This is a genomic window from Streptomyces hamibioticus (assembly GCF_047946815.1).
Lineage (GTDB): Bacteria > Actinomycetota > Actinomycetes > Streptomycetales > Streptomycetaceae > Streptomyces.
Map to the genome: position 1 here is coordinate 5502136 of NZ_JBKKQY010000001.1, position 112817 is coordinate 5614952.

Annotated in this window: 102 protein-coding genes, 3 pseudogenes and 2 riboswitches (2 of these 107 only partly in view); of the genes and pseudogenes, 59 read left to right on the forward strand and 46 right to left on the reverse strand. The window is 72.9% G+C overall.

Translation table 11 applies throughout. The annotated features are described in order from the left end of the window. Positions 1 to 352: the 5' end (the start) of a TIGR01777 family oxidoreductase gene (locus ACLGIH_RS24930; RefSeq protein ID WP_416529466.1), read on the reverse strand. Its footprint begins 545 nt before the window's first position; the window shows 352 of its 897 coding nt (coding positions 1-352); it begins with the start codon at positions 350 to 352; its stop codon lies off the left edge, out of view. A 96-nt stretch (positions 353 to 448) separates the two neighbouring features. Between ACLGIH_RS24930 and ACLGIH_RS24935 the strand changes: the two genes are divergently transcribed. Then, the gene (locus ACLGIH_RS24935; RefSeq protein WP_416527513.1) at positions 449 to 937 is read left to right on the forward strand and encodes a GNAT family N-acetyltransferase; all 489 of its coding nucleotides are present in this window, start codon (positions 449 to 451) and stop codon (positions 935 to 937) included. A gap of 31 nt (positions 938 to 968) precedes the next feature. Here the strand turns inward: ACLGIH_RS24935 and ACLGIH_RS24940 are convergent, their stop codons facing one another. Then, positions 969 to 2153 (reverse strand): MarP family serine protease, encoded by a 1185-nt coding sequence (locus ACLGIH_RS24940; RefSeq protein ID WP_416527514.1) that lies wholly within the window; start codon positions 2151 to 2153, stop codon positions 969 to 971. A gap of 108 nt (positions 2154 to 2261) precedes the next feature. Here ACLGIH_RS24940 and ACLGIH_RS24945 point away from each other — a divergent pair, with 108 nt between their 5' ends. Then, positions 2262 to 3182, forward strand: coding sequence for a peptidoglycan recognition protein family protein (locus ACLGIH_RS24945; protein ID WP_416527515.1), 921 nt, complete (start codon positions 2262 to 2264; stop codon positions 3180 to 3182). Between the two features lie 80 nt (positions 3183 to 3262). Here the strand turns inward: ACLGIH_RS24945 and ACLGIH_RS24950 are convergent, their stop codons facing one another. Next, positions 3263 to 3784 (reverse strand): DUF4240 domain-containing protein, encoded by a 522-nt coding sequence (locus tag ACLGIH_RS24950; RefSeq protein WP_416529467.1) that lies wholly within the window; start codon positions 3782 to 3784, stop codon positions 3263 to 3265. A gap of 73 nt (positions 3785 to 3857) precedes the next feature. After that, positions 3858 to 4838, reverse strand: coding sequence for a helix-turn-helix transcriptional regulator (locus tag ACLGIH_RS24955; RefSeq protein WP_416527516.1), 981 nt, complete (start codon positions 4836 to 4838; stop codon positions 3858 to 3860). Positions 4839 to 5004: 166 nt separating this feature from the next. Here ACLGIH_RS24955 and ACLGIH_RS24960 point away from each other — a divergent pair, with 166 nt between their 5' ends. Both ACLGIH_RS24960 and ACLGIH_RS24965 read left to right on the forward strand, forming a co-directional pair. Further along, positions 5005 to 6573 carry a sodium-dependent transporter gene (locus ACLGIH_RS24960; RefSeq protein WP_416527517.1) on the forward strand — a complete coding sequence of 523 codons (1569 nt, stop codon included), beginning with the start codon at positions 5005 to 5007 and terminating at the stop codon, positions 6571 to 6573. Continuing rightward, on the forward strand, positions 6573 to 6713 hold the full coding sequence (locus tag ACLGIH_RS24965; protein WP_416527518.1) for a methionine/alanine import family NSS transporter small subunit: 141 nt from the start codon (positions 6573 to 6575) through the stop codon (positions 6711 to 6713). The genes ACLGIH_RS24960 and ACLGIH_RS24965 overlap by 1 nt, the downstream gene beginning before the upstream one ends. Positions 6714 to 6810: 97 nt before the next feature. Here ACLGIH_RS24965 and aceE read toward each other — a convergent pair whose 3' ends face one another. From aceE to ACLGIH_RS24990, 5 genes are all read right to left on the reverse strand, one after another. After that, positions 6811 to 9513: a pyruvate dehydrogenase (acetyl-transferring), homodimeric type gene (aceE, locus tag ACLGIH_RS24970; RefSeq protein WP_416527519.1), complete on the reverse strand. Its 2703-nt coding sequence runs from the start codon at positions 9511 to 9513 to the stop codon at positions 6811 to 6813. 342 nt (positions 9514 to 9855) lie between these two features. Continuing rightward, on the reverse strand, positions 9856 to 10479 hold the full coding sequence (locus tag ACLGIH_RS24975) for a GntR family transcriptional regulator (protein ID WP_416527520.1): 624 nt from the start codon (positions 10477 to 10479) through the stop codon (positions 9856 to 9858). Positions 10480 to 10678: 199 nt separating this feature from the next. Continuing rightward, positions 10679 to 12493, reverse strand: coding sequence for a 2-oxoglutarate dehydrogenase, E2 component, dihydrolipoamide succinyltransferase (gene sucB / locus ACLGIH_RS24980; RefSeq protein ID WP_416527521.1), 1815 nt, complete (start codon positions 12491 to 12493; stop codon positions 10679 to 10681). Between the two features lie 63 nt (positions 12494 to 12556). Further along, positions 12557 to 13945: a dihydrolipoyl dehydrogenase gene (gene lpdA, locus ACLGIH_RS24985; protein ID WP_416527522.1), complete on the reverse strand. Its 1389-nt coding sequence runs from the start codon at positions 13943 to 13945 to the stop codon at positions 12557 to 12559. 343 nt (positions 13946 to 14288) lie between these two features. Continuing rightward, positions 14289 to 15827, reverse strand: a complete 1539-nt coding sequence (locus ACLGIH_RS24990) for a leucyl aminopeptidase (RefSeq protein ID WP_416527523.1) — start codon at positions 15825 to 15827, stop codon at positions 14289 to 14291. Between the two features lie 332 nt (positions 15828 to 16159). Between ACLGIH_RS24990 and ACLGIH_RS24995 the strand changes: the two genes are divergently transcribed. The 5 genes from ACLGIH_RS24995 to ACLGIH_RS25015 all read left to right on the forward strand — a co-directional run bounded on the left by ACLGIH_RS24995 (position 16160) and on the right by ACLGIH_RS25015 (position 22882). Further along, positions 16160 to 18196 (forward strand): hypothetical protein, encoded by a 2037-nt coding sequence (locus tag ACLGIH_RS24995; RefSeq protein ID WP_416527524.1) that lies wholly within the window; start codon positions 16160 to 16162, stop codon positions 18194 to 18196. Positions 18197 to 18343: 147 nt separating this feature from the next. Beyond that, entirely contained in the window at positions 18344 to 19894 is a 1551-nt protein-coding gene (pelF, locus tag ACLGIH_RS25000) for a GT4 family glycosyltransferase PelF (RefSeq protein WP_416527525.1), read from the forward strand. Next, complete coding sequence (locus tag ACLGIH_RS25005) at positions 19891 to 21408, forward strand: hypothetical protein (RefSeq protein ID WP_416527526.1); 1518 nt, start codon at positions 19891 to 19893, stop codon at positions 21406 to 21408. The genes pelF and ACLGIH_RS25005 overlap by 4 nt, the downstream gene beginning before the upstream one ends. Beyond that, positions 21405 to 22070, forward strand: a complete 666-nt coding sequence (locus ACLGIH_RS25010; protein ID WP_416527527.1) for a spherulation-specific family 4 protein — start codon at positions 21405 to 21407, stop codon at positions 22068 to 22070. The genes ACLGIH_RS25005 and ACLGIH_RS25010 overlap by 4 nt, the downstream gene beginning before the upstream one ends. Beyond that, on the forward strand, positions 22067 to 22882 hold the full coding sequence (locus ACLGIH_RS25015) for an endo alpha-1,4 polygalactosaminidase (RefSeq protein WP_416527528.1): 816 nt from the start codon (positions 22067 to 22069) through the stop codon (positions 22880 to 22882). The genes ACLGIH_RS25010 and ACLGIH_RS25015 overlap by 4 nt, the downstream gene beginning before the upstream one ends. A 15-nt stretch (positions 22883 to 22897) precedes the next feature. On the opposite strand, the gene ACLGIH_RS25020 is transcribed toward ACLGIH_RS25015, so the two are convergent. Beyond that, positions 22898 to 23680: an adenosylcobinamide-GDP ribazoletransferase gene (locus ACLGIH_RS25020; RefSeq protein WP_416527529.1), complete on the reverse strand. Its 783-nt coding sequence runs from the start codon at positions 23678 to 23680 to the stop codon at positions 22898 to 22900. Positions 23681 to 23741: 61 nt separating this feature from the next. On the opposite strand from ACLGIH_RS25020, the pseudogene ACLGIH_RS25025 reads away from it, so the two are divergent. Beyond that, positions 23742 to 24351: pseudogene (locus tag ACLGIH_RS25025) on the forward strand (hypothetical protein); the annotation flags it as partial. Here ACLGIH_RS25025 and ACLGIH_RS25030 read toward each other — a convergent pair. Together ACLGIH_RS25030 and cobT are read right to left on the reverse strand one after the other, a co-directional pair. Further along, positions 24294 to 24993, reverse strand: a pseudogene (locus ACLGIH_RS25030) (hypothetical protein). The pseudogenes ACLGIH_RS25025 and ACLGIH_RS25030 sit on opposite strands and share 58 nt — an antisense overlap. Positions 24994 to 25024: 31 nt before the next feature. Further along, entirely contained in the window at positions 25025 to 26146 is a 1122-nt protein-coding gene (cobT, locus tag ACLGIH_RS25035; RefSeq protein ID WP_416527530.1) for a nicotinate-nucleotide--dimethylbenzimidazole phosphoribosyltransferase, read from the reverse strand. Positions 26147 to 26378: 232 nt separating this feature from the next. Between cobT and ACLGIH_RS25040 the strand changes: the two genes are divergently transcribed. Beyond that, the gene (locus tag ACLGIH_RS25040; protein ID WP_416527531.1) at positions 26379 to 27314 is read left to right on the forward strand and encodes a class I SAM-dependent methyltransferase; all 936 of its coding nucleotides are present in this window, start codon (positions 26379 to 26381) and stop codon (positions 27312 to 27314) included. A gap of 11 nt (positions 27315 to 27325) precedes the next feature. Here the strand turns inward: ACLGIH_RS25040 and ACLGIH_RS25045 are convergent, their stop codons facing one another. Next, complete coding sequence (locus tag ACLGIH_RS25045) at positions 27326 to 28525, reverse strand: bifunctional adenosylcobinamide kinase/adenosylcobinamide-phosphate guanylyltransferase (protein ID WP_416527532.1); 1200 nt, start codon at positions 28523 to 28525, stop codon at positions 27326 to 27328. A gap of 171 nt (positions 28526 to 28696) precedes the next feature. On the opposite strand from ACLGIH_RS25045, the gene ACLGIH_RS25050 reads away from it, so the two are divergent. After that, a complete protein-coding gene (locus tag ACLGIH_RS25050) occupies positions 28697 to 28909 on the forward strand; it encodes a hypothetical protein (protein WP_416527533.1) in 213 nt (70 codons plus the stop codon). Between the two features lie 111 nt (positions 28910 to 29020). Here ACLGIH_RS25050 and ACLGIH_RS25055 read toward each other — a convergent pair whose 3' ends face one another. From ACLGIH_RS25055 to ACLGIH_RS25065, 3 genes are all read right to left on the reverse strand, one after another. Continuing rightward, the gene (locus ACLGIH_RS25055; protein WP_416527534.1) at positions 29021 to 30109 is read right to left on the reverse strand and encodes a S1C family serine protease; all 1089 of its coding nucleotides are present in this window, start codon (positions 30107 to 30109) and stop codon (positions 29021 to 29023) included. A gap of 210 nt (positions 30110 to 30319) precedes the next feature. Beyond that, positions 30320 to 31063 carry a class I SAM-dependent methyltransferase gene (locus ACLGIH_RS25060; protein ID WP_416527535.1) on the reverse strand — a complete coding sequence of 248 codons (744 nt, stop codon included), beginning with the start codon at positions 31061 to 31063 and terminating at the stop codon, positions 30320 to 30322. 74 nt (positions 31064 to 31137) lie between these two features. Next, a complete protein-coding gene (locus ACLGIH_RS25065) occupies positions 31138 to 31734 on the reverse strand; it encodes a DUF3043 domain-containing protein (protein WP_416527536.1) in 597 nt (198 codons plus the stop codon). A 344-nt stretch (positions 31735 to 32078) separates the two neighbouring features. On the opposite strand from ACLGIH_RS25065, the gene ACLGIH_RS25070 reads away from it, so the two are divergent. The 5 genes from ACLGIH_RS25070 (at position 32079) to ACLGIH_RS25090 (ending at position 36408) form a co-directional block, all read left to right on the forward strand. Further along, entirely contained in the window at positions 32079 to 32867 is a 789-nt protein-coding gene (locus tag ACLGIH_RS25070; protein ID WP_416527537.1) for a PspA/IM30 family protein, read from the forward strand. 20 nt (positions 32868 to 32887) lie between these two features. Further along, entirely contained in the window at positions 32888 to 33169 is a 282-nt protein-coding gene (gene pspAA, locus ACLGIH_RS25075; RefSeq protein ID WP_416527538.1) for a PspA-associated protein PspAA, read from the forward strand. Positions 33170 to 33453: 284 nt separating this feature from the next. Beyond that, positions 33454 to 34740 (forward strand): sensor histidine kinase, encoded by a 1287-nt coding sequence (locus ACLGIH_RS25080; protein ID WP_416527539.1) that lies wholly within the window; start codon positions 33454 to 33456, stop codon positions 34738 to 34740. Continuing rightward, positions 34737 to 35420 (forward strand): response regulator, encoded by a 684-nt coding sequence (locus ACLGIH_RS25085; protein WP_416527540.1) that lies wholly within the window; start codon positions 34737 to 34739, stop codon positions 35418 to 35420. Before ACLGIH_RS25080 ends, ACLGIH_RS25085 begins: the two co-directional genes overlap by 4 nt. Before the next feature lie 106 nt (positions 35421 to 35526). After that, positions 35527 to 36408, forward strand: coding sequence for a hypothetical protein (locus ACLGIH_RS25090; protein WP_416527541.1), 882 nt, complete (start codon positions 35527 to 35529; stop codon positions 36406 to 36408). Between the two features lie 94 nt (positions 36409 to 36502). On the opposite strand, the gene nadA is transcribed toward ACLGIH_RS25090, so the two are convergent. Next, the gene (gene nadA, locus ACLGIH_RS25095) at positions 36503 to 37687 is read right to left on the reverse strand and encodes a quinolinate synthase NadA (protein ID WP_416527542.1); all 1185 of its coding nucleotides are present in this window, start codon (positions 37685 to 37687) and stop codon (positions 36503 to 36505) included. Positions 37688 to 37958: 271 nt separating this feature from the next. Here nadA and erpA point away from each other — a divergent pair, with 271 nt between their 5' ends. Beyond that, on the forward strand, positions 37959 to 38315 hold the full coding sequence (gene erpA / locus ACLGIH_RS25100; protein WP_416527543.1) for an iron-sulfur cluster insertion protein ErpA: 357 nt from the start codon (positions 37959 to 37961) through the stop codon (positions 38313 to 38315). A gap of 228 nt (positions 38316 to 38543) precedes the next feature. Here erpA and ACLGIH_RS25105 read toward each other — a convergent pair whose 3' ends face one another. Both ACLGIH_RS25105 and ACLGIH_RS25110 read right to left on the reverse strand, forming a co-directional pair. Continuing rightward, a complete protein-coding gene (locus ACLGIH_RS25105) occupies positions 38544 to 40157 on the reverse strand; it encodes a hypothetical protein (RefSeq protein WP_416527544.1) in 1614 nt (537 codons plus the stop codon). A gap of 164 nt (positions 40158 to 40321) precedes the next feature. Further along, on the reverse strand, positions 40322 to 40531 hold the full coding sequence (locus ACLGIH_RS25110; RefSeq protein ID WP_416527545.1) for a hypothetical protein: 210 nt from the start codon (positions 40529 to 40531) through the stop codon (positions 40322 to 40324). A gap of 160 nt (positions 40532 to 40691) precedes the next feature. Here ACLGIH_RS25110 and ACLGIH_RS25115 point away from each other — a divergent pair, with 160 nt between their 5' ends. Then, positions 40692 to 41666, forward strand: coding sequence for a carbohydrate kinase family protein (locus ACLGIH_RS25115; protein ID WP_416527546.1), 975 nt, complete (start codon positions 40692 to 40694; stop codon positions 41664 to 41666). Between the two features lie 131 nt (positions 41667 to 41797). Here ACLGIH_RS25115 and ACLGIH_RS25120 read toward each other — a convergent pair whose 3' ends face one another. Continuing rightward, a complete protein-coding gene (locus ACLGIH_RS25120) occupies positions 41798 to 43174 on the reverse strand; it encodes a cysteine desulfurase/sulfurtransferase TusA family protein (RefSeq protein WP_416527547.1) in 1377 nt (458 codons plus the stop codon). Between the two features lie 259 nt (positions 43175 to 43433). Here ACLGIH_RS25120 and ctaC point away from each other — a divergent pair, with 259 nt between their 5' ends. The 4 genes from ctaC (at position 43434) to ACLGIH_RS25140 (ending at position 47936) form a co-directional block, all read left to right on the forward strand. Next, positions 43434 to 44393 carry an aa3-type cytochrome oxidase subunit II gene (gene ctaC / locus ACLGIH_RS25125; RefSeq protein WP_416527548.1) on the forward strand — a complete coding sequence of 320 codons (960 nt, stop codon included), beginning with the start codon at positions 43434 to 43436 and terminating at the stop codon, positions 44391 to 44393. Continuing rightward, a complete protein-coding gene (ctaD, locus tag ACLGIH_RS25130; RefSeq protein WP_416527549.1) occupies positions 44390 to 46126 on the forward strand; it encodes an aa3-type cytochrome oxidase subunit I in 1737 nt (578 codons plus the stop codon). The genes ctaC and ctaD overlap by 4 nt, the downstream gene beginning before the upstream one ends. Beyond that, complete coding sequence (locus ACLGIH_RS25135; RefSeq protein ID WP_416527550.1) at positions 46123 to 46521, forward strand: cytochrome c oxidase subunit 4; 399 nt, start codon at positions 46123 to 46125, stop codon at positions 46519 to 46521. The genes ctaD and ACLGIH_RS25135 overlap by 4 nt, the downstream gene beginning before the upstream one ends. A 140-nt stretch (positions 46522 to 46661) precedes the next feature. Further along, positions 46662 to 47936, forward strand: a complete 1275-nt coding sequence (locus tag ACLGIH_RS25140; protein WP_416527551.1) for a L,D-transpeptidase — start codon at positions 46662 to 46664, stop codon at positions 47934 to 47936. Positions 47937 to 47951: 15 nt separating this feature from the next. Here the strand turns inward: ACLGIH_RS25140 and ACLGIH_RS25145 are convergent, their stop codons facing one another. Further along, positions 47952 to 48353 (reverse strand): response regulator, encoded by a 402-nt coding sequence (locus ACLGIH_RS25145; RefSeq protein ID WP_416527552.1) that lies wholly within the window; start codon positions 48351 to 48353, stop codon positions 47952 to 47954. 144 nt (positions 48354 to 48497) lie between these two features. Between ACLGIH_RS25145 and ctaE the strand changes: the two genes are divergently transcribed. The 6 genes from ctaE to ACLGIH_RS25175 all read left to right on the forward strand — a co-directional run bounded on the left by ctaE (position 48498) and on the right by ACLGIH_RS25175 (position 55681). Continuing rightward, on the forward strand, positions 48498 to 49118 hold the full coding sequence (ctaE, locus tag ACLGIH_RS25150; protein ID WP_344608606.1) for an aa3-type cytochrome oxidase subunit III: 621 nt from the start codon (positions 48498 to 48500) through the stop codon (positions 49116 to 49118). A gap of 66 nt (positions 49119 to 49184) precedes the next feature. Next, complete coding sequence (qcrC, locus tag ACLGIH_RS25155; protein ID WP_416527553.1) at positions 49185 to 49994, forward strand: cytochrome bc1 complex diheme cytochrome c subunit; 810 nt, start codon at positions 49185 to 49187, stop codon at positions 49992 to 49994. After that, on the forward strand, positions 49991 to 51064 hold the full coding sequence (gene qcrA, locus ACLGIH_RS25160) for a cytochrome bc1 complex Rieske iron-sulfur subunit (protein WP_416527554.1): 1074 nt from the start codon (positions 49991 to 49993) through the stop codon (positions 51062 to 51064). Before qcrC ends, qcrA begins: the two co-directional genes overlap by 4 nt. Then, entirely contained in the window at positions 51061 to 52722 is a 1662-nt protein-coding gene (gene qcrB / locus ACLGIH_RS25165; protein ID WP_416527555.1) for a cytochrome bc1 complex cytochrome b subunit, read from the forward strand. Before qcrA ends, qcrB begins: the two co-directional genes overlap by 4 nt. Positions 52723 to 52853: 131 nt before the next feature. Continuing rightward, positions 52854 to 53918 (forward strand): anthranilate phosphoribosyltransferase, encoded by a 1065-nt coding sequence (gene trpD, locus ACLGIH_RS25170; RefSeq protein WP_416527556.1) that lies wholly within the window; start codon positions 52854 to 52856, stop codon positions 53916 to 53918. Between the two features lie 77 nt (positions 53919 to 53995). After that, a riboswitch (SAM riboswitch) is annotated at positions 53996 to 54112 on the forward strand. A gap of 180 nt (positions 54113 to 54292) precedes the next feature. Further along, a complete protein-coding gene (locus tag ACLGIH_RS25175; RefSeq protein WP_416527557.1) occupies positions 54293 to 55681 on the forward strand; it encodes an aminotransferase class V-fold PLP-dependent enzyme in 1389 nt (462 codons plus the stop codon). On the opposite strand, the gene ACLGIH_RS25180 is transcribed toward ACLGIH_RS25175, so the two are convergent. The 7 genes and pseudogenes from ACLGIH_RS25180 to ACLGIH_RS25210 form a co-directional block, all read right to left on the reverse strand. Then, positions 55627 to 56829: a glycerate kinase family protein gene (locus ACLGIH_RS25180; RefSeq protein ID WP_416527558.1), complete on the reverse strand. Its 1203-nt coding sequence runs from the start codon at positions 56827 to 56829 to the stop codon at positions 55627 to 55629. The two genes, ACLGIH_RS25175 and ACLGIH_RS25180, sit on opposite strands and share 55 nt — an antisense overlap. 12 nt (positions 56830 to 56841) lie before the next feature. Next, positions 56842 to 58257 (reverse strand): SLC13 family permease, encoded by a 1416-nt coding sequence (locus ACLGIH_RS25185; protein WP_416527559.1) that lies wholly within the window; start codon positions 58255 to 58257, stop codon positions 56842 to 56844. A gap of 57 nt (positions 58258 to 58314) precedes the next feature. Next, entirely contained in the window at positions 58315 to 58980 is a 666-nt protein-coding gene (locus ACLGIH_RS25190; RefSeq protein WP_416527560.1) for a response regulator transcription factor, read from the reverse strand. Then, a complete protein-coding gene (locus ACLGIH_RS25195) occupies positions 58977 to 60494 on the reverse strand; it encodes a sensor histidine kinase (protein WP_416527561.1) in 1518 nt (505 codons plus the stop codon). The genes ACLGIH_RS25190 and ACLGIH_RS25195 overlap by 4 nt, the downstream gene beginning before the upstream one ends. Continuing rightward, positions 60412 to 60723, reverse strand: coding sequence for a small secreted hydrophilic protein (locus ACLGIH_RS25200; protein ID WP_416527562.1), 312 nt, complete (start codon positions 60721 to 60723; stop codon positions 60412 to 60414). Before ACLGIH_RS25200 ends, ACLGIH_RS25195 begins: the two co-directional genes overlap by 83 nt. A 122-nt stretch (positions 60724 to 60845) precedes the next feature. After that, positions 60846 to 61127, reverse strand: coding sequence for an Lrp/AsnC family transcriptional regulator (locus tag ACLGIH_RS25205; RefSeq protein WP_332882426.1), 282 nt, complete (start codon positions 61125 to 61127; stop codon positions 60846 to 60848). Further along, positions 61124 to 61914 (reverse strand): annotated as a pseudogene (locus ACLGIH_RS25210) (rhomboid family intramembrane serine protease). Before ACLGIH_RS25210 ends, ACLGIH_RS25205 begins: the two are co-directional and overlap by 4 nt. 158 nt (positions 61915 to 62072) lie before the next feature. Here ACLGIH_RS25210 and ACLGIH_RS25215 point away from each other — a divergent pair. The 5 genes from ACLGIH_RS25215 (at position 62073) to ACLGIH_RS25235 (ending at position 67575) form a co-directional block, all read left to right on the forward strand. After that, positions 62073 to 62312: a hypothetical protein gene (locus ACLGIH_RS25215; RefSeq protein ID WP_055541554.1), complete on the forward strand. Its 240-nt coding sequence runs from the start codon at positions 62073 to 62075 to the stop codon at positions 62310 to 62312. 113 nt (positions 62313 to 62425) lie between these two features. Further along, positions 62426 to 63769, forward strand: coding sequence for an NYN domain-containing protein (locus ACLGIH_RS25220; protein WP_416527563.1), 1344 nt, complete (start codon positions 62426 to 62428; stop codon positions 63767 to 63769). Positions 63770 to 64001: 232 nt separating this feature from the next. Further along, on the forward strand, positions 64002 to 65042 hold the full coding sequence (locus tag ACLGIH_RS25225) for a C40 family peptidase (protein ID WP_416527564.1): 1041 nt from the start codon (positions 64002 to 64004) through the stop codon (positions 65040 to 65042). Between the two features lie 221 nt (positions 65043 to 65263). Next, positions 65264 to 66280, forward strand: coding sequence for a C40 family peptidase (locus tag ACLGIH_RS25230; RefSeq protein ID WP_416527565.1), 1017 nt, complete (start codon positions 65264 to 65266; stop codon positions 66278 to 66280). 104 nt (positions 66281 to 66384) lie between these two features. Continuing rightward, positions 66385 to 67575 carry a hypothetical protein gene (locus ACLGIH_RS25235; protein ID WP_416527566.1) on the forward strand — a complete coding sequence of 397 codons (1191 nt, stop codon included), beginning with the start codon at positions 66385 to 66387 and terminating at the stop codon, positions 67573 to 67575. Between the two features lie 130 nt (positions 67576 to 67705). Here ACLGIH_RS25235 and ACLGIH_RS25240 read toward each other — a convergent pair whose 3' ends face one another. Continuing rightward, positions 67706 to 68944, reverse strand: coding sequence for a glycosyltransferase 87 family protein (locus tag ACLGIH_RS25240; protein ID WP_416527567.1), 1239 nt, complete (start codon positions 68942 to 68944; stop codon positions 67706 to 67708). Between the two features lie 119 nt (positions 68945 to 69063). Between ACLGIH_RS25240 and ACLGIH_RS25245 the strand changes: the two genes are divergently transcribed. Continuing rightward, on the forward strand, positions 69064 to 70206 hold the full coding sequence (locus ACLGIH_RS25245) for a glycosyltransferase family 4 protein (protein WP_416527568.1): 1143 nt from the start codon (positions 69064 to 69066) through the stop codon (positions 70204 to 70206). Between the two features lie 104 nt (positions 70207 to 70310). On the opposite strand, the gene ACLGIH_RS25250 is transcribed toward ACLGIH_RS25245, so the two are convergent. Beyond that, positions 70311 to 72107, reverse strand: a complete 1797-nt coding sequence (locus ACLGIH_RS25250; protein ID WP_416527569.1) for an AMP-dependent synthetase/ligase — start codon at positions 72105 to 72107, stop codon at positions 70311 to 70313. A 295-nt stretch (positions 72108 to 72402) separates the two neighbouring features. Here ACLGIH_RS25250 and ACLGIH_RS25255 point away from each other — a divergent pair, with 295 nt between their 5' ends. The 7 genes from ACLGIH_RS25255 (at position 72403) to ACLGIH_RS25285 (ending at position 78811) form a co-directional block, all read left to right on the forward strand. Further along, positions 72403 to 73200: a metallophosphoesterase family protein gene (locus tag ACLGIH_RS25255; protein WP_416527570.1), complete on the forward strand. Its 798-nt coding sequence runs from the start codon at positions 72403 to 72405 to the stop codon at positions 73198 to 73200. Positions 73201 to 73385: 185 nt separating this feature from the next. Further along, positions 73386 to 73826: an SRPBCC family protein gene (locus tag ACLGIH_RS25260; RefSeq protein WP_416527571.1), complete on the forward strand. Its 441-nt coding sequence runs from the start codon at positions 73386 to 73388 to the stop codon at positions 73824 to 73826. Between the two features lie 247 nt (positions 73827 to 74073). Next, positions 74074 to 75246, forward strand: coding sequence for an ArsA family ATPase (locus ACLGIH_RS25265; RefSeq protein ID WP_416527572.1), 1173 nt, complete (start codon positions 74074 to 74076; stop codon positions 75244 to 75246). Positions 75247 to 75328: 82 nt separating this feature from the next. Beyond that, positions 75329 to 75889, forward strand: a complete 561-nt coding sequence (locus tag ACLGIH_RS25270; RefSeq protein ID WP_416527573.1) for a DUF5304 domain-containing protein — start codon at positions 75329 to 75331, stop codon at positions 75887 to 75889. A gap of 67 nt (positions 75890 to 75956) precedes the next feature. Beyond that, positions 75957 to 76910, forward strand: coding sequence for an ROK family glucokinase (locus ACLGIH_RS25275; RefSeq protein WP_416527574.1), 954 nt, complete (start codon positions 75957 to 75959; stop codon positions 76908 to 76910). Positions 76911 to 77056: 146 nt separating this feature from the next. Next, complete coding sequence (locus ACLGIH_RS25280) at positions 77057 to 77839, forward strand: endonuclease/exonuclease/phosphatase family protein (RefSeq protein ID WP_416527575.1); 783 nt, start codon at positions 77057 to 77059, stop codon at positions 77837 to 77839. 57 nt (positions 77840 to 77896) lie between these two features. Beyond that, positions 77897 to 78811: an IS982 family transposase gene (locus tag ACLGIH_RS25285; RefSeq protein ID WP_416527576.1), complete on the forward strand. Its 915-nt coding sequence runs from the start codon at positions 77897 to 77899 to the stop codon at positions 78809 to 78811. Between the two features lie 33 nt (positions 78812 to 78844). Here ACLGIH_RS25285 and ACLGIH_RS25290 read toward each other — a convergent pair whose 3' ends face one another. Then, positions 78845 to 79483 (reverse strand): hypothetical protein, encoded by a 639-nt coding sequence (locus ACLGIH_RS25290; protein ID WP_416527577.1) that lies wholly within the window; start codon positions 79481 to 79483, stop codon positions 78845 to 78847. Then, a complete protein-coding gene (locus ACLGIH_RS25295; protein ID WP_416527578.1) occupies positions 79476 to 80279 on the reverse strand; it encodes an alpha/beta hydrolase in 804 nt (267 codons plus the stop codon). The genes ACLGIH_RS25290 and ACLGIH_RS25295 overlap by 8 nt, the downstream gene beginning before the upstream one ends. Positions 80280 to 80443: 164 nt before the next feature. On the opposite strand from ACLGIH_RS25295, the gene ACLGIH_RS25300 reads away from it, so the two are divergent. The 4 genes from ACLGIH_RS25300 to ACLGIH_RS25315 all read left to right on the forward strand — a co-directional run bounded on the left by ACLGIH_RS25300 (position 80444) and on the right by ACLGIH_RS25315 (position 84314). After that, positions 80444 to 81274, forward strand: a complete 831-nt coding sequence (locus tag ACLGIH_RS25300; RefSeq protein ID WP_416529468.1) for a lysophospholipid acyltransferase family protein — start codon at positions 80444 to 80446, stop codon at positions 81272 to 81274. A 33-nt stretch (positions 81275 to 81307) separates the two neighbouring features. Further along, entirely contained in the window at positions 81308 to 82543 is a 1236-nt protein-coding gene (gene macS / locus ACLGIH_RS25305) for a MacS family sensor histidine kinase (protein WP_416527579.1), read from the forward strand. Continuing rightward, entirely contained in the window at positions 82536 to 83213 is a 678-nt protein-coding gene (locus tag ACLGIH_RS25310; RefSeq protein WP_416527580.1) for a response regulator, read from the forward strand. The genes macS and ACLGIH_RS25310 overlap by 8 nt, the downstream gene beginning before the upstream one ends. Before the next feature lie 105 nt (positions 83214 to 83318). Continuing rightward, positions 83319 to 84314, forward strand: a complete 996-nt coding sequence (locus tag ACLGIH_RS25315; protein WP_416527581.1) for a 2-hydroxyacid dehydrogenase — start codon at positions 83319 to 83321, stop codon at positions 84312 to 84314. On the opposite strand, the gene ACLGIH_RS25320 is transcribed toward ACLGIH_RS25315, so the two are convergent. From ACLGIH_RS25320 to ACLGIH_RS25330, 3 genes are all read right to left on the reverse strand, one after another. Beyond that, positions 84266 to 86242 carry an anthranilate synthase family protein gene (locus tag ACLGIH_RS25320; protein WP_416527582.1) on the reverse strand — a complete coding sequence of 659 codons (1977 nt, stop codon included), beginning with the start codon at positions 86240 to 86242 and terminating at the stop codon, positions 84266 to 84268. The genes ACLGIH_RS25315 and ACLGIH_RS25320 overlap by 49 nt on opposite strands. Positions 86243 to 86362: 120 nt before the next feature. Then, entirely contained in the window at positions 86363 to 86425 is a 63-nt protein-coding gene (locus ACLGIH_RS25325; RefSeq protein WP_416529469.1) for a trp operon leader peptide, read from the reverse strand. A 9-nt stretch (positions 86426 to 86434) separates the two neighbouring features. Then, positions 86435 to 87037, reverse strand: a complete 603-nt coding sequence (locus tag ACLGIH_RS25330; protein ID WP_416527583.1) for a TetR/AcrR family transcriptional regulator — start codon at positions 87035 to 87037, stop codon at positions 86435 to 86437. Positions 87038 to 87083: 46 nt separating this feature from the next. Between ACLGIH_RS25330 and ACLGIH_RS25335 the strand changes: the two genes are divergently transcribed. The 3 genes from ACLGIH_RS25335 to ACLGIH_RS25345 all read left to right on the forward strand — a co-directional run bounded on the left by ACLGIH_RS25335 (position 87084) and on the right by ACLGIH_RS25345 (position 89790). Further along, the gene (locus ACLGIH_RS25335) at positions 87084 to 87995 is read left to right on the forward strand and encodes a DUF2867 domain-containing protein (RefSeq protein ID WP_416527584.1); all 912 of its coding nucleotides are present in this window, start codon (positions 87084 to 87086) and stop codon (positions 87993 to 87995) included. A 43-nt stretch (positions 87996 to 88038) separates the two neighbouring features. Next, entirely contained in the window at positions 88039 to 89391 is a 1353-nt protein-coding gene (locus ACLGIH_RS25340; RefSeq protein ID WP_416527585.1) for a class II 3-deoxy-7-phosphoheptulonate synthase, read from the forward strand. 171 nt (positions 89392 to 89562) lie between these two features. After that, positions 89563 to 89790 carry a (2Fe-2S)-binding protein gene (locus ACLGIH_RS25345; RefSeq protein ID WP_416527586.1) on the forward strand — a complete coding sequence of 76 codons (228 nt, stop codon included), beginning with the start codon at positions 89563 to 89565 and terminating at the stop codon, positions 89788 to 89790. A gap of 40 nt (positions 89791 to 89830) precedes the next feature. On the opposite strand, the gene bfr is transcribed toward ACLGIH_RS25345, so the two are convergent. Then, a complete protein-coding gene (gene bfr, locus ACLGIH_RS25350; protein ID WP_416527587.1) occupies positions 89831 to 90319 on the reverse strand; it encodes a bacterioferritin in 489 nt (162 codons plus the stop codon). A gap of 192 nt (positions 90320 to 90511) precedes the next feature. Between bfr and ACLGIH_RS25355 the strand changes: the two genes are divergently transcribed. Next, positions 90512 to 91159, forward strand: coding sequence for a sulfite oxidase-like oxidoreductase (locus ACLGIH_RS25355; RefSeq protein ID WP_416527588.1), 648 nt, complete (start codon positions 90512 to 90514; stop codon positions 91157 to 91159). A gap of 25 nt (positions 91160 to 91184) precedes the next feature. Here ACLGIH_RS25355 and ACLGIH_RS25360 read toward each other — a convergent pair whose 3' ends face one another. From ACLGIH_RS25360 to thiO, 5 genes are all read right to left on the reverse strand, one after another. After that, positions 91185 to 92063, reverse strand: a complete 879-nt coding sequence (locus ACLGIH_RS25360) for a deoxyribonuclease IV (RefSeq protein ID WP_416527589.1) — start codon at positions 92061 to 92063, stop codon at positions 91185 to 91187. 187 nt (positions 92064 to 92250) lie between these two features. Beyond that, positions 92251 to 94182 (reverse strand): Stk1 family PASTA domain-containing Ser/Thr kinase, encoded by a 1932-nt coding sequence (gene pknB, locus ACLGIH_RS25365; RefSeq protein WP_416527590.1) that lies wholly within the window; start codon positions 94180 to 94182, stop codon positions 92251 to 92253. Between the two features lie 349 nt (positions 94183 to 94531). Beyond that, positions 94532 to 95326, reverse strand: coding sequence for a thiazole synthase (locus ACLGIH_RS25370; RefSeq protein WP_416527591.1), 795 nt, complete (start codon positions 95324 to 95326; stop codon positions 94532 to 94534). A 3-nt stretch (positions 95327 to 95329) separates the two neighbouring features. After that, positions 95330 to 95557, reverse strand: coding sequence for a sulfur carrier protein ThiS (gene thiS, locus ACLGIH_RS25375; RefSeq protein WP_416527592.1), 228 nt, complete (start codon positions 95555 to 95557; stop codon positions 95330 to 95332). Then, positions 95554 to 96756, reverse strand: a complete 1203-nt coding sequence (gene thiO, locus ACLGIH_RS25380; protein ID WP_416527593.1) for a glycine oxidase ThiO — start codon at positions 96754 to 96756, stop codon at positions 95554 to 95556. Before thiO ends, thiS begins: the two co-directional genes overlap by 4 nt. Next, a riboswitch (TPP riboswitch) is annotated at positions 96754 to 96865 on the reverse strand. (Overlaps the previous gene by 3 nt.) Positions 96866 to 96916: 51 nt before the next feature. Here thiO and ACLGIH_RS25385 point away from each other — a divergent pair. From ACLGIH_RS25385 to ACLGIH_RS25410, 6 genes are all read left to right on the forward strand, one after another. Continuing rightward, a complete protein-coding gene (locus ACLGIH_RS25385) occupies positions 96917 to 97267 on the forward strand; it encodes an avidin-fold protein (protein WP_416527594.1) in 351 nt (116 codons plus the stop codon). 32 nt (positions 97268 to 97299) lie between these two features. Further along, the gene (locus ACLGIH_RS25390) at positions 97300 to 98550 is read left to right on the forward strand and encodes an NAD(P)/FAD-dependent oxidoreductase (RefSeq protein WP_416527595.1); all 1251 of its coding nucleotides are present in this window, start codon (positions 97300 to 97302) and stop codon (positions 98548 to 98550) included. Between the two features lie 186 nt (positions 98551 to 98736). After that, positions 98737 to 99102, forward strand: coding sequence for an Rv2175c family DNA-binding protein (locus ACLGIH_RS25395; protein WP_004001914.1), 366 nt, complete (start codon positions 98737 to 98739; stop codon positions 99100 to 99102). Positions 99103 to 99345: 243 nt separating this feature from the next. Beyond that, positions 99346 to 100002 carry a thiamine phosphate synthase gene (gene thiE / locus ACLGIH_RS25400; protein WP_416527596.1) on the forward strand — a complete coding sequence of 219 codons (657 nt, stop codon included), beginning with the start codon at positions 99346 to 99348 and terminating at the stop codon, positions 100000 to 100002. A gap of 119 nt (positions 100003 to 100121) precedes the next feature. Continuing rightward, positions 100122 to 101045, forward strand: a complete 924-nt coding sequence (metF, locus tag ACLGIH_RS25405) for a methylenetetrahydrofolate reductase [NAD(P)H] (protein ID WP_416527597.1) — start codon at positions 100122 to 100124, stop codon at positions 101043 to 101045. A gap of 56 nt (positions 101046 to 101101) precedes the next feature. Beyond that, the gene (locus tag ACLGIH_RS25410; protein WP_416527598.1) at positions 101102 to 102037 is read left to right on the forward strand and encodes an SCO2102 family sporulation regulator; all 936 of its coding nucleotides are present in this window, start codon (positions 101102 to 101104) and stop codon (positions 102035 to 102037) included. Between the two features lie 30 nt (positions 102038 to 102067). Here the strand turns inward: ACLGIH_RS25410 and ACLGIH_RS25415 are convergent, their stop codons facing one another. From ACLGIH_RS25415 to ACLGIH_RS25430, 4 genes are all read right to left on the reverse strand, one after another. After that, entirely contained in the window at positions 102068 to 103582 is a 1515-nt protein-coding gene (locus tag ACLGIH_RS25415; protein WP_416527599.1) for a phytoene desaturase family protein, read from the reverse strand. Positions 103583 to 103999: 417 nt separating this feature from the next. Next, a complete protein-coding gene (locus ACLGIH_RS25420; RefSeq protein WP_416527600.1) occupies positions 104000 to 104632 on the reverse strand; it encodes a TetR/AcrR family transcriptional regulator in 633 nt (210 codons plus the stop codon). Between the two features lie 47 nt (positions 104633 to 104679). Further along, on the reverse strand, positions 104680 to 106764 hold the full coding sequence (locus ACLGIH_RS25425) for a YhgE/Pip family protein (protein ID WP_416527601.1): 2085 nt from the start codon (positions 106762 to 106764) through the stop codon (positions 104680 to 104682). Further along, positions 106736 to 107740 (reverse strand): ATP-binding cassette domain-containing protein, encoded by a 1005-nt coding sequence (locus tag ACLGIH_RS25430; RefSeq protein WP_416527602.1) that lies wholly within the window; start codon positions 107738 to 107740, stop codon positions 106736 to 106738. The genes ACLGIH_RS25425 and ACLGIH_RS25430 overlap by 29 nt, the downstream gene beginning before the upstream one ends. 203 nt (positions 107741 to 107943) lie before the next feature. Between ACLGIH_RS25430 and ACLGIH_RS25435 the strand changes: the two genes are divergently transcribed. The 3 genes from ACLGIH_RS25435 to ACLGIH_RS25445 all read left to right on the forward strand — a co-directional run bounded on the left by ACLGIH_RS25435 (position 107944) and on the right by ACLGIH_RS25445 (position 110180). Then, positions 107944 to 108516 (forward strand): SAV_6107 family HEPN domain-containing protein, encoded by a 573-nt coding sequence (locus ACLGIH_RS25435; protein WP_416527603.1) that lies wholly within the window; start codon positions 107944 to 107946, stop codon positions 108514 to 108516. Positions 108517 to 108712: 196 nt separating this feature from the next. After that, positions 108713 to 109483, forward strand: coding sequence for a methyltransferase (locus ACLGIH_RS25440; protein ID WP_416527604.1), 771 nt, complete (start codon positions 108713 to 108715; stop codon positions 109481 to 109483). Between the two features lie 295 nt (positions 109484 to 109778). Beyond that, a complete protein-coding gene (locus ACLGIH_RS25445) occupies positions 109779 to 110180 on the forward strand; it encodes a DUF3040 domain-containing protein (protein WP_416527605.1) in 402 nt (133 codons plus the stop codon). 365 nt (positions 110181 to 110545) lie between these two features. Here the strand turns inward: ACLGIH_RS25445 and ACLGIH_RS25450 are convergent, their stop codons facing one another. Beyond that, positions 110546 to 112817, reverse strand: the 3' portion of a protein-coding gene (locus ACLGIH_RS25450; RefSeq protein ID WP_416527606.1) for a transglutaminase TgpA family protein. 119 nt of this gene lie beyond the right edge of the window; 2272 of the gene's 2391 nt are visible here — the last part of the coding sequence; its start codon lies off the right edge, out of view; it ends in the stop codon at positions 110546 to 110548.

Genomic DNA, 112817 nt, shown 5'->3' on the forward strand with positions numbered 1-112817 from the left:
AACCGATCGCGCTGCCGTTCACGAAGACCCGCGGACGCCGGTCCAGCGCGGCGATCGCCCCGGCGAGCGCCGCCGTGCCGTGCACCCGGCTGCGGCGGAGCCGGGCCTTGTGCGCCGGGGTCCAGCGCCGGTCGCCGATCCCGGCCCCCGCCAGATTGACCACGGCGTCGCACCCGGCGAGCCCGGCCGGGTCCACCTGCCCGTGCTCGGGGTCCCACCGGACCTCACCCGGCGCCCGGGGCGCGCGGCGCACCAGCCGCACCACCTCCACCCCGTCGGCGGTCAGGGACCGCACCAGGGCGCTGCCGATCAGACCGGACGCGCCGGCCACCGCCACGCGGGAAGCTGCCATGCGGGAAGCTGCCATGCGCCCATACTGCCCCGTGCGGCCGGAAACCCGGGCCCGCCCCGCCCGGGCCCGCCCCGCCCGGGCCGTACAGTGATCGCCATGTCCGTTCCGCACATACGCCGGGCCAGGCCCGAGGACGAGGAACCGCTGCGCCAGCTGGACCGGGAGACCTGGTCGTACCTGCACGCGGTCACGCCCCGGCCGGGAGCGGACGAGCCCTTCTTCCGCGAGCGCTGCGGCCCCGGGGACCACCTGGTCGCCGAACTCGACGGCCATGCCGTCGGCTACGTCCGCCTCGGCTTCCCCACGGAACTGCCCGCCAACGCCCACGTCCGGCGGATCAACGGCCTGGCCGTCGCCGACGCGGCCCGCGGCCGGGGCGTCGGCCGGGCCCTGCTCCGGACCGCCGTCGAGGACGCGCGCCGGTCGGGCGCCCGCCGCATCACCCTGCGGGTGCTCGGCCACAACACCGCCGCCCGGCGGCTGTACGAGTCCGAGGGCTTCGTCGTGGAGGGCGTGCAGCCGGGGGAGTTCTGCCTCGACGGCACCTACGTCGACGACGTGCTCATGGGCCGGTCCCTGCGCTGACGCCGGGGGCCCGGGAGTCCGGCGACCGGCCCTAGGACGCCACCGGCGCGCCCGTGTCCACCGCCGCCGTCGCGTCCGCCGCGCGGCGCGCGTCGTCGGCGACCTCCGCGGCCGTCAGGGCGTACCCGGTGCCGGGGTCGGAGGTGGAGCGGGCGAAGACCACGCCGTACACCCGCCCGTCGGTGGTCAGCAGCGGACCGCCGGAGTTGCCCGGGCGGACCGTGGAGCGAATCGTGTAGATCTCCCGGGTGACCGTCTCGTCGCTGTAGATGTTCTGGCCCGTGGCGCGCAGCCGGCTCCCGACCGTGGCCGCCCGCAGATCCAGGTCGCCGTTGCGCGGATAGCCGGCGACCACCGCCGGGTCACCGCGCTCCGCGCCGTCGTCGAACCGCAGCACCGGCGCCCGCAGATCCGGCACGTACAGCACGGCCACGTCCTTGCCCGGGTCGAAGAGCACCACCCGCGCCTCGTACGCCGGACCGACACCGCCCACCCGCACGGTCGGATCGTCGATGCCGGCCACCACGTGCGCGTTGGTCATCACCCGCTCCCGCGCGTACACGAACCCGCTGCCCTCGCGGCCCTGGGCGCCCGCTGCGCCCTCGACCTTGACCGTGCTCAGCTTGGCGGCGTCGGTGGCCGCCGCCGTGACGTTGTCGCCGGACGGCTCCGGGACGCGGGCCGTCGACTCGCTCTCGAACGGGTTGAACACCTGCGGGAACCCTGCCTCGGTCAGCGCCGAGGTGGCCCGCGAGAACCACGCGGGCGTGGTGTCCGGCATCGTCCGCTGCACCGCGCCCAGCAGTGCCGATTCCCGGATCGCCGAGGTGAGCAGCGGGGACGAGGACGCCGCCAGGACGCTCGCCGCCACCCAGGCCACGATCACCACGGCCACGGAGTTGGCCGCCGCCCCGCCGGCCCCGTCGGCCACCCTGAGCGGCCCGCGGTCCAGCTCCCGGCGCAGCCGCAGCGCCGGCCGCCCCGCCAGCTCGTGGCCCACCGCCGCCGGTACGAGCACCGTCAGCACCGCGGTCACCGTCGCGGCCGTGCCTCTCGGCGCCACCGCGTCCATCACCCACGGCAGGATCCACACGCCGACGACCGCGCCGCCCACGAAACCGGCCAGCGAGACGCAGCCGGCCACCAGTCCGCGCCGGTAGCCGGACGCGGCGAACGCCACGATCACCAGCAACAGCAGGATGTCGAGCAAGCCCACGCGAGCCGCCTTTCTCTCGGACACCTCCGGACCGAACCCCGTAGCCGAATGCGCGCGGGACGGCTCCGGTGATCATCCCCGTGCGCACCGGCGGCCGGGGAGCCGGCCATGCGCGCCGGTAACGGGAAAACGCCGCGGACCGGGACGATGGTTCCACCGGGTGGCACAGCGCACATCGCGGGCGGCCCGTTTCCGGCGGACAGTGACTCCATGCGTGTTGTGCGAAGGCCGCCCGGTACACGCGGACGCCGTGCGGCGCGTGTACCGGGTCCGGCCCTGGTGCTGCTCGGCTGTCTGCCCGGCCTCGCCGCCGTGCTCGCCCTGGCGCTGTGCGCGAACGGGGTGGAACGGACCGTCGCGGCCCAGGCCCGGGCCGCGGCCCGCTCCGCCGCCGCGCACACCGCCCCCAGGCCGCCCATCGTGCCGAGGTCGGCCTGGCTGGGCGACGCCGCCCGCGATCAGCCGCCCCCGCGCTACGACGACACGGTGGTCGCCGTCTTCGTCCACCACACCGACACCCCCAACGGGTACGACTGCGCCGACGCGCCCCGCATCATCCGGGACCTGTACACCGGCCAGACCGGCGTCCGGGACTGGGACGACCTCGGCTACAACTTCGTCGTCGACCGCTGCGGCACCATCTACGAGGGCCGCGCCGGCGGCGTCGACCGCGCCGTGACCGGCGCCCACACCCAGGGCTTCAATCACCGCACCAGCGGCGTCGCCGCCCTGGGCACCTTCACCGCCGGCGTCCCCGTGCCACGGGCCCTGACCGACGCGATCGCCGCCCTGGCCGCCTGGAAGCTGGGCCCGGCCGGCACCGACCCGCGGGGGACCGTCCGCCTGGTCTCCAGCAACGGCCTGAGCCGGTACGCCGCCGGGGCCACCGCCACCCTCCCGGCCGTCGCCGGCCACGCGGACGGCTACCAGACCAGCTGCCCGGGCGCCGCCCTCAGCGCCCGGCTGCCGGAGATCCGTGAGCGAGCGGCCCTGCTCCAGAACCGCTCCCATCAGGCGGACACCACCTAGCTAGGGGGCCTGCCCGAGGGGCCTGTGCCAGGCCGGGGCCGATCCGTCGGGCGGGCGGTGGGGCCTCGCGGACACGGGGGCTACTCGGTGCCGAACCGCTCCCACAGCCGTGGGAACCGCTCGGCCAGCAGCCGGTCGTCCTCCAGATCGATCGGGGCGCCCAGCGGCTCCGCGGGGGCGGGGGCGATGCCCAGGTCCGGGGCCACCGTGCCGGTCAGCTGCTCGTAGGCCTCGTCGGCCGCGTAGCCCAGGTCCTCGCCGTCGCCGTCCAACTCCTCGTCGAACTCCTCCAGCAACTCGGCGAGCGCGTCCGGGTCGTGCACGGCACCCTCGTACACCTCGCGGCCCTGGCCGATCAGCCAGCACCGGAAGTAGTCGAACGCGTCGTCGCTCGCCCCGCCGAGCAGCACCCAGGCGGCGCCCCACAGGTCCCAGGTGAAGGCGCGGTTGTAGCGGGCCTCGAAGTGACGGGCGAAGTCCAGGACCAGGTCCGGGTCCAGCAGGAGGAGCCGGTCGACCAGCAGCTCGGCCTGCTCCTCGGGATCGCCCTCGGCGGCCTCGCGCGTGGCGTCGATCAGCTCCCAGAACTCCGTCTCGTCCATCACGGGTCCAGCATCGGCCCTGGGCGTGCGGGGCGCACGCGGAATACGCCGGTTCGTCCGGCCCCGGCGCGGCTCATCCGCCGTACAGGGCGGCGATCCGCCGCGCGTCCCGTGCGAACCGCTCCCGCAGCCCCTCGGGCGCCAGCACCTCCACCTCCGGTCCCAGACCGGTGAGCTGCGTGTGGGCGACCTCCTCCGACTCCACCGGCAGCGTCACCGTGACCCACCCCTCCGCGTCCGGCTCGCCCGCGTCCGCGAGCGCCTCCCCGGCGGACAGCGAACCGACGGCGTGCGGCAGCGCGCGCACGCCCTGCGCGGACAGCCGCACCACCACCTCGGCCCGCAGGATCGACCGCGCGAACTGCTCGGCCCGCTCCGCCCAGAACCCGGGCAGGTCGAACTCCTCGTCCCGCTCGAACCGCTCCCCGCCGGCCTCCACCGACGCGAACCGGTCGATCCGGTAGACCCGGAAGGCCCCGCCGCCGGCCCCCACGGCCCGCGCGCACAGGTACCAGGTCCCGGCCTTCAGCACGAGCCCGTACGGCTCCAGCTCCCGCCCGGCCTCGTCCGCACCGCGCCGGTAGCGCGCGGTGATCCTCCGGTCGTCCCACACCGCGTCCGCGACCACCGGCAGCAACTCGGGCGTCTCGGGCTCCCGGAACCAGTTCGGGGCGTCCAGGTGGAAGCGCTGCGCGGCCGTGCGGGAGGCGTCCCGGAGGGACGGCAGCAGGGCCGCGGAAACCTTCAGGCGGGCCGCCGAGGCCGCGTCCTCCAGCCCCATCTCACGCAGCGCCCCCGGCACCCCGGACAGGAACAGCGCCTCCGCCTCGCTGCGGTGCAGCCCCGTCAGCCGGGTCCGGTACCCGCCGATCAGCCGGTACCCGCCGGCCCGGCCCCGGTCCGCGTACACCGGCACGCCCGCCTCCGACAGCGCCTGCGCGTCCCGCGTGACGGTCCGCTCCGACACCTCCAGCTCCCGGGCCAGCTCGGCGGCGGTCATCAAGGGCCGGGACTGGAGCAGCAGCACCATCCTGATCAGCCGCGCGGCACGCATGAGGGCCCTTCTGCCGGGTGACTCACCTGCTTGGGCGTACAGACCCGGGTGGTCTCCCCGGAACCGCTGTTAACGTCGACTGAGTTCACGATCGTCACCGTACTCAGCAGTTCGGTTTGAGAGGTCAGCGGTTCACTGGAGAAGTCCCCTGGACGAGGACACGCATATGGCGAATCAGCCCCGCGAACAATGGGCCACCCGTACGGGATTCCTGCTGGCGGCGATCGGTTCCGCCATCGGTCTCGGCAACATCTGGCGCTTTCCGGCCGTCGCCTACGAGAACGGCGGCGGCGCCTTCCTCTTTCCCTATCTCATCGCCCTGCTCACCGCCGGTATCCCTCTGCTGATCATGGAGTACGCGATCGGGCGGAGATTCCGGACCTCGCCCCCCGCGGCGCTGCGGCAGATGGCCCGCCCGGCGGAAGTCATCGGCTGGTGGCAGGTGCTGATCGCGTTCGTGATCGCCACCTACTACGCGGTCATCATCGCCTGGGCGGTCCGCTACGTCGGCTTCTCCTTCGACCAGGCCTGGGGTGACGACCCGGAGGGCTTCCTCTTCGGCAGCTTCCTCAGGGCCTCCGAGGAGCCCGGCTTCGTCTCCGGCTACGTCTCCGGGGTGCTGTGGCCGCTCATCGCCGTCTGGGTCGTGGTGCTGGTCATCCTGGCGTTCGGCATCCGGCGCGGTATCGAGAAGGCCAACAAGGTCTTCATCCCGTTGCTGGTGATCTTCTTCGTCGCCCTGGTGATCCGGGCCCTCACCCTGGACGGCGCGGCACAGGGCCTGGACGCCTTCTTCCGGCCCGACTGGTCGGAGCTGACCAACGGCAGCGTCTGGGTGGCCGCCTACGGCCAGATCTTCTTCTCGCTGTCGATCGGCTTCGGCATCATGATCACCTACGCGTCCTACCTGCGGCGCCGCGCCGACCTCACCGGCTCGGCCCTGGTCGCGGGGTTCGCCAACAGCTCCTTCGAGATCCTCGCCGGCATCGGCGTGTTCGCCACCCTGGGCTTCATGGCCCAGGCCGCGGGCGTGCCGGTCGGCGAGGTGGCGACCGCGGGGCTCGGGCTGGCCTTCGTCGCCTTCCCGACGATCATCTCGGAGATGTGGCTGGGCGGCGTGTTCGGCGTGATCTTCTTCGTGTCGCTGGTGATCGCGGGACTGTCCTCGCTGATCTCCATCGTCCAGGTGGTGGTCTCCGCCGTGCAGGACCGCACCGGCATGCACCGCATCCCGGCCGTCTTCGGCGTCGGCGGCGCGGTGGCGGTGGCCTCGATCCTGCTGTTCCCCACCAACGAAGGCATCTACCTGCTCGACGCCTCCGACCACTTCATCAACCAGTACGGCATCGCCCTGGCCGCCCTGGTGGCGGTGATCGCGGTGGCCTGGTTCATGCGCAAGCTGCCCGAGCTGCAGCGCGACGCCGACGCCACCTCCGCCATGCGGCTCGGCCACTGGTGGCGGATCTGCCTCGGCATCATCACCCCGATCGTGCTGGGCTGGATGATGGTCGACAGCCTGCGCGCCGAGTTCGACGAGAACTACGAGGGCTACTCCACCGAGTTCCTGCTGGGCGCGGGCTGGAGCGTGGCGATCGCCGCGCTGGTGATCGGCATCCTGCTCTCGCTCATCCCGTGGAAGGCGGCCCAGGGCGGGCTGACTGACCTGGACATGGAGACCCCCGAGGAGTCCGAGCGGCACCGCGGGGGCAAACGGCACGGAAAGGAGGACCGCTGATGTCCGGTGGCGCCGTCATCATGATGATCATCGCGATTCTCATCGTCTGGGGCGGTCTGGTGGCGGCCATCATCCAGCTCCGCCGCCACCCCGACCCGGGACCGACCGCCGAGGAGTCGGCGATCCCACCCGCGGAGTAGCAGCACGCGAAAGCCGAGCAGCAGCACGCGGAACGAGCGGCCGCCGGCCCCGGTGAGGGAGCCGACGGCCGCTCGCTTCTTCCGCCCTGTACAGCCCTTACAGGCCGTAGCGCTCGCGCGCCTCCTTCACGGCCGTCGCCTTGACCTCGCCGCGCCTGGCCAGCTGGGCCAGCGCCGCGACGACGACGGACTCGGCGTCGACGCCGAAGTGCCGGCGGGCGCCCTCACGCGTGTCCGACAGACCGAAGCCGTCGGCGCCCAGCGAGGCCCAGTCCTGCTCGACCCACTGCGCGATCTGGTCCGGTACCTGGCGCATGTAGTCGGAGACCGCCAGCACCGGGCCCTCGGCGCCCTGGAGCGCCTGACGGACGTAGGGCACCCGCTCCTCGCCGCGCAGCAGCGCGTCGTCGGCCTCCATCGCGTCCCGGCGCAGCTCGGTCCAGGAGGTCGCGGACCACACGTCGGCGGCCACGCCCCACTCCTCGGCGAGCAGCCGCTGCGCCTTCAGCGCCCAGTGGATCGCCGTACCGGAGCCCATCAGCTGGATGCGCGGGGCGTTCGCGGCCGGGGTCAGCCCCGCCGACTCCGCCGTGTTGAAGCGGTACAGGCCCTTGACGATGCCCTCGTCGATGCCGAGGCCGGCCGGCTTGGCGGGCTGCGGCAGCGGCTCGTTGTAGACCGTCAGGTAGTAGAAGACGTCCTGGTCCTCGCCCGGCCCGGCCTCGCCGTACATCCGGCGCAGACCCTCCTTGACGATCACGGCGATCTCGTAGGCGAACGCCGGGTCGTACGTCAGCGCCGCCGGGTTGGTCGCGGCGATCACCGGGGTGTGGCCGTCGGCGTGCTGGAGGCCCTCGCCGGTCAGCGTGGTGCGGCCGGCCGTGGCGCCGATGAGGAAGCCGCGGCCGAGCTGGTCGCCGAGCTGCCACATCTGGTCGGCGGTGCGCTGCCAGCCGAACATCGAGTAGAAGATGTAGAACGGGATCATCGTCTCGCCGTGCGTCGCGTACGACGTCGAGGCGGCGATGAAGTCGGCCATGGACCCGGCCTCGGTGATCCCCTCGTTGAGGATCTGGCCGTTGGTGGCCTCCTTGTAGTACATCAGCTGGTCGCGGTCGACCGGCTCGTACGTCTGGCCCTTCGGCGAGTAGATGCCCAGGGACGGGAAGAGGCTCTCCATGCCGAAGGTGCGGGCCTCGTCGGGGACGATCGGCACCCAGCGCTTGCCGGTCTCCTTGTCCCGGACCAGGTCCTTGACCAGCCGCACGAATGCCATCGTCGTCGCCACGTTCTGCGAGCCGGAGCCCTTGTCGAACGCCGTGAACGGCTTCTCGGCGGGCGCGGGCAGCGGCGCGACCGGGTGCACCCGGCGGGCCGGGGCCGGACCGCCGAGGGCGGCGCGGCGCTCCTGGAGGTAGCGGACCTCGGGGGAGTCGGCGCCCGGGTGGCCGTAGGGGACCACGCCGTCGACGAAGTCGCTGTCCTTGATCGGCAGGCCGAGCAGGTCGCGCATGCCCTTGAACTCGTCCACCGTCAGCTTCTTCATCTGGTGGTTGGCGTTCTTGGACGCGAAGCCCTCGCCGAGGGTGTGGCCCTTGACCGTCTGGGCCAGGATCACGGTCGGCGCACCCTTGTGCGAGAGCGCGGCCCGGTAGGCGGCGTAGACCTTGCGGGCCTCGTGACCGCCGCGCGAGGTGTGGAAGCACTCGAGGATCTTGTCGTCGCTCAGCAGCTTCGCCATCTCGACGAGCGCCGGGTCCTTGCCGAAGAAGTCCTCGCGGATGTAGGCCGCGCTGCGGGTCTGGTACGTCTGGATCTGCGCGTCGGGTACCTCGCGCAGCCGGCGTACCAGCGCGCCGGTGGTGTCGAGCTGGAACAGCTCGTCCCAGGCGGTGCCCCACAGCGTCTTGACGACGTTCCAGCCGGCGCCGCGGAACTGCGCCTCCAGCTCCTGCACGATCTTGAAGTTGGCGCGGACCGGGCCGTCCAGGCGCTGGAGGTTGCAGTTGATGACGAAGGTGAGGTTGTCCAGCTCCTCGCGGGCGGCGAGCGCGAGGGCCGCCGTCGACTCGGGCTCGTCCATCTCCCCGTCGCCGAGGAACGCCCAGACGTGCGAGCCGGAGACGTCCTTGATGCCGCGGTGGGTCAGGTAGCGGTTGAACCGCGCCTGGTAGATCGCGGAGAGCGGGCCGAGACCCATGGAGACGGTGGGGAACTCCCACAGCCAGGGCAGCCGGCGCGGGTGCGGGTAGGACGGCAGGCCGTTGCCGCCGGACTCGCGGCGGAAGTTGTCGAGGTGGTCCTCGGTCAGCCGGCCGTCGAGGAAGGCGCGGGCGTAGATGCCGGGGGAGGCGTGGCCCTGGATGTAGAGCTGGTCGCCGGAACCGTCACCCTCCTTGCCCCGGAAGAAGTGGTTGAAGCCGGTTTCGTAGAGCCAGGCCGCGGAGGCGAAGGTGGCGATGTGGCCGCCGACGCCGTATTTGCTGCCGCGGGTCACCATGGCCGCCGCGTTCCAGCGGTTCCAGGCGGTGATCCGCTGCTCCATCTCCTCGTCGCCGTCCACGGCCGGCTCGGCGGAGGTGGGGATGGTGTTGACGTAGTCCGTCTCGAGGAGCTTCGGCAGGGCGACGCCGGCTCCCTCGGCACGCTCCAGCGTGCGGCGCATCAGATACGCGGCACGGTGCGGCCCGGCCGCCTTGGCAACGGCGTCCAGGGAGGCCTGCCATTCGGCGGTCTCCTCCGGGTCGCGGTCCGGGAGCTGGTCCAGCTCGCTCGGCTGGGTGGCGTTGGGGTCGGTCATGTCGCCGCCTTCCTCAGTCGAAGGGGGTTCCCTCATCGGTAAGGGTTCGGGGGTGCCCTTGGTCTTTGGCAGGACAGGGCTCAAGGGCTCTGGTGGGAGCCCGTCGGTGACTGTAACCCCCTGATCGATGATCGATCAAAGGGTTGAGGGGGAAAACCTCTCGATACCGAGAAAGTAGGCACGCGGTGCCTCCGGCGGTGGCACGCGGTGACGGTCCCGTCGGGGGTTTGCGCAGGTGAGCGCGGTACGGCTCGGGTGGTGCGGCGGTACTGCGGCTGCGGGTGCGAGGTGGCTGATCGCGCAGTTCCCCGCGCTCCTCAAGGGCGGCGGGGGCGGGAGTCCCTACGCGCGCGGGGCACAGCCCAGGACGTGGGCCTTGACCAGTTCGGCGATGCGCGGGTCCCGGCGCCGGAACGCCGCGACCAGCTCCTCGTGCTCCTCGGCGTACGACTGCTGCACCGTCCCCAGCCACCGGATCGACAGCGCCGTGAACACCTCGATGCCCAGCCCCTCCCAGGTGTGCAGCAGCACCGAGTTGCCGGCCGCCCGCACCAGCTCCCGGTGGAACGCCACCGTGTGCCGCACCTGGGCCGTCCCGTCCGCCTTGCGGTCCGCCTCGTACAGCGCGCTGACGTGCGGTTCGAGCGCCGAGCAGTCCAGCGCCAGCCGGTCCGCCGCCAGCTCCGCGGCGATGGCTTCCAGGCCCGCCCGGACCGGGTAGCTCTCCTCCAGGTCGGCGGCGGTCAGATTGCGCACCCGCACGCCCTTGTTCGGCGCCGACTCGATCAGCCGAAGCGACTCCAGCTCGCGCAGCGCCTCCCGCACCGGCGTCTGGCTGACCTCCAGCTCCGTGGCGATCCGCCGCTCCACGATCCGCTCGCCCGGCTGCCAGCGACCGCTGATGATCCCCTCCAGGATGTGCTCGCGGATCTGCTCGCGCAGCGAGTGGACGACGGGGGCGGTCATGAGAGCTCCTTCGCGGGGGGCCGCGGCAGGCCCCTGGGGGCGTTCGACGCTTAGACAATACGGCCGTGAGCCCTCGGCGGAAGGGCGCATACGGGGGCTTTCACGCAGGTGAGACGAGGCTTACACACCGTGGCCGGCCGAAAGACGGCGGCGCCCCCGCCCGGAAACACCGGACGGGGGCGCCGCAGGATCACGGGGATCAGAGGCCGAGCTCGACCTCGAACTCGCCCGCCTCCAGGATCGCCTTGACCGCGGTCAGGTAACGCGCGGCGTCGGCACCGTCCACCAGCCGGTGGTCGTAGGACAGGGTCAGGTACGTCATGTCGCGGACGCCGATGACCGTGCCCTCCTCCGTCTCGATGACGGCCGGACGCTTGACCGTGGCGCCGATGCCGAGGATCGCGACCTGGCCCGGCGGCACGATGATCGTGTCGAACAGCGCGCCGCGCGAGCCGGTGTTGGAGATGGTGAAGGTCGCGCCGGACAGCTCGTCCGGGGTGATCTTGTTGCTCCGGACCTTGCCCGCCAGCTCCGCCGTGGCCTTGGCGATACCGGCCAGGTTCAGGTCACCGGCGTTCTTGATGACCGGGGTCATCAGGCCCTTCTCGGAGTCCACCGCGATACCGATGTTCTCGGTGTCGAAGTAGGTGATGGTCCCCTCGGCCTCGTTGATCCTGGCGTTGATCGGCGCGTGCGCCTTCAGCGCCTGGGCCGCCGCCTTGACGAAGAACGGCATCGGGGAGAGCTTGACGCCCTCACGCGCCGCGAACGCGTCCTTGGCCCGGGCGCGCAGCTTCATCAGGCGGGTGACGTCGACCTCGACGACCGACGACAGCTGCGCCTGCTCGTGCAGCGCCTTGACCATGTTGTCGCCGATGACCTTGCGGATGCGGGGCATCTTGACGGTCTGGCCGCGCAGCGGGGAGGCCTCCAGGACGGGGGCCTTCTTCGGGGCAGTGCCCCCGGCGGTCGCGGCGGGGGCGGCAGCGGCCGGAGCCGGGGCGGCCTTCGCGGCCTCGGCGGCGGCGATCACGTCCTGCTTGCGGATGCGGCCGCCGACGCCGGTGCCCTTGACGCTGGACAGGTCGACGCCGTTCTCGGCGGCGAGCTTGCGCACCAGCGGGGTGACGTAGGCGCCCTCGTCGACCGGCTTGGCGGCGGCCGGGGTGGCCGGGGCCTGGGCCGGAGCCGGGGCGGGCGCCGGAGCGGCCGGGGCCGGCTCGGGGGCCGGGGTCTCCTGCTGCTGCGGGGCCGGGGCCGTCGGGGCCTGCGGAGCCGGGGCCTCCTGGGCGGGGGCGGGCTGCGCGGGCGCCGGGGCGGGCGCCTCCTGGGCCGGGGCGGGCTGCGCCGGGGCCTGCTGGGCGGGCGCGGCACCCGCCTCGCCGATGACGGCGAGCTTGGCGCCGACCTCGGCGGTCTCGTCCTCGCCGACCACGATCTCCAGCAGGGTGCCGGAGGCTGGCGCCGGGATCTCGGTGTCTACCTTGTCGGTGGAGACCTCGAGCAGCGGCTCGTCGGCCTCGACGGTGTCACCGACCGACTTCAGCCAGCGGGTGACGGTGCCCTCGGTGACGGACTCGCCGAGCGCGGGCAGGACCACGTCCGTGCCCTCGGCGGACCCACCGCCGGCGGACGCCTCGGGGGACGGCGCCGGGGCGGGGGCGGACTGCTCGGTGGACGGCGCGGCCGGGGCGGGCTCGGGGGCCGGCTCGGCGACCTGCTCGGCCTGCGGGGCCGGCTCGGCGGCCGGGGCCTCGGTGGCGGCCGGGGCGCCGGAGCCGTCGTCGATCAGCGCCAGTTCGGCACCGACCTCGACGGTCTCGTCCTCGGCGACCTTGATGGAGGACAGCACGCCGGAGGCAGGGGCCGGGATCTCGGTGTCGACCTTGTCGGTGGACACCTCGAGCAGCGGCTCGTCGGCTTCGACGCGCTCGCCCTCGGCCTTCAGCCAGCGGGTGACAGTGCCCTCGGTGACGCTCTCGCCGAGCGCCGGAAGGGTTACGGAAACCGCCATGGTTTCGGTTGCTCCTAACGAATTACGGAAGTCTGTGGTCGTCGCGCCCGATGACTGAAGGCGTCAGTCGTGGGAGTGCAGAGGCTTGCCCGCGAGCGCCAGGTGGGCCTCGCCGAGCGCCTCGTTCTGCGTCGGGTGGGCGTGGACGAGCTGGGCCACCTCGGCCGGCAGCGCCTCCCAGTTGTAGATCAGCTGGGCCTCGCCGACCTGCTCGCCCATGCGGTCGCCGACCATGTGGACGCCGACCACGGCACCGTCCTTGACCTGGACGAGCTTGATCTCGCCCGCGGTCTTCAGGATCTTGCTCTTGCCGTTGCCCGCCAGGTTGTACTTCAGAGCGACGACCTTGTCCGCACCGTAGATCTCCTTGGCCTTGGCCTCGGTGATGCCGACGGAGGCGACCTCCGGGTGGCAGTACGTCACCCGCGGCACGCCGTCGTAGTCGATCGGCACGGTCTTCAGACCGGCCAGACGCTCCGCCACCAGGATGCCCTCGGCGAAGCCGACGTGCGCGAGCTGGAGCGTGGGCACCAGGTCGCCGACCGCGGAGATGGTCGGGACGTTGGTGCGCATGTACTCGTCGACCAGGACGTAGCCGCGGTCCATGGCGACCCCGGCCTCCTCGTAGCCCAGGCCCTGGGAGACCGGCCCGCGGCCGACCGCCACGAGGAGGACCTCGGCCTCGAACTCCTTGCCGTCGGCGAGGGTGACCTTGACACCGTCCTGGGTGTACTCGGCCTTCTCGAAGAAGGTGCCCAGGTTGAACTTGATGCCGCGCTTGCGGAAGGCGCGCTCCAGCAGCTTGGAGCTGTTCTCGTCCTCCACCGGGACGAGGTGCTTCATGCCCTCGATGATCGTGACGTCGGCACCGAAGGACTTCCAGGCGGAGGCGAACTCGACGCCGATGACACCGCCGCCCAGGACGATCGCGGACTTCGGCACGCGGTCCAGGACCAGGGCGTGGTCGGAGGAGATGATGCGGTTGCCGTCGATCTCCAGGCCCGGCAGCGACTTCGGCACGGAACCGGTGGCCAGCAGGATGTGGCGGCCCTGGACGCGCTGCCCGTTCACGTCCACCGACGTCGGGGAGGACAGCCGACCCTCACCCTCGATGTAGGTCACCTTGCGGGAGGCGACCAGACCCTGCAGGCCCTTGTACAGGCCGGAGATCACGTCGTCCTTGTACTTGTGGACGGCGGCCACGTCGATGCCCTCGAAGGTGGCCTTCACGCCGAACTGCTCGCTCTCGCGGGCCTGGTCCGCGATCTCACCCGCGTGGAGCAGGGCCTTCGTGGGGATGCATCCTCGGTGCAGGCAGGTGCCGCCGACCTTGTCCTTCTCGACCAGGGCGACGTCCAGGCCCAGCTGCGCCCCGCGCAGGGCCGCGGCGTAACCACCGCTGCCACCGCCGAGGATCACTAGGTCGAAAACGGTGCTGGCGTCGTTCGCCACGTCACGTCCTCCATGCATGTGCGCCGTGCGCCGGTCGTCGGTGACCGGCAGGCGGCTGGTGTCCGGCCGCTCGTTCTTCGGCCCTTAGGTGGGGCCCTGTCCTGCCGGGCTCCATCTTTGCACTTGTCCGCTCCGTACGAGACGCCGGGCCGGTGTGTGAGACACCCCACGTCCCCTTGAGAGGAACGGCCGAGCCGCCCCGGCCAGGGGCGCGGGGCCGCGTCTGATCTGCGGCTCCGCCGGGCGAGCGCGACCGGCCACACACTGCTCGCAGTCGCCCGCGCTCCGTCAGCCCCGCGCCCCTTCAGCCCCGCGCTCCGTCGGCCGGGCTTCTAGGCGGACCTCACCCGAGGTCCCCCGCGGCCGTCAGCTCGGCCAGCCGGACCAGCGTCCGCACCGCCGTGCCCGTCCCGCCCTTCGGCGTGTACCCGAACGGCCCGCCCTCATTGAAGGCCGGCCCCGCGATGTCCAGGTGCGCCCAGGTGATCCCCTCGCCCACGAACTCCCGCAGGAAGAGACCGGCGACCAGCCCGCCGCCCATGCGCTCGCCCATGTTCGCGATGTCGGCGGTGGCCGAATCCATCCCCTTGCGCAGGTGCTCCGGCAGCGGCATCGGCCAGGCCGGCTCGCCGACCTCCTCCGCCGCCTCGTACACCGCGGAGCGGAACGCGTCGTCGTTGGCCATGATCCCGAACGTCCGGTTGCCCAGCGCCAGCATCATCGCGCCGGTCAGGGTCGCCACGTCCACGATCGCGTCCGGCTTCTCCTGCGAGGCCGCCCACAGCGCGTCGGCCAGCACCAGCCGGCCCTCGGCGTCGGTGTTGAGCACCTCCACCGTCTTGCCGCTGTACATGCGCAGCACGTCACCGGGACGGGTCGCGGAGCCGGACGGCATGTTCTCGGCCAGCGCCAGCCAGCCGGTGACGTTCACCTCCAGGCCCAGCCGCGCGGCGGCGACCACCGCGGCGAAGACCGCCGCCGCGCCGCTCATGTCGCACTTCATCGTCTCGTTGTGACCGGCCGGCTTCAGCGAGATGCCGCCCGAGTCGTAGGTGATGCCCTTGCCGACGAAGGCGAGGTGCTTCTTCGCCTTCGACGAGGTGTACGACAGCTTCACCAGCCGCGGCGCCGACGCCGAGCCGGCGCCGACGCCGAGGATGCCGCCGTAGCCGCCCTTGGTGAGGGCCTTCTCGTCGAGCACCTGCACCTTGATGCCGTGCTCCTTGGCCGCGGCCTGGGCGACGGCGGCGAACGCCTCGGGGTCGAGGTCGTTCGGCGGGGTGTTGATCAGGTCCCGGGCGCGGTTCAGCTCCTCGGCGACCGCGGCGGCCCGCTCGATCGCCGCCTTGTAGGCCTTGTCGCGGGGCTTGCCGCCCAGCAGCGCGGCCTCGGCCAGCGGGCCCTTCGCGTTGCCCTTGCGCTTGGCGTCGCCGTTCGCGGCCGCGCCATCCTTGTAGGCGTCGAAGGAGTACGCGCCGAGCAGCACGCCCTCGCCCACGGCGCCGGCGTCGGCGGCGTCGGCCAGCGGCAGGGCGAAGGCGGCCTTCTTGCAGCCGGTCAGCGCACGCGCGGCGACACCGGCGGCCCTGCGCAGCGCCTCGGCGTCGTACCCGGCGTCCTTCTCGGGCGCGGCACCCAGGCCCACCGCCACCACGAGCGGCGTCTTGAAGCCGCCCGGCGCGGGCAGCTTCGTCACCTCGCCCTCGCCGCCGGTGGCGCCGAGGGTCTCCAGCACGCCGGCGAGCTTGCCGTCGTACGCCTTGTCCACGGCCTCGGCGCCGGGGGCGACGAGCGGCCCCTTGTCGCCCTTGGCGACACCGATCACGATCGCGTCGGCCCGGAGGCCGGCCGCCGCGGCGGCGGAGAGAGTGAGAGCAGTCACGGTGGTGAATTCTCGCTTCCGTATGAAGTCTGTGTTGGCCGAATGCGGGTGGGTCGACCGGGCCCGACGACCGACCCTAGATCCCTCCGGTGGTGCGGTCCTTGCCTGGGCAGGTAAACACCCGCCACGAGCCTACGCTCGCCCCCGCGTTCGCTCATTCCTCCGAGCGTTCACCTCTGGGGGGCGTCGTGGCCGTTTCCCGATCCTCGCACCCGGTGAGCTGAGTCACACTCATCGGGTTCCGGTGAGCCTACTGCTCACCGCTTTGCATGATTTCCACGAATCCTCCCCGGATCGTCCCGGGCCGGATTCGCCGGGGGGAGGGAACCGCCATGGCGCAGCAGTGCGCACACCGCCTGAGAGAGTCCGCAGCCGTCCTGACCGCGGCCGGACTGATGGTCCTGGGACTGGGGGCGCCCGGGGCGTCGGCCGCCGAGGCACCACGCATCGACCTGGAAGTCCTGGTCGTGGACGACGGCGGCAGCCCGGTGCGGGCCATCGCCGACCGGCTGGAGAGCACCGGCGTCCCCTACACCACCGTGGACCTGGCCGACCCGGACCGCCCGAGGATCACCGAGACCTTCCTGAGCGACACCGTCTCCGGCCGGCCCCGGGCCAAGTACCAGGGCGTCGTCCTGCCCAACGAGGCCCCGTTCGGCGCGGGCTCCGCCGAGCAGACCGCCCTGGAGGCGTACGAGCGGACCTACGGCATCCCGCAGGTCGACGCCTACACCTGGGCCCACCCGGGCGTCGGCCTCCGGTACACCAGCGAGGGCGGCTGGGCCGGCACCCTCGACGGCCGCGAGGCCTCCGTCACGGACGCCGGGAAGGCCGGGCCGTTCGGCTACCTCGACGGCGCCTTCTCCTTCGAGGACAACTCGCCCGCGGTGCAGGAGAGCTACGGCTACGTGGCCCGGCCCCGCGAGGGCTTCACCAGTTACGTCGACATCCCCGTGCCCGGCGGCTCCGGGCGCGGCAGCCTGATCGGCGAGTACGCCCACGACGGCCGCCGCGAACTGGTGGTGACGTTCGCCTACAACCACCACCAGCGCCAGTTCCAGGTGCTGGCCCGCGGCATCGTCGAGTGGCTGACCGAGGGCGTGCACCTCGGCCGGGACCGCAACTACTTCGCCGTGCACGTCGACGACGTCTTCGCCCCCGACAGCCGCTGGGACACCGAACGCAACTGCACGCCCGGCGACTTCGACTGCGCGGGCGGCGACGGCGAGGGCACCGCACCGATCCGGATGACCGCGGCCGACGCGGCCCGCACCGCCCAGTGGCAGCGCGAGCGCGGCTTCACGCTCGACATGGTCTACAACGCCGGTTCGGGCGAGGAGTGGAAGGCCGAGCACGGCGGCACGGACGCGCTGACCGACCGGCTGCTCGCCGACAGGAACGAGTACCGCTGGATCAACCACACCTACACGCACCCCTACCTGGGCTGCGTGCAGGACACCTCCACCGTGCCCTGGACATGTGCGAAGAACGCCGACGGCAGCACCAAGTGGATGAGCCGCGCCGAGATCTCCGCGCAGATCCGCGACAACCACGCCTGGGCCGTCGTCAAGGGCCTCCCGGTGGACCGCACCGAACTGGTCACCGGCGAGCACTCCGGGCTGAGGACGCTGCCCCAGCAGCCCCAGGACAACCCCAACCTGGCCGGCGCCCTCGCCGACAACGGCGTGAGGTGGATCGCCTCGGACAACTCCCGGGAGCCCGAGCAGCGCGCGGCGGGCACGGCCCGCACCGTCCCGCGGCACCCGATGAACGTGTACTACAACGTCGGCACCGCCGAGGAGATGACCGACGAGTACAACTGGATCCACACCTCCCGCGCCGACGGCGGCAGCGGGATCTGCGAGAGCGACCCGACCTCCACCTGCCTCGACGACCCGCTCGACCCGGCCACCGGCTACGCCGCGTACATCGTCCCGCAGGAGGCCCGCATCGCGCTGGGCCACGTCGTCTCCAACGACCCCCGCCCGCACTACGTCCACCAGTCCAACCTCGCCGAGGACCGGCTGCTCTACCCGGTCCTGGACCGCGTACTCGGCGACTACGCGGCCCTGTTCGCCGACGACACCCCGCTGGAGAACCTCGCCCAGAGCGACATCGGCACCGAGTTCCGGCGCCGCGCGGCCTGGCGGACGGCCGTCGAGGCGGGCCGGGTCACCGCGTACCGGATCGGCGGCACGGTCACCGTCACCGCGCCCTCGGGGACGCACATCCCGGTGACCGCTCCCGAGGGCACCCGCAAACAGCACCTGCTCGGCGCCACCGCGTTCGGCACACCGTACGCGGGGCAGCGCTCGGCCTGGACCACACCGGAACTGCTGCAGAGGTCGGTGACTCTGAAGCTGCCGTAAGTGGAACGCGCCCCGAAGGGGCGCGGAGCTGTATCGATGTGCGGCTCCGCCGCGTGGGCGCGACCAGCCACGACGGCCCCGCAGCCGGGGCACGGGGCCGCAGTTCGCCGCACATCATCCGCATACCAGGGGGGAGCCGCGCAGCGCATGCGTACCGGCCGACACGTCACCATGCTCACCGAAGGCACCTATCCGCACGTCCACGGCGGGGTCAGCACCTGGTGCGACCAGCTCGTCAGGGGCATGCCGGAGGTGGACTTCCACATCGTCTCGCTCACCGGCAGCGGCCGCGAACCCGTCACCTGGGAGCTGCCGCCCAACGCCTACCGGCACACGTCCGTCCCGACCTGGGGCCCGCGCCCCGGCCGCGCCCGGCCCCCGTACGGCAGGGCCCGGCGCCGCTTCACCGACACCTACGAGCGGTTCCTGCTGTCCTTCCTCGACCCCGGATCCGGCTGCGACTTCGGCGACGCCCTCTACGAGCTGGCCGAACTGGCCCGCGACGGACGGCTCACGGCGGCGATGCGCACCGAGTCGGCGCTGCGCTCGCTGATGTGGACATGGACGATGCCGCACCTGCCGACGGCCGCCGCCCGCCCCACCGTGCACGACGCGCTCACCGCGACCGACCTGCTGGAACACGCCCTGCGCCCGCTCGGCGTCCGCATCCCGGAGGACTCCGTCGCACACGCCGTCAGCAGCGGCCTGGCCACCCTCCCCGCGCTCGCCGCCCGGCGGCTGGACGGCGTACCGTTCCTGCTCACCGAGCACGGCATCTACCTGCGCGAGCGCTACCTCGGGTACCGGAGCGGCGCGCAGCGCTGGCCGGTGAAGGCGTGCCTGCTCGGCTTCTACCGCGAACTGAACTCCCTGGGCTACCGCGCCGCCGACCTGATCACCCCGTGCAACCAGTACAACCGCCGCTGGGAGGAGCGCGGCGGTGCCGACGCCGGCAAGATCCGCACCGTCTACAACGGCGTCGACCCGGCCGCCTTCCCGCACGCCGGCCCAGAGCCCGAGGTGCCCACCCTGAGCTGGTGCGGCCGGATCGACCCGATCAAGGACCTGGAGACGCTGATCCGCGCCTACGCCGAGGTCCGGGCAGAGATACCCGAGACCCGGCTCAGGCTGTTCGGCCCGGTCCCGCCCGGCGGCGAGGCCTACCGCACCCGGCTGGAGAAGCTCGCCGCCGAACTCGGCGTCACCGACGGCCTCACCTTCGAGGGCCGCATCACCGAGGTGTGGCGGGCGTACGCCGCCGGGCACGTCGTCATGCTGTCGTCGATCTCCGAGGGATTCCCGTTCTCCCTCATCGAGGCCATGTCCTGCGGCCGTACGACGGTCTCGACGGACGTCGGCGGCGTGCGCGAGGCCGTCGGCGACACCGGTCTCGTCGTCCCGCCGCGCGAGCCGGAGAAGATGGCCGCCGCCGCGCTCACCCTGCTCCGCGACGGCGAACGCCGCCGCAGGCTGGGCGAGCTGTCCCGGCAGCGGGTCATCGACCGCTTCACCCTGCGCCGCTCGGTCGACGCCTTCCGCACCATCTACCAGGAGCTGGCCGGCCTGCCCGAGGTGTACGAACCCACCCTGGAGACGGTCGCCGACTGGACCCTGGAACTGCGCGACCCCTGGTACGCGGCCGTCGCGACGTGGGGGTCGTCCGCCCGGACGGGGCCCGGGGAAGGGGCCGGCTGGTGAGCGGCAACGTGTGGCTGCCGCCGGGCGCCCGCCCCCACACCCTGCCCGCCATCCCCCGGCAGCGCACCCCCGGCTGGGCCCAGCCCGACCCCGTCGACGAACTCGCCGACCGCCTCGGCGACTTCGTCGCCGCCGCCGTCCACCCCGACGAGATAGCCGCGCTGCTGGAGTCAGACGGACTGTCGGACGACCAGATTCGCGAGCGCTACGGCGTGAAGGACTCCTTCGCGCTCGCCGAGACGCTCTACGAACGCGTCGAACGCCGCTACCCCGAACCGGCCGGCCCCCTCCACGACCCCTGGCAGACCGGCCTCCTCGGCTGTCTGCTGCGCGGCGTCGTCTTCGCCCTCCCCGGCCTCGCCTACGTCCTCGGAGCACCCCTGCTCGGCACCGGCTCCCGGGACTTCGGCCTTCCGGCGGGCACCGTGCCGCTGCTGGCCGGCGCCCTGTGCGGCTGGACCTGGAACCAGGGCCTGGCCCACCGGGCGTACTCCTGGCTCGGTCTCGGCGACCGCTGCGCCGCCCGCCGCGCGCTGCTGCTGGGCGCCCCGGCCGGCGCGCTGCTCGGCTCCCTGGTCGCCCTGGCGTTCGCGGGCCCGGCCGGCACCGGCGCCGCCGCCTTCGCCGCCGGGCAGTCCTGCTACCTGGGCGCGGCGACCGTCCTGCTGGTCATGGGCCGGGAACGGGCCCTGCTCGCCGCGCTGCTGCCGGTGGCCGCCGGTGCCGCCGCGCTGCCGGTGACCCCGGTACCGGAGACGGGGCGGCTGCTCCTGCTGCTCGGGTCGCTCACCGTGGTGGCCGCCCTCGCGCTCAGGGAGGTGGCCCCCGCCGTCACGGGCTTCGGCAACGGCTCGTGGACCGCCGGGCTCACCGCCCTGCTGCCCTTCGGCGCCCTCGGGGCCCCGCCCCGGGAGCGGCGCAGCAGCCCGCCCTGGCTCACCGGCTCCCTGCCGTACGCCCTGTTCGGCCTCGGCACCGGCGTCCTCGTGCTGTACGCGGCGCTCGGCGACGTCCTCACGGGCCGGGAGCACGGTGCCGTCGCCGCACCGGCGGCCGTGGCACTCACGCTGAGCATGGGCCCGGCCGAGTGGCTGCTGTACCGCTTCCGCAGCGGCAGCCTCGCCGGACTGCGCTCCACCAGCACCCTGCGCGCCTTCCGCCGGGCCACGGCACGCACGGGCCTCACCTGCCTGTCCGCCTATCTCGCCGCCCTGCTCGCCCTCGCCCTGGCCGTCTCGGCCCTGTGGCCGCACGCCCCCGGCCTCGGCGGTGTGCGCCTGGCCGGGCTGCTCCTGCTGGGCGTGGTGCTGTGGACCGGCCTGCTGCTGCAGTCCTTCGGCGCGGTGCTGGGCGCGGCGGCGGTCTGCTGCGCGGCGGCGCTCGCCCAGACACTGGCACTGCTCGCCGGGGCGGGCGGCCCGCACGGCACCGCCCTGGCGGTGTACGGCACGGCGGCCGCCGTCCAGGCCGGCCTGGTCTGCGTCCTGCTGGGGAGGGCGACCGCCCACCGATGAACGCCCCGGATTCCCGCAGCCTGCTGGTGCCGTACTACGAGCACCCGTCCGTCCGCCCCGCCGAATGGGACGCCGTCGTCGCCGCGGCGCTCCGCCTGTACGGCGTCGTCCTCAACCCGGCCAGCGGCCCCGGCGACCGGCCCGACGCGGCCTTCGCCGAGACCGCGGCCCGGCTGCGGGACGCCGGCGTGCCGGTCCTCGGCTACGCCGACACCGGCTACGGCCGCCGCCCGCACAGCGAGGTCGTCCGCGATCTCGCCCGGCACCGCGACTGGTACGGCGCCGACGGGATCTTCCTCGACCAGGTGGCCGCCGCCCCTGCCGAGTTCGCCCACTACCAGCGGCTCGCGGTCGCGGCCTGGGGGCTCGGCTGCGGCACGCTCGTGCTGAACCACGGCACCCCGCCGCATCCGTCGTACGCCCGGATCGCCGACGTCCTCGTCACCTTCGAGGGGACCTGGGCGTCGTACCGCGAGCTGCCCGCCGAGCCCTGGCCGGGCGGAGCCGGGGTGCGGCTGTGCCATCTGGTGTACGGGGTGCCGGCTGGCGTGGACCCGGAGGGCCTGGCCCGCGCCCGGGGCGCCTCGGTGCACTGCGCGGTGCCGGGGACGGGAGATCATCCCTGGGGTACGTTGCCGCACACCCTGGAGCCCGTCCCGTGAAACGCCCGGCGCTGCTCGTCGCCCTCCTGCTGCTGGCCCTGGCCGGCTGCACGTCGTCCCCGCAGGCCCCGAAGCCACCGGACGCACCGGACGGGAGAGCGCGCGAGGACGGCGAACGCTGGCGGCCGCGTCCCGGCACCGCCTGGCAGTGGCAGCTCAGCGGGCGGCTCGACACCTCCGTGGACGTGCCCGTCTACGACATCGACGGCTTCGACCACTCCGCCGACACGGTCGCCGCCCTGCACGCCGACGGCCGCAAGGTCATCTGCTACCTGTCCACCGGCGCCTGGGAGGAGTTCCGCCCGGACGCCGACGAGTTCCCCGAGTCCGTGCTGGGCCGCGGCAACGGCTGGGAGGGCGAGCGCTGGCTGGACATCCGCCGCACCGACGTCCTGGAGCCGCTGATGGCCGAGCGCATCGACATGTGCCGCGAGAAGGGCTTCGACGCGGTGGAGCCGGACAACATGGACGGCTACCGGAACGACACCGGCTTCCCGCTGACCGCCGCCGACCAGCTCCGCTACAACCGGCTGATCGCGAAGCTGGCCCACGACCGGGGCCTGGCCGTGGGCCTGAAGAACGACCTGGACCAGATTCCGCAGCTGGTGGACGACTTCGACTTCGCGGTCAACGAGCAGTGCGCCCAGTACGGCGAGTGCGCGGCCCTGAAGCCGTTCGTCGACGCGGGCAAGGCCGTCTTCCACGTCGAGTACGAGCTGCCGGCCGACCGCTTCTGCGACCGGTCCCGGGAACTCGGGCTGAGTTCGCTGCAGAAGAAGTACGAACTGGGGGTGTGGCGCCGGGCCTGCTGAGTGCGGCGGGGGCGCTCAGCCCAGCACCAGCACGACGAGTGCGGTCGTGGCCGCCGTCTCCGCCAGGCCGCCGAAGACGTCACCGGTGACCCCGCCGAAGCGGCGGACGCAGTGCCGCAGCAGGAGTTCGGCGGCGGCGACGGCGACGACCACCGCGAGCGCCGCCCGTGCCGCGGCGTACGGCCCGAAGGCCCCGCCCACAGCGGCGGTGCCCAGCACCACGGCCGCGGCCACCCCCAGCGCCCCGCCCACCGGGACCACCCCGGCGACCGCCGCGCCGAGCCCCTCCGGACGCGCCGCCGGGACCCCGGCACGGGCCGCCAGGGTCAGCGCCAGCCGGGCGGCGGCCGCCGAGACGACGGCCGCGAAGGCCCCCCGCGCCCAGGAGGCCTCGTAGGCCTGGGCGAGCGCGGCGACCTGGCCCAGCAGCACCAGGACGAGGGCGAGCACGCCGAACGGGCCGATGTCCGACCGCTTCATGATCCGCAGTGCGTCCTCGGCGGGCTTTCCGCTGCCGAGCCCGTCCGCGGTGTCGGCCAGCCCGTCCAGGTGCAGACCCCGGGTCAGCACCGCCGGCACGGCGGCCGTGCCGACGGCGGCGAGCAGCGGGCCCGCGCCGAGGAGCAGCAGCGGGAGCCCGACGGCGGCGGCAGCGGCGCCCACCACCAGGCCCGCCAGCGGGGCACACAGCATGCCGCCGCGCGCGGCCGGGCGGTCCCAGCGGGTCACCCGGACCGGGAGCACGGTGAGCGTGCCGAAGGCGAACCGGAGGCCGTCGGAGGAGGGGTTCCTGAGCACCGGCGCAGCCTACCCGCCGGTCACCGGGGCGCCGCCGGGCATATGACCTTAATGTTCCGACATGGGAGATTGGTGGCATCGCAACCTCGTCGAACCCGGCAAGCTGCCGCTGGTCCTCGCCCTCACCGCCTTCGTCCTGACCTTCGTCGTCACCCGCGTCATCACGCGCCTCATCCGGGCCGGCAAGGGCCCCTTCGGCAATGTGCGGGCCGGCGGGCTGCACATCCACCACGTGGTGCCCGGCATCGTCCTCACCGTCATCGGCGGCTTCGGCGCGGTCGCCGTCGGCCGGCACGGCTTCGGCCCCGCCGCCGCCGCGGTGGTCTTCGGTGTCGGCGCGGGTCTGCTCCTGGACGAGTTCGCGCTGATCCTGCACCTGAACGACGTGTACCGAGTTCCTCTTCGCGCTGATCGCCCTGAGCAAGGGCAAGGTGCGGCTGGCCGTCTTCGGAGCGGTGATCCCGCTGGTCGCCCTGGTCGGGGCGGTCCGCCTGGCCCGCCCCGGCTCACCGTGGGCGCGCCGCCTCCACGGCCGTCGCCCGCGCGCCCGCGCGAAGGCCGCCCTGCGCGCGGGCCGCCACGACCGCCGCTGGGCCGGGCCCAGCCGTACGGTTCAGGACTGGATCGGCGGCCGTCCGGACCCCGCGCCGGCCCGCCCCCCGGACCGCCGCCGACGCAGCTCCGACGCCCCGCACAGCACCAGGACGGCGGCGATCGCGGCGAGGTGCTCCTTTCCGGCCAGGTTCGGCTCCACCAGCACCTCGGCCACCATGGCCAGTACGACCGCCGCGGCCGTGACGTACGCCCGGTGGCGCCACCCCGGATACACCGCGAGGCCCACCACCGCCGCCGACGGGCCGGTGTCCACCACCCGCGCGTCCGAGGCCGGCAGGCCCAGCAGCGGGACGTCCGGGCCCAGCCGGACGCCCACCCGGGCGTAGAGCGTGCCGGCGAGGGTGGCCAGGCAGGCGACGGCGAGGGCGTGACGCCGGCCCAGACAGAGTTCGGCGAGCCCGAACACGAGCAGGCTGCGCGAGCGCGCCCCACGCCGGCAGGTCCAGCGCCGGCACGAACACCGACAGCGGGGTGCGCAGCAGGGCGAGCCACAGAGGGTCGGCGGCACGCACGGCCCCGGCGCCCTGCACGAAGCCGTAGCCCCACGGCTGCTGGTGCACGAGGTGCAGTACGGCCGTCAGCCCGACCGCCCCGAGCGTCATCGGGAGGGCCCACCGGCGCCGCCGGACCGACGTGGCGCGCACCGCCGCGCACAGCGGCCCCCATTCGGCGCGGGCCCAGCGGGCGAGTGCGGACATCGGGCGGTTCTCGTCCGTGCGACGGCGGCGGCTACGCCGACTGCGCGTTCTCCGGCCGCTCGGCGTCGGCGGCCGGCTCGGCGGCGGGCTCGGGCTCCTCCGGCCGTTCCGTGAGTTCAGGGAGTTCCGCCGCGAGTGCCGCCGCGGCCTGGACCAGGGGCAGCGCCAGCAGGCCCCCCGCGCCCTCCCCGACGGTCACACCGTGGGACAGCAGGGGTTCCATGGCCATCCGGTCCAGCGCCTTGGCCTGACCGGGCTCCCCGCTGTCGTGCGCGGCCAGCCACCAGTCCGGCGCCCGGAACGCGATCCGCTGCCCGACCAGCGCGCACGCGGCGGTCACCACCCCGTCCAGGATCACCGGCATCTTGCGCACCGCGGCCTGGAGCAGGAAGCCCGTCATCGCGGTCAGGTCGGCACCGCCCACCGTGGCCAGCAGGTGGAGCTGGTCGCCGAGCACGGGCCGGGCCCGGCGCAGCGCGTCCCGGATCGCCGCGCACTTGCGCATCCAGGCCAGGTCGTCGACGGCCAGCCCGCCCCGCCCGGTGACGACGGAGGCGTCGGTCCCGCACAGCGCCGCCACCAGGACGCCCGCCGCCGTCGTGCCGCCCACGCTCACATCGCCGAGCACCACCAGATCCGTACCCGAGTCGGCCTCCTCGTCGGCCACCGCGACCCCGGCCCGGAACGCGGCCTCCGCCTCCTCGAGGGTCAGCGCGTCCTCGACGTCGATCCGCCCGCCGCCGCGCCGCACCCGGTGCCGGACGACCTCGGCAGGCAGCGACTCCGGGTCGCAGTCCAGGGCCATGTCCACCACGCGCACCGGCACGCCCAGGCGCCGCGCGAGCACGGACACCGGCCGGCCGCCCTCCAGCACCTCGCGCACCAGTTCGTCGGCACCGCCCGCGGGCCGCGCCGACACACCCAGCTCGGCGACCTTGTGGTCGCCGGCGAAGAGCACCACCCGGGGCCGTTCCACCGGCCGCACCGGTACGGCCGACTGCGCCGCCGCCAGCCACTCACCCAGGTCGTCCAGCCGGCCCAGCGATCCGGGCGGCACGACCTGACGCTCCCGGCGCGCCTCCGCGTCGCGGCGCACCCCGCCGTCCGGGCGCTCGATCAGATCGGTGAAGTCGTCGAGATTCAGCGAGCTCATTCGCCGAACAGTACCGGCCCCGGTCGAACACCACGGCGCCACACCGCAACCTCGCTGGGGCGGCCTCGTTGCACCCAAGATCGGTATCCCATACGTTCCGTTTTGCAGCGGAATGTCGGCGAAACGCGGAGCGCCGTACGTCGCCGTACGTCCCTCTGTGTCCCCGCCCGCCTCGCCCGGGAGCCACCGCATGGCCGCACCGTCCCCGCCGTCCGCACGCCCCGTACCCCCCGTGCCCCTCCACGAGCCGCGCCGCGAGGACTGCCCCTGGTGCGGATCCCGGCGGCTGCTCACCCGCCGGCGCGGCGGCGACCCGCGCCGGCCCGTGCCGGGCGGCCGCTCCGCCCTGGAGCAGTGCCGGGACTGCCGCCACACCTTCCACAACCCCCCGGTCACCCCGGGACGGGAACGCCCGGACGGCCCGGTGGTCCGGGCCGGCGTCCGCCTCCGGCACCTGCTCGCCGCCCGCGCGCTGCTGCGCCGCAGCCCCGAGCCGGAGAGCTGGCTGGACGTGGGCACCGGCGACGCCGACTTCCCGCTGACGGCCCGCCGCCTCTTCCCCTACACGTCCTTCGACGGCCTGGACCCCACCCACCGCGTCCTGCGGGCCCGCGCCGCCGAGCGCGTCGAGGAGGCGTACGTCGGGCGGCTGACGGACCCGCACATCGCGGCCCGGCTGCGCGCCCGCTACGACGTCGTCAGCCTCTTCCACCACCTGGAGAGCACCCCGGATCCCCGCGCCGCGCTGCGCGCCGCCCTGCACGTGCTCCGCCCCGGCGGCCATCTGCTCGTCGACGTCACCGACCCGCGCGGGCTGTCCCCGCACCCGCTCGCCACCCGGCCGTCGGCCCACCTGCGCGCCGACCTGCGCGCCCTTGGCTGCACGGTGCTCACCCCCGCCCGCTCGCCCCGCGTCATCGCCCGCAAGGAGCCGGCACCCCCTGCGCTCCCCGCACCTCCGGTCGCCCCCGCACCACCAGTACGGCCTGTCCTGCCAGTACCGCCTGTACCGCCTGTACCGCCAGCATCCCCCGGAGCCCCCACACCCCCGGCACACCAGGCACCCCCGCCGATGCCGCCCGCCCCGCCCGTACCGCCGATGCCGCCCGGGCCGCCCGGGCCGCGGGAGCCCTCGGCCACGGAGCACGAGGGACCGTCAGCCCCGTAGCACGAGGCCCGTCAGCCCCGGAGCACCAGCGCCTGTCCCGCCACCACGAGCAGCACCTGCTCGCACTCCGCGGCGAACGCCGCGTTGAGCCGCCCCAGTTCGTCCCGGTACCGGCGGCCCGACGCGGTGGCCGGCACGATCCCCGAGCCCACCTCGTTCGACACGGCGACCACGGTCCGCCGGGTGGCGCGCACCGCGTCCGTCAGCTCCCGCACCCGGCCGCGCAGCGCCCGCTCCCCACCGTCCGCCCACTCCGCGTCGTCCCACGCCCCGACGGCGTCCATCGCGTCCGTCAGCCACAGCGACAGGCAGTCGACGAGCAGCGGCGGCCCGTCGTCCTTCAGCAGCGGCACCAGGTCGCACGTCTCCACCGTCCGCCACGACCCCGGCCGCCGCTCCCGGTGGGCGGACACCCGCGCCGCCCACTCACCGTCCCCGCCGCGCGTGCCGCCCGTCGCCACGTACAGCACCCCGGGGAAGGCCTCCAGCCGCCGCTCCGCCTCCACCGACTTGCCCGACCGCGCCCCGCCCAGCACCAGCGTCCGGCGCGGCACGTCCGGGACGAACTCGTACACGCCCACCGTCAGCGTCGACCCGTCCGGCACCGCCCGCGCCCCCGCCGCCGCGAGCCGCCGGCGCAGCTCCGGGCCCGGCGGCACCTCGTGCCCCAGGTGGACGGCGACCACGTCCGTGGTCGGCCCCACCGCGCCCACCGCCCGCAGCTTCACCAGCGCGTCCGGCCGGCCCACCACGTCCGCGAGGACCATGTCGTAGGGCTCGGCGGGCTCCTCCAGCCCGGCCGGCGCGCCGCCCGGCGGCAGATACAGCAGCCGCTGCCCGTCGGGGCCGGTCACCGCGTAGCCCGTGCCGGGCGCGTCCAGAGCCACCGCCCGCACCCGGTGCCCCGTCAGCAGCGCCAGCTCCCGGCCGTCCGGCACCCGCCCCGGCTGCGGCAGCCCGGCCGGCACCTCCACCGGCGGACCGTCGTGCGGATGGGACAACAGCACCTGCGCCACACCGCCGAGCGAATGACCGGCCCGCGCCGCGGCGAACGCCGCACCCGGCGTCAGATCGAGCAGCAGCGCCCCGTCCACGAGGAGCGCCGTCGCCGCGCGCGCGTCCTCGCCGAGCGCGACGGCGCAGGCCGCGCAGGGACAGTCGGGGCGGGGGAGTCCCGCGGGGGCACCGGTGCCGAGCAGAGTCACGTCCACGCCCCGATTTTCCCCGGTCGCCGAGCGACCTGCGCGCTCGACGCCCCCCTCGGGCCCCGTCGTCGTCAGACGGCCCGGTACGGGGTACGTGGCTGAGCACATAAGCTGCGGGCGGGAACCGGACCAAGATCCCGGTCCCGCTCTGCATGTGCTCACACCTGGGAGGCGTACATGGCGGCATGGACGTGGCGGTTCGAGACGGCCGACGGGACGGAGGTCCGGCCCGCGGTGCAGCCGGAGGAGTTCACCACGCAGGGAGATGCCGAGTCCTGGATCGGGGAGCACTGGAAGGCCCTCCAGGAGGGCGGCGCCGACCAGGTGCGGCTGTTCGAGGACGCCACGGAGATCTACGGGCCGATGAGCCTGCACGCCGAGCAGGCCTAGCCGTCCGGCCGATCGGCCTTCGGCCGGTCCGGGCGGGGGCGGTCCACCACGCGGGCCGCCCCCGCCCCTCTCTCCTCCCCCCTCCCTCGCATCCCTCGCACGCCGTCCGGCTCAGTGCTCGCCCAGCCTCACGTCGACCGTCCGCCGGTCGCCGTCGCGCGTGAACGTCACCGTCGTCCGGTCGCCCGGCCGCATCGACGCCAGCGCCTCGGCGAGCGAGGTGATGGTGGTGATGTCCGTGCCGCCCAGCCCGGTGATGACGTCCCCGGCCCGGATGCCCGCGTCGTCGGCGGCCCCGCCGTCCTCCACCTCGACGACGGCCACGCCGCTGGCCCGGTAGCCGGCGTCGATGACGGTGCGGCCGACGATGCCGAGGGCGGCCCGGCCGGAGTCGGTGACCCGGCCGTGCTCGATGATCTGGTCGGCGACCGTACGCACCATCGAGGCCGGGATGGCGAACCCGATGCCGGGCGCCTGGCTGTCGCCGAGGCCGGGGTCGATCGCGGCGAGCGTCGGGATACCGATGACCTGTCCGTCCAGGTTCACCAGGGCGCCGCCGCTGTTGCCGGGGTTGATGGCGGCCGACGTCTGCACCATGTTGGGGATGGTCGCGCCGGTGCCCCCGCCGCCGCCCCTCTCGGTGACGGTCCGGCCGGTCGCCGAGACGATGCCCTGCGTCACGCTCGACGACAGCCCGAGCGGCGAGCCCATCGCCAGCACGATCTGCCCGACCTCGACCCTCGCGGAGTCCCCGAAGCGGGCCGCCTTCACCCCGTCGGGCAACCGGTCCAGCTTGATCACGGCGAGGTCCTGCTCGGGGTACGAGGAGACCAGCGTGGCTGCGAGCGGCTCCTCGCTGTTGGCCGTGGTGACCCGGAAGGACCTCGCGTCCCCGACGACGTGCGCGTTGGTGACGACGTGGCCCTGGTCGTCGTACACGACGCCGGAGCCCAGGTCGTCGCGGGCCTGGATCTGCACCACCGACGGCAGCACGTCGTCGATCACCCGCTGGTAGTCGTCCTGGAGATCGTTGGCCGCCGTCGGCGGGGCGGCCCGGGCGGTCGCCGCCCCGTCGCCCTCCCGTCCCGGTCCCGCACCCGGCGAGTCCGGCCCCGTGCACCCGGCGAGCAGCAGCAGGCAGCACACGAGAGCGGCGACGGGGGCGGTGAGCCGTACGGCGCGGCAGGGCGGGGCGTCCATGCCCGCAGTCTCACCGCAGCACGCTCACCGGGCCCCCGGTGATCCCCCGAACGGGCGCGGCCGCGAAAGCCGTGCACCGGGCTCGGCCACCAGAGCCGTGCACCGGGCTCGGCCGCGCACTCCGCACGGCACCTGTCCTGGCCGTGCCGGCCACCGGTCCAAGCCGCGCGCTCTGCACCGGGCCGGCCGCGAAAGCCGGGCGCGTACCGGTCAGCCGCGCACTCCGCACAGATGCAGCAGCGCCGCCACTCCCCGGTAGGGGTCGGTCCGCCCGGCCCGTTCCTCGACCGCCAGCAGGGTCTCCAGGTCGTCCGGGGCCGGGGCGTCGTCGCCGGCGGTGTCCGTGAAGACGCGGACGCCGTACCAGCTGTGCAGCGGGGCGCCGATGCCCGCGAGGGTCGCGGTCAGGGCCCCCCGCCGGTCCGCCCGCACGCCCGGCCCCGGCCGGACCGGAGCACCTCGCTCCGCGTCAGCGGCGACCCGTGGGTGGGGAAGGGCCGCGGCGGTGTCCAGAGCGGTCAGCGCGCCCGTCCAGTCGCCGTGCAGGCCCGGCCGCATCGCCAGGGCGTCGCCGTTGCGCACCAGCAGTGACAGCAGACCGCCCGGCGCGAGCATCCGCGCCAGCCCGGCCAGCAGGGGGTCGGGCTCCTCGACGTACATCAGCACCCCGTGGCACAGCACCACGTCGAAGCTGCCCGGCAGGAAGTGCACGCCGGTGTCCCGGCCGTCGCCCTCGATGATCCGCATCCGCTCCCGGATGCCCGCGGGCTGCCCGGCCAGCGCGTCGCGCGCCGCGGCGATCAGCACCGGGTCCTGCTCCAGGCCGGTCACCTGATGCCCGATCCGGGCCAGCCGCAACGCCTGCGCGCCACGCCCCATGCCCACATCGAGCACCCGCAGCCGCTTCCCCACCGGGAACCGCCCGGCCAGCTGCTCGTCGAGCTGCCGGGCCACCAGCTCCTGGCGGACGACGTCACGCAGCCCGCTCGGCCCGGCCGGCGCCGCGCCCGCCGGGAACGGCGTCGTGGTCAGGGCCGCTCTCCGCGCTTGACCTGCGGCTTCGGCAGCCTCAGCCGACGCATCTGGAGGGAACGCATGATCGCGTAGGCGACCGCACCGCGCTTGTTGTCGTCGGGGAAGCGCTCGCGCAGCGCCTTCTTCAGCCGGAAGCCGCTGACGAACGAGTCGAGCACGATCATCACGATCACGACCAGCCACAGCAGCAGCGCGATGTTCTGCAACGACGCCACCCGGATCATGCTCAGCACCAGGATGAGCACGGCCATCGGCAGGAAGTACTCCGCGATGTTGAACCGCGAGTCGATGAAGTCACGGGCGAAGCGGCGGACCGGGCCCTTGTCACGAGCCGGCAGGTACCGCTCGTCGCCGCTGGCCAGCGCCTGGCGCTGGCGCTCCAGCGCGGTGCGGCGCTCCTCGCGGGACCGCTTGGCGGCCTCCTTGCGCGTCATCGGCGTGTTGGCGACGCTGCGGCGCTGGGTACGCGCCTCACTGCGCTTGGGCGTCGGGCGGCCCTTGGGGGCCTGCGGGTCGCGGATCTGCTTGGAGTCGGTCACCGGCGCCTTGTCGGCGGGGGCCTTCTCTTCCTTGGCACGGCTACGGAACACAAAACCCAAGGGTACGGGGTCGGAGGCTTAGGCCCCAGCCCCGCGGGGAACGATCCGGCAACGCCAGTCGTCTGTAAGGGGACAGAGGGGACATCGAGAAGCCGGCGGGAAGTCGGCGAAAAGTCGGCGAAAAGTCGAGGAGACATCGTGGAGGCACTGCGTGCACCCCGACCGTCACCTACTCCTCACGCCGGATCAGGAGCGTACGCAGTCGTCCTTGGGGATGAGCGCATCCGTCCCCGAACAGTGCGGTAATGGATGCAGGGCCCGTACTGTGGGTTCTGTTGCAGTCGCTGGAGCTGGAGTCGGTCAGAAGGGGGCGCGCGAAGCCCATGAGCGGTGTCATGAAGCGTATGGGGATGCTCTTCCGCGCGAAGGCGAACAAGGCCCTTGACCGGGCCGAGGATCCGCGCGAGACCCTCGATTACTCGTACCAGAAGCAGCTGGAGCTGCTGCAGAAGGTGCGCCGTGGTGTCGCCGACGTGGCGACCAGCCGCAAGCGTCTGGAGCTGCAGCTCAATCAGCTCCAGTCGCAGTCCGGCAAGCTGGAGGACCAGGGCCGCAAGGCGCTCGCGCTGGGCCGCGAGGACCTGGCCCGCGAGGCGCTCTCCCGCCGCGCCGCCCTCCAGCAGCAGGTGACCGACCTGGAGACGCAGCACGCCACGCTCCAGGGTGAGGAGGAGAAACTCACCCTTGCGGCCCAGCGGCTCCAGGCCAAGGTCGACGCCTTCCGTACGAAGAAGGAGACGATCAAGGCCACGTACACCGCGGCCCAGGCCCAGACCCGGATCGGCGAGGCGTTCTCGGGCATCTCCGAGGAGATGGGCGACGTCGGCCTGGCCATCCAGCGGGCCGAGGACAAGACCGCCCAGCTCCAGGCGCGGGCCGGTGCGATCGACGAACTGCTCGCCTCCGGCGCCCTGGACGACCCCTCGGGCATGCACAAGGACGACATCCAGGCCGAGCTGGACCGCCTCTCCGGTGGTACGGATGTAGAGCTGGAGCTGCAGCGCATGAAGGCGGAGCTGGCCGGAGGCTCGACCGGTGGGCAGCAGCAGGCCATCGAGGGCGGCAGCCAGTCGCAGCAGCCCCAGCAGCAGCCGCAGGACACCCCGCGCTTCGACAAGCAGTAGCCCACGCCTAGGAGGGCGACATGATCGTACGGATCATGGGGGAGGGGCAGGTGAGGCTGGCCGACAGCCACCTCGCCGAGCTGAACAAACTGGACGACGAGCTCCAGGCCGAGATGGAGAACGGCGACGGACCGGGCTTCCGCCGCACCCTCCAGGCGCTGCTGGACAAGGTCCGGGAGCTGGGCGAGCCACTCCCGGACGACTTCCTGGAGCCGTCGGACCTGATCCTCCCGGCTCCGGACGCCACCTTGCAGGACGTACAGGAACTTCTGAGCGAAGACGGCCTCATCCCCGGCGCCTGACCGGCCACCGTCCCCGAGCACCACACGGACCGGCGTCCGGGGCCGGCGATTCGATTCCGGGTGTGCGGGCAGTGCCGCCGGCTTCTGCGCGTCCGGTGCTCGGGGCGGGCGGCGACTCGATCCCGGGTGCCCGGGGAGCGCCGGTGACTGTCAGCCCGTCCGGCGTCTGAGGACGAGGCCGTCCAGGCCGAAGCGGGGGTCTGGGGGCGGCAGCCCCCGGCGGGGCCCACACCCACGCCGGGTGCCGTATCCGCCGACGCCCACCCCCGCTACCGTGAACCCGCGTGAGCACCATCGCGCGCGCCCGCTGCCGGCTCGGCGCGCATCCCCTCGCCCTGGACGCCGCCCTCGCCGCCGCCGTACTGGCCTGCATGGTGGCCGGCTCCTTCGCGGACCCGCACGGCCCGGACGGCGTCACCTGGGGCGTACGCACCCCGGACCCGTTCAGCCTGGTCCTGATGACGCTCGGCGCGGCGGCGCTCGTCTTCCGCCGCCGCGCCCCGAAGCCGGTCCTCGCCCTGACCGGCGTGGTCTCCCTCGTCGAGAGCGTCACCGGCGACCCGCGCGCACCCGTCGTGATGGCGGCCGTCGTCGCCCTCTACACCGTCGCCGCCACCACCGACCGCCCCACCACGTGGCGGATCGGCCTGCTCACCATGACCGTGCTGACCGGCGCGGCCATGATCGCCGGGCCGCTGCCCTGGTACGCCCAGGAGAACCTGGCGGTCTTCGCCTGGACCGGCATCGGCGCCACCGCCGGGGACGCGGTGCGCAGCCGCCGGGCCGTCGTGCAGGCCATCCGGGAGCGGGCGGAGAAGGCCGAGCGCACCCGCGAGGAGGAGGCCCGCCGCCGGGTCGCCGAGGAACGCCTGCGCATCGCCCGCGACCTGCACGACGTCGTCGCCCACCACATCGCGCTGGTCAACGTGCAGGCCGGGGTCGCCGCCCACGTCATGGACAAGCGGCCCGACCAGGCCAAGGAGGCCCTCGCCCACGTACGCCAGGCCAGCCGCTCCGCACTGGAGGAACTGCGCGCCACCGTCGGCCTGCTCCGCCAGTCCGACGACCCGAAGGCCCCGACCGAACCGGCTCCCGGCATGGACCGCCTCGACGAACTCGCCGGCACCTTCCGCAGCGCCGGTCTGCACGTCGAGGTCGCCCGCGCCGACCAGGGCACCACCCTGCCCACCGCGGTGGACGTGGCCGCCTACCGCGTCATCCAGGAGGCCCTCACCAACGTCCAGAAGCACGCCGGACCGCGGGCCAGGGCCGAGGTCAGCGTCGTCCGGGTGGGGCAGCACATCGAGATCACCGTCCTGGACGACGGCAGCGGCGCCGGCACCGGCGGTACGAGTGCCGGCACCGCCCCGGCGGCCGGCGGCGGCCACGGCCTGCTCGGCATGCGCGAGCGCGTCTCCGCGGTGCGCGGCACCCTCACCACCGGTCCCCGCTACGGAGGCGGCTTCCGGGTCCATGCGATTCTGCCGTTCGAGAACGTGCCGGTGGACAATCCGCCGCCCGGCGCCCCGCCGGCCGGCAACCGCACAGACGCCGCGGAGGACCCCGTATGACGATCCGTGTCCTGCTCGCCGACGACCAGGCGCTGCTGCGCAGTGCCTTCCGGGTGCTGGTCGACTCCGAGCCCGACATGGAGGTGGTCGGCGAGGCGTCCGACGGCGCGGAGGCGGTGCGGCTGGCCCGCGAGGAGCGGGCGGACGTGGTCCTGATGGACATCCGCATGCCCGGCACGGACGGCCTCGCCGCCACCCGGATGATCAGCGCCGATCCTGACCTGGCCGGGGTCCGGGTGGTCATCCTGACCACCTTCGAGGTCGACGACTACGTCGTGCAGTCGCTGCGCGCCGGGGCCTCCGGCTTCCTCGGCAAGGGCTCCGAGCCCGACGAACTGCTCAGCGCCATCCGGGTCGCGGCCGGCGGCGACGCCCTGCTGTCGCCGGCCGCCACCAAGGGCCTGATCGCCCGATTCCTCGCCCAGGAGAACACCGCCGGCGACGACCGCGACCCCGCCCGCTCCGAACGCCTGGCCTCCCTGACCGGGCGGGAGCGCGAGGTGCTGGTGCAGGTGGCCGGCGGGCACTCCAACGACGAGATCGCCGAGCGGCTGGAAGTCAGCCCGCTCACCGTGAAGACCCACGTGAACCGGGCCATGGCCAAGCTGGGAGCCCGCGACCGGGCCCAACTGGTGGTCATCGCCTACGAGTCCGGCCTGGTACGCCCAAGGGCGGAGTGACCCTCGTGCGGGTGTCCCTGCCTTCCGGTGCAGCACGCACCCCGCCGGTGTCGGCCCGCTCCGGAGCAGCCAGAAAGGATCGCAGGCCAGAAAGGACCACAAGCTCATGTACACCACCCCGGCCCCCGAGGTGGACATCACCGAGATCATCCCTGAGCTTTCCGAATGGCGTCGGACCACGGTGCGTCTGCACCCCCGGCCAGGGGACCCGCGGGAGACCGACAGTCATGTCGGCGGTCCCATGCTCGGTGTCGAGGGCGTTTCGCGTCCCGTGTGCGAGGAGCATCCGACAGACGACTTCGGCCGGCGTGCGGCGCGCCCCATGGAATCCGTGGCCCAGTTTTTCCGCCGCGATGTCCCGGCGGTTCCCTATCCGGCCGGCTGTGATCTCCTTCAGGTCTACTGGTGCCCGAACGATCACTATGTGGAATACGCCGGCTCGGAGTACGCAGGGCCCGCGGTCTCACTTGTGTGGCTGGATTCCGCCCAGAGCAAGGGGAGCCTCGACGACTCCCCCCATGACCCGGCCTTCTCTCGGGCCGAGCCCTTCAACGATGCCTACGAGCTGCGTCCGTGTCGGATCTCTCCCGAGCGGGTCATCGAGTTTCCCTGGACGGAAGAACTTCCCGACGACACCGTGAGGCGTCTGGTCACGGTGGACCGGGACCAGGGGCTGCGCTATCAGTACGCCCTCTCCGTCGCGCGCGGCTGGAAGGTCGGAGGGTGGCCGAGCTGGCACTCGACGGGCAGCAGAGACCTCTCCTGCCCCGACTGCGAGGGAAGCGTCGAGCTGCTCCTCAAGGCGGACAGCAGTGAGTGGGACGGCGCGAGCGACCGGTGGTGGCCGCTGGAGGACCGGGAACTGGACCAGCAGGCCCGCAAGGCCGCCCACGAACCGACCGGCGTCGACGTCGGCCCGTTCGGCGAACTGCGTGTCTTCGTCTGCCGGGACGACGTCCGGCACCGTCCCGTGCTGGACATCCAGTGACCGGCTGGAGGCCCCGTCCGGCACCGAAGGTGGCAGGGCGGGGCCTCCAGCCGTGCAACGCGCCGCGCGGGCGAGTGGGCGGGGAGCGAAACGGCTACGGCAGCGCCAGCATCCGCTCCAGTGCCAGCTTCGCGAACGCCTCCGTCTCCTTGTCGACCTCGATCCGGTTGACCAGGTTGCCCTCGGCCAGCGACTCCAGGGCCCAGACCAGGTGCGGCAGGTCGATGCGGTTCATCGTCGAGCAGAAGCAGACCGTCTTGTCGAGGAAGACGATCTCCTTGCCCTCGGGCGCGAAACGGTTCGCCAGCCGGCGGACCAGGTTCAGCTCGGTCCCGATCGCCCACTTCGAGCCGGCCGGGGCCGCCTCCAGGGTCTTGATGATGTACTCGGTGGAGCCGACGTAGTCCGCCGCGGCCACCACCTCGTGCTTGCACTCCGGGTGGACCAGGACGTTCACGCCGGGGATGCGCTCGCGCACGTCGTCGACCGAGTCGAGGCTGAAGCGGCCGTGCACCGAGCAGTGGCCGCGCCACAGGATCATCTTCGCCGCACGCAGCTCCTCGGCGGTCAGGCCGCCGTTCGGCCGGTGCGGGTTGTAGACGACGCAGTCCTCCAGGGACATGCCCATGTCGCGGACGGCGGTGTTGCGGCCCAGGTGCTGGTCGGGCAGGAACAGCACCTTCTCGCCCTGCTCGAAAGCCCAGTCCAAGGCCCGCTTGGCGTTGGACGACGTACAGATCGTGCCGCCGTGCTTGCCCGTGAACGCCTTGATGTCGGCCGAGGAGTTCATGTACGACACCGGCACGACCTGCTCGGCTATGCCGGCCTCGGTCAGCACGTCCCAGCACTCGGCGACCTGCTCGGCCGTCGCCATGTCCGCCATGGAGCAGCCGGCGGCCAGGTCGGGCAGGACGACCTTCTGGTCGTCGGAGGTCAGGATGTCGGCGGACTCGGCCATGAAGTGCACGCCGCAGAAGACGATGTACTCCGCCTCGGGGCGCGCCGCCGCCTCCCGGGCCAGCTTGAAGGAGTCACCCGTGACGTCGGCGAACTGGATCACCTCGTCGCGCTGGTAGTGGTGGCCCAGCACGAAGACCTTGTTCCCGAGCTTCTCCTTTGCCGCGCGGGCGCGCTCGACCAGATCCGGGTCGGAGGGCGAGGGCAGGTCGCCGGGGCAGTCCACACCCCGCTCGCTCTTCGGGTCGGCCTCGCGGCCGAGCAGCAGCAGGGCGAGGGGCGTCGGCTGTACGTCGAGCTCCTGGGCTTGGGCGGTGGTCACGACACGCACCCTTTCTACTTTTCGTCGAACTGACGCTATATATCATAACCGCTTCACGTCAGTTTGACGATGGCCATATTGTCGATGTGACATGAATCCCGGTCCCCGGCGGGCCGAGCGGATGCCGTCTCCGGCGCTGTCCGCGCCCCCGGCGCGTGTGCGAGCATGAAGGGAAGCCGAGGAGAAAGTCGGGCTCGCCCGGAATGAATCCGCGGCCCCGCCGGTTGCAATCGTCGGCAAGCAGTCTCCGTACAACCCGGGAGAGATGTAGATGTCCGTATCGGACGAGACCAGCACCGTCACCGACGGCATCATCCTGACCGACGCCGCCGCGGCCAAGGTCAAGGCGCTGCTCGACCAGGAAGGCCGTGAAGACCTGGCGCTGCGTGTCGCCGTCCAGCCCGGCGGCTGCTCCGGCCTGCGCTACCAGCTCTTCTTCGACGAGCGCTCCCTCGACGGCGACGTGGTGAAGGACTTCGACGGAGTCAAGGTCGTCACCGACCGCATGAGCGCCCCGTACCTGGGCGGCGCGACCATCGACTTCGTGGACACGATCGAGAAGCAGGGCTTCACGATCGACAATCCGAACGCGACCGGCTCCTGCGCCTGCGGCGACTCCTTCAGCTGAGTCCGGCGCAGCCGCGGCCGGAGCGCGCGGACCGACGGAGGCGGGGTCCCGGGATCTTCCCGGGGCCCCGCCTCCGTGTCGTCCGCGTCGTCGAGCAGCGCGCCTGCTCCAGCGGTTGCCTCCCAGCGGTTGCCTCCCAGCGGCTGCCGGCCGGCTGGTTCAGCGGGTGCCGGCCGGCTGGTTCAGCGGGTGCCGGCCGGCTGGTTCAGCGGGTGCCGGCCGGCTGGTTCAGCGGGTGCCGGACGGCGCCGGCAGCCGTGCGCCCGGCTTGGCGAGCGGGATCTTCTCGCCGTCCGACCCCACCACCGTCCGGTCGCCGAGCGGCTCGTCCAGCGGCACGGTCAGCTCGTACTCCTTGGCGATCAGGATGCAGACCTTGCCCGGCTGCGAGGTCTCGGTCACCGTGACCCGCACCTCGTCCCCGGTCCCGGTCGCCTTCGCCTCGTAGGAGGCGCACACGCCACCGGTGAAGTGCACGGTCAGCTCCGTGCCCGCGGTGGTGTAGCCGGTGACGTCCACGTCCCGGGTCGCGGGCGCCGAGGCCGGTTCGTCGGACGGCGCGGCCGAGGGCGCCGTGGACACCAGGTACTCCGGGTCGACCGCCGGATACGTCACCGTCAGCGTCTCCTGCGCGCCCGGCGACCGCACCTCGAAGAGCCACGACGGCACGAGCGTCTGCCGCCCCTGCACCGGGTGCGCGGCCAGCCCGAACACCGCGCGCTCGACCGTGAGCGTCTCCTTCTCCGGCTTCCCCGGCGCGCACAGCTCCGCCGGACCTTCGTCGTCCAGCGGTACGGGACTGGCGCAGCCGCCGACGCCGGCCCGCGAGCCCGCCCCCGGCGCCGCGTTCATCAGGGCGAGCGTCCGCTCCGCGTCCAGGACCGGATACGTGTCGCCCTTCGACGGCACCTTCAGCTGACCGCTGCCGCCCGCCACCTCGCCCCGTGCGCCGACCGTCACCCCGGTCGTCCACCCCTGCGTGGGCAGGCCTCCGACCACCGGCTGGGCGTTCACGACCCGCTGGGCGCCCATGACCTGGGTGGCGTCCAGCTTGGCGGTGTCCTGACCCACCGCCTTCAGCACCGGCGCCGCCGCCTTCTTCGCCGCCGCCTCGCTCACCGGCTCGGCGTTCGCGGGGGGCACCGCGCAGGACGGGCCCTTCTTGCAGTCGTCGGTGCCCGGCACGGCCCGGTGGAACGTCCAGGTCCCCGGCGCCTGCACGTTCACCCGCAGCACCGGCCCCGAGCCGTCCTTGACCGCCCCGACGGTCCAGGTCCGCCCCCGCTCCACCGGTGCGCCCTCGACGCCCAGCGCCTTGGCCAGACGGGCCACCTCCTCCTTGGTGACCTCGCCCTTCGTGCGGTACACGGCCGCCTCGCCGGGGCCGTCCGGGAGCGGGCCGTCGGCCTTGTAGACGACGCCGTAGGGGTTGGGCTCGCCGGGAGCGACGCCGGCCCCGTCGGGCCCGGCGGGGGCCGCGTAACCGTCCAGGGCGAGCGGCGGGGGAGTGTCGTCGCCCGACGCCCCGGACGACGTACCACCGCCGGAGCCGCCGGTGCCGCCGGACGCGGTCGTGGCGAGATACGCTCCGCCGCCCCCGGCGAGCAGCACGGCGGCTGCCACCGAAGCGGCGGCCAGCGCCGGGCGCCGGCGGCCCGAGCGCCCGTCGCCGGTCTCCGCCCCGGCCCTCTCCCCGGCCTCCTCGGTGGCCTGTGCATCAGCGTGCTCGGGCGGGTCCGCCGCGGCGCCGGTGGTCTCCTCGGCGCCCCGCGCGGTGCCGGCGGGCTCGGCGGCACCGGCACCGGCCTCGGCGTCGTCGTTGTCGGGTCGCTCGCTGTTCACCGCATCGCTCCTTCGGCTGTTACGGGGGGACAGCGATGGGACGCGGCGGGGGAACAACCGGTTCCCGAACGAGCGGGCGGGCCGCCCGAACGGCCTCCGTCTCGGCACCCGAACGGCCTCGGCCTCCGTGCCCGAACCGCCTCAACCTCCGGAACCGGACCGCCTCAGTCCCCGTAGTCGGACATCGCGTCCAGCAGCCGCGCCGACGCCGGCGGCACGGACACGCCGTGGATGAGCGAGGGGGAGACATGGAGCGGCAGCGCCCGTTCCATGGCCGGCCAGTGCGGCACCATCCGTGCGCAGTCGCCCCGCAGCGACGCCAGATCCCCGTCCTGGTCGGCCGGGGCGGGGGAGTGGAACTCGAGGTTCGTCATGACGGAACCGTAGGCACGCCCCGGCCCGCGAAGAAAGATCTACTATCGGGTAGTTTTCCCGCTTCGCAGCTCTTCGGAGCAGTTCAGGCCCTCTTCTGAGGCACCCGCGGACCCGGTAGCGTGAACTGTCAACCCACCTCCCCTGGAGAGAGTCCACGTCGTGCGCATCGCAGTCACCGGCTCCATCGCCACCGACCACCTCATGACCTTCCCCGGCCGCTTCGCCGACCAGCTCGTCGCGGACCAGCTGCACACGGTCTCGCTCTCCTTCCTGGTCGACAAGCTCGACGTGCGCCGCGGCGGCGTCGCGGCGAACATCGCCTTCGGCATGGGCCAGCTCGGCACCCGCCCGGTGCTGGTCGGTGCCGCGGGCTCGGACTTCGACGAGTACCGGGCCTGGCTGGACCGGCACGGCGTCGACACCGGCTCCGTCCGCATCTCCGAGACGCTGCACACCGCCCGCTTCGTGTGCACCACCGACGCCGACCACAACCAGATCGGCTCCTTCTACACGGGCGCCATGAGCGAGGCCCGCCTGATCGAGCTGAAGACCGTCGCCGACCGGGTCGGCGGCCTCGACCTGGTCACCATCGGCGCCGACGATCCGGAGGCGATGCTCCGCCACACCGAGGAGTGCCGCTCGCGGTCCATCCCGTTCGCCGCCGACTTCTCCCAGCAGATCGCCCGCATGGACGGCGACGAGATCCGGATACTGCTGGACGGGGCCACGTACCTGTTCTCCAACGAGTACGAGAAGGGCCTCATCGAGTCCAAGACCGGCTGGACGGACCAGGAGATCCTCGGCCGCGTCGGCCACCGCGTCACCACCCTCGGCGCGCAGGGCGTGCGCATCGAGCGGGCCGGCGAGGCCCCGATCGAGGTCGGCACGCCCGAGGAGGAGCGCAAGGCCGACCCCACCGGTGTCGGCGACGCCTTCCGTGCCGGCTTCCTCTCCGGTCTGGCCTGGGGCGTCTCGCTGGAGCGGGCCGCCCAGGTCGGCTGCATGCTGGCGACGCTCGTCATCGAGACGGTGGGGACGCAGGAGTACCAGCTGCGCCGGGCGCACTTCATGGACCGCTTCACCAAGGCGTACGGGCACGATGCCGCGGCCGAGGTCCAGGCGCACCTGACCTGATCCTCGCGTTCACGGCCACGCGACCGCCTCGGCCGGTCCGCCGCCGTCCGTCGCCGTCCGCGGGTGTGCGGGGCTGTCCGCCCACGCGGCGGAGCCGCACACGGACACAGCCCCGCACCCCGTGAGGTCCCTCAGCTCGCCCGGCGGACCAGGTAAGCCGTTCCGCCGTCCGCCGGCTCCTCCCCCACGTACTCCTGGCCGCGCATCGCGCACCACGCCGGGATGTCCAGGCGGGCGGCCTCGTCGTCCGCCAGGACGCGGACCAGGCCGCCCACCGGCACGTCCCCGATCACCTTGGCCAGCTCGATCACCGGGATCGGGCACAGCTTGCCGAGCGCGTCCACGACCAGGGCGTCCCCCTCGCCGACGGTCGCCGGCGCCGGCGACCCCAGCTTCTCCCGCACCCCCGCCACCGCGCCCGGCAGCACCTCCAGGAACCGGTCGACATCCTCCGCCGGTGTCCCGGGCGGCAGGGAGACACGCACGTTCCCCTCGGTCAGCACCCCCATCGCGCGCAGCACGTGGCTCGGTGTCAGCGTGCTGCTCGTGCACGACGATCCGGATGAGACGGAGAAGCCCTCCCGGTCCAGCTCGTGCAGCAGGGCCTCGCCGTCGACGTAGAGACAGGAGAAGGTGACGATCCCCGGCAGCCGCCGTTCCGGCGCGCCCACCACCTCCACGTCCGGCACCAGTTCCGGCACCCGTGCCCGCACCCGCTCGGTCAGCTCCCGCAGCCGCGCCGCCTCCCGGTCCGCCTCGGCGCGCACGGCCCGCAGTGACGCCGCCGCGGCCACGATCGCCGGCAGGTTCTCGAAACCGGCCGACCGGCCCGACTCCCGCTCGTCCACCGGGCCTTGCGGCGCGAACCGCACCCCCTTGCGCACGGCGAGCAGTCCGACCCCGGGCGGCCCGCCCCACTTGTGCGCGCTCGCCGTGAGCAGCGACCAGTCGCCCGGCACCGGCCCCCAGCCCAGCGACTGGGCCGCGTCCACCAGCAGTGGCACCCCGGCCGCCCGGCAGGCCTCGGCCACCGCCGCCACCGGCTGCTCGGTGCCCACCTCGTGGTTGGCCGACTGCAGACAGGCCAGCGCCGTGTCCGCGCGGAGCGCCGCCGCGTACGCCGCCGGGTCCACCGCCCCCGTCCGGTCCACGGCCACCTGGGTCACGGTGCCGCCGCCGGCCTCGTGCACCTCCGCCGCATGGAGCACCGAGGAGTGTTCGACGGCTGACACGATCAGGTGACGCCCGACCCGCGCCCGCCCGGCCAGCGCCCCCGCGATGCCCGTGTGCACGGCGCGCGTCCCGGACGAGGTGAACACCAGCTCGTCCGGCCGGCACCCCACCGTCTCGGCGGCGGCCTCGCGTGCCGCGTCCAGCAGCATCCGCGCCCGCCGCCCCTCCCGGTACAGCCGCGCGGGATCGGCCCATCCCTCGTCGAGCGAGGCCACCAGGGCCTGCCGGGCGACGGGGTGCAGGGGAGCGGCGGAAGCGGCGTCGAAGTAGCCCATACGGCAACGCTAGACGCCCGGTCACCCGGACGCCGCCGAGGGGCGCGCGCGACTGCGCGACCAGCCGCGGACAACCCGCACCCGCCAAACCAGCGAACACCCCGGGCTACTAGGCCCCCCTCCTCGCGAACCCTCGGAGAGCGTCGGCTAGGGTTTGGTCCGCATAAACATCCAAACCCCTGCCCGACGCAGGGCGGCGACCGACCAGCGAGAAGGCCGCAGCCGATACGCGCGGGCGAGACTCTCGGGAAGGCGCTACGTGAGTCCCAACGGCTCCGACCGCTCGCCGCGGCGCCCGATGCGGCGGAAGCTGCTGCAGGCACTGACCGCGGGCCTGGTCCTGGCGACCGCCACCGGTTGCACATACGAGGACTTCCCCCGCCTCGGCATGCCCACCCCGACCACGGAAGAGGCTCCGCGGATCCTCTCCCTGTGGCAGGGCTCCTGGGCCGCCGCGCTCGCCGTCGGCGTGCTGGTGTGGGGCCTGATCCTGTGGAGTGCTTTCTTCCACCGGCGCAGCCGCACCAAGGTCGAGATCCCTCCGCAGACCCGGTACAACATGCCCATCGAGGCCTTGTACACGGTGGTTCCGCTCGTCATCGTCTCGGTGCTGTTCTACTTCACCGCCCGCGACGAGTCCGAGCTGCTCAAGCTCAAGGACAAGCCCGACGTCACGGTCAACGTGGTGGGCTTCCAGTGGAGCTGGTGCTTCAACTACGTCGAAAGCGTCCAGGGATCCTCCGGTGACGCGACGAAGTCCAAGGAACTGGCCGCGATCCCGGACCGGTTCAAGGAGGACTTCCCGGCGAACGCCGGCGGCGTCTACGACTGCGGCATCCCCGGCACCCGGAACCCGCAGACCAACAACCCGGGCCCGACCCTCTGGCTCCCCAAGGGCAAGAAGGTCCGTTTCGTCCTGACCTCCCGGGACGTCATCCACTCCTTCTGGGTGGTGCCGTTCCTGATGAAGCAGGACGTCATCCCGGGCCACACCAACGCCTTCGAAGTGACCCCCAACAAGGAGGGCACGTTCCTGGGCAAGTGCGCCGAGCTGTGCGGCGTGGACCACTCCCGGATGCTGTTCAACGTGAAGGTCGTCTCCCCTGAGCGCTACGAGCAGCACCTCCAGGACCTCGTGAAGAAGGGGCAGACCGGTTACGTTCCCGCCGGCATCGCGCAGACGAGCCACGAGAAGAACCGGGAGACGAACCAACTGTGAGCATCCTCAACGATCCCCAGGGTGCCGCGGCAGCAGGGTCCCACTATGAGGACGAGCTGCCGGTCCGGCGCCAGAGGCGCGGCGAGATCGTCGTCAAGTGGCTGACCACCACCGACCACAAGACGATCGGCACGCTGTACCTGGTCACGTCGTTCGCGTTCTTCTGCATCGGCGGCGTCATGGCGCTCTTCATGCGCGCCGAGCTCGCCCGGCCGGGTCTGCAGATCATGTCGAACGAGCAGTTCAACCAGGCGTTCACGATGCACGGCACGATCATGCTGCTGATGTTCGCGACGCCGCTGTTCGCCGGCTTCGCGAACTGGATCATGCCGTTGCAGATCGGTGCGCCGGACGTGGCGTTCCCGCGGCTGAACATGTTCGCCTACTGGCTCTACCTGTTCGGCTCGCTGATCGCGGTGGGCGGCTTCCTCACCCCGCAGGGTGCGGCCGACTTCGGCTGGTTCGCCTACTCGCCGCTGTCCGACGCGGTGCACTCGCCGGGCATCGGCGGTGACCTGTGGATCATGGGCCTGGCCTTCTCCGGCTTCGGCACCATCCTCGGCTCGGTCAACTTCATCACCACGATCATCTGCATGCGCGCCCCGGGCATGACGATGTTCCGCATGCCGATCTTCACCTGGAACGTGCTGCTGACCGGTGTGCTGGTCCTGCTGGCCTTCCCGGTCCTGGCGGCCGCGCTGTTCGCCCTGGAGGCGGACCGCAAGTTCGGTGCGCACATCTTCGACTCGGCCAACGGCGGTGCCCTGCTCTGGCAGCACCTGTTCTGGTTCTTCGGCCACCCAGAGGTGTACATCATCGCGCTGCCGTTCTTCGGCATCGTCAGTGAGATCATCCCGGTCTTCTCCCGCAAGCCGATGTTCGGCTACACGGGTCTGATCGCGGCGACCATCGCCATCGCGGGTCTGTCGGTGACGGTGTGGGCGCACCACATGTACGTCACGGGCGGTGTACTGCTGCCGTTCTTCTCCTTCATGACGTTCCTGATCGCCGTCCCGACCGGTGTGAAGTTCTTCAACTGGATCGGCACCATGTGGAAGGGCTCGCTGTCCTTCGAGACGCCGATGCTGTGGTCGCTGGGCTTCCTGATCACCTTCGTCTTCGGCGGTCTGACCGGCGTGATCCTGGCCTCGCCGCCGATGGACTTCCACGTCTCGGACTCGTACTTCGTGGTGGCCCACTTCCACTACGTGGTGTTCGGCACGGTCGTCTTCGCGATGTTCGCGGGCTTCCACTTCTGGTGGCCCAAGTGGACCGGCAAGCTCCTCGACGAGCGCCTGGGCAAGATCACCTTCTGGACGCTGTTCATCGGCTTCCACGGCACCTTCCTGGTCCAGCACTGGCTGGGTGCCGAGGGCATGCCGCGCCGGTACGCGGACTACCTCGCGGCCGACGGCTTCACCGCCCTGAACACGATCTCGACGATCGCCTCGTTCCTGCTCGGCATGTCCCTGCTGCCGTTCTTCTACAACGTCTGGAAGACCGCCAAGTACGGCAAGCCGGTCGGCGTCGACGACCCGTGGGGCTACGGCCGCTCCCTGGAGTGGGCGACCTCCTGCCCGCCGCCGCGCCACAACTTCCTCACCCTGCCGCGGATCCGCAGCGAATCCCCGGCGTTCGACCTGCACCACCCCGAGATCTCCGCGCTCGACCAGCTCGAGAACGTCCCTCAGGGTGAGAAGGCCCTCGCTGGCGGCAAGGAGGCCGGCAAGTGAAGATCCAGGGCAAGATGTTCATGTGGCTGAGCGTCTTCATCCTCGTCATGGCGATCGTCTATGGCGTGTGGTCGAAGGAGCCGGCCGGTACCACCGCTCTCTTCCTGGCCTTCGGCCTGGCGATCATGATCGGCTTCTACCTCGGCTTCACGGCCAAGCGGGTCGACGTGGGCGCGCAGGACAACAAGGAGGCGGATGTCGCGGACGACGCCGGCGAGGTCGGGTTCTTCAGCCCGCACAGCTGGCAGCCGCTGTCCCTGGCCATCGGTGGCGCGTTCGCCTTCCTGAGCGTCGCCATCGGCTGGTGGCTGATGTACTTCTCGGCTCCGCTGGTCCTCATCGGCATCTGGGGCTGGGTCTTCGAGTACTACCGCGGTGAGAACCGCACCCAGTAGCACAGGGCGCACGCCCGAGGGGCCCGGACACTCCGTATGGAGCGTCCGGGCCCCTCTTTTGCCCTCGTTCGCCGGACAGGAAGTCCCCCGTCCGGACGACTCGCCGTGCCGCGGTTGACGGAAGTTCCTAGCGTGAGGTCATGAGCCACAACGTTCACTTCCAGGCGCGGGGGCGCACCGTCGTCGGCTGCACGCTGCTGGTCGTCGCCCTCGGCGTGGGCGCGACCGGTTGCAGCGACGACGGCAACCCGCTGGCGGCGGCGCCGTACGACGCGGCCGACCAGGTCACCTTCAGCGGTCCCACCGGCGGGGGCGGGAAAGCCGACCCGGACAAGCCGCTGGAGGTCGTCGCCGAGGACTCGGACGGGCGGATCACGGACGTCACGGCCGTGGACGCCGCAGGACGCCATGTGGCGGGCGAACTCTCCGCCGACGGCTCCCGGTGGCACAGCACCTCACCGCTGGCCGCAGGCGCCCAGTACACGGTCCGCGTGAGCACCGAGAACGGCGAGGGGGCGCCCGGCCGGAAGGTCCTCACCTTCGAGACGGGCACACCCAGCACCAAGAAGCGGCTGAACGTCACCTTCGGGCCCGAGGCGGGCACCTACGGCGTCGGCCAGCCCGTCACCGCGGAACTGAGCGAGCCCATCCGGGAACCCGCCCAGCGCAAGGTCGTCGAGCGCGCCCTCAAGGTAGAGTCCACGCCCGCCGTGGAGGGTGCCTGGCACTGGGTGGACGACAAGAAGCTGCACTACCGCCCCAAGGACTACTGGCCCGCGCACGCCACCGTGCTGGCCCGCAGCACGCTCGACGGCATCAAGGTCGGCGACCGGCTCTGGGGCGCCCCGGCCAAGCCCCTGGAGATCAGCACCGGGGACCGGGTCATCGCCGTCACGGACGCCTCCGCGCACACGATGACGGTCTACCGCAACGACGAGGAGATCAAGCGGATCCCCGTCACCACGGGCAAGCCCGGCTTCGAGACCCGCAACGGCGTCAAGGTCGTGCTCGGCAAGGAACGCTTCGTACGCATGCGCAGCAGCACCGTCGGCATCGCCGAGGGCTCCTCGGAGTCGTACGACCTCCCGGTCCACTTCGCCACGCGGGTCACCTGGAGCGGCGAGTACGTGCACGCCGCCCCCTGGTCGGTGGGCTCCCAGGGCTCCGCCAACGTCAGCCACGGCTGCGTCGGGATGAGCACCGCCAACGCCGAGTGGTTCTTCGACACGGTCCGCGAGGGCGACCTGGTCCAGGTCATCAACTCCGACGGCAACCTCATGGAACCGTTCGGCAACGGCTTCGGCGACTGGAACATGGACTGGAAGAAGTGGCGCACGGGCAGCGCCCTGACCGGCACCCACCCGAACGCCCCCACGCCGGAGGACGCGGCACGACTGCGCCCCACGGCGGTGTAGCGGCGGATCGAGCCCCTAGGCGCTCTGCAACCGCTGCTGCCGCAACAGCGAGGCCAGCGCCGAGGCGAACTCCACCGGTTCCACCGGCAGGGGCACCGCGGCCTCCGCCCGGCTCCACGTCGCCAGCCACGCGTCCTGCGGACGCCCGATGAGCAGCAGCACCGGCGGGCACCGGAACACCTCGTCCTTGATCTGCCGGCACATGCCCATGCCGCCCATCGGCACGGCCTCGCCGTCCAGCACACAGACGTCGATGCCGCCCTTGTCCAGCTCCCGCAGCACCGCGGCCGGGGTCGCGCATTCCACGAACTCGACCACGGGCGCGTCCGGAGCCGGCCGCCGGACCGTCGCGAGCCGCACCTGTTCGCGGGTGTTGGAGTCGTCGCTGTAGACCAGCACCGTGGCGGTCGGCTGCATGCTTCCTCCGTGACGTCAGCGTCGTAAGGACGGGCCGTTGGGCGGGATGCTACTCCCTTGAACACCACGTCAACACCGCCCCGGAACAGGGAGACACTCCGAACGGCACCCCCCGGAGTGAGGGCGGGATAAGCGACCGACATAATGTCGGTCGTGGCGACAGCAACGACAGTAGAAACCGGGCACGCGCACCCGTCGGTCAATCGGCCGAACCTCACCAGCGTCGGGACCATCATCTGGTTGAGTTCCGAGCTGATGTTCTTCGCGGCCCTCTTCGCGATGTACTTCACCCTGCGATCGGTGACCGGCCCGGACTTCTGGTCCGAGAAGGCCGACGCGTTGAACTTCCCGTTCTCCGCGACGAACACCACGATCCTGGTGCTCTCCTCCCTCACCTGTCAGCTCGGCGTGTTCGCCGCCGAGCGCGGTGACGTGAAGAAGCTCCGGATGTGGTTCATCGTCACCTTCATCATGGGTGCGATCTTCATCGGCGGTCAGGTGTTCGAGTACACCGAGCTGGTCAAGCACGAGGGCCTGTCGCTCTCGTCGGACCCCTACGGCTCGGTCTTCTACCTGACCACCGGCTTCCACGGCCTGCACGTGACGGGCGGACTCATCGCCTTCCTGCTGGTCCTCGGTCGCACCTACGCGGCCCGGAGGTTCACCCACGAGCAGGCGACCGCCGCCATCGTCGTGTCCTACTACTGGCACTTCGTCGATGTCGTCTGGATCGGCCTCTTCGCCACGATCTACATGATCAAGTAACCGCGGTCCGCTCCCGCGCACATCCCAGAAGCATCGACGCAGAAGATCCTGACACCGGGGTAATCCGTGAAAAAGCTCTCCGCACGACGACGCCATCCGCTGGCGGCACTCGTCGTCCTACTCCTCGCGCTGGCATGCACCGGGGGGCTCTACGCCGTGTTCGCGCCCGCGGACAAGGCGCAGGCCGACGAAACGGCCCAGTCCCTCGCCATCGACGAGGGCAAGAAGCTCTACGCCGTCGGCTGCGCCAGCTGTCACGGCACCGATGGTCAGGGCACCACCGACGGTCCCAGCCTGGTGGGCGTGGGTGCCGCGGCCGTCGACTTCCAGGTGGGTACCGGCCGTATGCCGGCCCAGCAGCCGGGCGCGCAGGTCCCCCGCAAGAAGAACATCTACTCCCAGGCCGAGATCGACCAGCTCGCCGCGTACGTCGCCTCCCTGGGCGCCGGTCCGGCGATCCCGACCGAGGCGGAGTACGGCCCCGAGGGCGCGGACATCGCCAAGGGCGGTGAGCTGTTCCGCACCAACTGCGCGCAGTGCCACAACTTCACCGGCCAGGGCGGCGCCCTCACGCACGGCAAGTACGCACCGGACCTCTCGGGGGTCTCCGCGAAGCACATCTACGAGGCCATGCAGACCGGCCCGCAGAACATGCCTTCGTTCCCCGACACCGCGCTGACGGAGCAGAACAAGAAGGACATCATCGCGTACCTGAACGCGGTCAACGGAGAAGAGACCGTGGACCCGGGTGGTCTCTCCCTGGGCGGCCTCGGGCCGGTCAGCGAGGGCCTCTTCGGCTGGATCTTCGGCCTCGGCACCTGCATCGCCGTCGCCGTGTGGGTCGCCGCTCGGACCGCAAAGGCCAAGAAGTCATGAGTAGCCAAGACATTCCCGAAGAGAACCTGCCGGCGAAGCAGTCCGCAGGGCACGACGAGCACGCGCACGACGCGGTGAAGCGAGCGGACGACGAGAACCCGTTCGCCGACCCGGGCCTGCCGCCCCACGAGCACCGGATCCAGGACATCGACGAGCGGGCCGCCAAGCGGTCCGAGCGCACGGTCGCCCTGCTGTTCACGGTGTCCATGCTGGCCACCATCGGCTTCATCGCCGCGTTCGTGGCGATCCCGCACGACAAGTCGGTCTACGTCTTCCCGATCGGGCACCTCAACGCGCTGAACTTCGCGCTGGGGCTGACCCTGGGCGCGGCCCTGTTCTGCATCGGCGCCGGCGCCGTGCACTGGGCGCGCACGCTGATGTCCGACGTGGAGATCGCCGACGAGCGTCACCCGATCGAGGCCTCTCCCGAGGTCCGCGCCCAGGTCCACGCCGACTTCAAGCAGGGCGCCAAGGAGTCCGTGATCGGCCGGCGCAAGCTGATCCGGAACACCATGTTCGGCGCCCTCACCCTGGTGCCGCTCTCCGGTGTCGTGCTGCTGCGCGACCTCGGCCCGCTGCCCGAGGACAAGCTGCGCCACACCCTGTGGTCCAGGGGCAAGCTGCTCATCAACCAGAACACGCACGAGCCGCTGCGTCCCTCCGACATCACGGTCGGTTCGCTGACCTTCGCCATGCCCGAGGGCCTGGACGAGCACGACCACGGCTTCCAGAACGAGATCGCCAAGGCCGCCCTGATGATCGTCCGGCTCGAGCCGGAGGACATCAAGGACAAGCGCGAGCTCGAGTGGTCGCACGAGGGCATCGTCGCCTACTCGAAGATCTGCACCCACGTCGGTTGCCCGATCTCCCTGTACGAGCAGCAGACGCACCACGTGCTGTGTCCCTGCCACCAGTCCACCTTCGACCTGTCCGACGGCGCCCGGGTCATCTTCGGTCCCGCCGGTCACGCCCTGCCGCAGCTGCGCATCGGTGTGAACGACGAGGGTTACCTCGAAGCGCTCGGCGACTTCGAAGAGCCCGTCGGTCCTGCCTTCTGGGAGCGCGGATGAGCACTACACCGAACGAACCGAGTACGTCTGCCGCCGGTGCGGCGGGCCGCTCGCGCGGGAAGGCACCGGCCGGCGAACGTGTCGCCGACTGGGCCGACGGCCGGCTCGGGATCTACTCCCTGGCCAAGGCCAACATGCGCAAGATCTTCCCGGACCACTGGTCCTTCATGCTGGGCGAGATCTGCCTCTACAGCTTCATCATCATCATCCTCACGGGTGTGTACCTGACGCTGTTCTTCCACCCGTCGATGAACGAGGTGGAGTACCACGGCAGCTACATCCCGATGCAGGGCCAGCTGATGAGCGAGGCCTACAAGTCGACGCTCGACATCAGCTTCGACGTGCGCGGCGGTCTGCTGATCCGGCAGATCCACCACTGGGCGGCGATCATCTTCCTCGCCGGCATGTTCGTGCACATGATGCGCGTCTTCTTCACCGGCGCGTTCCGCAAGCCGCGCGAGATCAACTGGCTGTTCGGCTTCCTGCTGTTCGTCCTCGGCATGTTCACCGGTTTCACCGGCTACTCGCTCCCGGACGACCTGCTCTCCGGCACCGGTGTCCGCTTCACGCAGGGCGCGATCCTGTCCGTGCCGATCGTCGGCACGTACATCTCGATGTTCCTGTTCGGCGGGGAGTTCCCCGGTGACGACTTCGTCGCCCGGTTCTACTCGATCCACATCCTGCTGCTGCCGGGCATCATGCTCGGCCTCGTGGTGGGCCACCTGATCCTGGTCTTCTACCACAAGCACACGCAGTTCGCGGGTCCCGGCAAGAACAACAAGAACGTCGTCGGCATGCCGCTGCTGCCGGTGTACATGGCCAAGGCCGGTGGCTTCTTCTTCCTGGTCTTCGGTGTCATCGCCGCCCTCGCCGGCATCGCGACGGTCAACCCGATCTGGAACCTGGGCCCCTACCGGGCCGACCTGGTCTCGACCGGCGCCCAGCCGGACTGGTACATGGGCTTCGCCGAGGGCCTGGTCCGCGCCATGCCGGGCTGGGAGATCAACTTCTGGGGTCACACACTCGTCCTGGGCGTGTTCATCCCGCTGGTGATCTTCGGTCTCTTCCTCGGCGTGATCGCTCTGTACCCGTTCATCGAGTCCTGGATCACCGGGGACAAGCGCGAGCACCACATCCTGGACCGGCCGCGCAACGCCCCGACCCGCACGGGCTTCGGTGTCGCCTGGATCACCGCCTACATGATCATGCTGATCGGCGGCGGCAACGACATCGTGGCCACGCACTTCCACCTGTCGATCAACGCGGTCACCTGGTTCGTCCGCATCGGCTTCTTCGCCGGTCCGGTCATCGCCTTCGTGATCACCAAGCGGATCTGCCTCGGCCTGCAGCGCCGGGACAAGGAGAAGGTGCTGCACGGCCGCGAGTCGGGCATCATCAAGCGCCTGCCGCACGGTGAGTTCATCGAGGTGCACGAGCCGCTCAGCCAGGAGCAGCTGCACAACCTCACGGCGCACGAGCAGTACCGGCCTGCCGAGATCGGCCCGACGGTCGACGAGAACGGTGTCGAGCGCAAGGTGAAGGGCTCCGAGAAGCTCCGCGCCAAGCTCAGCCACGCGTACTACGGCGAGGGGAACCAGATCCCGAAGCCGACTGTCGAGGAGTACAAGGAGATCACGAGCGGCCACGGCCACCACTGATCCTCCGCGTCGCCACACCCTGCCAGGGGCCCCGTCCGGTGTTCGGACGGGGCCCTTCGGTCTGCCTCCGGGTCGATAGGGTGGGCTCAGGTCCCTTTCCACTGGTTTTCCACTGCATTCAGGAGCGGCTGATGAGCGCTGTGACCCCCGCTGGAGGCGACACCACGGCGGACCGCTCCTGGCCCGCCCTGCTGAACGGGCTGCTGGACGGCCGGGACCTGTCCGCGGACGACACCGCCTGGGCGATGGACGTGATCATGCGCGGTGAGGCGACCGACGCCCAGATCGCCGGGTTCGCGGTGGCGCTGCGGTCCAAGGGCGAGACGGTCGAGGAGATCAGCGGCCTCGTCCGCACCATGTACGAGCACGCCAATGTGATCGAGGTGCCGGGGGACACGGTCGACATCGTCGGCACCGGCGGTGACGGCGCCAAGACGGTCAACATCTCGACCATGTCCGCGATCGTCGTGGCCGGCACCGGCGCCAAGGTCGTCAAGCACGGCAACCGGGCCGCCTCCTCGGCCTCCGGCGCCTCCGACGTCCTGGAGAAGCTGGGCGTCAACCTGGAGCTGACCCCGCGGCGGGTCGCGCAGGTCGCCGAGGAGGCCGGGATCACCTTCTGCTTCGCCGTGAAGTTCCACCCGGCGCTGCGCCATGCCGCGGCGGCCCGCGGCCAGCTGGGCATCCGGACCGTGTTCAACTTCCTCGGCCCGCTGACCAACCCGGCCAAGGTGCGCGCCCAGGCCATCGGCGTCGCCGACCCCCGGATGGCGCCGATCATCGCCGGCGTCTTCGCCGACCGCGGCAACTCCTCCCTGGTCTTCCGCGGCGACGACGGACTCGACGAGCTGACCACGACGGCCACGTCGAAGGTGTGGGTCGTGCGGGACGGCAAAGTGACCGAGGAGACCTTCGACCCGCGCGACGTCGGCCTCGAACTCGTCCCGGTCGAGGCGCTGCGCGGCGCCGACGCCTCCTACAACGCGGACGTGGCCCGGCGGCTGCTGAACGGCGAGGCGGGCCCGGTGCGGGACGCGGTGCTGCTGAATTCGGCGGCGGCCCTGGTGGCACTGGAGCCGGGCGAGGGTCCGCTGACGGACCGGCTGCGGGCCGGTATGGCGAAGGCCGCCGAGTCGATCGACTCGGGGGCGGCCGGGCGGGTCCTGGAGCGCTGGGTGGCCGCCAGCCACGCCTGACCACCCGATGCGTCGTACGTCCCGCGATCCGGACCCGGGTTGCGGGACGTCGATCTCTTCGCGTACTTTCCTGTCCAGGTCATGAGCGACAGCCACAAGGCCCCGGCCGGCTGTCCGGCAACCCTCCGTCCGTGGCGGGGTGCCCCGGGTGAAGACCGGGTCGTGAGCAGCAAGGCTCACGTCAAGCGCGGACCCCTCGCACGCTTGGCAAAGCGTGGGGCCAGGGGTCCTGGTCGTTCGAGGGAGCCTTCCGTGAATCAGCGAATGCGCTAGGGCCGCAGAGCCCCGCCTCCGCATCCCCTTTCCCGATGTGCCGCGCTTGAGCGTCTGCCGCTCGCGCGGCGCTCTCCGCACGCCTTTACGGGAGTTCCGCCATGTCTGTCACCACCGCTGCCGCCGACCAGTCGCTTTGCTGTGAAATTTCCGGACCGCTGCCCGTTCTGGGGCAGGACGTCACCGTCCCGCTCGTCACCGGTGGCGAGGTCACCTACGCCGCGCTCGACTACGCGGCCAGCGCGCCGGCGCTCCAGCGGGTCTGGGACGACGTCGCCGCGTACGCGCCCTACTACGGCAGCGTGCACCGCGGCGCCGGGTACCTGTCGCAGCTGTCGACCGACCTGTTCGAGAGCGCCCGCCGGACCGTCGCCGAGTTCCTCGGCTGCCGGGACGGGGACCAGGTCGTCTTCACCCGGTCCACCACCGACTCCCTCAACCTGCTCGCCGCCGCGCTGCCGGCCGGCTGCCGGGTCTTCGTCTTCGAGACCGAGCACCACGCCTCGCTGCTGCCCTGGCGGAACGCCGACGTCACCTACCTCGACGCCCCCCGCACCCCGGGCCAGGCCGTGCGGGCCCTGGAGCGCGCCCTCGCCGACCGCGAGCCGCACGGTCCCGCCCTGGTCTGCGTCACCGGAGCCTCCAACGTCACCGGCGAGCTGTGGCCGGTGCGCGAACTGGCCGCCGCCGCGCACGCGCACGGCGCCCGGATCGTGCTCGACGCCGCCCAGCTCGCCCCGCACCACCCCGTCTCGGTGGCCGACCTGGACGTGGACTGGGTCGCCTTCTCCGGGCACAAGCTGTACGCCCCCTTCGGCTCCGGCGTGCTGGCCGGCCGCGCCGACTGGCTGCGCGAGGCCGAGCCGTACCTCGCGGGCGGCGGCGCCAGCCGCAGGGTCGGCCGGCGCGCCGACGGGGGAGTGGACGTCGAGTGGCACGACAGCGCCGCCCGGCACGAGGCCGGTTCGCCCAACGTCATCGGCGCCTACGCCATCGCCTCGGCCTGCAAGGCGCTGACCGAGGCCGGGTTCGACACGCTCGTCGCCCGTGAGCGGCAGCTGATCGCCAAGGTCCGGGCGGGGCTCGCCGACGTCCCCGAGGTGCGGTTCCTCTCCCTGTTCGGCGACGACGCCCCCCGCGTCGGCGTGCTGTCCTTCGTCGTCGACGGCTGGAACAGCTCCCACTTCGCCGCCGCGCTCTCCGCCGAGTACGGCATCGGCGTCCGGGACGGGCTGTTCTGCGCCCACCCGCTGCTGCGCACCCTGCTCGGCAGCGACCCGCAGACACAGGGCGAGTGCGGGGCGCCGGAGGCCGCGCCCGGCGAGAAGTCGCTCAACGCCATCCGGGTCAGCTTCGGCGCGGGCACCCCGGACGAGCACGTGGAGCGGTTCGTGACCGCCGTCCGCGAGCTGGTGCGGGAGGGCGCCAAGTGGAACTACCGCACCGAGGACGGCCGTTGCGTGCCCGACACCTCCACCGCGGCGGCGTGAGCCGGTAGCCGGGCGCCCAGCAGGATCATCCGCAGCGCCCGCTCCGTGGCGTCCGTCAGCAGCTCGGCGCCCCGCACCAGCGCCTCCGCCAGGGCCATCGGCGCGGGCAGGATGCCGTGGCACGCGTCCACGCCGGGCACCTCGTGCGCGCCCTCGCCGAGGGTGCCCGCGAGGGCCAGCACCGGACGCCCGTAGAGCTTGGCGCGCCGGGCGACCTCGGCCGGCACCTTGCCGCGCGGCGTCTGGTGGTCCAGGGCGCCCTCGGCGGTGAGGACCAGGTCGGCGCGGGCCAGACGGGCGTCCAGGTCGAGCTGGTCCAGCAGCACCTCGAAGCGGGGCAGCAGCTGCCCGCCCAGGGCGGCCAGGCCCGCGCCGAGGCCGCCCGAGGCGCCGGTACCGGGGCCGCCGCGCAGGTCGGTGCCGGCCGGGGCGAGGTCGCGGGTGAGGACGTACGCCCAGTTCTCCAGGCCCGCCGAGAGCTGCTCGACCTGTGCCGGGGTCGCGCCCTTCTGCGGGCCGAACACCCGGGCCACGCCGCGCTCGCCGCACAGCACGTTGAACGGGTTGCAGGCGGCGACCAGTTCGACGTCACGCAGGCGGGGGTCGAGGCCGGACGGGTCGATGCGGGCCAGCCGGGTCAGCTCCCGGCCGCCGGGCGGCAGTTCGAAGCCGTCCGCGTCCAGCAGCCGGGCGCCGAGGGCCTGGAGCGCGCCCGCACCCCCGTCGGACGTGCCCGAGTCGCCGCAGCCGACCAGGACGCGCCGCACGCCGGTGTCGAGCGCGGCCCGGATCAGCTCGCCGACGCCGTAGGTGGTGGTGGCGCCGGGGTCGCGCAGGGCGCGCGGCACCAGGGTGAGGCCCGCGACCGCCGCCATCTCCACCACCGCCGTGTCCCGGGAGCCGAGCAGCGCGAAGTGGGTGCCGACGGTGTCGCCGACCGGGCCGGTGGCGGGCAGCGCCACCAGCCGGCCGCCGGTCGCGGCGGCCAGGGCCACGGCGGTGCCCTCGCCGCCGTCCACCAGCGGGACGCGGTCGATCTCGGCGTCCGGCAGGACGCGGCGCACACCGGCGGCGATGGCGTCGGCGGCGGCCTGGGCGGACAGGGACTCCTTGAAGCCACTGGGGGCGACGACGACACGGTTGAGCACGACGGGACTCCTTCAGCGGGTCACGGGAACGCCGAGCAGCGGCCAGACGGCGGCGGCGAAGAGCAGGACGAGCCCGGCCGTCAGCGGGGCGAGGACCGCCGACAGGCGCAGCAGGTCGCGCGGGGTGTAGGTGGGGGTGCCGGGGATGTCCGAGAAGAGGGTGACCGGCTTGGCGGAGGCCGGCAGGGTGTGGCAGAAGCCGGCGGCGGCGGTGGAGGCCAGCGCGGCGGCGACCGGGTTGACGCCCGCGCCGACGGCCGCGGCGATCACCAGCGGCACCAGCACCGAGGAGCGGGCGGAGCGGGACTGCAGGACGAGGTGGGCCGCGGTGCTGACCGCGACCACGACGGTGAGGAAGACGGCCGGTCCGATGTCCGAGGGCAGCCCGGACACCAGCCATTCGGCCGCGCCCGAGTCGGAGAGCGCGACGCCCATCGCCATCGTCGCGGCCATGAACAGCAGCAGCGACCAGGGCACCGTCTTCAGCGCGTCCTTCAGCCGTACGGTGCCCAGCGCGGGGGAGGAGGCGACGACCGCGCCGATCAGGGCGACGACCGCGGGCGGCACATGGTGCAGCGGCTCGCTGCACCACAGGACCACCACGGTGGCCAGCAGCAGCGCGCAGAGCTTCTCGGGCTGGGTCCAGGGGCCGGTGACCGGGCTGTCGCTGTGCCGCTGTATCTCCTCCGGCGTGATGCGCACCGGGCCCTCGCGGTCCGCCCGCCGGGTCGTCGTCCACAGCACCGCCTCGGCGGCCAGGTGGGAGGAGGCCACGGCCAGCGGCAGGCCCAGCAGCAGCCATTCGGTGAAGCCGATCCGGTCGCCGGTCGTCTCCCACAGCACCGAGACCGTGATCAGGTGCGCGCCCGCGCCGATCAGCGTCGCCACCGCCGACAGCAGGATCACGGTCGGGAACAGCAGCGCCAGCATCACCACCAGCCGTCTGCGGCCGGCGAGGGCCTTGGCCAGCGCCAGGAACACCGGCAGCGCGAGCGCCGCCCGGCCCGAGGTCGCCGGCACCGCGAACGCCGTGACGACCAGCGCGGCGGTGGTCAGGTGCACCAACTGCCGTACCGTGCGCGCCCCGGTGACCAGGAACGCCGCCGCCCGCCCCGCGAGGCCGGTCCGGGTCACCGCGGCGGCCAGCACGAAGGCGCAGATCAGCAGCCACACGGTGGAGTCGCCCAGGGTGCCGAACAGGGTGTCGCTGCTGATCACGCCGGTGGTGGTCAGCGCGAGCCCGGAGCCGAGCGCGATGTAGGTGTCGTCGATCGGCGTACCGATCCAGGCGCAGGTCGCCAGCGCGAACACGGCGAGGGTCAGGCGCGCGTCACCGCTCAGGCCCGGGAAGTTGGCCGGAACCACCAGCAGCGCGCACAGCGACAGCGACACGCACAGGGCCACGGTCAGACGGAGGTTCAGCGTCACGCCATCGAGGCTTCACGCGGGCGGTGAGCCGTCGATGAGCCGAGGATGAAGAAAACCTCACCAGGCCGGCAGCCGGTACCCCATGCCGCGCACCGTCTGAAGCGCCTGCGCCCCGAGTTTCTTGCGCAGCGCCCGCACATACACGTCCACGATGTTGGACCCGGGGTCGAAGTCGTAGCCCCACACGTGCGACAGGATCTGCTCGCGGGAGAGCACCTGCCCCGGGTGGCGCAAGAACAGCTCCAGCAGCACGAACTCACGTGCCGTCAGATCGACGGTGCGCTCCCCGGACCGGGCCCGGCGGGTGCGCAGGTCCAGGCTGAGCGCCCCCGACTTCAGCACCGTCACCTCCGGCGCCCGCGCCGCCGTACGCAGCCGGAGCCGCACCCGGGCGAGCAGTTCCTCGAAGCGGAACGGCTTGGTCATCCAGTCGTCGGCGCCGCCCTCCAGGCCGGCCACCGTGTCCCGTACGGAGTCCCGGGCGGTCAGCACGATCACCGGGGTCGTCACCCGGGCCTCGCGCAGCTCGCGCAGGACCGTGAAGCCGTCCCGGCCGGGCAGCCCGATGTCCAGGACGACCAGGTCGAAGCCGCCGGTCAGGGCGTACTCGTAGCCCGCCTCGCCGTCGGCGACGGCGGTGGTGGTGAAGCCGTTGGCGCGCAGTCCCTTCTCCACGAAGGCGGCGATGCGTTCCTCGTCCTCGACGATGAGGATGCGGTTCATGGGCGTGTCTCTTCCAGGGTGAGTACGAAGGTGGCGCCGCCGCCTTCGGTGTCGTGCAGCCGGACCCGTCCGCCGTGGCCCTCGGCGATCGCTTTGACGATGGACAGCCCGAGCCCGGCGCCCGAGCCGCGCGCCCCGCGCCGGGCCGTGCCGCGCCGGAACCGCTCGAAGATCACCTCGGCGTCCGAGGACTGCACCCCGGGGCCTGAGTCGGCGACGTACAGGGCGATCGCTCCGCCCTCGGCGCGGGAGCCGATGCGGATGGTCTGGCCGGTGGTGGTGTGCTGCACGGCGTTCTGCGCGAGCTGCACCATGGCCTGGGTGATGCGCTGCGGGTCCAGGCGGACCTCGCGGTCGGCGACCTCGGCCAGCACCCAGTCGCGCTCGCCGAGGGTGCGGGCCTTGACGTAGACGTCGGCGGTGAGTTCGGCGAGCTGCACCGGTTCGGGGGTGACGAAATCGGGGCGTTCGGCCTTGGCGAGCAGCAGCAGGTCCTCGACGATCCGGCTCATCCGGTCCAGTTCGTCGGTGACCAGCCGGACGGTCTCCTCGCGTTCGGCGGGGTCGTCGCCCATCAGCTCCAGGTGGCCGCGCACGATGGTGATCGGGGTGCGCAGTTCGTGCCCGGCGTCGTCGACGAACTGCCGCTGGGTGCCGAAGGCGCGCTCCAGGCGGTCCAGCATCGCGTTGAACGTCTCGGCGAGGGCGGCCACGTCGTCGTGGCCGTGCACCGGGATGCGCCGGGTGAGGTCCTGCTCGGTGAGCTGCGCGGCGGTGGTGCGCACCAGCCGCACGGGCTTGAGGATCCGGCCGGCGACCACCCAGGCGATGCCGATCGTCATCAGCAGGGCGACGCCGGAGATGGCGAGCAGGACCCGGAACACCTCGTCCGCGCGCGCCTGCTCGCGCCCGGGGTGGAAGGCGACCACGAAGGCCGCCGCCGGTTCGCCGCCGTACCGGGCCACGGTGACCTTGGCCCAGCGGATGTCGCCCTCCGGCCGGTGCAGGGTGCCGGTGGAGTCGGGCGAGGCGTAGATGCGGCGCTCGGCGTCGGAGTCCTTGTGCAGGGGCAGGGCCACCGGGATCTCGCGCTGCTGGATGATGTGCGCCGGGTCGCCGCCCGGCTTGCCCACCAGGCCGATCAGCTCCTCGTCCAGGTCGGCGTACTGCCGTTGCAGGAAGACCTCCAGCAGCCGTTCCGGCTCGGTGAACGGGCGGCCGGTCTCCGGGTCGAAGCCCTGCTCCTCGAAGTTGGCGAACTCGGCCGCCTCCTGGGCCAGCAGGCCGTTGATCCGCTGGTCGGTGTCGCGCAGCAGGATCGAACGGGTGGTCGCGGCCACCGAGGCGAGCGCGACGGCCATCACGAGCAGCAGCCAGAGCAGGATGCGGACCCGGGCGGAGATCCGCCGCCTCTCGCGCGTCCCGCCGCGGTCAGCCGTCGTCGCCCGGCCCGTCGTCGTCGCCTCCGTCGAAGGCTCCGTCGTCCCCGGTGTTCCGGCCGCGGTCGTCGTCATCGTCCTCATCCGGGGGGCTGTCGGTCACCGGCGGCCGGGACACCACCTGGTCGCTGGGCGTCGGCTCGGGCCGGGCGGGTGCGGGCGTCGGGGAGCCGCTCTCCAGCTCCACCTTGGCCGGGACCTTCGGTTCGGGGGGAGAGTCGGTGAGCGCGAAGCTGGTCGCGGCGATGCCGAGGGGGATCAGGACGACGGCGCCCAGCGCCGCCATCCGCCGTGAGAAGACCATGCCTGTCATGCTGCGCCGGGCAGCGTGCCCTGCGGATGAGTCCCGGATGAAGAACTCTTCATCCGGCCCTGGGGGAAGCGCCCCGGGGGGCGCCCCGGGGGAGCGCCCCGGAGTGGCGGCGCCTAGTTGTCCAGGCCGATCGAGAACGCGGCCTCCAGGTCGTGCTGCGAGTACGTGCGGAACGCCACGTGCGTGTCCGTGCCCTCCACGCCCGGGATCTTGCTGATGCGGCCGGGGATGACCTCCGCCAGCTCCTCGTGCTCCGTCACCCGCACCATGGCGATCAGGTCGTAGGTGCCGGTGACGGAGAAGACCTCGCTGACGTTCTCCAGCGCGGCGATCCGCTCCGCGATCTCGGGGATCCGGTCCACGCTGGTCTTGATGAGGACGATCGCGGTGATCACGGCTGGTTCTCTCCCTCGGGGCCGGTCGCTGGGGCGCTCCTCACTCTAGTCGTACGCCCGCGGCCCGGGCCGCGGGCCCGAACCGCGTCCAGGCGTAGCAGAAGCCCAGACCGAAGCCCACCAGGTGGGCCAGGTAGGCCACCCCGGGGCCGTCGCCGGCCCGGCCCGCCGCCAGCCACTGCAGGGCCGCCCAGAACGGCAGCACCACCCAGGCCGGGAACCGCAGCGGCAGGAAGAAGAGGAACGGCAGGAGACTGGTCACCCGGGCGCGCGGGAACAGGTACAGGAACGCGCCGAGGATCGCCGAGATCGCCCCGGAGGCGCCCACCAGGGACTGCTGCGAGTGGGCGTTGGCCACCGCGTAGCCGAGCAGCGCCAGGTAGCCGCAGCCGAGGTAGAACAGGAGGAACTGGAGCCGGCCCATCCGTTCCTCGGTCATCGCCCCGAAGACATAGAGGAACAGCATGTTGCCGAGCAGGTGCACCCAGCTGCCGTGGACGAACAGCGCCGTGGCCGGGGTCAGGGCGGCACGGGGGGAATCCTCGAACAGTTCTGCGGGGATCACGCCCCAGTGGCGGAACCAGGCGCGCTGCGCGGCGAGCAGGTCGTCGCCCGTGCCGTACGCCGGGTTGACGCCCGCCGCGGGCCCGACCAGGAAGATCAGGCAGCACACGGCGATCAGCCCGTACGTCACCGGCGCCGCAGAGCCCCTGCTCGTGCGGCCCGAGCCGACCGTCCGGACCCTCCGGACCGCCCTGCCGACGGCCCCGCTCCACTTGCGGATCATGAGTACAGAGCATGACGTAACCGGACGCAACCGGCCGGACCGCCTCGCCGCCGTGGACGGACGGGCGCCCGGGAGCCGCCAGGCCGTAGGGTTACGAGCCACACGCCCCGGGGAGTCCGTGGCGTCGCGGACACTGGAAGAAAGCGAACACAGTCACGATGACGGTTCCCCTGCCGACCGCCACCACGCGGTGGCGCTGCACCCTCTGTGGCAACCTCACCCGGTTCGACGTGACCCGCTCGTCGAAGGTCGTCGAGTACGTTCACCTCGACCTGGCCGGTGAGCCGAAGGTCGAGGAGCGCGAGGTGGTCAGTGAGACCATCGAGTCGGTGCGGTGCCGCTGGTGCAATGCCGTGGACCAGGTGGAGCTGGTGGACAGGCCGGGCGCCGGCTCCTGACGCCGGGGGCGCCCCGCTCGAGGGACGTCGAGAGCGGGAGAGGACCCGGCGCGGGCGACCGGCGTACGGTACCGGGATCGCGGCACGACGGTAATCGGCAATCGAGGTGACGGATGGTGGAGACACACGGCGGGGGGCCGGGCGACGGCGCCGCTGAGGTGCTCGACCGTCCACTGCCCGACGGCGTGCGCCGCCGGGTCGTGCAGATCGTGTCCGACGGCTTCGGCGGACTGACCTCGGCCGAACTGCCCACCCAGCTGCGGCAGTACGCCCGTTTCGCCCCGAACCGCCGGGCCAAGTTCGCGGGCAACGCCATGGCCGCCGCCCTGGAGACCGACCCGCTGTTCCGGCAGCGCATCGGCGACCGGCTCAGAGAAGCCCAGCCGGAACTCTCCGGGGCCCTCGACTCCGGCTCCCCGCCCCCGGCCGCGGACCCGCTCGACGTGGCGGCCGCGGCCTACGTACTGCGTCCGGCCGGCTGGGTGAAGCTGGTGGCCGCCGCCGGTGAGGAGGCGCAGCGGGCGGACGCCGAGCGCGCCGACGAGGAGAGCCGGGCGGAGCTGGAGCGGCTGCGCGCGGAGCTGGCCCGGGCCCGGGAGCACACCAAGGCCGAGACCGAGCGGCTGCGCGGTGAACTGGACGCCGCGAAGAAGGAGACGGAGTCGCTGCACCGCAAGCTGCGCTCCGCGCTGAGCGACGTCAAGCGCGGCGAGGCGGCCCTGCGCAAGGCGCACGCCGAGATGGATGCCGTACGCACCGAGGGACAGGCCCAGGTGTCCGCCGCCGAGAGCGAGACCCGGCGGCTCAAGGCGCGGCTCGGGGAGGCGGAGGCGGCCCTGGAGGCGGCGCGCCGGGCCGCCCGCGAGGGGCGCAGCGTCGAGGACATGCGGGTCCGGCTGCTGCTCGACACCCTGCTGGACGCGACCCAGGGGCTGCGCCGGGAGCTGGCCCTGCCGCCGGTCTCCGTGCGGCCCGCCGAGACCGTGGACGCCGTCGAGCCCGGCCGGATGACGCCGAAGGACATCGCCGCCCGCGCCCTGTCCGAGAACGACCCCGCCATCCTCGACCAGCTCCTGGCGCTGCCGCAGGCCCATCTGGTCGTCGACGGCTACAACGTCACCAAGACCGGCTATCCCCAGATGCCGCTGGAGAAGCAGCGCCTGCGGCTGCTCGGCCAGCTCTCGCAGCTCGCCGCGCAGACCGGCGCCGAGGTGACGTGCGTCTTCGACGGGGCGGAGCTGGCCGCGCCGGTGCTGCTCGCGCCGCCGCGCGGGGTGCGGGTGCTGTTCTCCAAGCCGGGCGTCACCGCCGACGAGCTGATCCGCCAGCTGGTCCGGGCCGAGCCGCCCGGCCGGCCCGTCATCGTCGCCTCCACCGACCGCGAGGTGGCCGACGGGGTGGCGCGTGCGGGGGCGCGGCCGGTGGCGTCGGCGGTGCTGCTGAAGAGGCTTACCTGACCCCTCCGTCGCATCCGCCCCAACGGCAACGTACAGGGCCTATGCCCGAATTGACGGAGTCGTCACGCAACGTAGCGTCAATCAAGTGTCACCCCTGGTGAGTTGAGGCAAAGAATGCGGTGCGTGACGGTGATTTTTCCGCGGAGGATTTGAACTGATCACGAGTGGGTCACTAGGGTCTGGCCTCGAACCCGCGATCGGGTGATCACTCACACGAAGGAGTTCGCCTCCCGTGGCGTCCCACCGTCGACCCAAGCAGCCCAGCCGCGCGCGCGTCACCGTGCTGACGACCGCCGCGGCCGCCGCTGTCGCCCTCAGCTCGCAGGCCGCCAACGCCGCGCCCAGCGAGAAGCCCAGCAAGGATGAGGTCAAGGCCAAGGTCGACAAGCTCTACCAGCAGGCGGAGCAGGCCACCGAGAAGTACAACGGGGCCAAGGAGAAGCAGGAGAAGCTCCAGAAGGAGATCTCCACCATCCAGGACAACGTCGCCCGCGGCCAGGCGGAGCTCAACGAGCTGCGCGACGGCCTCGGTTCGATGGCGAGTGCCCAGTACCGCTCCGGTGGCATCGACCCCTCGGTGCAGCTGTTCCTCTCCGCGGACCCGGACGACTACCTCGACAAGGCCTCCACGCTCGACCAGTTGAGCGGCCAGCAGGTCGAGGCGCTGAAGAAGATCCAGGAGAAGCAGCGCGACCTGGCCCAGCAGCGTGCCGAGGCCTCCGAGAAGCTCAAGGACCTCTCCTCCACCCGCACCGAACTGGGCAAGAAGAAGAAGGAGGTCCAGGGCAAGCTCGCCGCCGCGCAGAAGCTGCTGAACAGCCTCACCGCCGCGGAGAAGGCCGCGCTGGCCGCCGAGGAGCAGCGCGCCACCCGCACCAGCGAGCGCACGGCCCTGTCCGACGCCCCGGTGTCCGCCTCCGGCCGGGCCGGCGCGGCCTTCTCCGCCGCGCAGAGCAAGCTCGGCACGCCCTACGTCTACGGCGCCACCGGCCCGTCCTCCTTCGACTGCTCGGGCCTGACCTCCTGGGCCTACGCCCAGGCCGGCGTCTCCATACCCCGCACCTCCGAGGCCCAGTCCGGCATCGGCACGCGCATCACCTCCGTCAACGACCTCCAGGTCGGCGACCTGGTCTTCTTCTTCAACGACCTGCACCACGTCGGCCTCTACGCCGGCAACGGCCAGGTCATCCACGCCCCGCGCACCGGCACGGTCGTCCGGTACGAGTCGATGAACACCATCGGCGGCCCGTTCATGTGGGGCGTCCGCGTCTGACCCCGCGCGGGCCCCGCCCGACCGTCTCCGCGATCAACCCGACATGCCGCCCGAACGGGCGAATCCCCGGGCCGTGCGCTGACCCCGCGCCCCGCCGCTGACCTGCGTCGGCGGCGGGGCGCCGGGGCACGTGCCCACTTCAGGTCGTTGGAGGGCGCCCCGCAGCGGGGCTACTGTCTGCCGCGTTTCCCTGTCCGCCAGCGGAAGGAGCGCGGCTTCCCGTGGGGTCCCATCGCCGCCTTGCACCGACCGGGTCCGACCGGCGTGCCCGTCTCACCATCGGGCTGCTCACGGCCGCCGCGGCGGCCCTGGGCGCCGTACCGGCCGCCGTGGCCGCGCCGCACGACGACACCCGTGCCGAGGTGGACCGCCTCCACCAGGAGGCGGAGAAGGCGACCGAGGCCTACAACAAGGCCGACGAGCGCACCGACGCCCTGCGCAAGGAGGTCGACACCGCCCAGGACAACATCGCCCGGCAGCTGAAGCGCATCAACTCCATGCGGGGTGCTCTCGGTTCGCTGGCCGGAGCCCAGTACCGCTCCGGCGGCCTCGACCCCTCCCTCGCGCTGCTGTTCTCCGAGGACCCGGACGACTACCTCGACAAGGCGTCCGCCCTCGACCGGATCAGCGCCCACCACGCCGGTGCGCTCGAGGAGCTCCAGGAGGCCATGCGCGGACTCGCCCAGGACCGCGCGGAGGCCACCCGGAAGCTCGCCGAGCTGAGCAAGAGCCGCAAGGCGGTGGCCGCCCACAAGAAGACGGTGGAGCGCAAGCTCGCCGAGGCCCGCCGGCTGCTCAACTCCCTGCCCGACGAGGAGCGCGACGCCTACGGCCGCGCCTCCCGCTCCGGCCGCACCGACCTGCCCGACCTCACCGGCGCGGCCCCCGCCTCGGGCCGGGCGGGGGCCGCCGTCGCCGCCGCGCAGTCCGCCGTCGGCAAGCCCTACGTCTGGGGCGCCAACGGGCCCGCCGGCTTCGACTGCTCGGGCCTGACCCAGTGGTCGTACGCCCAGGCCGGGATCGCCCTGCCACGCACCTCCCAGGCCCAGGCCGGGGCGGGCCGGCGGATCCCCCTCTCCCAGGCACGGCCGGGCGACCTGGTCACCTACCGGGACGACGCCAGCCACGTCGGCATGTACGTGGGCAACGGCCAGGTCATCCACGCGCCCTACCCCGGCGCCCCGGTGCGCTACGACCCGGTCGGCATGATGCCGATCTCCTCGGTCACCCGCGTCTGACCTCCCGGCGGGAGACCTTCGGCGGGCCGGGTTCCCCGCCCGCCGGGAACCCGACCGCCGACGCCCTCTCACCTGTGCGGCCCGGCGCCCGTACGATCGGAGGGGTGGCTGGTCGAAGGCGGGTGTCGGGGTCCTCGGTGGTCGTCCTGTGCCTGCTGCTCGTCTCACTGGTCGCCTGTGGTGGCCGGCCCGCGGCCGACGCCGTCACGGTCGAGGTGCAGCGGCTGCTCGACCGGCGGGCCGCCGCCGTGCTGGACCACGACCCGAGCGCCTACGCCGCCACCGGCACCCGCTTCGGCCTCGCCCGCCTGCGGTCCGTGCCGCTGGCCGACTGGTCCTACGAGGTGCGGGACGTGGACCGCAGCGGGAACACCGCCACCGCCGACGTCGCGCTGCGCTACCGCCTCACCGACTACGACCCGGGTCCGGTCACCGTGGCCCGCACCGTGCGGCTGAGCCGGACCGGGGACGGGCGCTGGCGCGTCGACTCCGACCGTCCCGCCCGCGAGTCCGGCCAGCAGCCCTGGGACCAGGGCCCGGTCCGCGTCGTCCACGGCGCCCACAGCCTCGTCCTCGGCGTCGGCCAGTCCGACGGCACCCTGCGCCGGTTCGCCGAGCTGGCCGACCGCGCGGTGCCGGCCGTGTCGGACGCCTGGGACAGCGGCTGGTCCCGGCGGGTCGTCCTGCTGGTGCCCGAGTCGCTGGAGGGGATGGCCGGCCTGCTCGGCTCGCCCGCCTCCTCCTACCGCGGGATCGCGGCCGTCACCACGGGCGAGACGGGCGGCGCGGCCGACGCGCCCGCGGACCGCGTCATCGTCAACCCCGACGCCTACAGCCTGCTCGGAACCCTCGGCAAGCAGGTCGTGCTGACCCACGAGACCACCCACGTCGCCACCCGCGCCCACACCACCCCCGCCACGCCGCTGTGGCTGTCCGAGGGATACGCCGACTGGGTCGGCTACCGCGGCAGCGGCCGCGCCCCGCGGCAGGCGGCCCCGGAGCTGTCCCGGGCGGTGGCCGAGGGGCGGGTGCCCGACGGACTCCCCTCGGACGACGAGTTCGGCTTCGCCGGCGACGCGGCGGAGCTGGCGCGTGCGTACGAGGGCGGCTGGATGGCCTGCCGGATGATCGCCGACCGCTGGGGCGAGGACACCCTGGCCGAGTTCTACCGCGCGGTGGGCGCACACGACCAGCGGGCGGGGGCGGTCGAGGACGCGATGGAGAGCGTCCTCGGGACGACTCCGGAGACGTTCACCGCCGAGTGGCGGGACCGCCTGCGGGCGGAATTCGGCTGAGCCGCCCCTCCGGCCGGGCAGCGCGACGGCGCCGCGCGGCCACGCCCGTACGTCACCACCGCGGCCTTCCACGCCGCGCGGCGGGCGATCCGGCGGGAGGCCGTCCTCGTCCGCGGAGGGACCGGGAGGGTCAGGAGGAGACCGGCGTCCCGCCGGTCCGGGCGGGGTGGGCGGGCAGCGGGGCCGGGGCCGCCCGGCCGGGGACGGTCGCCCGCCACAGGACGCGGGAGGCGGTCACCGTCGCGGCGACCAGCAGGCCGTTGCGCACGAACATCAGGGTGACGCCGAGCGCGTCGCTGGCGACGACGTGGCCGAACCAGACCGGGAACTCCAGCACCGTCACCAGGCTCGCCGCCAGCACCAGGGCGACGGGCACCAGCATCCGGCTCGCCCGGAAGCACAGGCAGACCGCGGCCAGCCCGATCAGCCAGACCATGTACTGAGGGCTGATCACCCGGCTGGTGGTCGTGAACATCAGCACCGCCACGAACGCCGCGTCGGCGGCCGTGTGCGCCTCGAACCGGGTGGCCCTCAGCCGCCACAGCAGCAGCCCGCCGAACGCCATGCCGGTGAGCGTGAGGGCGGCGGTGCTCACCACGTCCACGTACGGGCCGAGGAACTCGACCGAGCCGTAGTTGAGGAGCACCTGCCCCTCCCAGCCGAACTGCCGGGCGACGTGGAAGACCAGCGCGCCCAGCGACTCCACCTCGGTGCCCCGGTCGCGCTGGAACGTCAGGAAGGCGAACGCCCCCGGCATGGCCACGGCGAGGGCCGCGGCCACCACCACCCCGGTGACCGCCGCGGCGGCCCAGGAGACGCGGCTGCGGATGCCGAGCAGCACCAGCGCCGGCCACACCTTCAGCAGCGCGCCGAAGGCCGCCAGCGCCCCGGCCAGCCGGGGGTGCCGGGCGGCGGCGAGCAGCGCGGCCACCGCGACGGCGGTGACCATCACGTCGTAGCGGGCGTACACCGTGGGGCCGAGCAGCGGGACGCCCACCACCCATGCCCAGGCGCCGCGCAGGCTCCCGCCGCCCCGCCGGCCGCCGCGCAGCAGCAGGGCGAGCACCGCCAGGTCGGCGGCGCAGGCCAGGACGTAGAACGCCGTCGGGTAGTCCAGGAACGGCAGCATCCCGGGGGAGAGGATCGCCAGGGCGGCGGCGGGCGGGTACTGCCAGGTGACGTCGTCCAGAGGGAACGTTCCTGTGCGCAGGATCTCGTACCAGCCCTGGTAGATCACGGACACGTCACTGGTGACGTCCGGGCCCGGGAAGACGTACACCTTGAGCACGAACAGCAACAGCATCAGCCTCGTCGCGCCCCATGCCACCGACAGCCATGCCAGGGACCGCCCCGCGCCCGTCGTCTCCACGTGTCCCCTGCCCGTTCGCCTGCCGTTCGATGGATCCATGATGTCCCGAACAGCTGTGTGCGTGCCACACGCATGGGCGGGAACCGTGGTGAACGGGGGCTTCGGTAGGGTCGGCGGCGATGCACAAGACCTTGATCGTGACGAACGACTTCCCGCCCCGGCCGGGCGGCATCCAGGCCTTCCTGCACAACATGGCGCTGCGCCTGGACCCGGACCGGCTGGTCGTCTACGCCTCCACCTGGAAGCGGAGCCGGGAGGGCGTCGAGGCCACCGCCGCCTTCGACGCCGAGCAGCCCTTCACCGTCGTACGGGACCGCACGACGATGCTGCTGCCGACGCCGGGGGCGACCCGGCGGGCGGCCGGGCTGCTGCGCGAGCACGGGTGCACGTCGGTGTGGTTCGGGGCGGCGGCGCCGCTCGGGCTGATGGCACCGGCGCTGCGGAGGGCCGGCGCCCAGCGGCTCGTGGCCACCACCCACGGCCACGAGGCCGGCTGGGCCCAGCTGCCCGCCGCGCGGCAACTGCTGCGCCGGATCGGTGAGTCCACGGACACGATCACCTACCTCGGGGAGTACACGCGGTCCCGGATCGCGGGCGCGCTCACCGACGGGGCCGCCGCGCGGATGGTGCAGCTGCCGCCCGGCGTCGACGAGAAGACCTTCCACCCCGGCAGCGGTGGCGACGAGGTGCGGGCCCGGCTCGGGCTGACCGAGCGGCCGGTGGTCGTGTGCGTCTCCCGGCTGGTGCCGCGCAAGGGGCAGGACACGCTGATCCGGGCCATGCCGCGCATCCTGGCCGCCGAGCCCGACGCCGTGCTGCTGATCGTCGGCGGCGGCCCGTACGAGAAGGACCTGCGCCGCCTCGCCCGCGAGACCGGCGTCGCCGCCTCGGTCCGCTTCACCGGCTCCGTGCCCTGGTCCGAGCTGCCCGCCCACTACGGCGCCGGCGACGTGTTCGCGATGCCGTGCCGGACCCGCCGGGGCGGCCTGGACGTCGAGGGCCTCGGCATCGTCTACCTGGAGGCGTCCGCGACCGGCCTGCCCGTCGTCGCCGGTGACTCGGGCGGGGCGCCCGACGCCGTGCTCGACGGCGAGACCGGCTGGGTGGTGCGGGGCGGCTGCGCCGAGGAGTCCGCCGAGCGGATCGTCACCCTCCTCGGGGACGCCGGACTGCGCCGCCGGATGGGGGAGCGGGGCCGCGCCTGGGTCGAGGAGAAGTGGCGCTGGGACCTGCTCGCGGAGCATCTGAAAACGCTGCTGTAGAGCAGCGCCGCCAAGGGCGGGGAACCGCGCGACCGGCCACCGGCGACCGAAGGCCGCCGGCCCACCGCACCCACCACCCCGGAAGGCACGTGCCCCGCTTCGTTCTACTTCGCGTAGATCGCCTCGATCTCGTCGGCGTAGTCCTTGGCCACCACGTTCCGCTTCAGCTTCAGCGACGGCGTCAGATGCCCCGACTCCTCGCTGAACTGGGCGGACAGAATACGGAACTTGCGCACCGACTCCGCCTTGGACACCGCCGAGTTGCCGTCGTCGATCGCCGACTGGATCGCGGCGAGCAGGTCGGGGTCGTCCCGCAGCGCCGCCGCCGTGGAGCCGGCCGGCTTGCCGTTCTCGGCGCACCAGCGGCCGAGGAACTCCTCGTCGATCGTGACCAGCGCGCCCACGAACGGACGCCCGTCGCCGACCACCATGCACTCGGCCACCAGCGCGTGCGCCCGGATGCGGTCCTCGATCACGGCCGGGGCGACGTTCTTGCCGCCCGCGGTGACCAGGATCTCCTTCTTGCGGCCGGTGATCCGCAGATAGCCGTCCTCGTCCAGGGTGCCGATGTCACCGGTGTGGAACCAGCCGTCGGCCAGCGCCTCCGCGGTCGCGGCCGGGTTGTTCCAGTACTCCTTGAACAGGTGCTCGCCGTGCAGCAGCACCTCGCCGTCGTCGGCGATGCGCACCACCGAGCCCGGCAGCGGCTGACCGACCGTGCCGATCTTCTGCCGGTCCCACGGGTTGAAGGCGGTCGCGGCGCAGGACTCGGTCAGGCCGTAGCCCTCCAGCACCGTGAAGCCGATGCCGCGGAAGAAGTGGCCCAGCCGCTCGCCCAGCGGGGCGCCGCCGGAGATGGCGTACTCGCCCCGGCCGCCGAGCACCGCGCGGAGCTTGCCGTAGACCAGCTTGTCGAAGACCTTGTGCTTGATCTTCAGGCCGACGGACGGGCCGGACGGGGAGTCCAGGGCCTTGCTGTAGGCGATCGCCGTGTCCGCCGCCTTGTCGAAGATCTTGCCCTTGCCGTCCGCCTGCGCCTTCGCGCGCGCCGAGTTGTAGACCTTCTCGAAGACCCGCGGGACGCCCAGGATCAGCGTCGGCCGGAAGGACGCCAGTTCGTCCGTGAGGTTCTTGATGTCCGGGACCGTGCCCAGCTTGATCGGCGCCACCATCGGCGCGATCTGCACCATGCGCCCGAAGACGTGCGCCAGCGGCAGGAAGAGCAGCACACTGCACTCACCGGTGCGGAAGAGGGGCCGCAGCCGCTCCACCACGTTGCCGCACTCCGCGAAGAAGCTGCGGTGGGTGAGCACGCAGCCCTTGGGGCGGCCGGTGGTGCCCGAGGTGTAGACGATGGTCGCCGGGTCGTCGGCCTTGGCGATCGAGCCGCGCTCCTCCACCGCCGCGTCCGTGACGTCCGCGCCGAGCCGCCCCAGCTCCGCCACGGCCCCGGCGTCGATCTGCCAGACGTGCTTGAGCGCGGGCAGCTGCTCGCGCACCGACTCGACGGCGGCGGCGTGCCCGGCCGACTCCACGACGCACGCCGTGGCGCCCGAGTCGCTGAGGATCCACTGCACCTGCTCCGCCGAGCTGGTCTCGTACACCGGCACGGTGACCGCGCCCGCGCACCAGATCGCGAAGTCCAGCAGCGTCCACTCGTAGCGGGTCCGCGACATCAGGCCCACCCGGTCGCCCGGCTGCACCCCGGAGGCGATCAGGCCCTTGGCGGCGGCGTGCACCTCCGCGAGGAACTCCCGGGCGGTCACGTCCTGCCAGGCGCCGCCGGCCTTGCGGGCGATCACGGCGACGTCCGGATGCTGCGCGGCGTTTCTGCGGACGATGTCGGTCAGGTTCCCGTCCGCAGGGACCTCGTACAGGGCCGGAAGGCTGAACTCGCGCAAGACTGCTGCTCCTCATAGGGCGCCGGCGCCACGACGTTGTGTGATGCGACGGTGCGGTCCAAGGCTCGGGCAAGTGCTCGGGGCTTCGCTGTTGAAAACCTGAGCACGTCTGGACTGCCCGGACGTTACCCGCCGGTATGGCTTCTCCGACAGGGGGGCCCGGCGAGATGTTCGCTGCGTCACACGCTGGTGTTTCCTTCGCGCACAGTAGTCGACTCCTCAACCGGCCAGCCAGTAACCGCAGGTCGGACCGCCACTGTTCACAACAGGCGTCCTCTTTCTACGCTTGATCGCCATGACACCCGTACCGGCCGGAAGCCCGACGACACGCATCCACGTGGTCAGCGACGTGCACGGCAACGCCCGCGACCTGGCCCGCGCCGGCGAGGGCGCCGACGCCCTGGTCTGCCTGGGAGACCTGGTCCTCTTCCTCGACTACGCCGACCACTCCCGCGGCATCTTCCCCGACCTGTTCGGCACCGAGAACGCCCGCCGCATCGTCGAGCTGCGCACCGCGCGGCGCTTCGCGGAGGCGCGGGAGTTCGGCGCCCGGCTGTGGGGCGGCATCGAAGGGGACCGGCACGCGGTGATCGAGAAGGCGGTGCGCAAGCAGTACGCCGAGCTGTTCGCCGCGTTCCCCACACCGACGTACGCCACCTACGGCAATGTCGACATGCCGCTCCTCTGGCGGGACTACGCCGGTCCCGGCACGACCGTGCTCGACGGTGAGCGGGTGGAGATCGGCGGCCGGGTGTTCGGCTTCGTCGGCGGCGGGCTGCGCACCCCGATGCGCACCCCCTACGAGATCGGCGACGAGGAGTACGCCGCGAAGATCGAGGCCGTCGGCGAGGTGGACGTGCTGTGCACGCACATCCCGCCGGAGGTGCCGGAACTCGTCTACGACACGGTGGCACGGCGCTTCGAGCGGGGCAGCCGGGCGCTGCTGGAGGCCATCCGCCGCACCCGCCCCCGGTACGCGCTCTTCGGCCACGTTCACCAGCCGCTGGTACGGCGGATGCGGATCGGGGCGACCGAGTGCGTGAACGTCGGGCACTTCGCGTCCACCGGGCGCCCGTGGGTCATGGAGTGGTGAACGGTGAGCCCCGGTGGGCCCCGGGGCGCGAGCCGCGGTGAGCCCCGTGGGCCGTCGCCGTGCGCCGTGGCCGAAGCCGCGCAGGTGGGGGTGACGGCACCCCCGTCCGTGCGCGGTAGCCTTCACGCTGCACCCACGTGCGTACGCAACCTCATTACCGGCCCGCATCTGGAGGAGCCACGGCGATGGCGGAACACACCAGCTCGAGCATCACGATCGAGGCGCCACCGGCCGACGTCATGGGGGTGATCTCCGACTTCGCCCGCTATCCGGACTGGACCGGCGAGGTGAAGGAGGCCGAGGTGCTCGCCACCGACGCCCAGGGCCGCGCCGAGCAGGTCCGGCTGGTCATGGACGCCGGGGCGATCAAGGACGACCAGACGCTGGCCTACACCTGGAACGGCGAGCACGAGGTGTCCTGGACGCTGGTGAAGTCCCAGATGCTGCGCGCCCTCGACGGCACGTACCTCCTCGAGCCCGCGGGCACCGGCACCGAGGTCACCTACCGGCTCACCGTCGACGTCAAGATCCCGATGCTCGGCATGATCAAGCGCAAGGCCGAGAAGGTCATCATCGACCGGGCCCTGGCGGGGCTGAAGAAGCGGGTGGAGTCGGGTGCGCAGTAGCCCACCGGAGAGACCGGTGCCGTGACCGCGGGCAGTCGTGCCCGCCCCCGCGTGCCCGAGCGGCCCGGCAGGTTCCCCGGGGCGGCACCGACGGGTGCCGGGGGCGCCCCCTGCGGGGGAGGCACATCGCCGACGGCGCGGGTCCGGCGTGTCTCGGCCCGTCGGCCCGGGGCGGTACGCGGCCCGCGTGCGCTGCCCCGATGCACCCCACGTTTGACCGCCGCGCGCAAAGGTACCGTTCAGCCTCATGCGCACCCTCCTGATCACGGGCCCCGGCGGCAGCGGTCGCTCCACCGTCGCCGCCGCCACCGCGCTCGCCGCCGCCCGTGCGGGCACCCGCACCCTGCTCCTCGGCGCCGACCGCGACGACACCCTCGGCGCCGCCCTCGGCACGCGCACCGGCCCCGACCCGGCCCGGGTCGAGGACGGCCTCACCGTCCGGCGCCCCGACCCGGCCCGGGGCTTCCGCGACGACCTCGCCGCCCTCCAGGACCGCGCCTCCACCGCCCTCGACCTGCTCGGCGCCACCCGCCTCGACCCCGAGGAGCTGACCCCGCTGCCCGGCGCCGAGGAACTCGCCCTGCTGCGCGCCCTGCGCGACGCCGCCCTCGCCGAGGCGCACGACCTCCTCGTCGTCGACCTCCCGGCCGCCCCGCGCGCCCTCGCCCTGCTCGCCCTGCCCGAGGAACTCCGCCGCTACCTGCGCCGCCTGCTGCCGCCGGAACGGCAGGCCGCCCGCGCCCTGCGCCCCGTCCTGGGCCGGCTCGCCGGGGTCCCGATGCCCGCCGAGTCGCTGTACGAGGCCGCCGCCCGCTGGGACCTGGAACTCGCCGCCGCCGAGGCCGTCGTCGCCGACCGGAACACCGTGGTCCGGCTGGTCGCCGAGCCCGGCCCGGCCGGTGCCGACGCCGTCCGCACCGCCGTCCTCGGCCTCGCCCTGCGCGGCCTGCGGCCGGACCTGCTGGTCGCCAACCGGGTGCTGCCCGAGGACGCCCCCGCCGACAGCTGGCTGGCCGGCCCCGTCGTCCAGCAGCGCAAGATCATGGAGGAGTGGCGGGAGTCGTACGACGTCCGTCCCGTCGCGCACCTCGGGCGGGACCCGCGCGGCACGGACGACCTCGCCGCCCTCGCCGCCCCCGGCGTCAACCCGGGGGCGCCCCCGGTCGAGTGGCCCGTCACCGACCGGATCGCCGACGACGGGGTCCTGGTCTGGCACATCCCGCTGCCCGGCGCCATACGGGACGAGCTGGACCTCGTCCGGCGCGGCGACGAACTGGTGGTCACCGCCGGACCGTTCCGCCGAATCGTGCCGCTGCCGTCCGCGCTGCGCCGCTGCACCGTCGACGGGGCCGCCCTGCGCGAGGGTGAGCTGCGCGTACGATTCGCGCCCGACCCGCGGCTGTGGCCCCGGAGCCGGTGAACCGGTGCGCCCCCGGAGCCGGTGAATCCGGTACGGCCGTTCGGGTAACGTCGTAGGGACGAACCGTAGTCAGGAGTCCGTCATGAGCGAAGAGCTCCCCCCGTCCGACGCCGCCCGCGACGACGCCGCGGACCGGGCCGACGCGACAGACACGACAGACGCAGCCGAGGAGGTGCGGGCGACCGACGCCGACGCGTGGGCGACCGCGTGCGCCGAGGACCTGGAGGCGGAGAAGGCCCGCCGCCGTGCCGAGCACGGTCCGCCCCCCGGCTCGGCCGCCGAGGAACTGCGCCGGCTCGTCGACACCGTCGCCGAGAAGCTCTCCGGTCTCCAGTCCCCGCTGTTCGGGGCGGTCGCCGGGCCCGCCGCCCAGCAGGTGGTCCGGCAGGTCGTCGAGCAGGCCAGGGCCGCGGTCGAGCCGGTCATCGAACGCAACCCCGACGTCTTCGACCACCTCGCGGCGGCCGGGAACGAACTGCTCGCCGCCTACCGCTCCGCGGTCCAGAACCAGGAGCGCCGCTGGACCGCGGGAGCCGCCGGGGACCAGCACGTCGGCGACCCCCGGGACCCGCGTGACCTGGATGAACGTCCTGACGAGGGCGACGAGGGCACCGGCCCCGGACAGCGCATCGACTTGGACTGACGGTCCCGTGCGGCAGGGCCTCGGGTACGGTTGGCCGTAGCGGGGCTCGACCGAAACTGAGGGATTCATGGGACTCACCATCGGCGTCGACATCGGCGGCACGAAGATCGCGGCCGGCGTGGTCGACGAGGAAGGCAACATCCTCTCGACCCACAAGGTGCCGACCCCGGGCACGCCCGAGGGCATCGTGGACGCCATCGCCTCCGCGGTGGAGGGCGCACGCGTGGGGCACGACATCGTCGGCGTGGGCATCGGCGCCGCCGGATACGTCAACCGCCAGCGCTCCACGGTCTACTTCGCGCCCAACATCGACTGGCGCCAGGAGCCGCTGAAGGAGAAGGTCGAAGCCCGCGTCGGCCTTCCGGTCGTCGTGGAGAACGACGCCAACGCCGCGGCCTGGGGCGAGTACAAGTTCGGCGGCGGCAAGAGCCACCGCAACGTCATCTGCATCACCCTCGGCACCGGCCTCGGCGGCGGCATCATCATCGGCAACAAGCTGCGCCGCGGCCACTTCGGCGTGGCCGCCGAGTTCGGCCACATCCGGATGGTGCCGGACGGCCTGCTGTGCGGCTGCGGCTCGCAGGGCTGCTGGGAGCAGTACGCCTCCGGCCGCGCCCTCGTCCGGTACGCCAAGCAGCGTGCCAACGCCACCCCGGAGCAGGCCGAGATCCTCCTCGGTCTCGGGGACGGCACCCCCGACGGCATCGAGGGCAAGCACATCTCCATGGCCGCCCGGCAGGGCTGCCCGGTCGCCGTCGACTCCTACCGCGAGCTGGCCCGCTGGGTCGGCGCGGGCCTGGCCGACCTGGCCTCCCTCTTCGACCCGTCCGCCTTCATCGTCGGCGGCGGCCTGTCCGACGAGGGCGAACTGGTCCTGGGCCCGATCCGCAAGTCCTACAAGCGCTGGCTGGTCGGCGGCAACTGGCGCCCGGTCGCCGAGGTTCGCGCCGCCGAGCTGGGCAACAAGGCGGGCCTGGTGGGCGCGGCCGACCTGGCGAGGGAACCCGACCCGATCATGTAGCGCTCACGTTCCGAGAAACGGCGCCCGCACGCCGGCCAGGGGCGCGGGGAACTGCGCGACCAACCCCACAACCGGAAGTCGCACACTCACCTCGCGCCCCGAGCTATGGGGCGCCAACAACGCCGGGCCCCCGTACATTGACCCGCATGGCAACGTCCCCTCCGGCGCTTCCCATCTCTCGTACCGAACCCGACGGTTCCGCGGTCATCCGCGTCCTGAGCTACAACATCCGCTCGATGCGCGACGACACCGCCGCCCTCGCCCGGGTGATCAGGGCCTGCGCCCCCGACCTGGTCCTGATCCAGGAAGCCCCTCGCTTCTTCCGCTGGCGCAAGAAACTGGCCCGGCTGGCCCGCGCCGCCGACCTGGTGGTCCTCTCCGGCGGCGCCACCGCCGCCGGCCCCGCGTTGCTCTCCTCGCTGCGTGCCACCGTGGAGCGCACGGAGGACGTGCTGCTCCCGCTCACCCCCGGACTGCACCGCCGTGGCTTCGCCACCGCCGTCGTCCGCTTCGGCGGGGTCCGGCTCGGTGTCCTGTCCTGCCATCTGTCACTGCAGAAGGACGAGCGGTACGAGCAGGGCGGCATGCTGCTGGACCGGCTCGCCGGCCTGGGCGTGCCCCACGCGGTCGCGGGCGGCGACCTCAACGAACGCCCCGACGGGCCGACCTTCCGGCGGCTCGCCGCGCAGCTCCAGGACTGCCGGGCCACCGCGCCCTGGGGCGGCGACCCCACCTCCACCCCGGCCGACCCGCACCAGCGCATCGACGCGGTCTTCGCGACCAAGGGCATCGAGGTGCTGGGCTGTGGGGTGCCGCACGGACTGCCGGGCGTGACCGAGGACGACCTGAGGGCGGCCACGGACCACCTTCCGGTCCTGGCCGCGCTCAAGGTGCCGGCCACCCCGGGCAGCCACCTGCCGGCCGCCTAGATGGTTGATTCCAAGGAATAGCTGCGCAGACGGAGCGAGGGTGCCCACTCTCAGTGTGTGACGACCGAGATAGACACCCTCGCAACTGCACTGTACGTGCGGGTCGATGACCTGTTGAAGACTTCGCCGGATCTGGCGCCGTGGCGACCTCGGGTGGGCCTGGAACCGAAGCTGAGCGATGCGGAGCTGGTCACCCTGGCGGTGATGCAGGCCCTGCTGGGCTTTGTCTCCGAGGCCCGGTGGCTGCGCTATGCCCACGCCCACCTGCGCGGCCTGTTTCCGTATCTGCCGCAGCAAAGCGGCTGGAACAAGCGGCTGCGCCGGGCGGCCGGACTGATCCGCCATGTCATGCGGGCAGTGGCCCGCGACACCGCGTTCTGGCACGACGACGTGTGGATCGTCGACTCCACCCCCGTGGAGTGCGGCCGCTCGAAGGAGACCGCGAAACGCTCCGACCTGGCCGGATGGGCCGAGTACGGCTACTGCGCCAGCCACTCCCGCTTCTTCTGGGGCCTGCGGCTGCATGTGGTGTGCACCCTGCACGGCCTGCCCGTCGCCTTCGCGCTTGCCGGTGCCAAGGCCGTCGAGCGCGAGGTGCTGCTGGACATCCTCACCATTGAACCGGCGCTGCTTGCCGGCCGACCGCCCCCGACCCTCCTGGCCGACCGCAACTACTACGGCCGCGACTTCGAGCGGCAGCTCACCGACCTCGGTGTCCGGCTGCTGCGGCCGGCCCGCAAGGGCGAACCCCAACGGGCCGGAGCCGAGCTCTTCAAGCCGCTGCGGCAGCTGATCGAGTCGGTCAACCAGACCCTCAAGAGCCAGCTCGACCTCGAACGGCATGGCGGCCGTACCCCCGGCGGAGTAGCCGTCCGCGTCCTGCAACGACTCCTCGCCCTCACCACGGCGATCTGGCACAACCACCACACCGGCGGCCCGGTCATCCGCTCACTGACCGCCTACGACCACTGACCTTGGAATCAATCATCTAGGGCAGGGCCCGGATCAGACGACGGCCCCCCGGCCCGGATCGTCCTCGTCCTCGTCGTCTTCCCGCATCCGCATCACCAGCGTGGCGAAGCCGCCGAGGAAGCCGCCGATGCTCAGGGTCGTCAGCCACCAGGTCATGTGCCAGCCGAGCAGCACCGCCAGCAGCAGCAGAACCGGACCGCCGAGCACGCCCAGCCAGGCGAACTTGGCGGTCACGTCCGCCTCCGGCAGCGGGGGCGGCTCCGGCGGCACGAAGTGGCCCTCGTCGCCCTCGTCGAAGTCGTCGTCGGAGGGCTCGGCCGGACTGTGGTCGCGCGGGCCGGTGCCGACGCCGGGCGCGAAGGCGACGGAGCCGCCCAGCGGCCGGACCGGCGCGGCGGGCAGCTCCTCCTCGGGCCGCTCCTCCGCGGGCCGCTCGTCGTTGGTCCCGGCCTCCAGACGGGCCAGGTCCTCGACCGACTTGAACGGCTTGGCGCCCGGCGGGTCCGGCGGCTCGTCCCCGTACCCGGCGACGATCGCCGCCCAGGCCGCGTCCTCGTCGATGGGCACGGCCTGTTCCTCCGGCACACCCCGATCCCGGTCCGCGCGCTCGTCCCGCTCGTCCCGCTCCTCGCGGTCCTCACGGTCCTCGCGGTCGGCGTCGTGCTCAGCCACCTGCGGTCGTCCCTTCCTTGCCGAGGCCGGGCTCCGGCTCCTTGACGGAACCGGGCGCGAGCCGGGCGACGAACGCCGCGCTCTCCGCGAAGATCCGGTCCGCGTCGTAGTCCAACGTCGCCACGTGGTAGCTCTGTTCCAGCAGGATCTCCGTCACGTCCGTCGACGACACCCGGCTGAGGATGCGGGCCGCGTCGGCGGGCGGCACCACATGGTCCTGCGGGCTGCGCAGCAGCAGCAGCGGCTGCGTGACCTGCGGCAGCTCGCCGTCGACCAGCCGGAAGAAGGACCGCAGCGAGTGCGCCGCGTGCAGCGGGACCTTGTCGTACCCCAGCTCCGTCGTCGACGGCTTGGCGATGTCGCTGGCGATGCCCCGCGTCGCGGGCACCAGGTGACGGATCACCGGCAGGGCGTGCTGGGCGACGCCGTGCATCCGGTTCGCCGGGTTGACGACCATCACCCCGCTGACCGCGTCCCCGTGCCGGGCCGCCAGCCGCAGGGCCAGGGCGCCGCCCATGGAGAGCCCGGCCACGAACACGCGCGCGCAGCGTTCGCGCAGCAGGCGCAGCTCGCGGTCCACCTCCGCGTACCAGTCCGGCCAGCCGGTGAGCTGCATGTCCTCCCAGCGTGTGCCGTGGCCGGGCAGCAGCGGCAGGGCGACGGTCAGACCACGCCCGGCGAGGTACTCCGCCCAGGGGCGCAGCGACTGGGGGGAACCGGTGAAGCCGTGGCAGAGGAGGACGCCGACTTCCCCGCCCTCGTGGCGGAACGGCTCGGCTCCGGGGAGGACCGGCACGTTTCGGTCTCCTGTTCGTGAAGGGGCTGGCACGTCGGGACTTGCAGGTACTTCACCGTACGCGACCGCACTGACACCGACCAGGGCCGCAGCCGCCCCGGCCGATGCTCCGGGATAAGGTCTCCTCGACACACACAGGAGGCACTCGGTTGTTGTACGGCGCGATGAAGGTCACCGTCGGGGGCTCGTTGAAGCTTGCCTTCCGGCCCTGGGTGGAGGGCCTGGAGAACGTCCCCGCCGAGGGCCCGGCGATCCTGGCCAGCAACCACCTGTCGTTCTCCGACTCGTTCTTCCTGCCGGCGGTCCTCGACCGCAAGGTGACCTTCATCGCCAAGGCGGAGTACTTCAACACACCCGGCGTGAAGGGCCGGCTGACCGCCGCGTTCTTCAAGGGGGTCGGACAGCTCCCGGTGGACCGCTCCGGCGCGCGCGGCGCGGGGGAGGCCGCCATCAAGAGCGGCATAGAGGTCCTGGAGCGCGGCGAGCTGTTCGGCATCTACCCCGAGGGGACCCGCTCGCCCGACGGGCGGCTGTACCGGGGCAAGCCGGGCGGCCTCGCGCGCGTGGCGCTCGCCACGGGAGCGCCGGTCGTCCCGGTCGCCATGATCGACACCGAGAAGATCCAGCCGCCCGGCAAGGTCGTGCCGAAGCTGATGCGGCCGGGCATCCGGATCGGCAGGCCGCTGGACTTCAGCCGCTACCAGGGCATGGAGCACGACCGCTTCGTGCTCCGCGCGGTGACCGACGAGGTCATGTACGAAATCATGAAGCTCTCCGGCCAGGAGTACGTCGACATGTACGCGACCGCCATGAAGCGGCAGCTCGCGGAGGCGGCGAAGGCCGAGAAGGAGGCGGGCAAGGCGGCGAAGGCCGCGCTCGCCCGCGCGGAGAAGGAACAGGCCGAGAAGGAACAGGCCGAGAAGGAACAGTCCCAGCGGGAGCGGGACGAGAAGGGACGGGCCCAGCAGGCCGACAAGGAGCGGGACGAGAAGTAGCCGCAGCGGGCCGGGCCGGACGGGGTGGGGGAGATGGCCAAGCGCGAGCGTGTCATGAGGATGTCCGTCGAGCAGCCGCTGTGGCGCGCGCTCACGGCGTACCGCGTGCTCACCATGCTGTACGCGATCGGCCTGTTCGGCACCGCCCACGACCGGTTCGTCCGCCCCTGGCTGGCCGTCGCCTACTTCGCCGTCCTGGCCGTCTGGACCCTGGCCACCCTCCACAAGGTCGCGAACGCCGCCGCGTGCACCAAGCGCTTCCTCACCGCCGACCTGACCATCGCGCTCACCGGCATTCTGCTCACCCCCCTCGCCGACGCGCCGGAGCGGATCGCGGACGGCGGCCCCACCATGCCGTCCATATGGACCGCCGGCTCGGTGCTGGCCTTCGCGATCAAGGGCGGCTGGCGCTGGGCGGCGCTCGCCTCCACACTCGTCGCCGTCGCCAATCTCATCGAACGCGGCGGCCCCGCCCGCGACACCGTGCACAACGTGATCCTGGTCTGGGTCGCCTCCATCGCCATCGGCTACGTCGTCGAGGTCGCCCGCGCCTCCGAGCGCACCCTCGCCCGCGCCCTGGAGATCGAGGCGGCGACCCGGGAGCGGGAGCGGCTGGCACGGGACATCCACGACAGCGTGCTCCAGGTCCTGGCGATGGTGCAGCGTCGCGGCGCCGTCCTCGGTGGCGAGGCGGCGGAGCTGGGCCGCCTCGCGGGCGAGCAGGAGGTGGCCCTGCGCACCCTGGTCTCCGGCGGCATGGTGCCCGTCTCCCGGGTGTCGGAGGACGCCGCCGAGGGCGCCGTCGTACGGGCGGTGGAGGAACCGGAGACGGACGAACCGGCCGGTCCCGTCGACCTGCGCACGCTGCTCGCCCCCTGTGCCGGCGCCCGCGTCAACCTCGCCGAGCCCGGAGCGCCGGTACTGCTGGCCCCCGACACCGCACGGGAGATGACCGCCGCCGTCGGCGCCGCCCTGGACAACGTCCGCAAGCACGCCGGTGAGCACGCGCGCGCGTGGATCCTGATCGAGGACGAGCCGGACGAGGTGATCGTCACCGTCCGCGACGACGGCCCCGGCATCCCCGAGGGCCGGCTCGACGAGGCCGAGGGCGAGGGCCGGCTCGGCGTCGCCCTGTCGATCCGGGGGCGGCTGCGCGACCTCGGCGGCACGGCGGACCTGGTCTCGGTGCCGGGACAGGGCACCGAGGTCGAGCTGAGAGCACCGAAGAACAGCAGTACGGCACGGGGGAAGGCGACGGCCGATGAGTGAACGACAGGACCCGATCAAGGTCATGGTGGTCGACGACCACCCCATGTGGCGCGACGCCGTCGCCCGGGATCTGGCCGAGTCCGGCTTCGACGTGGTCGCCACCGCCGGCGACGGCGACCAGGCCGTGCGCCGGGCCCGGGCCGCCGCACCCGACGTCCTCGTGCTCGACCTCAACCTGCCCGGCAAGCCGGGCGTACAGGTCTGCAAGGAGGTCGTCGGCGCCGCCCCGACGGTGCGCGTCCTGGTGCTGTCGGCCAGCGGTGAGCACGCCGACGTCCTGGAGGCGGTGAAGTCCGGGGCCACCGGTTACCTCCTGAAGTCGGCGTCCACGGAGGAACTGCAGGACGCGGTACGCCGTACGGCCGCCGGCGATCCGGTCTTCACACCCGGCCTGGCCGGCCTGGTCCTCGGCGAGTACCGCCGTCTCGCCTCCGAACCGGCCCCGGCGCAGGACACCGGCAAGCCGGACACCCCGCGCCTGACCGACCGGGAGACCGAGGTGCTGCGGCTGGTCGCCAAGGGCCTGAGCTACAAGCAGATCGCCGAACGCCTGGTCATCTCCCACCGCACCGTGCAGAACCACGTCCAGAACACCCTGGGCAAGCTCCAGTTGCACAACCGCGTGGAGCTGGTGCGGTACGCGATAGAGCGCGGCCTGGACGACGCGTAGCCACGCGGAGCCGGGGTGTTCCCCGGCCGATCGCCGTATATTCGCGGGGAGCAGGACAGGTGCGGACGAAACCGGTGAACCGGTGCAACCCCCCCGGAGGGCCCCTTGGAGATCCTGGCGTTCGGTGTGCAGGCCGACGAGAAGCCCCTGATCGAACAGGCCTTCCGGGACCGGGAGCCGGTCCGCTGCCTGGACGTCTTCCTCACCGAGGACACCGCGCCCATCGCCGCGGGCCACGAGACCGTCTCCACGTCCGTCAACTGCGACCTCGGCGCGGGCGTCCTGGAGATCCTCGCCGCCGGCGGCACCCGGATGGTCGCCCAGCGCTCCACCGGCTTCAACAACACCGACCTGGCCACGGCCGAGCGGCTCGGCATGACCATCGCGCGCGTGTCGTACTACTCGCCCTACTCCGTCGCCGAGTTCGCGTGGGCCCTCGCCATGGCCGTCAACCGCCGTATCGTGCGCGCCTCCACGCGCACCCGCGACTTCGACTTCCGGCTGCACGGCCTGATGGGCCGCGACATGCACGGCCGCACCGCCGGCGTCCTCGGCACCGGCAAGATCGGTGAGGCCTTCGCCCGGATCGCCCACGGCTTCGGCATGCGGCTGCTCGGCTGGGACATCGCCGAGAACCCGGCCTGCCTGGAGCTGGGCATGACCTACGTACCCAAGGAGCGGCTCCTCGCCGAGTCCGACCTGGTCTCCCTGCACGTCCCGCTGATGCCCCGGACCCGGCACCTCGTCGACGCGGACGCCCTGAAGGCGATGAAGGACGACGCCGTCCTGATCAACTCCAGCCGCGGCGGTCTGATCGACTCCGCGGCCCTGGTCAGGGAGCTGCGCGCGGGCCGCTTCACCGGCGTGGGCCTGGACGTGTACGAGGCGGAGGCGGGCCTGTTCTTCCTCGACAAGTCCCTGGAGCCCATCGCGGACGACATCCTGGCCCGCCTCGTCACCTTCCCGAACGTCCTGGTCACCTCGCACCAGGCCTACTACACCGAGGACGCCGTCCGGCAGATCGTCGACACCACGGCGCGGAACGTCGCCGACTACCGGGCCGGGCGCCGCTCGGAGAACGTGCTGGTGCCGCGCAGCTGACCGACCAGCTCCCGCACCACGGCGGCGCCGTTCAGCGTCAGCACCGACTCCGGGTGGAACTGCACGCCGGCGAACGCGTTTCCCGGCGCGGCCGGGGCACGACCGGGCCCGCGCAGCGCGTGCACCTCGCCGTTGACGGCCCGGCTCACCTCGATGCCGTGCGTGGCCAGCTCCTCGGCGGTGGCGTCGTCGCAGCGCGCGGCGAAGCTGTTGTAGAAGCCGACGGTCTCCCGCCGCCCGAACAGGTCGATCTCCATCTGCGCCCCCTGGTACGGCACCTCCTTGCGGACGATGTCCAGTCCCAGCTCCGCCGCGATCAGCTCGTGCCCGAGGCACACGCCGAGGACGCCGTGCCGGTGTTCCCGGAGCACCTCGGCGGCCAGGGCGCGCAGGAACCGCATCTTCGGATCGGCCGCGTCCGCCGGGTCGCCGGGGCCCGGCCCCAGTACCACCGGACCGGCGTGCCCGAGCACCGCCTCCCGCAGCCCCGGCTCGTCGTACCGCCGGACGGTGACGTCCAGCCCGCCGGCCCGCAGCACGTGCGCGAGCATCGCCGTGAAGGTGTCCTCCCCGTCGACGACCAGGGCGTGCCCGTCGAGCGCGTCCGTCCGTTCCTGCATGCGCAGCCAGAACGGGGCCAGCGAGGCCCGGCGCCCGTCCAGCGCGGCCCGCACCCGCGGGTCGTCGGCGAGCCGGGGACGGGCCGCCTCCTCGCGCGGCCGGGCGGCGCGGACGCCCAGCGCGGCCAGCACCCCGGCCGCCTTGGCGTGGGTCTCGGCGACCTCGCCGGCCGGGTCCGAGCCGCGCACCAGCGTCGCGCCGACCGGCACCCGCAGCCGCCCGTGCGCGTCGATGTCGGCGGTGCGGATCAGGATGGGGGAGTCGAGGGTCTGCGCGCCACCGGTGTCCCGGCCGATCAGCGCCAGCGCGCCCGCGTAGTAGCCGCGCCCGGTGCCGTCCGGCCCGAGGGGTTCGTACCGCTTGATGACCCGGCAGGCGTTCTGCACCGGCGAGCCGGTCACGGTCGCCGCGAACATCGTCTCCTTCAGCACCTCGCGCACGTCCAGGGAGGACCTGCCGCGCAGCTCGTACTCGGTGTGGGCGAGGTGGGCCATCTCCTTCAGCCGGGGGCCGACGACCACGCCGCCCATGTCGCCGACGGTGCACATCATCTTGAGTTCCTCGTCGACGACCATCGACAGCTCCTCGGTCTCCTTGCCGTCGGCGAGGAAGCCGAGCAGGTGCTCGGGGGCCGGGCCGTCGGCGGGGTAGCGGTAGGTCCCGCTGATCGGGTTCATCACCACCGTCCCGCCGGACATCCGCACGTGCACCTCCGGGCTCGCACCGACCAGCGTGCGCCCGCCCGTCGCCCGCCCCCGCCCTTCCGGGCAGGGCCCTTCGGGCCCCTCCCCGTTTCCGGTGTGCACCACGAACGTCCAGTAGGCGCCCCGTTCGCCCTCCAGCAGCCGCCGGAACAGGGCCAGCGCGTCGGCCCGGCCGAACCCCGGGATCTGCCCCTCGTACGTCCGCCGGATCACGAAGTTGGCGCCCTCGCCCCGTCCGATCTCCTCGCGCAGCACCCGCCCGACGATTCCGGCGTACTCCGCGTCACCGACGTCGAATCCGCCGCCCTCGACCCGGACGTCGTGCGCGGGGAGCTGTTCCAGGGCCTCGGCGAGCGGGAGGTCGTAGCGCTCCTGCGGGGTCAGCACCAGCAGCGGGGTGCCGTCGTCGCGGACGTCGAAGCCGCGTTCGCGGATCTGGCGGAACGGGAGCAGCGCCAGACAGTCCTCGGGCAGGTCGGCGAGGTGCTCCCGGGTGCCGGCCGTGCCGATCAGCACCTCGACGCGGTCGTGGTCGAGGCCGGGGGTGCGGCGGCGCAGCAGGGCGAACGGGCGGTCGTCGCTCAGCAGATCGAGCAGGTTCATGGGGTCCGTACTCCTTTTCGGCGGACATCCCGGTGGATGTCCCGGTGGGTGAGGAGCGGACCGCCGGAAACGCCGAAGGCCGCCCCTGGGGCGGCCTTCGCGAGGTGTGGGTACGCGCAGTCAGTGGGCCGCCGGAGAAGCGGTCCACCACCAGTTCTGGATGTGAGCCGAGCGCGTGAACATGCCCCGACCCTAGCGCACCAGCAGCAGCGCGAGGGTGCGTTCGAGATGACGCGTCAGCTCGTCGCCCTCCGGAAGCGTGGCCGGGACGGCGTGGCCGAGCTGGACGTGGCCCAGGTAGACGCTGTAGGCGAGCAGCGCGCGGCGGTGTGCCTCCGGCTCCGGGAAGCCCGCCTCGGCGAACAGCCCGGCCAGGTAGCCGACCCGGCGTTCGGTGACCCGTTCGAGGGCCGCGGCGACCCGGGGGTCGTCGGCGGTGGCCAGCAGCGTGACCTCCAGCGGGTCGTCGGCCGCCGAGCGCACCGCCTCGGTGAACAGCCACCGCAGCCGCTGCTCGGGATCGGGGCCCACTTCCGCCTCGAGCGTGGTGATGGGCGCCTCGGTGTCGGTCTCCGCCCAGCGGACCAGGGCGGCCTCGATCAGCGCGTCACGGCCCGCGAAGTGCCAGTAGAAGCTGCCCTTGGTGGTGCCCAGCCGGGTGGCCAGCGGCTCCACGGCGACGGCGGCGAGTCCGCCCTCGCGCATCGCCGCGAGCGCGGCGTCGGCCCAGTCCCGGGCGGTCAGCCTGGGCCTGCGGTTCCGTTCGTCGTTCCTCGGCCGTTGCACCATGTCCATACGGTACCGTACGGTTGACCATACGCTACCGTACGGAGGTGCTCTGATGAGTACGGTACGCAAGGTGCACGCCCGCACGATCGCCGCCCCCGCCCGGCGGGTCGGAGCGCTGCTCGACCGGCTCGCCGCCGACGACGACCCGCTCTTCCCGTCCCCCGCCTGGGCCCCGATCCGCTTCGACCGCCCGCTCGGCGTCGGCGCCGCCGGCGGCCACGGACCGGTCCGCTACTCGGTCGAGGCCCACGAGCCCGGCCGCCGCGTCCGCTTCGCCCTCGGCCCGCCCGGCGGCCCGGGCTTCCACGAACTGGCCGTCGCGCCCCTCGGCCCCGGCCGCTGCGAGCTGCGGCACGTCCTGGAGCAGGACCTGCGCGGCACCGACTACCCGGGCTGGCTGCTCGCCGTCCGCGCCGTGCACGGCACGGTGATCGAGGAGATGTTCGACAGCGCCGAGCTGGCCGCCACCGGGGCGCTGCCCCGTCCCGTGCGCCGCGGCCGGTACGTCCGGCTGCTCCAGCGGCTCGGCTGGGACCGCCCGTCCGCCGTCGACGTCCCCGAGGGCGCCGCCCTGCTGCGGGCCGCCCTCCCCGTCGTCGACCACGCCGACGCCTTCGCCATGGAGCTGCGCCCCGGCATGCCGGCCGACCCGGCGGCCTGGGAGCGGGTGCTCGGCGAGGTCCCCGTCCACGGCCGCACCGACACCGAGGTGCTGCTCGGCGAGGACGGCAGGCACCTCGACTTCCGGGTCTCGGTCCTGGTGGACGCGCCGGCCCGGCGGGTGACCCTGGGTACGGTGGTCCGGCTCCACGACCGCGCCGGGCGCCGGTACTGGTCGGTGGTGCGCCATGCGCATCCCGTGGCGGCCCGGCTGCTGCTGCGCCGCACGCACCGGCGGCTGGCCCTGGCGGCACCCCGCGCGGCGGAGCGGGAGCGGCGGAGCGGGGTTCGTCTCACTTCGTGAGCGGCGGGATGGACGGTGGATCCGACCCCGTAATGTTGAGGGCGTGACCGTGAACGCTAAGACCAGCGCGAGCGCTGGCAACACCTGGCGAGACCTGCCCGCGGCGCAGCAGCCCGAGTACCCCGACACCGAGGCTCTGCGCGCAGTGATCGCGGACCTCGAGTCGTATCCGCCGCTCGTCTTCGCGGGCGAGTGCGACCAGCTGCGCGCCCGGATGGCGGCCGTCGCCAAGGGAGAGGCGTTCCTCCTCCAGGGCGGCGACTGCGCCGAGGCCTTCGACGCGGTGTCCGCCGACCACATCCGCAACAAGCTCAAGACGCTGCTCCAGATGGGCGCGGTGCTGACGTACGCGGCCTCGGTGCCCGTGGTCAAGGTCGGCCGGATCGCCGGCCAGTACTCCAAGCCGCGCTCCAAGCCGACCGAGACCCGCGACGGCGTGACCCTGCCGACCTACCGCGGCGACTCCGTCAACGGCTTCGACTTCACCGAAGAGGCCCGCGTCCCGGACCCCGAGCGGCTCAAGCGCATGTACCACGCCTCGGCCTCGACGCTGAACCTGGTGCGCGCCTTCACCACCGGCGGCTATGCCGACCTGCGCCAGGTGCACGCCTGGAACCAGGACTTCGTGAAGTCGTCCCCGTCCGGTCAGCGCTACGAGCAGCTCGCCCGGGAGATCGACAACGCGCTGAACTTCATGCGCGCGTGCGGCACGGACCCGGAGGAGTTCAAGACCGTCGAGTTCTTCTCCTCGCACGAGGCGCTGCTGCTCGACTACGAGTCGGCGCTCACCCGCGTCGACTCGCGCACCGGGCAGCTGTACGACGTCTCCGCGCACATGGTGTGGATCGGTGAGCGCACCCGGCAGCTGGACCACGCGCACATCGAGTTCGCCTCGCGGATCCGCAACCCGATCGGCATCAAGCTCGGCCCGACGACGACGGCCGAGGAGGCGCTGCAGTACATCGAGCGTCTCGACCCCGAGCGGGAGCCGGGCCGGCTGACGTTCATCGTCCGGATGGGCGCGGACAAGATCCGCGACCGGCTGCCGGAGCTGGTGGAGAAGGTGACGGCCTCGGGCGCGACGGTGGCCTGGGTGACCGACCCGATGCACGGCAACACCTTCGAGGCGGCCTCCGGCCACAAGACCCGTCGCTTCGACGACGTGCTGGACGAGGTCAAGGGCTTCTTCGAGGTCCACAAGGGGCTCGGCACCCACCCGGGCGGCATCCACGTGGAGCTGACCGGCGACGACGTCACCGAGTGCGTCGGCGGCGGCGACGAGATCTTCGTCGACGACCTGCACCAGCGCTACGAGACGGCCTGCGACCCGCGGCTGAACCGCAGCCAGTCGCTCGACCTGGCGTTCCTGGTGGCGGAGATGTACCGGGACCAGTGACGGTACGCCCGTTCGCGGGCGGGAAATGGGGCGCGGGTCACATACGATCCGCGCCCCCTCCACTTTTGCGGCCCCGGCCCGATGGGTAAGGTTAGGTTTGCCTCACCGATCAGTCGGGCCTCCGGTCATCGGTACGGCACGACCTTGTACCCCGTCCGGGAGGTGAACCGCGTGTTCGTCTGCAGCTGCTTCGGTGTCACCGAGGAACAGGTGAAGAGCCACGCGGCGGCCGGCGCGTGCACGCCCCGGCAGATCGCCTCCGCCTGCAAGGCCGGCACCGACTGCGGCGGCTGCGTACGGCGTATCCAGGCGCTGCTCGGCCGTGGGGCCTGCCCCCGCCGGCAGCTGGTCGACCAGGGGGAGCCCGCGCTCGTGGCGGAGCTGCCCGAGGCGGCCTAGGGGGTCCGGGACGCCGAGGACGGCCCCGGAGCGAGCTTCGTCAGGAGGCGTCCGGCTGGGACTGCTCGATGACCGTCGACAGGTACAGCGACTCGCCCAGCTTCTCGATCAGGTCCAGCTGGGTTTCCAGGTAGTCGATGTGGTGCTCCTCGTCGGCGAGGATCGCCTCGAAGATGTTGGCCGACGTGATGTCGTTCTTGCCCCGCATCACCGCGATGCCCCGGCGCAGCCGGTCGATCGCCTCGACCTCGATCTCCCGGTCGGCCTGGAACATCTCGGTGACCGTCTGCCCGACCCGGACGTGGAACAGCCGCTGGTAGTTCGGCAGGCCGTCCAGCATCAGGATGCGGTCGGTGAGCACCTCGGCGTGCCGCATCTCGTCGAAGGACTCGGCGCGCGTGTACTTGGCGAGCTTGGTCCAGCCCTTGTGGTCCTGCAGCTTTGAGTGCAGGAAGTACTGGTTGATCGCGGTCAGCTCGGCGGTCAGCTGCTCGTTGAGGAATTCGAGGACCTCGGGATCGCCCTGCATCGCATGGGCTCCTTCCGCACGGGGAACTGGCAGGTTGCGCCGCATGATTGCACCGGCGGCGAAGATCGTCCAGTAAGTCTTGACTTAGTAAGTAAGTACAGGCTTAGTTGCAATTGCCGGGGTTGGGGTTGATTGCCAGATATTGCGCTTGCCCGTTCGGGAGCATCACCACCGGTCTGTCAGGATGGAGGCATGGGTCAGCCGGTGGGACGCGAACAGGGAGAAGGCGGTACAGGAGGAGCGGTACAGCCCGAGCTCCCGCCGGGGCAGCGGCTGCAGCGCGGCTGGCCCGTCACGCATTACGGGCCGGTCCCCAAGTTCCGCCCGGAGCGCTGGGAGTTCCGGGTCTTCGGCGCCACCGCCGACGGCGAGAAGCACAGCTGGGACCACGAGGAGTTCACGGCCCTGCCGTACACCACCGTCGTGGCCGACCTGCACTGCGTCACGAAGTTCAGCATGCTCGGTTCCGAGTGGGGCGGCATCCCGGCCACCACGATCCTCGACCTCGCCCCGCCCGCGCCCGCCGTCACCCATGTGATGGTGTGGGCGGAGTACGGATTCAGCTCCAACCTCCGGCTGTCCGACTTCGCCGCCGAGCGCACCCTGTTCGCCACCCACAAGGACGGCGAGCTGCTCACCGCCGAGCACGGCTTTCCGCTCCGGCTGATCGTCCCCCACCTGTACGCCTGGAAGGGCCCGAAGTGGGTCCGCGGCGTCGAGTACATGACCGCCGACCGCCGCGGCTTCTGGGAGGAGCGCGGCTACCACAACATCGGCGATCCATGGCGGGAGCAGCGCTACTCCTACCAGGAGGAGCCCGGGGACGGCCCCGAACTCTGAGCGGGCTCTCCCTCGGGGGAGCCGGTCAGCCGTCGCGCAGCTTCTTCAGCCGCTCCACGTCCCCCGCGTGCCCCTCCTTGCCGCCCGGCGTCTCGATGACCAGCGGTACGCCCGCGGTCGCCGGGTGCGTCATCAGCTCCCGGAACGGGTCCTCGCCGATGTGTCCGGCGCCGATGTTCGCGTGCCGGTCCTTGTGCGCTCCGGCGACGTCCTTGGAGTCGTTGGCGTGGATCAGCTTCAGCCGGCCCTCACCGACCGTGTCCACGAGCAGGTCCAGCGTCCGGTGCATGCCGTCCGGCCCGGCCAGGTCGTGCCCGGCCGCGAAGACGTGGCAGGTGTCCAGGCACACGCCCAGTTTCGGATGGGCGTCCAGCGCCTCGAAGTACGGCCCGAAGTCCCAGGTGCGGGAGCAGAGGGAAGCGCCCTGCCCGGCGGTCGACTCCAGCAGCACGTACGGGTCGTCGTCACGGGTCAGCTCGTCCAGCAGCGGCAGCATGTGCTCGCGCACCTGCTGCAGCGCCACCTCCCGCGCCCGGCCGCCGGTCGCGCTGCCCGTGTGCACCACGACACCGAGCGCGCCGATCGCACGGCCGCGCCGCAGCGAGTGCCGCAGCGACTCCACCGACCGCTCCACGGTCGCCTCCGTGTGCGAGCCGAAGTTGATCAGGTACGGCGCGTGCACGTACGCGGGGATCGACTCCTCCGCGCAGGCCGCGCGGAACGCCTCGTCCTGTCGCGGGTTGCCCACCGGGGTGGCCCAGCCGCGCGGGTTGGCGACGAAGACCTGGACCGCCTCCGCCTTCAGGTCACGGGCGTAGGGCAGCCCCACGGAGTGCAGCCCGCCGGCCACGGGCACATGGGCGCCGACCGGGTTGCGGGAGGGGCCGGAATGTTGCGTGTTCACCCGTCCAGGGTGTCATGCGGACGGCGCTGCTCCGTCAACGGATGGCCCGGCTCCGTCAGCGGCCGGGCGCCACTCCACCGGCGCCCTGGCCCGACTGCGTCGGCGGCCGCGGCCCGCTCCGCCGGCATCCCGGGCCGGCTCCGTCATCGGGCGGGTCCGGCTCCGTCCGCGGCCGGGCCCGGCTCCCTCACCGGATGGTGATGGTGATCGTCGAGCCCTTCGGGGCCGTGTCCCCGCCCGCCACGGACTGCTTCTTGACCGTGTCGCCGAACAGCCCGAGCAGCCCCCGGTCCTCCTTGACCCGGAACCCGGCCTCCTCCAGCTCCTGCCGGGCGTCGTCGACGCTGTCACCGACCACGTCCGGGACCTCGATCATCTCCGGGCCCTTGGACAGCGTCAGCGTCACCGTGTCGCCCTCGGCGGCCCGGCTGCCGCTGTCCGGCGTCTGCCGGGCGACCTGCCCCGCGTCGTGCTCGGAGTTGATCCGCTCGGCCGCGGTCTTCACCTTCAGACCGGCGTCCGCCAGCTCGGCCCTGGCGTCGTCGAGGTCGTCCCCGGTGACGTCCGGCACGTCGATCGGCCGGCCCTTGCTGACGGTGAGCGCGACCGCCGACCCCGCGCGCACCTCGGTGCCCTGCTTCGGGTCCGTGGAGATCACGAACCCCTGGGGGACGTCCTCGCTGAACGCGCGGTTGATCATGCCCGGCTCCAGTCCGTCCTGCTTGAGCAGGGACCGGGCCCGGTCCAGCTTGTAGCCCGCCAGATCGGGCAGCTTCACCGTCTCCGGGCCGTCGGAGATGGTGAGCGACACGGAGTCGTTGCTGCGGATGCGGGAGCCCGCCTCCGGGTCGGTGCGCATCACGGAGCCGCGCCGCACCGTGTCGCTGTAGGCGTGCTCGACCTTGCCCACGTCCAGCCCGGCCTCCGCCAGCCGGTCCCGGGCCTGCGCCTCGGTCTTCTCCAGCAGCGGCGGGACCTTGGTGAACTGCCCGGAGTTGATGTACCAGACGCCGGCGCCCACGCCCAGCACCAGCAGCACGGCCACGACGATCGCCATGGGACCGCGCGGTACGGCCGAGCGGCGGCGGGGCGGAGGCGGCGGCGGGGTCCGGAACCGGCTGGTGCGGTCGAGACCGTCGCCCTCCGCCCCGTCCTCCTCCCGGACGGGCAGCGGCCGGGGCACGGTCAGCGCGCGCGGGATCACGCTGGTGCGGTCCTCGGCGTTGTCGTGCTCCGCGGTCAGTGCCTGCGGCGGCACCGCGTCGAGCTGGTCGTCGCCGAGCCGTGCGCGGGCGTCGCGGGCCTGCGCGAGCAGCGCCACCGCGTCGTGCGGGCGGATCTCCGGATTGCGCGCGGTCGCCGAGGCGACCAGCTCGTCCAGTTCGTACGCCGTCCCCGGCACGGCGGCCGAGGGCGGCGGCACATCCTCATGGAGGTGCTGGTAGAGCACCTGGGCGGGGGAGTCCCCGCCGTGCGGCCTGCCGCCGGTCAGCATCTCGTACAGCACCACGCCGCACGCGTACACGTCGACCCGGGGATCGGCGGTGCCGTGCTCGATCTGCTCGGGCGCGAGGTAGGAGACGGTGCCGAGGACGGAGCCGGTCGTGTTGGTGACGGTGTCCACGGCCCGGACGAGACCGAAGTCGGCGACCTTGACCCGGCCGTCGTCCCCGATCAGCACGTTCTCCGGCTTCATGTCCCGGTGCACGAATCCGGCGCGGTGGGCGGCGCCGAGCGCGGCCAGCACCGGCTCCAGGATGTCCAGCGCGGCCCGCGGCTGCAGCGCCCCGCGCTCGCGCAGCACGTCACGCAGGGTGCAGCCGGAGACGTACTCCATGGCCAGGTAGACGTACGCCCCGTCGGTCCCCTGGTCGAAGACCTGCACGACATTGGGGTGGGCGAGCCGGGCCACCGACTTGGCCTCGCGGATGAACCGCTCGACGAAGGAGGCGTCGGCCGCGAGCGTCGGGTGCATCACCTTCAGCGCGAGCACGCGGTCCAGGCGGGTGTCCACGGCCCGGTAGACCGTGGCCATCCCGCCGACCGCGATCCGCGCGTCGACGCGGTACCGCCCGTCGAGCACCTGCCCGACCAGAGGGTCCTGAAGGGTCGTGTCCACGCAGGTGAGTGTACGAGCCGCCAAGGACACCCCGCCGCCCCGAAGCCGATCACCCCCACGACTGCAGCGCACCTGTGACGCACCCCACGCAGACGGGCCACGCACGGAGATGGGCCCCGCAGGGAACGCGCCCCGCAGGGAACGCGTCCGCACACGGAGCCGCCCCACTCACGGAAACGGGCCCATGCACGGAAACGGGCCCCCGCAGGGAACGCGTCCGCGCACGGAGCCGCACCCACCCACGGAAAGCCGCCGACGGTGCTCGGCCCCCACGGGCGAGGCCCACCTCCTGCCCGACTGGAAACGGGTGGTGCGTGGGCGGGCGGACCAAACGGAAGAACCGCGCCGCTCAGAACGCGGGCCGCTCAGGATCCAACCGGGCCAGCCCCTCCCCGGGAGAGGACGCCGCCGCAAAGTGCCGCCGCGGAATCCGCCCGGCCAGCCGGGCCAGCCGCCCCGCCTCCACGGCACTCCGCATGGCGGCGGCCATGAGCACCGGCTCCTGAGCACGGGTGACCGCCGAGGCCAGCATCACCCCCGCGCACCCCAGCTCCATCGCCAACGCCGCGTCCGACGCCGTACCGGCCCCCGCGTCCAGAATCACCGGCACGCGCGCGTGCTCGACGATCAGCTGGAAGTTGTGCGGGTTCCGGATCCCGAGCCCGGACCCGATCGGCGACCCCAACGGCATGACCGCGGCGCACCCCACGTCCTCCAGCTTCCGCGCCAGCACCGGATCGTCGTTCGTGTACGGCAGCACCGTGAACCCGTCGTCGACCAGCGTCTCCGCCGCCTCCAGCAGCTCGATCGGGTCCGGCAGCAGGGTCCGCTCGTCGGCGATGACCTCCAGCTTGATCAGGTCGGTGCCCAGGGCCTCGCGCGCGAGGCGGGCGGTGAGCACCGCCTCCCCGGCGGTGTAGCACCCCGCCGTGTTCGGCAGCACCCGGATGCCGAGCTTCTCCAGCACCGACAGCACCGACCCGTGCACGGTCGGGTTCACCCGCCGCATGGCGACCGTGGTCAGCTCCGTCCCGGAGGCCACCAGCGACCGCTCCAGCACGTCGAGGCTGGGCGCCCCGCCCGTGCCCATGATCAGTCGGGACGTGAACGACGTACCTCCGAGGACGAAAGGATCGTCGGCCATGGGTCAGCCTCCCTGGACGGCGGTGAGGACTTCGACGCGGTCGCCCTCGGCCAGCGTGGTGGACGCCCATCGCGCGCGCGGGACGACGGTTTCGTTGAGTGCGGCCGCCACGCCGGACGGCGCCTCGGTGAGGGTCCTCACCAGGGCGTCGAGTGCGGTGCCGGGAGCCACCTGACGCGGCTCCCCGTTGACCGAGACGGTGACCGGGGTCTTCGTGACCGGGGTGTTCATGCCGACTGCTCCGTGAGTGCGGGGGCGGCGTCGAAGCGCCGCGGGGTGAAGGGGCGGGCCTCTTCGGGAAGCTCGCCCGTGGCCAGGACGTGCGCCATGGCGTCACCGGTGACCGGCGTGAGCAGCACGCCGTTGCGGTAGTGGCCGGTGGCCAGCAGCAGGCCGTCCAGCGCGGTCGGGCCGAGCATCGGCGCGTTGTCCGGGGAGCCGGGGCGCAGCCCCGCCCGGACCTCCGTGAAGGGCAGCTCGGTGAGGCCCGGGACCAGCTCGTGGGCGTCCCGCAGCAGCTCGTACACGCCCCCAGCGGTGACCGTGGTGTCCCAGCCCATCTCCTCGCTGGTCGCGCCGATGACCAGTTCGCCGTCCTCCCGGGGCACCAGATAGACGTGGTTGCCGCGGACCACGGCGCGCACGGTCCGGTTCAGCAGCGGCGCCGGGTGACGCGGCATCGTCAGCCGCACCACCTGCCCCTTCACGGGCCGCACCGGCGGCAGGACGTCCTCCGGGACGCCCGCCAGCCGCCCGCTGAGGCTGCCCGCGGCCAGCACCGTCCGCCCGGCCGCCAGCTCGGTGCCGTCGGCCGTGACGACCCCGGTGGCCCGGTCCCCGGTGACCGTGAGCCGCTCGGCCCGCACCCGGTGGAAGACCACACCCGCCCGCTCACAGGCGGTCACCAGCGCGCGGGCGAGGCGCCGCGGGTCGATCTGGTGGTCGCCGTCCACCCGCAGCCCCCCGCGCACGCCCGGCGCGAGCATCGGCTCCAGGCGTCGGCAGTCGCGCCCCGACAGCCACTCGGAGCCCAGGCCGGACTGCATCTGGAAGGCATGCAGTTCCCGCAGGTGGGCTCGGTCGTCGGCGTCGAGCGCGACGGCCAGCGTGCCGCACGCCCGGTAGCCGAGGTCCTGGCCGGTGGCGTCGCTCAGCTCGGCCGCGAACTGCGGATAGCGACGGGCCGAGGCGAGGTTCAGGGCGAGCAGGGTCTGCTCGCCGTAGTGCAGTTCCGTGACGGCGGCCAGCATCCCGGCCGCCACCTGGGCGGCCCCGCCGCCCGGCTCGGGATCCACCACGGCGGTGCCGAGCCCGCGCTGCGCGGACCGCCAAGCCGTGACCAGACCGATGATCCCGCCCCCGATGACGAGGACGTCCGACGTGCCCGCGCTACCGGTGGTACCCGTGGGCGGCGTGCCTGTGGGCGACATGGGTGTCCAGCCCCTCCCTTCGCCGGCATGACCCGGATCAGGTTCGTACGGTCGGAGGCCGCCAGCCTCCCTCTCAGCCCGGTGCGTCCGGGCTCCCGCGAGTGCCTTACGTTGGCCACCCTAACTGTCGTCATCCGCGTCTGTAAGGGAGCATCCGCCGGTGGCACGTTCGCTCGACGGTCTCGTCCTCACCCCGGTCGCCGACCAGGCGCCCGGTCAGGTGGGCACGCACACCCGGTTCACCTACCACGAGAAGGACGGCGAGATCTGGGCCGAGTACGCCGGCGGCGACGTCGTGCGCGGTCATCTGGTGGGCACGCGCGAGGGCGACCGGCTCGACTTCCGGTACGTGCAGCTCAGGACCGACGGCACCACGGCGTCCGGGCACTGCGTGTCGACGGTCGTCGAGCTGCCGGACGGGCGCGTGCGGCTGGAGGAGAGCTGGGAGTGGGAGTCGCGGCCGGGGCGCGGCACCAGCGTTGTGGAGCAGGTCACGGCGCACGACCACTGACTGACAACTCGTCAGGTGTCTATGGTGATCAGGTGAGCGAGCAGACGCAGGAACGGGCGCGGGAACGCGGCGCGCCGCCGGGGCACGTGGTCGTGGTCGGCGCAGGGATGGCCGGTGTGCAGACGGCGGTCGCCCTGCGCGAACAGGGGTTCGCCGGCACGGTGACGCTGATCGGCGCCGAACCCCACCAGCCGTACGACCGGCCGCCGCTGTCCAAGGCGGTGCTGCTGGGCACGGCCGAGGGCTCCGCCTTCGACGTGGACTTCGAGGCGCTCGGCATCCAGGTGCGCCTCGGCTGCGAGGCGCTCGGCCTGCGCCCCGACGCGCACGTCCTCGACACCTCCGCGGGACCCGTCCCGTACGACGTCCTCGTCCTGGCGACCGGCGCCGAACCGATTCGGCTGCCCGGCACCGAGGGCGTGCCCGGCGTCCATCTGCTGCGCACCCTGGACGACGCCGAGCGGCTGCGCCCGGTGCTGGTCCGGCAGCACGACATCGTGGTCGTCGGCGCCGGCTGGATCGGCGCGGAGTTCGCCACCGCGGCGCGCGAGGCGGGCTGTGCGGTGACCGTCGTGGAGGCCGCCGACCGGCCGCTCGCAGGGGCGCTGCCCGCCGAGGTGGCCGCCCCGATGACCGCCTGGTACGCCGACGCCGGCGCCGATCTGCGCACCCGCGCGCGCGTGGAGCGCGTCGAGCCCGGCGCGGTCGTCCTCGACGACGGCACGCGCGTGGCGGCCGGCGCGGTCGTCGTCGGCATCGGCGCCCGGCCCGCCACGGCCTGGCTGGCCGGCACCGGCATCGAGCTGGGCACGCACGGCGAGGTCGTGGCCGACGACCGGCTGCGCACCTGCCTGCCCGACGTGTACGCGGTCGGCGACTGCGCCTCCTTCCCCTCCGGCCGCTACGGCGAGCGGCTGCTGGTGCACCACTGGGACAACGCCCTCCAGGGACCGCGCACGGTGGCCGCCAACATCCTGGGCGCGGCCACCGGTGAGACACCGGCGGTCTACGACCCGGTGCCGTACTTCTGGTCGGAGCAGTTCGGGCGCTTCGTCCAGTACGCCGGTCACCACACGTCGGCCGACGCCACGCTGTGGCGCGGCGATCCGTCGGGGCCCGCCTGGACCGTCTGCTGGCTGCGCGAGGGCCGCCTGATCGCCCTGCTGGCCGTGGGCCGTCCCCGGGACCTGGCCCAGGGCAGGCGGCTGATCGAGTCCGGTGCGCGGATGGACCCGCGGCTGCTCGCCGACCCGGCCAGGCCGCTGAAGGCGGCGACGGCGTAGCGCGTGCCCCGCCGGGTGGTCCGCCGGGCGGCCCGCCAGGTGAACCACCGGACGATCCACCGGCTGATCCACCGGACGATCCACCGGCTGATCCACCGGGTGCCGGGGACGCCGGGGACTCACCCGTCCGCCCATGTCGGACGGGTCCGGCTTCCGACTGTCAGTGCCAGATGGCAGGCTGGAGGCGTGACCGAGATTGACGCAAAGATCGATGCTCTCGTGCCTGCCTGGCTCACCCTCCCCGACATCGCCGAGATGCTCGGCGTCGAGGTGACCCGCGTGCGGCAGCTGGTCAAGGAGGGCCAGCTCATCGCCGTACGCCGGGGGGAGAACAGGGCGCTGCACGTCCCCGCCGCCTTCATCGACGGGGACAAGGTGGTCAAGGGCCTGTCCGGGACCCTGACGCTGCTGCGGGACGACGGCTTCACGGACGAAGAGATGCTGGAGTGGCTCTTCACCCCCGACCCCTCCCTGCCCGGCACCCCCGCGCAGGCGCTGAGCGAGAATCGCGGCACGGAGGTGAAGCGCCGGGCCCAGGCGCTCGCCGTCTGACCCGGCATACCGACCGGCGTACGGGCCGCGGCCGGCCGGGGCCGCGGCCGCGGTGAACCGCGGCCCGTACGCCGCCGACAGCGGGCACGCCCGCATGTCACCGACAACGGCCCGGAGCCTCCGGTCCGGCATGGAAAGCGGCCGGAGCATCCGGTCCTCACCGACAACGGCCCGGAGCTTCCGGTCCGCCACCGGCACCGACCGGCTCGTCCGGTCCGCCACGACAACGGGGGACACCCACGCATGGCCGACACCGCAGTCACCGCCCGCGCCCGGCTCGCCGACGCCCGGCTCTACCTGTGCACGGACGCCCGCAGGCGCCAGGGCGACCTGCCCGAGTTCCTGGACGCGGTGCTGGCCGGCGGCGTGGACATCGTGCAGCTGCGCGACAAGGGCATGGAGGCGGCCGAGGAACTGGCGCACCTGGAGGTCTTCGCCGAGGCCTGCGCCCGGCACGGCAAGCTCCTCGCCGTCAACGACCGGGCGGACGTCGCCCACGCCGCCCGCGCCGACGTGCTGCACCTGGGCCAGGGCGACCTGCCCGTACCCGCCGCGCGCGCGATCCTCGGCGACGACGTCCTGATCGGCCGCTCCACGCACGCCGACTCCGAGGCCGCCGCGGCCGCCGCCCAGGAGGGCGTGGACTACTTCTGCACGGGCCCCTGCTGGCCGACCCCCACCAAGCCCGGCCGCCACGCACCCGGCCTGGACCTGGTGCGCCACACGGCCGCGCTGGGCACGGACCGGCCCTGGTTCGCCATCGGCGGCATCGACCTCGGCAACCTCGACCAGGTCCTCGACGCCGGTGCCCGACGCGCGGTCGTGGTCCGGGCGATCACCGAGGCCGACGACCCCGGTGCGGCGGCGGCGGAGTTCGCCAAGCGGCTGCGCCAGGCCTAGGCCGCTCTCCGCGTCCGCAGAGTCCCGCGACTGTCCAAGGGATGGACGGAAAATCGACAATACGGACAAAATGCCTGCGTCTGGTTGGGGGACCGACAAGCCCTGGCTAACCTGCCCGTATGGCCCTCGGAACCGCATCCACCAGGACTGATCGCGCACGCACCGTCCGCGACATGCTCGCGACCGGCAAGACGACGTACTCGTTCGAGTTCTGGGCGCCCAAGACGGAGAAGGGCGAGCGGAACCTGTGGAACGCGCTCCGCAGGGTCGAGGCGGTGGCTCCCAGTTTCGTCTCCGTGACGTACGGCGCGGGCGGCTCGACACGCGCGGGCACGGTGCGGGCGACCGAGCAGATCGCCGCCGACACCACGCTCACGCCGGTCGCCCACCTCACCGCCGTGAACCACTCCGTCGCCGAGCTGCGCAACATCATCGGCCAGTACGCCGACGCGGGCATCCGCAACATGCTCGCCGTGCGCGGCGACCCGCCCGGCGACCCCATGGGCGACTGGGTCCCGCACCCGCAGGGCCTGACCTACGCCGCGGACCTGGTCCGTCTCATCAAGGAGTCGGGCGACTTCTGCGTGGGCGTGGCGGCCTTCCCGGAGATGCACCCGCGCTCCAGCGACTGGGACACGGACGTGGCGCACTTCGTCGACAAGTGCCGGGCCGGCGCCGACTACGCGATCACGCAGATGTTCTTCCACCCCGAGCCGTACCTGCGCCTGCGCGACAAGGTCGCCGCGGCCTGCTGCGAGACCCCGGTGATCCCGGAGGTCATGCCGGTGACCAGCGTGAAAATGCTGGAACGGTTGCCAAAGCTCAGTAACGCTTCGTTCCCGCCCGAGCTGAAAGAGCGGATCCTCGCAGCGAAGGACGATCCGGCGGCGGTACGCTCCCTTGGGATCGAGTTCGCCACGGAGTTCTGCGCGAGACTGCTGGCCGAGGGTGTCCCCGGACTGCACTTCATCACGCTGAACAACTCCACGGCGACGCTGGAAATCTACGAGAACCTGGGCCTGCACCACCCGCCGCAGGCCTAGACCTGCCGCACGCACGTACGACACACTGCGTTGCGGTCACTGGGAGAGGGGCGTACATGGGCTGGACGGTCCTCTACATCGCGTTCGGCATCGTCGCGTTGTGGCTGCTCGGCGAGGTGCTGCTGCAGTACAAGGCGCGCCTGCGCTGGCGGCTGCTGGCGTTCGTCGGTTTCCTCGGCGTGGTGGTCGGCGTGCTGATCCCTTCCGTCGTCGTCATCGCACTGGGCGCTGCGGCCTTCGCGGTCGGCCAGACCTACGTGACGCTCTCGTTCCGCCGCGGCTTCGCCGCGGGCTGGGCGGTCAACGCCCCGGCGAGCCTCGTCGGAAGCCGGCGCGCCCGGCCGGAGCGGGGCCGCCAGGAGCCGACGCTGGAGGTCTCCGGCCTGGAAGCGGCCGAGGCCGAGTACGGCGACGACGACCGCGCCCGTGACCGCGACCGCGTCGCCTACGGTTACGACGACCACGACCGTGACGACGTCTTCACGCCCGCGCGTCCCGCCGGGCCCACGGAGGCGGAGACCACGGCGGTGTACGAGCCGCAGCCCATGCCGGACGACACCGGCTCCTACGGCGTCTACCGCGACTCCGGTTACGGCCAGGAGCAGCACGCCCCGGCCGCCGCCGCCCACACCGCCGACGCGTCCTACGCCTACGACTACTCCGGCTACGGCCAGCAGGGTTACTACGACCCCTCGGGCGAGCAGCAGTACGCCGCGTACTCCGACCCGTACATCGGCACCCACACCTACGGCGGGGCCGGGTACGACACCGGCTACACCACCGGCCGGCAGACCTACGACCAGCAGGGCTACGGCCAGGACCAGTACGCCACCGGCGGCTACGGAGAGACGCCCCCCGGCGGGGTGTGGGTCCCGCAGCAGCGCAGCACCGACGACCCGTACGGCGGCGAACTCCCGCCGGAGCAGCCCTACCCCCACCCGGGCGACGGGCAGGCTCAGGGCCAGGGCTTCGACGAGCAGTACCGTTTCTGAGACCGGGCGCCGAGGGGCGCGCCGGCAAGCTCACTGAGAGCCGCGGAACTCCGGCCCCTCCACGATCAGCCCGGCGACCAGCGCCCCCGACATGCCCGCGTGCGGCAGCCCGCCGCCGGGGTGCGACCAGCCGCCGACGGTGAACAGACCGTCGGTGCGCGTGCCGTTCGACGGGTGCAGCAGCCGGCCGCCGGCCGCGGCCAGCGCCGGTGCCGGCACGGCCCCGCCCTCCGCGCCGGTCGCCCCGGCGATGTCGGCCGGGGTGCGCGCCTCGTGCCAGAGCAGACGGTCGCGCAGGCCGGGTACGGCCCGTTCGGCGACGCCGATCACCTGCTGGGCGTGCACGTCGAACACGTCTGCTGCCGCCCGGCTCCACTCGGGCCGCGCGGGCACCACCGCCGTCAGCGTCACCGCCTCGTGCCCGGCGTCCGGCACCAGCTCCGGACCGTCCGGCCGCAGCACCGTCACCGTCGGGCGCGCGGCCATGCCCGGCGCCGCGCCGAACAGGGCGTTCAGCTCCGCGTCCCGGTCCTCGGTGTGAACCACCGTGCGATGCGCGGTGCCCTCGGGACGGCCGCCGCGCAGCGCCAGCAGCACCGTGAGCCTGCTCGCCGCCGCCCGCTGCGGCGGCACCTCGCCCGCCCCGCGCACCGCCGTGCCGCCGGCGATCCGGTCCAGCACGCCGGGCGCGACGCCGGCGACCACGAACTCGGCCTCCGCCACACCGCCGTCGGCCAGCTCCACTCCCGCCACCCGGCCGTCCTTCTCCACGATCCCGGTGACCTCGCTGCCGAAGTGGAACGCGACCCCGCGGGCCAGGCAGCGCTCGTACACCGCGCGGACCAGTTCGCGCAGCCCACCGCGCACGTACCAGGTGCCGAAGGCGTGCTCCATGTACGGCAGCACGGCGGCGCTCGCGGGAGTGGTGCGCGGGTCCAGGCCCCAGGCGAGGGCATGGCTCTCCAGCAGGGCGGTGAGCCGGGCGTCGCGCAGCTCCCAGGCGCCGATCTCGCCGAGCGTGCCGGCCCGGCGGGTGCGCAGCAGCCGCTTGTGGGGGACGGCCGGGTAGGGCTCACGCTCACCGAGCACCTGCCAGTCGGGCCACAGCGGCTCCTCCAGCAGCGGCCGGCGCGTCCGGTCCCAGGCCTCGCGGGCCCGCACCAGGAAGTCGCCCCAGCGCCGCCCGGCCGCGGCCCCCAGCGCCTCGGCCAGCGCCGCGACGACACCCGCGCGCGAGGCGTTCGGCAGCGCCACCTCGGTGCCGTCCGCGAAGACATGCCGTGACGACGGATCGACCTGGACCAGGTCGACGCAGTGCTCCAGCGGCTCCTTGCCCGTCTTGACGAACAGATCGCGCCAGACCGCGGGCAGCGGCAGCAGGCCGGGGCCGGTGTCGAAGCGGAAGCCGTCCCGCTCGAAGCGGCGCACCGCCCCGCCGTACGTCTCCGTGCGCTCGTACACCGCCACCCGGTGGCCCGCGACGGCCAGCCGGGCAGCCGCCGCCATCGCGCCCGCACCGGCGCCGATCACCGCAATCCGTGCCATGCGAGGGACTTTATCGACCGCCACCGACAATCCGGCCCGCGGGTGCGGTGACCTGCGGTGTTCCTGCTCGCTGGGCACGGGTGCGCAGGTCTGAGTATCCGTACCTAGCCGACGAGATGAGTACCCACACGGATGGGTCGCGGCCCGCGCGAACGAGAGAGTGGGGGCACGGAGAGGGGCACGGCTCCGGTACCGGCGACACGGGGCGCCGGAACGGGCCGGCCCACGATCCGCTCCTTCCGCCGGCCGCGGTCGGCGGGAGCGAGACACGGGGGGACCCGGGGGACGACCGAGAACGGGGGTTCTACGGGGGAACGTACGGGGGAGTACAAGGGAGCGCCGGTCCGGCGGCGGCCCGCGGGGGACGCGGCCACCACGGACCGGCGCTTCTTGTCTTCCGGTCGTCCGGCGGGTGGCTCAGGGGCGGCCGGCCACCCGCCCCTGGAGGAGGCGCGACAGGGCCGCGTGCACGTCGTCGAGGGAGCGCTCCGGCTGGAAGGACTTCCAGTCCAGGGCGGCCACCAGCACCATCCCGACCAGCGCGGCGGCGGTCAGCTGGACGTCGATCTCCTCGCTGAACTCGCCGGCCGCCACACCCTCGCGCAGGACCCCCTCGACGACCGCGACGGCCTCCTGCCGGACCACCAGCAGCGTGGACTGCCAGGCCCGGTTGGTGCGCCACAGCTCGGCCACGTACAGCTGGGTGAAGGCCGGATAGCGGTCGATGAAGACCAGGCCCGCGCGGACCATCGCGTCCAGGGCGTCGACCTTGCTGCCGCCCGCGCGCGCGGTGCCCTCGGCCGCCTCCTTCAGGGATGCGGTCAGGAGCCCCACGCCGTGCCGCAGCAGCTCCTCGAAGAGCACGGACTTGCTGGCGAAGTTGTAGTACACCGTGCCCTTGGCGACCCCGGCGCGTTCGGCGATCTCGTCCACCGTGGTGGCGGAGAAGCCCTGCTCGGCGATGAGGGTGACGGCGGCCTCGTAGAGCTTCTGCCGGGTGGCCTCGCGACGGCCGCGGCCGCCGTGCGGCGCGGTGCTGCTGCTTTCCATGGCCCTGATTGTCACAGGAACCGGCGCCGAAGATCGCACGGACCGGCTCACAGGGTCAGCTCCGGGTGCAGCCGGTCGAGCGTCCACACCTGCCGGCGGCGGGCCGACAGCGCGGTCAGCGCGAGGGCGCCCAGCGTGAACGCGGCGAGCACCACGCACGCGTGCCACACCGGTTCGAGGCCGCCGCCCGTGATGAGCCTTCTGAGGGCCTCGACGACGTAGCTCATCGGCAGGAACGGGTGGAGCGCGTTGAAGAAGCCCGGGCTGGTCTGCACGGGATAGGTGCCGCCCGCCGAGGTCAGCTGGAGCATCAGCAGGGCGAGGACCAGGATCCGGCCGGCCGCCCCGAAGCGGGCGTTCAGCCACTGCACGAGGGCGGTGAAGCAGGCCGTGACCAGGAACAGGAAGCCCACCGTGCCGGCCGCCCGGGCCATCTGCAGGCCGACCGCCCAGTGCAGCACCGACATCAGCGCCACCGTCTGCAGCACCCCGATCGCCACCACCGGCAGCCAGCCGGCCAGCGCGATCCGCCAGGCCGAGGCCCCCGCGGCGAGCGCCCGGCGGTTCAGCGGCGCGATCACCATGTACGCGACCATGGCACCCACCCACAGGGACAGCGGGATGAAGTAGGGGGCGAATCCGGTGCCGTAGTTGGGCGCGCGGTGCAGGTTGTCGGAGACCAGCCGGACGGGGTCGGCCATCACGCCGGTGCGCCGGTCGCGGTCCCGCTCGTCGTAGTCGGGGATCTGCTCCGCGCCGTCGTGCAGGCCGCCGGCCAGCTTCGTGGAGCCGTCCACCAGCTTGAACATGCCGCCGTTCAGGTCGTCCGCGCCCGTCTTGAGCCTGCCGACGCCCTCGTCCAGGTCCACGGCACCGGTCTTCGCCGTGCCCAGCCCCTTGCGCAGCTTCTCGGCGCCGGCGGCGACCTTTCCGGCGCCCTCGTTCAGCTTGTTGATCTTCTTGACGGCGTCGTCCAGGTCCTCGGAGAGGTTCGGCGCGCGCTTCGCGAGGGCCTCGGCCTGCTCCTCGAGCGTGGCGAGGTTCTCGTCGAGCTTCTTCAGGTCGCCGTCGTGGTCCGCGACGATCGTGTTGAGGTCGTCGGCGATGACCGCGACGTCGGCCGCCGCGTCCCGGGCCTCCTTCAGGTCGGAGCAGGCGGCGTCGGGCAGCACCGGCTCCTCGCAGCGCCTCTTGTGGATGCCGGTCAGGGTTTCGGTGGCCGTGTGGGCGCGCTCGGCGGCGCCCGGTGCCCGCTCCACCAGGGTGTCGAGGTGGTCGCGGATGAACCCGGAGGAGTCCGCGACGAGCTGTGCGGTGTCCCCGATGGTCTTGTCGTTCCCCTTCAGGAAGGGGCCCACCTTCCCGTCGACCCCGTTGACCTTGTCGGCGAGTTGCTGTGTGCCCTCGGCGACCTGCTGGGCGCCGTCGTCCAGGTCGCCCGCGCCCTTGTGCAGCTTCTTCAGGCCCTTGGCCAGATCGCCGCTGCCGTCCTGGGCGTCCTTCAGACCGTCGGCCAGGTCCTTGGAGCCCTTCTTGGCCTTGCCGATGCCGCCCTTCAGCTTGTCGGCCCCCTCGGCCGCCTTCACCGTCTCGCCGTGGATGTCGGAGAACGAGATGAAGATGCGGTCCAGGAACGACCGCGACGCCTTGGTGGACGCCGCCTGACGCACCTCCGCGAACACCGTCCGGGAGATCTGCCCGACGATGTAGTTGTTCGCGTCGTTCGTGCGCACCTGGAGCGCGCCGGTCTCCGGGGCCTCGCCCGAGCTGGAGGCGATGCGCCGGCTGAAGTCGGCGGGCATGGTCAGCGACAGGTAGTAGGTGCCGTCCTCGACACCCCGGCGGGCCTCGGTGGCGCTCACCTCCCGCCAGTCGAAGACCTCGCTCTCGCGCAGCCGCTCGGTGAGGTCGTCGCCCGCGGTCAGCTTCTTGCCGTCGGCGGTGGCCCCCTTGTCCTCGTTGACCAGTGCCACGGGGATGCGGTCCAGGCGGCCGTACGGGTCCCAGAAGGACCACAGGTACAGGGCGCCGTAGAGCAGGGGCAGCACCAGGAGCGCCACCAGGGCGGCACGCGGCAGGCGCCCCCGCCCGAAACGCCTGAGCTCAAGCGCGGCCAGCCTCGGCGAACGCATCGCCGGCCTCCTTAGGGTTGTCGCGGGTGTCGCGGGTGTCGCGGGTGTCGCGGGTGTCGCCGCTGTCGCGGGTGTCGCGGGTGTCGCCGGTGTCGCGGGTGTAGCCGGTGTGGCCGGTGTGGCGGTTGTCGTGGGACCCGTCCCGTGCGGGGGCCCGGTCGGCCTCCGGGACTCGCTCGGCTTCCGGCGCGCCATCGGGTTCGAAGCCCTCGCCGGCCTCCGGACCTTCGTCGGCCAGCGGACCCTCGTCGGCCTCCGGCCCTTCGTCGGGCTCGGGGCCCGCGCCCCGGGCGGACACCCGCACCGCCTGCTCCGGCGCCTCGGCGCACACCGCCACCACCGTCGTGCCGGACTCGGCGATCGACGCCAGCAGGGACCAGACCTCGGTCCGCTCGGCGTCGGACAGCTTCAGGTCGGCGTCGTCGACACCGAGCAGCCGCGGGCGGCCGAGCAGCGCCAGTGCGACGGAAAGCCGCAGCGCCTCCAGCCGCTCCAGATCGCGTACGGCCGTACGGGTGCCCTTGGGCAGGGCCGCGCGGTCCAGCCCCGCGGCCCCGAGGGCGCGGTCGATACGCAGCTCCGCCTCCGCCGCCCGCTGTGCCCGGGGCCGCAGCAGGCCGCGCAGCGAGTCGCCGAAGCGGCGTTGCAGCAGCGCCCGCTCGCGCAGGTGCTCGCCGACGGTCAGCGCCGGGTCGAGGTCGGTCACCCCCGGCACATGGGCGAGCGCGCTGATCCGGCGCAGGGCGGCCATCTGCCGGGGCAGCCGCAGACCGCCCACGGCGGCCGTGCCCTCCGTGGGCTTCATCCGCCCGGTGAGCGCCAGCAGCAGGCAGGTGCGGCCCGAGCCGGAGGGCCCCTCCACCGCGATCAGCGAACCCGGCCCGGCGTCCACATCCACCCCGCGGAACGCCCAGCCGCGGGGCCCGCGGAGCCCGAAGCCGCGGGCCGTGACGTCCAGCCCGTGCGGACCGTCCACAGCTCTCCACCCCCTGAGAGAGACACCGGCGGAGCCGCCGGTGCGCAATTTGAACTGACTGGTCAGTGCAAAAGCTACCCCGAACGGTCGAGCGAGGCAAAACCCCAGCTCAGAAGGGATTGTCAGTGCCATACCTCACGATGGGCACATACGCGGCACCCCGTGTGAGGGCGTGCCGTCACGCTGACGACAGGAGGATCGTCATGGCCAACTCGTCTGCAGCCGCCGCCCGTCGGCGCCGCGCCGCCGGCCCTGCCCCCTCACTGACCGGCCCGGCGAGCGACGTGCACCCCGTGCTCCGCCGGGCCACGGCCCCGCCCGCCGCCCTCGACCTGCTGGCTCAGGCCCGCGCCGGACTGGACGAGGCGACCGTCCTGGAAACGCCGAACGAGCGGTATGCGCGCGCCCACCTCGCCGCCCTGCGCACCGCCGCCGCGGTGCTCGCCGCCCGGGGCCGCCCGGAGGCCACACCCCGGGCCCGGGCCCGCATCCGGAGTGCCTGGGAAGTGCTCCCCGAGATCGCCCCCGAGCTGACCGAGTGGAGTGCCCTGTTCGCCTCGGGCGCCCGGCGCCGCGCCCGGGCCGAGGCGGGTATCCGGGGCGCGGCCAGTAACCGGGACGCCGACGACCTCATACGGGACGCGGCGGTGTTCCTGCGCCTGGTGGAGCGGATGCTGGTCCTTCAGCCGGTCCTGCCCCAGCCGCGCCCGGACGCCGACCGCCTGGAGGGCGACGGCGGCGACCACGGGGGGCGGGACATGCCGGACGCGGGGTGATGCCGCGGCACGACAGCGCCCTTCCGGCCGCCCGGCCCCCGCCTCGTCCGGTGTCGGTACCGGCATGACCGTGCCGGGGACGGGAGGCAATAGGGTGGGGGGCGCCTGAAGCCCGCCCTTCCCGGACCCGTGCCGGGGGAGGCGCCCCGTTCGCTCCGCCGTGCCAGAGGCGGTGCCGCGCCGAGGAGTCACTGCCGTGTCGGACCCCATGCGCCCCCGCGCTGCCCTTCGTACCGCCGTGGTCTGGGAGGTCCTCCAGGACGCCCTCGACCGCAGGGTCAAGGCCACGGGCCGACAGGCGCTGGACGTTCTCGACGCCGGAGGCGGCAGCGGCAAGTTCGCGGTGCCCCTGGCCCGCCTCGGTCACCGGGTCACCGTCGTCGACCCGAGCCCCAACGCGCTCTTCGCCCTGGAGCGCCGGGCCGCGGAGGCCGGTGTCGACGACCGCGTGCAGGGCCTCCAGGGCGACGCCCACGGCCTCTTCGACGTGGCCGAGCGCGGCGGGTACGACGCGGTGCTGTGCCACGGCGTACTGGAGTACGTGGACGACCCGGCCGAGGGCGTCCGCAACGCGGTGGCCGCCCTGCGCGACGAGGGCGTGCTCAGCCTGCTCGCCGCCGGCCTGGGCGGCGCCGTGCTCGCCCGCGCCCTCGCCGGCCACTTCTCGGAGGCCAGGCAGGCCCTGGGTGACCCGGACGGGCGCTGGGGCACGGGTGATCCCATGCCGCGCCGGTTCACCGTCGAGCAGCTCACCGGTCTGGTCGAGAGCGCGGGGCTGCGCATCGGTGCCGTGCACGGGGTGCGGGTCTTCGCCGACCTCGTCCCCGGCGTGCTGGTGGACACGGAGCCCGGGGCGCTGGACGCGCTGCTGAAGCTGGAGGCCGCGGCGGCCGAGCTGCCGGCCTTCCACTCCGTGGCCACGCAGCTCCATGTGCTCGGTGAGGCGCCGGGGACGCAAGAGGCATAGGAGTTCGAAGTTGCCTCGGATGCTGCTGGTGGCGCACCGCTGATCAGCGCCTCGGCCGCACATGGAGTACGCCACAGGCCCCCCGAACGGGGGCTTGTCGCCGTATGATCGAGGGAGACCGCCCGGCATGACGGGTCGGCCGCCGGGGAATGGGAATCTCAGCGGGCCGGGACGTCCATGGCGGAGACCGGTTGGCCAATTGGCGCAGAGGGGCGGGTTTCACGGGGGCGATTCCCTGCCTATCCTGAAGAGACCCCCCGGGTCGCCCCGGCGACTGCACGATGAGGAGGACTCCGTGCCGCTCTCGGAGCACGAGCAGCGCATGCTCGAGCAGATGGAGCGAGCGCTGTACGCCGAAGATCCCAAGTTCGCGACAGCGCTTGAGGGAAGCGGGCTGCGTACGTACACCCGGCGACGGGTCTACCAGGCGGTCGCGGGCTTCCTCGTAGGTATTGCGCTCCTCATGGCCGGTATGGTCGCCCAGCAGGTCTGGCTCAGCGTCGTGGGATTCCTCGTGATGCTGGGCTGTGCGGTTCTCGCCGTGACCGGCTGGCGCAAGGCCCCCAAGCCGGGCGAACAGCCCGCCGCCGGGGCAGCACCCCACTCGGGCCGTCAGCCACGGCAGAAACGCTCCGTGATGGAGCGGATCGAAGAGCGCTGGCAGCGGCGGCGCGACGAGCAGCAGGGCGGTCATTAGCCCGTCCGCGCCCGCTCCAGCACCACACATGTGAAGACATGCACGAAGGGGTGACCACCCTGCCGGTGGTCACCCCCTGACGCATGCCCGCAACCGGCTGCCGACCGGCTGCGCCTGATCGACGGCCGCCCAGGAGCCGGGCACAGGACGCACGGCGGCACCCGGTCTCCAGGCCGCCTGGGACCGACGGCACCCCGCTGTGCCGCGGGACGGCCACGGGCCAGGGCACTGGCCACGGGCAGCCTGGCGTGGCGCCGGGCCCGCTCGTCCCCACTGGTCCGCACCCGTGCCCGCCCCAGCCCTCGCCAGCCGCCGCCGGTCTTCGCCCGTCCCTGCCCGTCCCCGTCGTCGGTCTCGGGCTGCCGTCAGCCCCGCTGCCCCGACGGCCTGCGCCAGGTCGAGCGGGCCGCCAGGACGCGGCCGCGCACACTGGTCCACCAGTCCGACGCGGCCCAGACCACCCGCACGGTCGAGCGGGGGAGGAAGAGGGCGCGCAGCCGCGTGCCGCGCCCCACCGCGGCCCGCAGACCTGCGGTCACCCGGTGGACGTCGAGCGTGAGGCCCGCCGCCGTCTGCGGCCGGGGCGCGTAGAGGACCTGCTCCACGGCGTCCGCGACCCGGTGCACCGATGCCGCCGCCGCCGGATCGAGCCGGCCCAGCCGGGCGATCCGGGCCGCCGCTCTGCGCGGGGTCAGCGACTCGTCCGGCACGATTCCGAAGTCCCACGCGGTGTCCGTCAGCTCCTGCCAGACCGCCAGGGTGTGCGGCGCCACGTCCGCCACGCCCCTGCCGTGCGGTCCGAGCCGGATCGCCCGACTGCGCATCCGCCACAGCATCGGGGCCAGCGGGACCGCGAGTGCCGCCAGTCCGCCGAGCACCCATGCCAGCACCACGTACCACTTCGGCCCGTCGTCGTCCCCGGCGAGGACGGCCTGCGGGGACTCGCTCTCGCACGCCCCGAGCTGCCTGCGCTCACCCGAGCAGCTCTCGCTCGCCGAGGGCGCCGCCGAGGGGGCCGTCGACGACTCCTGCGTCGGCCGGGCCACGTCCGGGGTGGTGCTGCCGGGCGCGTCCGGCACGGTGTAGGGCGGGATCGATCCACGGGTCGGGGTCGGCTCGAAGCGGGTCCAGCCCACCCCCTCGAAGTACAGCTCGGGCCACGCGTGCGCGTCCCGCAGCCCCACCGACACCGTGCCGTTCGCCTGCGGGGAACCCGGTGCGAAGCCGACGGCGACCCGGGCCGGTATGTCCAGCGACCGGGCCATCGCGGCCATGGCGAAGGAGAAGTGGATGCAAAAGCCCTGCTTGTCCCGCAGGAACCGGGCGATCGCCTGCGAGCCGCTGCCCACCTCGACCCGGGTGTCGTACTCGAACCCGCCGTTGATCGCGAAGTACTCCTGGAGCAGGACCGCCTGGTCATAGGCGTTCGCCGCGCCCGCGGTGACGTCGCGGGCGGTGCGGGAGACCACCGCCGGCAGCGAGTCGGGCAGCTCCGTGAACTCCTGCCGCAGGCCGGCGGGCGGCTGGGGCGCGGACGCGAGCTGCTCCGCCGTCGGCTGCACCTCCAGGCTCCGCACCTGGTACGTCAGACCCCGGGTGTTCTGGCCGTGGTCGCCGACGAGTGTCATGCCGACCGGCTCGTACCGCCAGTTGCCCGTGACCCGCACTCCGCTCGGCGGATACGGCATCGGCAGCCAGTCCTGCGCGTACCAGTCCGCGGCCGTGATCGTCGTCGCGACCTCCTCCCGCCGGATGTCGGGGCCGAGGCCCGGCGGGGCCGGGAACCTGCCGTCCGGCACGGCGGTGATCTGCCGCTTGGACGGCTTCCAGGTGGTGCCGTCGAACTCGTCCAGGGACACGATCCGCAAATACTGGTTCGCGTAGTCGTCGGTCTCGGTGCGGACCGTGAGCACCTGGCGGTCGTCGTCCACGTTGAGACTGTCGCGCAGGGAGACCAGCGGGTTCACCGCCGAGATCGTGCCCCCGCCGCCGCTGCCGGAGCCCACGCCCGTGCCCGCGCCGTCGAGCAGGCCGCCGTCCATCGCCGGCAGGGCGAGCGGCACCACCAGGGCGGCCCCCAGCGCCACCGCGCCGATGCGCCGACCGGTGCGCACGGGGGCCGCCGCGCCGCCGGTCTCACCGCCCTGCGTGCGGGGAGCGCCGCCGAAGACGCGGCCCCACTGCGAGAGCCGGTCCCGCCCCTCGGTCAGCAGGAGCATCAGATAGCCGGCCGCCGCCACCAGGAACCACAGCCAGTCGGCGGCACCGTCGGACAGCCCCGCGGCCACCGAGTACAGGGCCAGCAGCGGCAGCCCGGCCGGGGCCGCACTGCGGAAGGTCACCGCGAGCGCGTCCACCAGCAGCCCTATCATCAGGACCCCGCCGATGAGCATCAGCCGGATGCCGTCGGACTCCAGCGGCGCCGGGATCGCGTACCGCGCGATGTCGTCACCGCCCTGGCGGAGCAGCTCGGCGAACCGGGCGAACGCCTCCGGGCCCGGTACCAGCCCGGCCAGGGCCTGCTCGCGGGCGAAGACCACGGTCAGCAGCACCAGCGCGACCAGGGCCTGGGCCGCCACGGTCAGCGGCCGGGCCAGCGGCACCCGACGGGTCGCCGCGCCCACCGCGGACAGGACG

Excerpts from the sequence above, each read along its gene's own strand:
- ctaE (WP_344608606.1), top strand. The coding sequence starts at position 48,498 with ATGTCGGTCGTGGCGACAGCAACGACAGTAGAAACCGGGCACGCGCAC.
- ACLGIH_RS24965 (WP_416527518.1), top strand. The coding sequence starts at position 6,573 with ATGTCCGGTGGCGCCGTCATCATGATGATCATCGCGATTCTCATCGTC.
- ACLGIH_RS25410 (WP_416527598.1), top strand. The coding sequence starts at position 101,102 with ATGGGCTGGACGGTCCTCTACATCGCGTTCGGCATCGTCGCGTTGTGG.
- cobT (WP_416527530.1), bottom strand. The coding sequence starts at position 26,146 with ATGAGCTCGCTGAATCTCGACGACTTCACCGATCTGATCGAGCGCCCG.
- ACLGIH_RS24950 (WP_416529467.1), bottom strand. The coding sequence starts at position 3,784 with ATGGACGAGACGGAGTTCTGGGAGCTGATCGACGCCACGCGCGAGGCC.
- ACLGIH_RS25310 (WP_416527580.1), top strand. The coding sequence starts at position 82,536 with ATGAGTGAACGACAGGACCCGATCAAGGTCATGGTGGTCGACGACCAC.
- ACLGIH_RS25280 (WP_416527575.1), top strand. The coding sequence starts at position 77,057 with ATGGCAACGTCCCCTCCGGCGCTTCCCATCTCTCGTACCGAACCCGAC.
- ACLGIH_RS25300 (WP_416529468.1), top strand. The coding sequence starts at position 80,444 with ATGAAGGTCACCGTCGGGGGCTCGTTGAAGCTTGCCTTCCGGCCCTGG.
- ACLGIH_RS25010 (WP_416527527.1), top strand. The coding sequence starts at position 21,405 with ATGAACGCCCCGGATTCCCGCAGCCTGCTGGTGCCGTACTACGAGCAC.
- ACLGIH_RS25085 (WP_416527540.1), top strand. The coding sequence starts at position 34,737 with ATGACGATCCGTGTCCTGCTCGCCGACGACCAGGCGCTGCTGCGCAGT.
- ACLGIH_RS25110 (WP_416527545.1), bottom strand. The coding sequence starts at position 40,531 with ATGACGAACCTCGAGTTCCACTCCCCCGCCCCGGCCGACCAGGACGGG.
- ACLGIH_RS24945 (WP_416527515.1), top strand. The coding sequence starts at position 2,262 with ATGCGCGCCGGTAACGGGAAAACGCCGCGGACCGGGACGATGGTTCCA.
- pspAA (WP_416527538.1), top strand. The coding sequence starts at position 32,888 with ATGATCGTACGGATCATGGGGGAGGGGCAGGTGAGGCTGGCCGACAGC.
- ACLGIH_RS25265 (WP_416527572.1), top strand. The coding sequence starts at position 74,074 with ATGCGCACCCTCCTGATCACGGGCCCCGGCGGCAGCGGTCGCTCCACC.
- sucB (WP_416527521.1), bottom strand. The coding sequence starts at position 12,493 with ATGGCGGTTTCCGTAACCCTTCCGGCGCTCGGCGAGAGCGTCACCGAG.
- aceE (WP_416527519.1), bottom strand. The coding sequence starts at position 9,513 with ATGACCGACCCCAACGCCACCCAGCCGAGCGAGCTGGACCAGCTCCCG.
- erpA (WP_416527543.1), top strand. The coding sequence starts at position 37,959 with ATGTCCGTATCGGACGAGACCAGCACCGTCACCGACGGCATCATCCTG.
- ACLGIH_RS25435 (WP_416527603.1), top strand. The coding sequence starts at position 107,944 with ATGGCCAACTCGTCTGCAGCCGCCGCCCGTCGGCGCCGCGCCGCCGGC.
- ACLGIH_RS25175 (WP_416527557.1), top strand. The coding sequence starts at position 54,293 with ATGTCTGTCACCACCGCTGCCGCCGACCAGTCGCTTTGCTGTGAAATT.
- ACLGIH_RS25190 (WP_416527560.1), bottom strand. The coding sequence starts at position 58,980 with ATGAACCGCATCCTCATCGTCGAGGACGAGGAACGCATCGCCGCCTTC.
- ACLGIH_RS25425 (WP_416527601.1), bottom strand. The coding sequence starts at position 106,764 with ATGCGTTCGCCGAGGCTGGCCGCGCTTGAGCTCAGGCGTTTCGGGCGG.
- trpD (WP_416527556.1), top strand. The coding sequence starts at position 52,854 with ATGAGCGCTGTGACCCCCGCTGGAGGCGACACCACGGCGGACCGCTCC.
- ACLGIH_RS25370 (WP_416527591.1), bottom strand. The coding sequence starts at position 95,326 with ATGGCCGACGATCCTTTCGTCCTCGGAGGTACGTCGTTCACGTCCCGA.
- ACLGIH_RS24960 (WP_416527517.1), top strand. The coding sequence starts at position 5,005 with ATGGCGAATCAGCCCCGCGAACAATGGGCCACCCGTACGGGATTCCTG.
- thiS (WP_416527592.1), bottom strand. The coding sequence starts at position 95,557 with ATGAACACCCCGGTCACGAAGACCCCGGTCACCGTCTCGGTCAACGGG.
- ACLGIH_RS25415 (WP_416527599.1), bottom strand. The coding sequence starts at position 103,582 with ATGGCACGGATTGCGGTGATCGGCGCCGGTGCGGGCGCGATGGCGGCG.
- ACLGIH_RS24995 (WP_416527524.1), top strand. The coding sequence starts at position 16,160 with ATGGCGCAGCAGTGCGCACACCGCCTGAGAGAGTCCGCAGCCGTCCTG.
- ACLGIH_RS25055 (WP_416527534.1), bottom strand. The coding sequence starts at position 30,109 with ATGGACGCCCCGCCCTGCCGCGCCGTACGGCTCACCGCCCCCGTCGCC.
- ACLGIH_RS25245 (WP_416527568.1), top strand. The coding sequence starts at position 69,064 with ATGCACAAGACCTTGATCGTGACGAACGACTTCCCGCCCCGGCCGGGC.
- ACLGIH_RS25260 (WP_416527571.1), top strand. The coding sequence starts at position 73,386 with ATGGCGGAACACACCAGCTCGAGCATCACGATCGAGGCGCCACCGGCC.
- ACLGIH_RS25200 (WP_416527562.1), bottom strand. The coding sequence starts at position 60,723 with ATGGTCTTCTCACGGCGGATGGCGGCGCTGGGCGCCGTCGTCCTGATC.
- ACLGIH_RS25355 (WP_416527588.1), top strand. The coding sequence starts at position 90,512 with ATGGGTCAGCCGGTGGGACGCGAACAGGGAGAAGGCGGTACAGGAGGA.
- ACLGIH_RS25255 (WP_416527570.1), top strand. The coding sequence starts at position 72,403 with ATGACACCCGTACCGGCCGGAAGCCCGACGACACGCATCCACGTGGTC.
- ACLGIH_RS25050 (WP_416527533.1), top strand. The coding sequence starts at position 28,697 with ATGGCGGCATGGACGTGGCGGTTCGAGACGGCCGACGGGACGGAGGTC.
- ACLGIH_RS25215 (WP_055541554.1), top strand. The coding sequence starts at position 62,073 with ATGACGGTTCCCCTGCCGACCGCCACCACGCGGTGGCGCTGCACCCTC.
- ACLGIH_RS25335 (WP_416527584.1), top strand. The coding sequence starts at position 87,084 with ATGAGTACGGTACGCAAGGTGCACGCCCGCACGATCGCCGCCCCCGCC.
- metF (WP_416527597.1), top strand. The coding sequence starts at position 100,122 with ATGGCCCTCGGAACCGCATCCACCAGGACTGATCGCGCACGCACCGTC.
- ACLGIH_RS25330 (WP_416527583.1), bottom strand. The coding sequence starts at position 87,037 with ATGGACATGGTGCAACGGCCGAGGAACGACGAACGGAACCGCAGGCCC.
- ACLGIH_RS25220 (WP_416527563.1), top strand. The coding sequence starts at position 62,426 with ATGGTGGAGACACACGGCGGGGGGCCGGGCGACGGCGCCGCTGAGGTG.
- ACLGIH_RS25090 (WP_416527541.1), top strand. The coding sequence starts at position 35,527 with ATGTACACCACCCCGGCCCCCGAGGTGGACATCACCGAGATCATCCCT.
- pelF (WP_416527525.1), top strand. The coding sequence starts at position 18,344 with ATGCGTACCGGCCGACACGTCACCATGCTCACCGAAGGCACCTATCCG.
- ACLGIH_RS24955 (WP_416527516.1), bottom strand. The coding sequence starts at position 4,838 with ATGCGTGCCGCGCGGCTGATCAGGATGGTGCTGCTGCTCCAGTCCCGG.
- ACLGIH_RS25120 (WP_416527547.1), bottom strand. The coding sequence starts at position 43,174 with ATGGGCTACTTCGACGCCGCTTCCGCCGCTCCCCTGCACCCCGTCGCC.
- thiE (WP_416527596.1), top strand. The coding sequence starts at position 99,346 with ATGGCCGACACCGCAGTCACCGCCCGCGCCCGGCTCGCCGACGCCCGG.
- ACLGIH_RS25195 (WP_416527561.1), bottom strand. The coding sequence starts at position 60,494 with ATGACGACGACCGCGGCCGGAACACCGGGGACGACGGAGCCTTCGACG.
- ACLGIH_RS25320 (WP_416527582.1), bottom strand. The coding sequence starts at position 86,242 with ATGAACCTGCTCGATCTGCTGAGCGACGACCGCCCGTTCGCCCTGCTG.
- ACLGIH_RS24935 (WP_416527513.1), top strand. The coding sequence starts at position 449 with ATGTCCGTTCCGCACATACGCCGGGCCAGGCCCGAGGACGAGGAACCG.
- bfr (WP_416527587.1), bottom strand. The coding sequence starts at position 90,319 with ATGCAGGGCGATCCCGAGGTCCTCGAATTCCTCAACGAGCAGCTGACC.
- qcrA (WP_416527554.1), top strand. The coding sequence starts at position 49,991 with ATGAGTAGCCAAGACATTCCCGAAGAGAACCTGCCGGCGAAGCAGTCC.
- qcrB (WP_416527555.1), top strand. The coding sequence starts at position 51,061 with ATGAGCACTACACCGAACGAACCGAGTACGTCTGCCGCCGGTGCGGCG.
- thiO (WP_416527593.1), bottom strand. The coding sequence starts at position 96,756 with ATGTCGCCCACAGGCACGCCGCCCACGGGTACCACCGGTAGCGCGGGC.
- ACLGIH_RS25270 (WP_416527573.1), top strand. The coding sequence starts at position 75,329 with ATGAGCGAAGAGCTCCCCCCGTCCGACGCCGCCCGCGACGACGCCGCG.
- ACLGIH_RS25140 (WP_416527551.1), top strand. The coding sequence starts at position 46,662 with ATGAGCCACAACGTTCACTTCCAGGCGCGGGGGCGCACCGTCGTCGGC.
- ACLGIH_RS25275 (WP_416527574.1), top strand. The coding sequence starts at position 75,957 with ATGGGACTCACCATCGGCGTCGACATCGGCGGCACGAAGATCGCGGCC.
- ACLGIH_RS25420 (WP_416527600.1), bottom strand. The coding sequence starts at position 104,632 with ATGGAAAGCAGCAGCACCGCGCCGCACGGCGGCCGCGGCCGTCGCGAG.
- ACLGIH_RS25070 (WP_416527537.1), top strand. The coding sequence starts at position 32,079 with ATGAAGCGTATGGGGATGCTCTTCCGCGCGAAGGCGAACAAGGCCCTT.
- macS (WP_416527579.1), top strand. The coding sequence starts at position 81,308 with ATGGCCAAGCGCGAGCGTGTCATGAGGATGTCCGTCGAGCAGCCGCTG.
- ACLGIH_RS25145 (WP_416527552.1), bottom strand. The coding sequence starts at position 48,353 with ATGCAGCCGACCGCCACGGTGCTGGTCTACAGCGACGACTCCAACACC.
- ACLGIH_RS24975 (WP_416527520.1), bottom strand. The coding sequence starts at position 10,479 with ATGACCGCCCCCGTCGTCCACTCGCTGCGCGAGCAGATCCGCGAGCAC.